Origin of the sequence: Ahrensia marina (genome assembly GCF_001293565.1) — a bacterium.
Taxonomy (GTDB): Bacteria; Pseudomonadota; Alphaproteobacteria; order Rhizobiales; family Rhizobiaceae; genus Ahrensia; species Ahrensia marina.
Genome location: NZ_JXMU01000007.1, coordinates 1 through 115,343, shown reverse-complemented (window position 1 = coordinate 115,343; position 115,343 = coordinate 1). Strand labels below are relative to the sequence as shown.

Here is a 115,343-nt window from a genome sequence, read left to right as displayed (position 1 = left end):
ACTGCAGCGCAAAAACTTGCAAAGTTTTATGATGTCCAAACAATGGACAGCTTTGGTGATTTTTCGCGCGCTGAACTTTCAGCGGCGGCGGGTGCACTTGCCTATATTGAAAAAACGCAGATAGCCGAACGGCCTTCGCTGCAACGTCCGGAACGAGAAAGCGAAAATTCCCTGCTCTTTATTGATCCGGCAACAAGGCTCAATCTTGAGATTGAGAGAACCTTGAACGGTTCACGTGACGGCTCGCTTCTCAAAGCAATAGACCGCACGGTGACCGGCGGCGGTGCCAGATTATTAGCCGAGCGGCTGCGCGCGCCACTCACCGACTGCAGTGAGATCAATCAGCGTCTTGATGCAGTCAGCTTTTTTCTTAGTGAGGACGATCTTGGCCAAAAGCTTCACGCATTACTCAAATCCATGCCGGATATGCCCCGTGCGATTTCGCGCCTGTCTCTTAACCGCGGGGGCCCGCGTGATCTGGCAGCAATTGCAAACGGATTGAAGGTTACACGATCAATTTTTGATGTTTTGGCGGGCTGCGAGATGCTGCCGCAGGAAATTCAAGCCGCATCCGATAATCTGGCCATGGCTCCGGATGATGTTCACCAATTGTTGGAGAGTGCACTTGGCGAAGAACTGCCGCTGCTTAAACGCGATGGCGGGTTTGTTCGCAATGGTTATAACGCTGAGTTGGATGAAATGCGCGGGCTCCGCGATCAGTCACGGCGTATTATTGCAGAGCTCCAATCAAAATACGCTGAAGATACCGGCGTTAAATCACTCAAGATCAAACACAATAATGTGCTTGGTTATTTTATCGAAGTTACGGCCCTCAATGCAGGTCCGCTAACACAAACCGATGACGCTAAAGGCAAATATATACACCGCCAGAGCCTTGCAAATGCCATGCGTTTTACCACAACCGAGCTTGCCGACCTTGAAAGCAAAATCGCAAGTGCCGCAGGTCGGGCGCTGGCAATTGAAATCGGTATCTTTGATGAATTGCGCGATACGGCCGTTGCTCAAGCCGATGGTTTACGCGCTTGTGCACAGGCAGCCTCTGTGCTGGATGTTACAATCGCTCTTGCCGAGCTTGCAGGCGGACAAGGCTATTGCCGGCCGATCGTAGATGATAGCCGCGCGTTCAACATCACGGCTGGCAGGCATCCCGTTGTGGAGCAAGCCTTGCGGAAACAAGCGAGCGCTCCCTTTGTAGCCAATGATTGCGATTTGTCGCCCCGTGCAGACGGTGACAATGAGCACGGCGCGATTTGGGTTCTTACCGGCCCTAACATGGGTGGTAAATCGACCTTTCTGCGCCAGAACGCACTTATCGCCATCATGGCGCAAATCGGCTCTTTTGTTCCTGCTGGCGCAGCCCATATCGGCGCTGTTGACCGGTTGTTCAGCCGCGTCGGCGCTTCTGACGATCTGGCGCGCGGGCGTTCGACCTTTATGGTCGAGATGGTGGAAACGGCTGCCATCCTCAATCAGGCAGGGCCAAACTCACTGGTTATTCTGGATGAAATCGGCCGTGGTACAGCGACATTTGATGGGCTGTCCATTGCCTGGGCAACCATTGAATATCTACACGAACAAAATAAGTGCCGGACGCTTTTTGCAACTCATTTTCATGAATTGACCGCTCTGAGTGAACGACATAACCGCCTCGCGAATGTGACAATAAAGGTCAAAGAGTGGAACGGTGATGTGATCTTCTTGCATGAAGTCATTCATGGGGCAGCAGACCGCTCCTACGGCGTACAAGTGGCAAGACTTGCAGGCTTGCCTGACGCCGTTGTTTGCCGTGCCAAGAATGTGCTGGAAGAATTGGAGACACAGGGACGCGAAAGTAAGGCAGCAACCTTGATTGATGATTTGCCTTTATTTTCGACAGAGATTGCGCGCGCTGCCGAGAACAGAAGCCAATCATCCCAGCAGCATTCATCCAAAAATGCACTCAACACCGCGCTCGAGGGCATGACACCGGATGAAATGACCCCTATGCAAGCCATGGAAGCGCTATATAAGCTCAAATCAATTGCTACTGAAAAAGGATAGCGCCTGTTGGCAAAAAAAACGGATTTAAAACTTGACGAGATTGTTAACCCAGCAGCTTTAGCAAAAGCGCTTGACGGATTTGCATCCGACAATGGGGGCTCCGGCAACAGCACAGAAGTCCGTGGCAAAGTTTTAGCTCATTTGAAAAAAGTTATGCAGCAGGGCCGCGACCGTGCTGAAGAAATGCTCTATGAAGATGGGCTCGGACGCGGCTGCGCGGCGCGTCTTTCCCATCTGCAAGATCAAATCATCTGTGCGACATATAATTTTGCACTTGCCCATGTTTTTCAGGCCGAAAAGCTGTCAAACGCCGAAAAACTTACACTGACAGCAGTTGGCGGATATGGCCGGGGCACGCTTGCTCCGGGCTCCGATGTCGACTTGCTTTTCATACTACCATACAAGCAAACGCCGCTCGGCGAACAGATTGCAGAATATATTCTTTATATGCTGTGGGACTTGGGGCTTAAAGTTGGCCATGCCACACGCACGGTTGATGAATGTATCAAACTTTCAAAAACCGATACGACAATTTGCACATCCATACTTGAAGTGCGCTATCTGACCGGCAACAGGGATCTTTTTGAAGAACTTGTTGAAGCCTATCAAAGCGAGGTGGTCCAAAAAATTGGTTCACAGTTCACGCAAGCCAAATTGCAGGAGCGTGATGACCGCCACAAAAGAATGGGGGAAACCCGCTATGTGGTGGAACCCAACGTCAAAGACGGTAAAGGCGGGCTTCGCGACCTGCAGACATTGTTCTGGATCGGCAAGTTTCAATATCAGGTTTTGCGCCGGAAAGAATTGATCAAAAAGGGTGTCTTCACGCGCTCGGAGTTTAATCTCTTTGTTAAGTGTGAAGATTTTTTATGGGCGGTGCGCTGCCATTTGCATTTTTTAACCGGCAAAGCCGAAGAGCGCCTTTCATTTGATGTCCAACGTGAGCTGGCCGCGCGCATGAGCTATCAATCGCATCCCGGCTTGCAGGATGTGGAGCGCTTCATGAAGCATTATTTCCTTATCGCAAAAGACGTTGGCGATCTCACGCGTATCTTCTGCTCCGCACTTGAAGAGCAGGATTTGAAACAAGCGCCTTCTTTGACCAAATTTTTCCAGACATTGCCATTTTCGCGCAGCGTCAGGAAAATTGCTGGGATCAACGATTTTGTTATCGACAATCAACGCATCAATGTCGCCAATGCGGATGTTTTCAAAAACGATCCGGTTAATCTGATACGCATCTTCCATCTGGCGGATCGTTACAGTCTGGAATACCACCCGCAAGCGATGCAGTTGATCCGCAAGTCGCTCAAACTGATTGACCGCAAATTGCGTCAGGATGTGAACGCCAACAAATTGTTCATGAATATTTTGACGTCCGGAAATAATCCCGAACTCAATCTGAGGCGTATGAACGAGGCCGGTGTTCTTGGACGGTTCCTACGTGAATTCGGCAAAGTTGTCGCCATGATGCAGTTCAACATGTATCATCACTACACAGTCGACGAACATCTTATCCGCACGGTCGGTGTTCTTCAACGCATTGAAAGCGGCGAAATTGCCAAGGAGCATCCGCTCACTTCCGAGCTGCTGCCGTCCATGAAGCATGAGCGCAAAATCCTGTACATCACATTGCTGCTGCATGATATCGCCAAAGGCAGGCCGCAAGACCACTCGATTGCCGGCGCAGAGGTTGCCCGCAAACTATGTCCGCGCCTTGGATTTTCAAAAGAAGATACGGCACTCATTGCATGGCTCATCCAAGAGCATCTGACAATGAGCATGGTTGCTCAATCGCGTGATCTCTCAGACCGGAAAACAATCGAAGATTTTTCGGCAACGGTGCACACAATGCGCCGCCTGAAATTGCTATTAGTGCTCACAGTTTGCGATATCCGCGCCGTTGGGCCGGGCGTATGGAACGGCTGGAAAGGCCAATTATTGCGCACCCTTTATCAAGAAGCAGAGCTTTGGATTACAGGAGGCTTTTCAGAAACCAACCGCCAAAGCCGGGCAGAAAACGAACGCGAGCGGCTTTTTGAAGCGCTTGATGAATGGGATGAGGCCGACCGCGCGAAATACACCAATCTGCACTATGACAATTACATTCTCACAGTCTCACTAAAAGATCAGATTCGCCATGCCCATTTTGTAAGAGATGCCGACATAGCAGGGCGTCCACTCGATACGATGGTGAAGACGGATGCGTTTCAAGCCATTACTGAAATTACGATCCTCGCACAGGACCATCCCCGCCTGTTGGCAGTTATTGCAGCGGCATGTTCGAGTGCGGGTGCTTCAATTGACGGCGCGCATATTTTTACAACCGGCGACGGCCGTGCGCTGGACACTATCTTGCTCGAGCGTGAGTTTGATGCCGATGAGGACGAATTGCGCCGGGCAAGACGCATTGGCAAACTTATCGAAGACGTCCTGTCCGGAAAGAGTTATCTGCCGGAAGTTCAGGCAAAGCGGCCACGTTCTGGGCGGACACCAAAAGCATTTGTCATTGAACCGGTCGTGACAATCGACAACACATTATCCAACAGGTTCTCGGTTGTTCAGGTTGAAGGACTAGACCGGCCAGCCCTCCTATCAGAGCTTTGTGAAGCCTTGTCGGACCTCAAACTCGATATTCGTTCCGCACATATTACAACCTTCGGAGAGAAGGTTATTGATAGTTTTTATGTGACAGATTTGATCGGCCATAAAATTGTCGACACTGCACGACAAACACGCATTAAGAAGCAACTCCGCCAGAAACTAATGCCACCTCAACCGGCTGCAGCCATCATTAAAAAAGAGACGAAGGATGCCTAGCGCATGAGTTTGATCCGCAAGTTTGCCAGCGTTGGCGGAGCAACCTCTGCCAGCCGTGTGCTCGGATTTGTGCGGGAGGCTTTGATTGCCTCCGTTCTGGGCGCAGGCCCAGTAGCAGATGCGTTCTATGCCGCTTTCAGATTTCCAAATCTGTTTCGCAGGCTCTTTGCCGAAGGTGCGTTTAACTCAGCCTTCGTACCATTGTTTGCAAAAGAGCTGGAAGGCAGCGGCAAAGACAGTGCTGCTAAATTTGCCGGTGAAGTGTTTTCGGTACTCTTTCTTATTTTGCTTGTGCTTACTGTGCTTGCTGTCGCCTTTATGCCGTTTCTGGTGGCAACGATTATTGCGCCTGCCTTTGCCGATACACCAGACAAGTTTGAACTGACGACACAGCTTGCACGCATCATGTTTCCTTACCTCATTGCCATGTCCCTCATGGCGATGCTGTCTGGTATTCTAAACTCGCTGCGGGATTATTTTATCGCTGCAATTGCACCAGTTTTGCTAAACATCACACTGATCGCGGTGTTGGTCGCAAGCTTGTATATCGAATTAGACGGCCCAAGTGTCGGCATCGGCCTTGCCGCAGGTGTTGTTGTTTCAGGTGTATTACAGCTTGGCATGTTGATTTTGGGCATGAAGAAAGTCGGCTTCAGCTTCAAACCGCGCAAGCCACGTTTGTCACCTTCTGTAAAACGTCTTTTGACGCTTGCCGCCCCTGCGGCCCTCACAGGGGGGCTAATTCAGATTAATCTTGTTATCGGACAGATTATCGCCTCACAGCAAGACGGCGCTATAGCTCTACTTTCCTACGCCGACCGGATTTATCAATTGCCGCTGGGCATTATCGGCATTGCCATTGGTGTTGTACTGTTGCCGGAACTATCGCGCGCGTTACGGGCCGATGATCAACCTGAGGTGTTAAAACTTCAGAATAGAAGTATTGAGTTTGCGCTCGCGTTGATTTTACCGGCTTCTGTTGCGCTTGCTATCGTACCGGAGCCGATTGTCGCTGTCCTCTTCGAGCGCGGTAAATTTACGCCTGAGACAACCGAGGCCACAGCGGCAGCGCTTGCGGCATTTGCAATCGGCCTTCCATCTTTTGTCTTGATCAAGGTATTTCAGCCCGCCTATTTTGCACGCGAAGACATGCGCACCCCGCTTCGTTTTTCGTTTGTTTCACTCATCATCAATGCAGGCCTAAGCCTGTTGCTATTTCCAATTTACGGTCATGTAGGTATCGCTTTTGCGACCAGTGTGTCGGCATGGACAACAGCGCTTCTACTTGGCGGCACTTTGTGGTTGCGTAATGACTTCAAACCCTCACCCAAAACACTAAAACGCTGTTTGATGATGGGTTTGTGTAGCTTCGCCATGGGCATTAGCATTTACTTTCTGGCAGATTATGGATGGGTGATGTTTGCAGAATCCGGGATTTTACTTCGGGTAATTTTGCTGTCTGCACTAATTGCTATCGCGATGCTCGTCTATTTCCCGATGGCAATCATGACCGATGCACTTGACCGGGAAGCTTTGAAACGAAGCCTTGCACGCAGAAGGTCTTGAACCAAATGATCGGCCCTGCCATAAGCGCACAAAAATGTATTTTGGCCAGGTAGTTTATAATGACAAATACGATTCCAGAACGGGTGTTCTCCGGTGTTCAACCAACGGGCAACCTTACACTTGGCAATTATTTGGGTGCGATTCGAAAGTTTGTCGCGCTTCAGGATACGCATGACTGCATTTACTGTGTGGTTGATCTTCACGCGCTGACAATTGCGCCAAATCCGCAAGAACTTATGAACGCAACACGTTCTGTTGCCGCAGCCTATATCGCTGCCGGTATCGATGTAAAAAAACATATCGTGTTTAATCAAAGCCGTGTTCATGAACATGCTGAACTTGCATGGGTTTTCAATTGTATTGCCCGTATGGGTTGGTTGAACCGCATGACCCAATTCAAAGAGAAAGCCGGAAAAGACAGGGAAAACGCATCCGTTGGACTGTTTGCTTATCCCTCATTAATGGCGGCTGACATTCTTGCCTATCGCGCGACACATGTGCCGGTTGGCGACGACCAAAAACAACACTTGGAACTCACACGCGATATCGCGCAAAAGTTCAACAATGATTATTCCGCGCGTATTAAAGAGCTTGGCCTTGGTGTCGAGATGCAAGTGGGCCGCGAGACGGTGAACGGATATTTCCCGCTTACCGAGCCTCTTATCGGCGGTGCGGCAACGCGCATCATGAGCCTGCGTGACGGCTCCAAAAAAATGTCAAAGTCCGACCCGTCTGATATGTCCCGAATTAATTTGACGGACACCGAGGATGATATTGCCAAGAAGATTCGCAAAGCCAAAACAGACACAGAGCCCCTGCCATCTGACGTCGAAGGTCTTGCCGGACGCGCAGAAGCAACAAACCTTGTTGGCATATTGGCGGCATTGACCGACACAACGCCTGAAAAGGTATTAAATGATCATGGCGGCAAAGCATTCTCCGAATTCAAACCGCATTTGGCCGAAGTTGCCATTGAGATTGTAAGCCCGATCACCAGCGAAATGAGACGCCTCATGTCGGATCCGTCTTACATTGATCAGGTATTGGCAAATGGCGGCGAGCGAGCCAGTGCGATGGCAGCAGAAACACTATCAGATGTACGCCAGATTGTTGGCCTTATAAAATAATCATGCAGGTCATTCATATAATTGAACGATCCGCACGATATTTGACTTGAATGCATCAAACCAAATGCTTAGTTTGGAAGCATTCTAAAGTCGATAATCGACATAGCGCCTTGGCGCTGATTGGAGCCGATCATGTTTATTCAAACAGAAGCCACGCCAAATCCGGCGACACTGAAATTCTTGCCGGGCCAAGTGGTCATGGATGCAGGCACTGCAGATTTTCGCGATGCTGATACTGCCGCTGGAAAATCACCGTTGGCTGCCAAGCTTTTCGCTGTTAACGGCGTAACCGGTGTCTTTTTCGGTTATGATTTTGTGACCGTAACAAAAGAAGATGCGCTTGACTGGGCACATTTAAAGCCTGCTATTCTTGCTGCCATCATGGAACACTTCATGGCGGGCCAACCTGTCATGGCCGCCGGCAATTCAGGAGATTTCGACGACCTACCGCAAGAAGAATTCTTTGATGAGGGCGATGAAAGCATCGTGGAAACCATTAAGGAATTGCTTGAAACGCGTGTGCGTCCTGCTGTTGCGCAGGATGGTGGAGACATTACTTTCCGTGGTTATAAAGAAGGCACTGTTTTCTTACACATGAAAGGCGCCTGCGCCGGATGTCCTTCATCTACGGCCACTTTAAAACACGGCATTCAAAATTTGCTGCACCACTTCATTCCTGAAGTGCAACAGGTTGAACCTGTTTAACCGCATCACCAACAAAAAGGCCGGTCGCATTGCTGCAGACCGGCCTTTTTATTTCTTCAGATAATTTAACGCTTAGCGAACGATGACTTTCGCGCCCGGCTTTGCCCGATCATAAAGATCAACAATATCCTGATTCATCAAGCGAATGCAGCCTGATGACATAGCTTTGCCAATTGACCACCACTCAGGCGTGCCGTGAAGACGATAGCCCGTATCACCGCCGCCTCTTGTCAAATAAAGAGCGCGCGCACCAAGCGGGTTTGTAAGGCCTGGCTTCATGCCGCCACGGTGTTTTGCAAGCTCAGGCTGACGTCTAATCATTGCTGCAGGCGGAGTCCAAACAGGCCATTCACGCTTCCAACCAACCTTGGCAGTACCCGACCATTCGAAGCCTTCGCGGCCTACGCCAATTCCATAACGAATCGCTTTTCCATTTGGCTGAACAAGGAAAAGATGACGCGCCTTAGTATCAACAATGATTGTGCCAACCTTTTCCTTACCGGTATAATCGACTTCCTGACGTCGAAATTCCCGCGCAACTTTCGACACCGGAATGGCAGGCAAACGGTAAGCACCATCAGATTTTGACGCGTAAGCATTTGCAAATAAAGTAGAATTTGAAATAGTGGAGCAACCTGAAAGCGCTAAAGCACCGATCAACGTTGCGAGTAGAAGTTTCTTGTTAGACCGCATAATGTTCCCCGTGGATTTCCTATCCTACAAATGCCTGACTCTTGGTTAACGTAGTGTTACGTCATTTAATACTTGCCTTGCAATAGCCACATTTACGTTAAGTTACCGACAAATTTTGCGGAATGACCATCTTATAAGAAAAAACAAGAACTTACATGCCAATAATTTCTCCTTATGACAAAAACCCGCTTATTGACGGCCGACAATCCAATCGCGCACTTGCCGTACGGCGCGGCGTACAAACGTTACTCACTCAAATGGGAGCAGCACATGTACCGGAACTGACTCTGGCCAGTGGCCGTCGTGCAGACTTAACCGCCATTTTCAAAGACGGCACTATATGGATTATCGAGATCAAGTCGTCGGTTGAAGATATAAGGTCGGATCATAAATGGCCTGATTATTATGATTATTGTGACCAGCTCTTCTTTGCGACGCTCGACGATGTGCCTCAGTCATTATTTCCTGATGAGGCCGGTTTCATCCTTGCTGATTCACTTGGTGCCGCAATTATTGAAGATTGCCCTCTTCAAAAACTAAACGCGGCACGGCGCAAAGCTATAACTCTGCGCTTTGCGCAGTTTGCAGCGAACCGGCTCCATCTAGCAGAGCTTGCCGGTTACAATATCACGACTTAGAAAATCAGCGTGGCGCCCGTTTTGCAAGAATACGTTGCAATGTCCGGCGATGCATATTCAACCGGCGCGCCGTTTCGGAAACATTGCGGTCACACGCCTCATAGACGCGCTGAATATGCTCCCAGCGTACACGGTCTGCGGACATAGGGTTTTCGGGCGGTGGTGCTTTCCCGTTCGACGTGTTCAAAAGCGCATTGAAGACGTCGTCCGCATCTGCCGGTTTTGATAAATAATCAATCGCACCAAGCTTCACAGCGGTTACTGCTGTTGCGATATTGCCGTAACCGGTCAGCACGACAACTTTCGCGTCAGGGCGTCTTTCATGCAGCGCGCTCACAACATCCAAACCATTGCCATCTTCCAAACGCAAGTCCACAACGGCATATGCAGGGGGCTGGTTTTTGACTTTTGCCAAACCTTCCGTGACACTTTCTGATGTGTCTACTGTAAACCCGCGTGTTTCCATTGCGCGCGCCAAGCGACGCAAAAACGGCGCATCGTCATCGACCAAAAGCAATGTTGTATCCGGTCCGATATCGGTATTGGCAGTATCTTCTTTGTTTGTCATCTTCATTCTTCTTTCACAAAATACTACGTATTCGACCTGCTTTTGGATGTGCGCGGCCACGAAACTTTTACATCTGCGCCAACGCCTGGGATAGACCCGTTGGCAAATACTATATCAGCACCTGCTCGCTCTATAAGTGTTTTGGCAATAAAAATACCAAGCCCCAGACCTTCACTGCCTTCACGATTACGTTCTGCACCACGTAGGTTTCTTATGTCCGGCTCACCTAAATTGGTCAATTGATCGCCAGCATAACCTGGACCATCATCCTGAACACGCACCGTAATGCGGTGATCATCCCAACTGACAAAGACCGTGACTTTGCTTTTTGCAAAATCAACGGCGTTTTCGACAATATTGCCAAGTCCATATATGAGACCTGTGTTTCGCAGCTCGGTTGGTTCAGCCAAATCTTTGGTTGTGACGATGGTGGAGATATCGACACCGAATTCGCGGTGCGGTGCGACGATTTCCTCAATCATCACCAAAAGCGGCATGCGAGTGATCGGGTCTTCTTTGTCTGTTCCAAGGGTCGACAACCGGCTTAGAATTTCGCGGCAACGATCCGCCTGTGTTCGTAACAGAGTAATGTCCTCTTTGAGCGGATCATCCTCAAATGTTGCGCGGTCCATTTCTTTGGAAACAAGACTGATCGTCGCCAGCGGCGTTCCAAGCTCGTGGGCAGCGGCTGCAGCCATGCCATCGAGAGCGGAGAGATGTTGTTCGCGTTGAATAACAAGCTCTGTTGCCGCCAGCGCATCAGAAAGCCGGCGCGCTTCGGCTGCAACACGGTAAACATACAACACTGCAAATAGCAGACAGGAGATTAATGCGCCCCACAGCCCGACAACAAAAACAAATGGGATAATGAGCGATTTACCAGCCTCCCAAGGCAGCGGCATATGGAACACACCCAAAATCGAAGCGGCAACGGCAACAATTAAGGTCAGAACGAATGTATAGCGCACCGGCAAGGTTGCCGCGGATATAATAGCGGGCACGATGAGCAGGATCGAAAAGGGGTTCGTTAATCCGCCGGTCAGATAAAGAAGTGCTGCCAGTTGAACGATGTCAAACAGCAAAATACCCATCGCCTGATAAGGCTCTAAGCGCTGGTTTGCAGGATATTGCCAAGTAACAAAAATATTTAGCAACGCCGACATCGCAACAAGTGCAATTGACGGCATGATAGGGAGCGGAAATTCCAGATAACCGGCAACAATCGCCAAGACCAGACTTTGCCCAAGCACCGCAAACCAACGGGTAGCGGTTAGAGTTGCCAGTCGTAATCGGCGGATTGTAAATCCATCCACCTCATCAAGATCAATATCCATCGCCATCCACATATTGTTGCGCTAAACTGCCAAAATAGACAGTCTTTTAATATCGCATTATTTGCGAGGCTTGGCGCGACGTGTTGGCGCAGCCTGTGCAGGGTCCTCAGGCCATTCGTGACGGGGATAGCGTCCACGCATATCAGCGCGCATATCCCGCCAGCTACCGGACCAGAAACCCGGCAAATCCTGCGTTAATTGAATTGGCCTATGCGCCGGCGACAGCATTTCGATTGTAAGCGGCACTTTGCCATTACATATTGCCGGATGTGTTGCCAGTCCAAACAGCTCCTGAACGCGCACAGACAAAACAGGCGCAGCACCATCCGCATTATAGGTTAGCGGTATTTTTGACCCGGTTGGTACAACATAATGCGTCGGCGCAAGTTCATCCAACTGCATGTGCAATTGATAGGGCACGAGGGTCATCAAACCAGAGGCAATATCATTATCAGCCAAATCGGTCAGTCTTGTTTTTCCTGCCAGAAACGGCGCAAGCCATTCCTCCAAAGCATCGCACAGAGCATCATCGGACATATTTGGCCAATCACCCTGATGGGCATGAAGCCAGGCAAGACGCGCTTTGAGTTCAGTGGATTTTTTGCCCCACGGCAAGATACCCAAACCGTATTGCCGTACAGCCGCAACAAGCGCGTCAGTCGTAGCTTCGCCGGGCTCGACAGTTAAAGGCACCGCACTTAATGTAATCGCACCCAATTGACGTTTACGTTGGCCTTTCAATCGTGATGTCGCTTTGTCAAAAGTGAAATAATCACGTTCGCTGATCTGGTCTGCAAAAAAATCGGTTACTTCATTTTCTTCAATCGCGGCAGCGGAAACGATACGCGCGTTTGCCGCAGAGCCGATCAAATCCGTTACGACCAGAAACTGGTGGCTTGCCAGCGCTGCCGTTTCGTCAATCATCACACCGCGGCCATTGGTCAGCACATAGCTACCCTGCCGGTTATCACGTCGCCGTGCCAAACGATCAGGAAAAGCATCACAAAGCATAAGCCCGACAGAGACTTCGCCTCCATTACTGACCGCTTCAACCTTTTTAGCCATATTGCCAGCCATTTGTTTGGCACTGCGCGCCCGCGTTGAGTTATCACGCCAAACACGCTCAAAGCGGGCTGCAAGATCGACATCATTGCCGCCAAGACCGCGTTCACCCATCAGCAAGCCAAGCATAGACCGGCATTCGCAGTCCTGACGTGATGTTCCCGCAGCAATCATCGCAGCTAAGCGCGGCTCAAGCCCCAGCGCACCGATGATTTTGCCTTTTGCCGTGATTGCGCCGGTAGGATCAATCGCGCCTAACTCAATCAGCAATTTTCGCGCTTCATCGATATGGGCTTTCGGCGGTTGATCAAGAAACCGAAGTGCTTCGGGGCCGCTCACCCCCCAGCTTACGCAATCAAGCAGGAGTGCCGATAAATCGGTCTGCATAATTTCAGGCTGTTCGAAATCAGGCAATGCGGCGGTTTGCTCCTCTTGCCAAAGACGGACAGCAATACCGGGCGCTGTTCGTCCTGCGCGTCCCGCACGCTGTGTGACACTGGCAATGGATGCACGTTTTGTTTCCAATCGCGAAATGCCCAAATTGGCTTCAAACGACGGCAGACGCGCAAGCCCGCTGTCAATAATGATACGCACGCCATCAATGGTAATGGAGGATTCTGCCAGAGATGTCGCCAAAACCACTTTTCGCTGTCCAGATGGTGGCGGTTCAACAGCTTTATCCTGATCGCAAATATCCATAGCGCCAAATAACGGCGCAACAAATACATTGTCGGGCAGTCTTCCATCCAATCGCTCGGCGGTACGTCTGATTTCCGCCTGACCGGGCAAGAAAGCCAGAATACTGCCTTCTTCTTCCATCAGCATTTTGCGAATTGCACCGGCCATAGTATCTTCAATACGCTGGTCAGCATTGCGCGGAAGATACTTAATATCGACCGGATGCATACGGCCTTTGCTTTCGATGATTGGCGCTTCGTCCAGAAAAGCTGAAACGCGAGGCCCGTCCAATGTGGCGGACATGATAAGCAAGCGTAAATCTTCGCGCAGTGCCTCCATCACATCCAGCGTAAGTGCCAACCCAAAATCAGCATCGAGACTGCGTTCATGGAACTCGTCAAAGATAACACAGCCAACCCCGCCAAGCTCAGGATCATCGACAATCATACGTTGAAAAACACCTTCGGTGACAATCTCTATTTTTGTATTTGCACTCACTTTCGTATCAAAGCGCATACGATAGCCGACTGTCTGACCAACTGGCTCATCCAAACTGGCTGCCATCCGGCGCGCAGCAGTGCGCGCAGCCAGACGTCGCGGCTCCAACATGATTATCTTTTTACCCGCAAGCCAGTCTTCCTGAAGAAGCTTTAGCGGTACAGCGGTGGTTTTTCCCGCACCCGGTGGTGCAATCAGAATTGCTTTATATTGCTCTGACAGAGCAATTTTTATCTCAGGTATAACATCCAGAACCGGAAGATCATTTAACTTCATCATACTGGCTTTTAGTCTATTGGCCCGCGATTTGCGAACCAACCTCTATGATCGTGCCATTGGCAGCTAATGCGTCTTCCCGATCATGCGTTACCAACAAAACAGGCAGTGAGCGGCGCTTGGCATTCTCAAACACAAGATCCCGCATTTGTGCACGACGATCAGCGTCGAGTTTGGAGAAAGGTTCATCCAACAATAAAAAGGCCGGACGGGATATTAAAACACGTGCAAGCGCAACACGGGCCTTTTGTCCGCCGGATAATGTCTCGGGGTCGCGGTCAAAAAATCCTTCCAAACCAACATCCGCCAGCGCTTGTTCCGCTTGACCACGCCGCTCCGTTTTAGGCTGAATGTCAGCAGGCATTGCAAAAACCAGATTACCGCCCACGGACATATGCGGAAACAACAAAGGATCCTGAAACAACAGACCGGCACGGCGCTCCTGCGGCTTAACCTGCGTAATATTCATCCCGCTGCAATACACGTCCCCTTTTGCTTCAAACGCAGGGTCAAGAAAACCGCCAATATATGCCAACAAGGTGGATTTACCCGAACCCGATGGGCCCATGATTGTCAGCACTTCTTTCGGGTTAATCAGGTGATCAACAGCCAAAAGTTCACGACCATCAAGCGTGATACGAACACCATCGATTTTAAGTCCCGTTGACGCGTAGCTCATTTGGAAACCAATGCTCTTTTTAAAAACCTGTGATGCCGCGGCGATTTCGGAAAATCAATGCGGGTAAAATTGATGCCAGTAAAAACCCGACAAATGGCAGCATCATCTGCATGAAGGCGTAAATGCCAATAATACGGCGGTTTCCGCCCGAGCCAAGAGCTACGGCTTCCGTGGTAATCGTCGGGAACCGGCCTGCGCCAATTAATAGTGTTGGCAAATATTGCCCGATTGACACAGCAAAGCCTACGGCACAGGCCGCCAGAATCGCACGCAAAAGCATCGGCGCGCGTATGTGCCAGAAAATACGCCAGTTGGAAGCGCCTAAGGCCGCGCCGATTGAATCATAGCGCTTATCGAAGGCCCGCCAAGGAGCCGAAAGAGATAAAAATACGTAAGGCAATACGAAAACAACATGGGCAAAAATCAATGCTGTCCAACTGGCGATCGCATTAACGCTAAGAAGAAAGAGTTGAAGACCGAAAAGAAACCCGATCTGAGGAACCAGTAAAGGTAAGTAAAGCAGCCACAATGCGCGATTACCGCCGCTGCGACCGGTTTGTTGTTCGCGCACCAAGCAGGCCAAAGTAATAATAATGGATATTGCGACCGATGCTCCGCCAATAATAATTGTCGTAACAAGCGGCCCTGAAAGTCCTGGCAGCGCCCGCATCCAGTTTTTAAGCGATAAGTTATTGGGCAATGTATTGGGAAACTGCCAAAGGCCGGAAACCGACCACAGGGCAAGAACGAGCAAACCGCCAAATACGATTAACGCAGATGTTGTCATCAAAACCGATGCTGTTACACGCACTCCCCAGTCCCGGGTATAGCGGTTACCTTTTGCCGCCAGTTTCCGTGAAACCACACCTGTAACACGCTCAATCAGTGTCCAAACCAACAACGCAAAACCTGTGACTAGAATTTGCACACACGCGCCAGCGCAAGCCATAAAGCGCATTTTTAAATCTGGATCATTCATCCAACCGACAAGCCTTACTGGCAAAGTATGTGGCGTTGCCGGCCCGAGAATAATCGCCATATCCACATTTGCGCTTGCATAGGCAATAACGGCAAATATCGGCAATCTAATTTGTCTGTAAACCGGCGGCCATGTTGAAAGTAAAAATCCGGCCATCCGCCCGTATCCAAGGGACTGGGTCAGATGGGAGAATTTGATAGCTGAAATCTGTGGCAGTGCTGCTAGCGTTACCAGCAGCAAAAATGGCACCTCTTTGACGACCAATCCTGCGATAAGAGCAAGGCCAAGCTGATCATTGACAATCAACAAATCAAGCGGCCGCTCCCAGCCCGTCAGCCAAGGCGAAAACAGGCGCGCAAAGAAGCCCGAGGGCGCAATCATAAATGCAAAGCCGAAAGCCGCCGCCGCATGGGGAACCGACAGCAACGGCGATACGAGATATTGCACCTTTTTAAAAAGGCGGGTGCCATACCAGGCAGCGACAAAGCCCGCGACGAGTATAACGGCCAGAGCAGTCGAGGTGAGACCTATAAAGAATGATTGCGCAATGGAGCGCCAGATACCCGTTTGCATGAACAAGGTATCAAAGGGCTGCACAGAAAAACTTGTGCCGCCTAATGCGGGCAGATAACCAAAGGCCGGCAACAATGTACCGGCCAGTCCACATAAAACAGGCACAGCCAGAACAAGCAATGCAGTGAACGGAGAGTATCGCAGCATTTAAAAGCCTGCTCTGGTTAAGCCGAAAAAGAATTAATTGGCCGCGCCGTAGCGTGCCAACCATTTTTCTTCGATTTTCGTCATCCAGCTCGGGTGCGGTTCATCCAATGCCGGTCCCAGTTCGTCGGGCCTAAGTGTTGCCACACCAAGGTCAAGCTTGTTGAACGCATCTGCCTGTTCTTCGGAAAGCTTTCCCATCGCCAAAACAGTCGGGTCGCCCCAAAAAGCGGGATCCTGTTTGCGCAATTGTGCTTCCGGAGAAATCAAGAAATTAGCCAGAACAAGAGCGCCAGCTTTCGCATTTGCATTATAGGGTATAGCGACAAAATGCGTATTGCCCAATGTGCCTTCTGAAAAAGTAAATGAGCGCACAGTGTCCGGTAACTCATCATTGGCAATTGCGCTTGAAGCTGTGGCAGGATTGAAAGCGAAAGTTATGTCCAATTCACCATCGGCCAATAACTGACTCATGGAAGGATAATCGCGCGGGAATGCTTTGGCCTCACGCCATAGGTTCGGATGCAACTCGTCAAGATAATCAAATAACGGTTTTGACACCTCTTCAAAATTGACCTCATCGGCTGATTGCTGCAGCAAGGATCTGTCCTCAACCTGTTCAATCAAAACCTGCTTTAAAAAGCTTGAACCAATAAAATCCGGCGGCTGGGGATAGGAAAAACGCCCGGGGTTCTCTGCAGCCCATTTAAGCAATTCATCCGCACTATCCGGCATTTCTTCCGGGCTGGTGCGAGCGCTATCATGAAAGAAAACCAACTTTGCCATACCCCAAGGCGATTCCATGCCATCGGTTGGGATTGTAAAGTCTGTTGTAATCGTTGGCTTGTTCTCAACGTCCACATATTGCCAATTTGGCAAATTCTGCGTCCAGTCGGGACCATAGAGCAATCCCTGGCGCTTCATGGAAGCGAAGTTTTCTCCATTAATCCAAATAAGATCAATCGAACCATTCTCATCTTTGCCTGCAGCTTTTTCAGCCACAACCGCAGAAACGGCATTTGCCGTGTCATCCAGCTTTACGTGAACAACCTCAATGTCATACTCGTCTTCAAGATTTTCTCCGACCCAAGCAATATAGTCATTAATTTGTGTCGAACCGCCCCAGGCATTCCAATAAACAGTCTGACCTTCGGCCTCTTTAACGACCATGTCCCAGATTTGACTACTTGAATCCCCTAAAGCATGGCTTGTTAAAGAAAGTGATGCCACGCCGATTGCGGCCGAAAGACCGAGTTTCTTTATCATTTTGTAAGCCCCGATTAATTGATGGCATATGTTGAACACACCGAGTGTTAGCAGGTCAATTCACCAATCGGGCATACACCTCACAAAGGTGTGATATAAATGTCAGGGAAGATTAGTCTGTTTGGGAAATTGCAATCTTTTTGACAAGTTTTTCCGGCCGTGGACGGTCAAGATCAATAATAAGCAATCCGTTCTTAAGTTCGGCGGCCAAAACCCGCATGCCATCGGCCAATACGAAGGCTTTTTGAAACTGGCGCGCTGCAATGCCGCGATGAAGAAAATCACGGTCTCCGTCATCAGTTTGTTTGCCGCGTATGACCAGTTGACTGTCCTCGGTCGTAATGTCGAGATCATCAATGGCAAAGCCCGCAACGGCCAGCGTGATGCGCAGAATATCTTTGTCCTCGTAACACAAACGTTCAATATTGTAAGGAGGATATCCGTCAGCAGATTTTGCAACCCGCTCAAGTGATTTCTCAAGAGCCTCAAAGCCGACAAGAAGCGGACTGGAAAAAGTGGTCATACGTGCCATAATCAATCAGACCAGATTTCGCTGGCCATGCCCTCATTTTAAGCGACATTAAAAACAAACCCTACTGGCATTTGTTTCAACCTTAAGTATGGTCACTCAGAATCAAATTTTCAAGAAAGATACGACGACAATGGCAAACAATGATAAGCGCGCCATCATTATTGATACTGATCCGGGCCAAGATGATGCAGTTGCAATCCTGCTGGCTCTTGCAAGCCCGGAACTGGAAGTCTTGGGTCTGACCATCGTTGCAGGCAATGTACCGCTCGATTTAACCGTCAAAAATGCCCTAAAAGTGTGTGAGCTTGCCGGCAAAACAGACACGAAAGTCTTTCCGGGCGCTACCGGACCTATGGGCAGGCCATTGGTGACAGCGGAACATGTTCATGGTGAAACAGGACTTAACGGTCCCGACCTGCCGGAACCGACAATGTTGCCGCAAGATCAAAACGGCGTTGATTTTATCATCGAGCAGATACGCGCGAACAAAGACCGCCACATCACTCTTTGCCCGCTTGGTCCTCTAACAAACATCGCAACCGCATTACAAAAAGCACCGGATATCGCTCCCAAAATACGCGAAATCGTCATGATGGGCGGCGGCTTTTTTGAAGGCGGCAATATTACGCCTGCAGCAGAATTCAATATCTATGTCGATCCGCAAGCCGCTGACATCGTATTTAAATCAGGCATACCAATCGTGATGGCACCTCTTGACTGCACCCATAAAGCCCTCACAACAAAAGAACGCATTGATGCTCTTCGTGCGAAAGGCACAAAGGTCTGCGATGCGACTGCCGATCTCATAGATTTTTTCGAACGCTTTGATGAAGAGAAATACGGCACTGATGGCGGGCCCCTCCACGATCCATGTGTGACCGCTTATCTTATCAAACCCGAACTATTCTTAGGCCGCATGTGCAATGTGGAAATTGAAACAGAATCCGAATTGACCATGGGCATGACCGTGATTGACTGGTGGGGCGTGACGGACCGTAAAAAGAACGCAATGGTTCTTAATCAAGTCGACGCACAAGGCTTTTTCAATCTGATAACCGAGCGAGTCGCAACGCTCTAAAACGGTTCACGATTCCCATTTTCCTGAAACGCGGCTGCGGATTGCGATGTAATTCGCAGCTCGCTTCAGGCAATCATCGCATCAATATCGGTACGCATTGGAATGGCTGGCTGTGCGCCCGGTTTCAGACAAGCAAGCGCACCGGCCGCACAGGCAAAGCCAAGCGCCGCCTCGATAGATTTACCCTCTTCAAGCGCAACAGCAAAAGCACCGCAAAACGTGTCTCCGGCACCGACAGTATCAACCGCTTCGATCTTTGGCGACTTTGCGGAGAATTCATTACCATCAATAACCGCTAGGGCACCATTTGCGCCGAGTGTTATGACAATTCCTTTGCCAAACGTCTTGCTATAATCATGCGCTCTTGCGCGGCGATCACTTCCGGTCAGTTTCAATGCCTCGCTCAGATCATCGAATTCTGTTTCATTGGCGATTGTAATATCAGCGAGCCTTGCAAGTTCCACTGCCCCTTCGCCATAAGGAGCAATATTGAGAATTGAGCGTGCGCCAACGCTTTGTGCCGCGTTTATTGCTGCGCGGTTTGCCGCATCCGGCACTTCCATTTGCAGGACAATATTATCGCCTGACTTTATGGCGGCGGCACCTTTCCCGTCATCATCGGCATGGGCGTTTGCTCCTGCTATGACAGCGATCTGGTTTTCTCCCGATACTTCATCAACCAAAATCATCGCAACCCCGGTGGAGACCTTTTCGTCTGGGACAGTTTTCACACCGCTCAAATCCACGCCTGCTACTTTGAGCAACGCCAAAGCCGGCTGTGCATTTGCGTCTTCACCCACTGCGCCAATCATTGCCACGTCGGCCCCTGCCCGTTTTATCGCAAGGGCTTGATTGGCCCCTTTACCACCAGGAGCGCTGGTGAACGTAGAGCCAGACACTGTTTCACCTGGCTGCGGAATCTTTTTCACACGCGCAATTAAATCAAGATTGATTGAGCCAAGAACAATTATCATGCGTATCTTTCCACTTTCATGCTGGGCCTCACACAACTTTTCCAAGCTGCCTGAATTGGTGACATGAGTGAGCTATCAGAAGAGTATGTGCTTGTCAGGCATCAAACTTCTTCAGGCACAAAGATTTTGTGGCCAAGTCGCCATTACCTTATTGACTTGCGGACGGCCAAACCGTAAAGCGGCTCACTCATAATGTGCCCAGATGGCGGAATTGGTAGACGCGCCAGCTTCAGGTGCTGGTACTCGCAAGGGTGTGGAGGTTCGAGTCCTCTTCTGGCACCAAATCACTTAGTCGATTGAAGCGTTATTATTCGACAATCATACCAGATAAATTTAGCAAGCTGTCATCAAAAATGGCGTTTCGGCAATCGGTGACGCACGGGCGATGACTTAATAATCGCGGTGTTTGTTTCTGCCTTTTCGTGAAAAGGCTCTAGGATGAAATCCAGCTCTTCCATGGCGCCAAAAACCAACCGGCAAACAAAACAATCATCCCCTGTTACCGCATCACACGTCGTGAAACGTGTTTCTTCGATAATCATTTTCTTGATAATATGCAGGTTGCCGGGCCTCGGTTTTATCCGCACGATTGCTTCTAATGCGTAGCCAAGCATTCCCAAGTCGATTTCAATGGTGAAGTTCCGTATTACCCCAGCGTTTTCCATCCGCTTTATGCGCTCGGTGATGCTCGGGCTCGACATGCCTATCTTTGCTGCCAGCTCTGAATAAGAAATGCGTCCTGACCTATCCAACTCACGAAGAATTTTCAGGTCTACACGATCTACTGATTTTCCTTCTTTAGGCATTTTTACAATTTTACCTGCATTATTTAATACAATTGACCTCTATTCCTTAAATAACATCAGGCGAAAACTTTTCAATTTGATAAATTAGATGCGGAGTTCAATTATTCAGGATTAACAATATGACAGTGTTCAGAGTTGCAGCATTTAGCGATGGTTCAATAGGCGGGAATCCAGCAGGGGTCATGATTGCCGAGCAACTTCCCAGCCCGGCAAAAATGCAAGAAATCGCAGCGGAGATTGGATACTCGGAAACAGTTTTTGCCGCTTTGGCCGATAATGGAAAATGGACAACACGGTATTATTCACCTGAAAGCGAGGTGCCATTTTGCGGGCATGCAACCATCGCTTTGGGGGCAGTGCTGGCAGATCAGTTTGGCCCTAATATCTGGACGTTATCTCTGAGCCATACAGACATTACTATTGAAGGAAGCCAGCGCGGCGAGATTTATAGTGCGTCTTTACAGTCTCCTCCAACATCACATAGCGATGCGCCAAGTGACACGCGCAATGCCACACTTGATTTGATGGGATATAATGCCGCTGATATTGATCCGCAAATTCACCCTGCTTTAATTCAGGCGGGCGCAAACCATATTGTGATTGCCTTAAACAGCCGTGAAAAACTTTCTACCATGCATTACGATCTCGATGCCGGACGAGAACTAATGAATAAAGCAAGGCTGACTACAATCATGTTTGTTTGGAGAGAGCATGAGCGGCTTTACCATGCACGAAATGCCTTTGCGTCGGGCGGCGTATTGGAAGACCCAGCCACCGGGGCTGCGGCTGCCGCTTTCGCCGGCTACTTAAGAGACAGCGGCGCGCTGAATGATGGCGAAATAAACATTGTTCAAGGTGAAGATATGGGTGCTCGTTCGCTGATTAATGCGCGTTTTTTCCAACATCAAAGGCAGTTCAATTCGAGTATCGGGAAGTGCGCGCTACATGAAGCAAGCAATCGCACCGATCCGTTTTGGCGAACAATAGTCTGCAATTACCTTCTATGGCTAACTAATTTTTGAGAGAAAGATTTTACCTGATTGTAAGGATATATGTGTCATGTGAACATAATGAAAAAGTTTTTTGCCCAGCTACGACGTTTAAAAACGTCAAAAAGCGGAAGCTTCGCTCTCAAAACAGCGCTCGCAATGCCTGTTTTCATGAGCGCGGCTGCGGGCAGTCTCGATTTCATTGCGTATAATCAGCATAAGTCCATTATTCAGAATGCTGCTGATGCAGGCGCATTGGCTGCCGTAAAAGAAGCGGCGCTTAAAGGTTGGAGCACGACAACCGCCGATGCTGTCGCAAAATCAGTCGTTATTTCAAACATTCAGCGGTCTGAAGGCGATTCAACCGAATATAAGGTCAAAACACAGATTGACGAGAAAGAACGACGGGTAACCGTGATTGTTTCTCAGGATTATTACCCGTATTTTTCTGCATCCATTTTTCCAACGCCGCAAATTCAGGTTGATGCAACAGCCTCGGCCGCAGGCAACACAAGCACATGTATAATCGCTCAATCTGAAGATGCTAACACAGCATTACAGATGTCGGGTGACGCTTATGTACGCGCAAATGAATGTGCCGCTTACTCGAACTCTTCCAGCTTAAAAGGCGTCTCGCTCAAAAAAGATGCAAAGCTCGAAAGCCTGCTAACGTGCAGTAGTGGTGGTTTTGAAGGTAATTCGCGAAACTACTATCCAATGCCCGTAACCAATTGCCCTGCCCTGCCAGACCCGCTGGAAGAGCGTGCACGTTTGATTGATGAAAGCATCAAGGGTCAAGTTTGCGACTATAATAACAAGCTGGAAATTCTGTCGCTTGTTAAGTTTCTTTCACCGGGACTTTATTGTGGTGAGTTGAAAATCAGCAAGAACTCGGTCATCACCATGAGGCCAGGCGTATATATCTTCAAAGACAATAACTTTAAGATCGAAAAAGGCTCAACACTCATCGGAGAAAATGTGAGCATCGTTCTTGTCGGCGATAAGGCCGGCCTTGAATTCAAGAATGACACGAAAATCTCTTTAAGTGCACCGGAGACGGGCCCTCTAGCAGGTATTCTGATTTATGCGCAGCCAACTAAAAGTATTGGCAAGGATAAACGTAAAATCAAAATCGAAAGCAAGGATGCAAAGAAACTTGTCGGCACCGTCTACCTGCCCGAAGACAATCTGACGATTGGCGGTGATGAAGATGGCGACGGCATATGCGATACAGAACTCGTTGGCGGCGTTCTCCAAGGTCTTGGTCTTTTATGTAAAGCTGCCGTCGGCGACCACTCTGCATGGACAGCAATTGTTGCCGACGAAGTAAAAATCACGGCTGGTGTCCGTCTCATCATCAATTCCGACTATGATTCCACACCCGTTCCTGCGCCTGATGGTATTGGGCCCAACGCGCAAGTCCGCTTGGTCGATTGATTCCATTCATGCGTTGTGAATTGATGCTGGACTTACTTAGCGCAAGCCTTAGCAGGCCGCTGTTTTTGCCTGCGGGTCGACGAATGGATAACTTGTCTGCAAATCATCTTTGCCTGCCGGCTTTGCTATAAAATAGCCTTGCGTATATTCAACGCCAAGCTGAAGCATCCGATCAACATCTTCCGTGCATTCGACGCCCTCGGCAATCAGACGGATATCAAGTTCTTTTGCTACCTCGACAACGCCGGCAATAAATTTGGCGGTGGCAGAATCTGTTGCGCTCTTTTGAATAAGGCTTGCATCCAGCTTAACTTCGCTAAACGCGCCTGCACGCAGCAAATCAAAACTTGAGGCACCTGTTGCAAAGTCATCCATCGAAATTTCAAACCCGGCAATACCCAGTCTGGCCATCACTTCCAGCAGCCAGGCTTCATCTTTTGGCAAATGGGATTCAATTAATTCAATGACAATGCCGCTGGGATCAAGTTCGTGCGCGCGCGCTGAATCACGAAACAGTTCAAAGGCGTTCGGACTTTCAAGCGTCGAAGCGTCGGCATTGAAAGCAAACCGGTTTGTAAAACCTTTTGCGCGCATTGCTGCGACATCAGAACAAAAGATATCGAACAACTGTATAGAAAATTCAGCATCAGAAATATTTTCGGGCTTACCGGCAAGAACAGCTCGCGGTCCAAAAACCTGCCCGTTGTCATCATATCCGCGCAGCAATGCTTCAACACCGATGAGTTTACCAGTGTGAATATTGATTTGGGGTTGGAACTCATAAAATGGCTTCAGGTCGCCTTTTTGAACAAGCTTGATATGGTCGACGCTGTGTTTCGCATGTTTGACCTGTGCGACAGCCCGCTGATAACATTCGCTTAGATTGGCCATGTTCAGCGGCTTGGATATTGCTCCGCAAATTTTCAGCCCCATCTTGCCAGCAATAACGCCCGCTGATGACACAATTGCGTTTTTTTCGCCTGAAATAATAATCAACGCACCGCGAAATTTCATTTCAGACAGGGTCCGCAAGACGGCCAAGCCGTCAAGTTCGGGCATGTTCAAATCGATAGCGATCAAATCAATATTTTGGGTGCGCGCAATATCAAAGGCAATCTCTGCCTCTGTTGTCGCCTTGACTATTTCTGCCCCCAAACTTGCAAGACAAGTTTCTGCAACGGTTAAAAATATCTGGTCATCGTCCAGTAATAAAGTCTTCACGCACAATACACCCTGTGATCAAACTTCAGGATTAAATGAAATACTATAAGAATCCGTAAACCGGTCAGATAAACTCCACGAAATGCGGTTTCCAGTTCTTAACCTTCTTCATTTAGATTTCCTTCAACACAGGAAATAAAGATGACTAAACTGGAACTTAAAAACAGTATCGGCTTCAGAATTTCGGCACTTGTCGCCGGCGTTGTGATGCTTGGCGTTTGCCTGATTGCCGGTTTATTCATAGCCCGCGACTTCTTTCAAACCATTGAAGCAGAGCGTGTGCGGCTTGAAGGGACAACAACTGCCTTTGCCGCTGCAAGCTCGGATGCCGTTGCAAAAAATGATCGTAGCGCACTCTACACGGTGCTGCGTGGCATAAGCGATGTTGAGCAAATTAAGTTTATCTCTGTCAAAGCGCTTGATGGCAGCACTATTGCCGAAATGGGCGCCAGCGTTGGCTTATTGGGGCGTGACGGTAAGTTCGATGGAAGTTCGCTTATTTCAATTTTCACCGCGAACACTTTGCAAACAAATGCGCCTATATGGTTTTCCGGCGAGCAGATCGCGACACTTGCCATACATGCAGATATATCAACGCTGCGTGGCAAGTTCATGCAAAGTTTCATACTTATGGTGTTTGTCGCTCTGGCATCGGGGCTTTTCATTGCGATTGCCGCTTATTGGGCAATTAACCGCGCTTTAATGCCAATCAAAATGATGTCCGGCCAGCTTTTAACGATGGGCCGAAACCCTGATCTGACAACCCGTTTTTCATTTGATAGCAAAGATGAAGTCGGCGTCTTGGCAACCGCTTTTAATGATGCATTTGAAACCATTCACGAGCGCAACAATGCCATACGCCGTCACCGCGACACACTTGAAATTACAGTTCAGCAACGCACCGAAGAACTCAAAATTGCCGCTGACGACGCGCGGCAGGCCAATGCTGCAAAATCCGACTTTCTGGCCACGATGAGCCATGAAATCAGAACCCCGATGAATGGCATGCTTGTTATGTCTGAGCTCTTGGCAGCTTCAAATTTATCGGCGCGCCAGCAACGTTTTGCAGAAGTTATTTCGCGATCCGGTAATTCATTGCTACACATCATTAACGACATTCTGGATATGTCGAAAATTGAGGCAGGCAAGCTTGAGCTTGAAGAAATTCCATTTTCGCTGGCAACACTCATAGAAGATACAGTGAGTTTGTTTGCAGCGCGCGCCCATGAAAAGTCCCTTCAAATAGGCATAGTGATAGCGCCTGAAATTGCGCAAATGTCTATCGGTGATCCAACCCGCCTTGGCCAAATCATTTCCAATCTGACCAACAACGCCTTGAAATTTACCGAAACAGGCGGCGTTCTCATTCGTGTTGCTGTGCATGACCAATCCGAACAGCAGGCAATCACCATCAGTGTTGAAGATACCGGCATTGGTATTGCGCAAGAAAAACTAGCGACGATATTCGAAGCGTTTTCGCAGGCCGATCAGTCAACTACACGTAACTATGGCGGTACTGGTCTCGGACTCTCGATTTCCAAAAGACTTGCAGAAGCAATGAATGGCGAGCTTTCGGCAACAAGCGTTGAAGGTAAAGGCACAAGCTTTAACCTGACGCTTTCACTGCCTGTTCATGAAGCGCCTGCCATCCGTACAGTTCCGAAACAAGCATTTAACGTTGCTGTGCGTAATGATAATCAGGTCGCCTATACTGCGATAAACGATATGCTGGAGCTTGCCGGCCTGAATGTTTCAAACCTTGAGACAGAAACAGACAAGCCGGACTTGATTATATGCGCCCAAAGCAGTCTTTCTGTGCTTAACAATTTGGACAAAGCACCGATCATCGCTTCGTCTGATTATGGTGCCTCACATGGTGATGTATTGCTCAATGAAAATGTTGTTGGCGCTGTAGAGCTACCGCTCGGACTTCAAGCTGTTGAACGCATTATTCAGTCATTGAACCAGAACGATTATAGCTTGCTTGACAACAAATCATCCTCATCATCAAGCATACAGATCGATGGCAACTATACGCATCTCAAAGTGTTGGCTGTGGACGACAATGCGGTTAACCGCGAAGTTCTTGGCGAAGCTCTTAGTGCATTAAATGTAAGTGCAATTTTTGCCGAGAGCGGGCAACAGGCGGTTGAAATCGCCCAGCAGCAACCATTCGACATTATCTTTATGGATTGTTCGATGCCCGGCATGGATGGATATCAGGCGACCGCAGCTATTCGCGGCAACGGCTTAAGTAAAGATGCCCATATCGTCGCGCTTACCGCCCATGTTACCGGCAAAGAAGCAGAACGATGGAAAACCGCTGGCATGGACCATTACATCGCCAAGCCGTTTACGGTCGCCCAACTGAGCAATGTCTTTGAAAAATTCAAGAGCGACGAACTAGCAGTTCCAAGCCCGGAAACACCCGTCTTTGAAGCACCGAAAGACGCGATTTTGTCCGAAGATGTCTTGTCAATGTTTGAGATGGTAAGCCAGACAACCGGCAATGACATGCGAACAAAAGTGTTCTCAATGTTCATTGATAAAGTCGGGGAAAATTTAAGCGCGCTCGTTGATTGCTACGAAGAAGCTTCAGACAGTAAAGAACTTAAACAGCTTGCCCACGCTTTAAAATCAATGTGCAGTAGCGCCGGTGCCTATGCCGCCCAGCAAATATGTGAAGAGATTGAATCGCAAGCCAGCCTTGGCGAGCGGCCGGACACGTCAATTATTTCGAAGTTAACTGATACTATAGAACTGACGATCACAGAGATGTCAGGAATGCTGGAGGCACCGAACGATCAACCTGAGATGAAAGCGCAAGAAATCTCGGCATAGGGAGCATTTCGCTGCTATGGCAGCTTTAAAGCAGTTTGGCTGTGCTTTGACGCGACATGACATCAAAGCCCAAGTCGACAACAGGTTCCTCCGGCTCGATACCCTTTAGGGTTTCCAAAATCATTGTTGCGGCTATGCGCCCCATTTCTTCACGATAGGTTTTAACGCTTGTTATCGTCGGATAGGCTACCGCCATCATCTCAAGATCATTGAAACCACAAATACCTATCGCGTTGGGAACGTCTATCCCTCTGTGCAGGCACTCAAATAACGCCCCCAACGCCAGATCGTCATTGTTACAGAGGACGGAATCCGTTTCAGGCGCATTGTCGAGCAATTCAGCCATAAGCGTCCGCCCGAGCGCTGCTGAAGACGGTGCGGATGTCGCAAGAATTCTACTGGGATCAAATGCGCCAGCGGTTCTGACGACATCTTCAAACCCGGCCATCCGGCGTTTCGTTCGCGGATCAACGCGCGCGGCCAGAAAAGCCGGCCGTCTATATCCTTTGTCAAACAAATGTTGTGTCGCAACACGCGCAGCTTCACGGTGGGAAAAGCCGACCATCATATCGATTGGCGCTTCTCCAAGCTCCATGATTTGAACAACACGGCATGGCGCATTGATGAGCAATTCACGTGTTTTCCGGGTTTGATCAACACCTGAAACAATTAAACCCGCAGGGCGCTGGCTTAGAAAAGTGCGCGTTAAAGCCTCTTCCGTTTCTGCCACGTAGCGCGAATTACCCAATTGTACCTGCCACGGGCTATTTTCGATAACGCCATAAATTCCGCGCATCACGTCGGAAAACACATTGTTTGTTACCGACGGGATAATAACACCAATGACATTTGTGCGGCCCGCAGCCAATGCCCGTGCAGCCGGATCCGGCACATATCCCAAACGCTCGATAACTTCCGCTATCCGTTCGCGTGATTTTGCTGAAACGCGCGCAGGCTCACGCAATGACCTTGATACAGTCATGGGACTGACACCGGCTTCACGCGCAACGTCAGCAATAGTTACACCTGTTGATTTCATCTTTTTATCCAGCCTGCGCAGGGTGCCAAAGTCAGAGACATCTAAAATGAAATATATTTCTTGACAAATGTTAGCGCTACCATTTATTGAAAGCAAGAAGGAAATGATCATGAATGCGCTGACAACATCGCCATCGATTATCATTATGGGCGTCTGCGGCGCCGGGAAATCCGCTATTGGAACAGCTTTGGCAAAAAGCTTGAATTATGCTTTTGTCGAAGCCGATGACTTCCACTCGCCGTCAAACCGCGAAAAAATGATGAATGGTATCGCGTTAACAGACGATGATCGCTTGCCTTGGCTGGATTCTATTGCACAAGCCGCACTTGGTTTGCGACGCAACGGCAATGTTCCGGTTATTGCCTGTTCGGCCTTGAAACGCTCATATCGAAGAATACTCAGCGCAAAGCTTTCCGGAGCTTTCTTTGTTCACTTAACAGCCGAGCGCTCGCTATTGGTCGAACGTCTGGAGACTAGACAGTCACATTTCGTCGGTGTTCCCTTGCTAGATAGTCAATTGGCCTCTCTTGAGCCATTGGAAGACAGTGAAGAAGGTGTGACACTGGACTGCAGTCAGTCTTTGGCGGTCATAACACAACAGGCCATCACTGCCTTAAAGCCGTTTATGAAATCGGCTTGAAAGGCGTAACCAGCCCGCTTTTGCGGGCTGAAACTAACCAAACCACATGCAAGGGAGGAAAACCGCATGTTAAATAAAATCTCGAAACTCGCACTCGTCGGTCTCGTCGGCGCAGCAATGTCTGTTTCTGCTTATGCGCAGGAAATGACTTTGAAATTCCAGTCATCTGACCCAGCCGGTAACCCAAACTTCATTCTTCAACAAGGATGGGCTGAAGCGGTTGCGGAAAAGTCAGGCGGTAAAATTGCCATCGAATTGCTTCCAGTTGAATCGATTGTTGCGCATAATGAAACCCAAGATGCTATCGCCGCGGGTATTCTGGACGGCCACATCACTGATACATCCTATTTCGCCGGCAAGGACCCTGCTTTTGGATTGATCGCCAATCCGGTTGGCGCATGGTCGGCACCTGAGGAAATGTTTACATTCATGAATGAAGGCGGCGGCAAAGAACTCATGAACGAGTTGATGGAGCCTTACGGACTTCATTTCATTGGCGCGACAACACCTGGCCTTGAAGCATTTGTCTCCAAGAAAGAGCTTAACGGTGTTGATGACCTGAAGGGTCTGAAAATGCGCGCACCGGAAGGTCTCGTTCAGCAGGTTTTCGCGGCAGCAGGCGCGGCTCCAGTTAACCTGCCTGGCTCTGAAGTGTTCACTTCTCTTGATAAGGGTGTGATCGACGCCGCTGACTATTCTGTATTTTCAACAAACCAGGCTCAGGGCATGCACGATGTTGCCCCGAACCCTGTATACCCTGGCTTCCACTCCATGCCTCTCGTTGAAATTTCTATGAACAAAACAAAGTGGGACGCATTGCCGGATGAAACAAAAGCAATGCTGGAAGAAAGCGTACGTGAATTCGCAAAAAGTCAGGTTGCTGCGCTTGCCGAGAAAGACATGGAAGCTGTTGAAGCTGCCAAAGCAGGCGGAGAAGTCACAGTGACAGACTGGCCTGCAGAAGAGCGCGCCAAGTTCCGCACTATTGCCACCGGCGAGTGGGCAAAAGTTGCAGAGCGTTCCGAAAATGCACGGAAGGTCTATGACGTTCTTACAACTTACCTCAAAGACAATGGTCTGATGCAATAAACATTAGCTAAAATTGGAATCGGGCATTTTGCCCGATTCTTTTTATGTGGGAGGCTGCTTTGTCAAAACCAGAAGAATCTGTTCATGTGCCCGACGATCCCGGCGCCATTAAGCAAGCTGGATGGCTGGGCCGCTGGATCAACCGCATCGGCATCGTGTTTGCTGTCGGCATCGTTTTATCCATGTTTATTTTGATGAACGAAGTCATTTTGCGTTACATCTTCAACGCGCCAACGATCTGGGCGCATGAGACCACTATTTTCCTGTGCGGCATGGCCTTTATTTACGGCGGTCTCTACTGCACCGCACGCAACAGTCATATCCGTGTTGTTCTCATATACGATGTCATACCACCCCGCATACGGCGGATATTTGATATCGTGATTTCTGTTGTTTGCGCGGCGGCAAGCGCCATGTTTGCATGGGCTGCTTACACAATGGTTTTACGCGCAGCCTTTCGCCCCGACGGCAGTATCAGACTGGAGCGCTCCGGCAGCGCATGGGACCCTGTGTTTCCCGGTGCCATCAAGATTTTCTTACTTATTATTATGACCGTGATGGCCGTTCAATTTATCATTCTTGCCTATAATTATGCACGGGGACGCAGCTAGTGGAATTCTTTGGCTCCTTTCAAGAACTCGGCATAGGCGGCGGCACATTTTTAATGTTCGCCATGCTGCTTGGCCTGCTCGTCACCGGCATTCCGCTGGCTTATGTAACCCTTCTTGTCGCACTCATATTTGCCCTTGGATGGTTTGGGCCAATGGTCGTGCCGCTCATCACAAGCCGGGTTTACTCATTTGTTTCGTCATTCGTCTTTGTCTCAGTGCCGATGTTTGTGCTTATGGCGGCGATACTTGACCGCTCAGGTATTGCACGAGACCTATTCGACGCTATGCGTCTTGTCGGCGGGCGTCTGCGCGGCGGTATCGCGATCCAGACTATTCTGGTTGCGGTCATTCTAGCTGCCATGAGCGGAATTATTGGCGGCGAAGTTGTCTTGCTGGGCCTTGTGGCACTGCCTCAAATGCTTCGCCTCGGTTATGACAAACACCTTGCTATTGGTGTCGTTTGTGCAGGCGGCGCACTCGGCACCATGCTGCCACCTTCTATTGTTCTTATTATTTATGGCCTGACAGCCAACGTTTCTATCGGTGATTTATTCACTGCTTCATTCCTGCCTGCCCTTATGCTTGCAGGTTTCTATGTGATCTACATCCTTGTGCGGGCTTATTTGAACCCGGCAGTCGCGCCTGTTCCTGAACAAGATTATCAGACACCGATGAGCGAAAAAATCCGTTTGCTCAAAGGGCTTATTTTGCCGCTACTTGTTGTGGTGTGTGTGCTTGGCTCCATTTATGGCGGTATTGCCAGTGTTACAGAAGCATCGGCTGTCGGTGTTGCCGGTGTATTGCTTTCAACTATCATCCGCGGTGAATTCACGCTCGATTTGCTGAAAGGCGCAGCACTGCAAACACTGCAAACGGTCGGCATGATCGTCTGGATTGGCATTGGCGCCAGCGCTCTTGTTGGCGTTTTCAACCTGATGGGCGGCATCAATTTCGTATCCGACTTGATAACAGGCATCTCCGAGAACCGTGTTATCATCCTGCTATTCATGATGCTGATTTTGTTCATCTTGGGCATGTTTCTTGATTGGGTCGGCATCGCACTTTTAACGATGCCTATATTTGTGCCGATCATTTCCGAGTTGGGGTATGATCCTGTATGGTTCGGCGTCGTGTTCTGTATGAATATGCAGGTCTCGTTCCTGTCACCGCCATTTGGACCCGCCGCGTTTTATTTGAAGAGTGTCGCGCCACCGGATATTTCTCTGGCGACCATTTTCAAATCGCTCCTGCCATTTATTGCGCTGCAAATTCTGGCACTGGCAATGCTGATTATCTTCCCGGGCATTACAGGACGCTAAGCCATGAAAATCTCTGCGATTAAGACTTTGCGGCTTGCCGAGTTCGCAAACATCATCTGGGTTGTCATTGAGACGGATGAGGGCATCACGGGGTTGGGCGAAACCTTTTTCGGCGCATCGGCAGTTGAAGCCTATATCCACGACTGGTGTGCGCTGCGCCTTATTGGTAAAAATCCATTGCACCTGCAAGACTGCGTGAACCAGTTGAACGACTATATCGGATGGCGCGGGGCCGGTGTTGAAACACGTGCTTATTCTGCCCTTGATATCGCTTTATGGGATTTATTCGCGAAGATACTGCAATTGCCGCTTGCCGATGCGCTTGGCGGCCGCTCGCGCGACAAGATTCGTACCTATAACACTTGTGCGGGTTATAAATATGTACGCGATAAACGCGGCCAATCTGTTGAAAACTGGAACAACGGACAAGCCGAAGGCCCTTATGAGGACTTGGAAGCGTTTTTGACCGATGCGGGCGCACTAGCTCAATCTTTGCTGGATGACGGCATTACGGCGATGAAAATATGGCCGTTTGATATTGCGGCAGAACGATCCGGTGGCTTGGAAATTACACCACAGGAACTTCGCACCGCGCTCAAACCGTTTGAGCAAATTCGCTCGGCTGTGGGTGATGACATAGATATTATGGTTGAGTTTCACTCGCTATGGTCATTGCCAATGGCCAAGCGAATTGCGCGTGAACTGGCGCCTTTCAAGACCTATTGGCACGAAGACCCTTTCCGCATGGACACGCCAAGCGATGTAAAGGATTACGCTCAGAGCTGTGACACATGGGTTTGCGCTTCGGAAACATTCAACGGCACCGCAGCCTTCCGGCAATATCTGGAAACCGGTTGTGCAGGCGTTGTGATGCTTGATCTATCATGGTGTGGCGGCGTGACCGAAGCACGCAAAATTGCAGGCATGGCCGAAGCATGGAAAGTGCCCGTTGCACCGCATGATTGCACAGGGCCAGTGGTCTATGCTGCATCGTGCCATCTCTCCATGCATGCCAAGAATGCGCTTATCCAAGAAAGCGTGCGGGCTTTTTACACCGGATGGTATCCAGAGCTTGCCGAAGGTTTACCGGAAGTCGAACGCGGCATGATCACGCTCAATGAAGCCCATGGCCACGGCATCGCGCTTAAGCAAGAATTGTGGTCACGCGAGGACGCAACTATCCGCCGGACAGCTTAAAGTGGAAACTGCCCGGCGCTGAAACATTGTCTAATCAGCGGAGAACCATATCGCGTGGCATTTCAGAGAAAATCTCGGCACCTGTTTCGCGCAGAATAACGATTTCCTCCAAGCGAATGCCGAATTTACCGCTGAGGTAAATACCCGGCTCGATAGAGAATACATTTCCTTCGACCAAGACACGATCGGAATTCGCCGCAATATAGGGCTCCTCGTGAATATCAATGCCAAGCCCGTGGCCGGTGCGGTGAAGAAACTTATCACCATAGCCAGCGGCGGTGATGACATCGCGGGCAGCCTTGTCGATGTCACTTGCGCGAGCCCCCGGTTTAGAGACTTCCATTGCTGCTTGAACGGCTTGCTCGACAACGTCAAAAACTTTCTTGAAAGTCTCGTCCGGTGTCCCAAAAAATCCGCAACGGGTCATGTCTGACGGGTAACCATTTAGGCGGCAGCCTGAATCAATCAAAACAGCAGTGTTTGTCTTTAATGAATTGGCGCCTGAGTAATGGTGGGGGAAAGCGCCGGATTCACCAAAGCATACAGAACAGAATTCGAGCGCTGCACCATGTGCTTTATAGTAGTCATTGATAACCGCAACAATCTCGCCCTCTGTAATCCCCTCTTTTAGTGCATCAAAGGCGGCTTTTATCGCAGCGTCATTTAACAGATGAGCAGCCTTAATCGCGGCAAACTCATTGTCATCTTTTGATGCGCGAAGCAAACTGACAGTGTCACCTGTAAAGCGGCGCTTAGGTGCGTCCAAGGCATCTAAAAGACGTAAAGCAAAATCAGCGCGCATTGTCTCGTCCAAGACAACCGACAAGCCAGACGTATTTGCGCCGGCGGCTTCAAGTAACTCGGCAAGCGCTTCTTCCGGTCCTTGATCATCACGCCATAAATGGAACGGTAAATCCGTAGACTTGCGCGCCGCATCAGCATTTAGCGCTGGCATTAGAAACCCTGCATAATTTTGGCTGACGACGAGCATTACCGGCCGTTCATCGCCATGTGGATGAACCCCTGACAGCCAAGCCATGTGACTTGATGGTCCGAGCACAACCAGATCCGTTTCTGTCTGCGCCATACGCTCCCTTAAATTTGAAAGTCGAAATTCGGCAGGCGGAAACTTGGTCATTTTTGATCTCTTAATTGTAGGGAATAAAATAATGAACAGGCCGCCGACACAGTGCCGGCGGCCCGAAGTCAATTTTAGTTTTTGTCCACGAGGCGGTAGTACACAAAGTCTGATGTCGCACCGTTTACATAGCCCGAAACGTCATTATCCATCGCAACCTGATAAGCTGCCTGGAACATGATCACGATCGGAGAGCTTTCCTGCACTTTTTTCTGTAGATTGCGATACATATCAAGGCGCACTTCTGCGTCTGATTCTGACAATGCCGCCATTGTCTCTTTATTCATCGCATCCGGAACAGCCCAAGCATTGCGCCATGTTGTTGTTGCCGCATAATTGTCGTCCGAGTTGTCGGAATTATAGGCAAAAGCTTTTGCATTTGAATGCGGGTCCATAAAATCAGGCCCCCAGTAAAGCAACATCGCCTCATGCGTACGCTCACGGTATTTTGTAATAACCTGAGCGCCTGTACCCGGCAGGATTTCCAGATTGATACCGGCATCAGCAAAGCTGGCCTGAAGTGATTGCGCCATATCGGTAAATGGCGGCGCATTGATCACATCGAGAGAAACCGTGATTGGTGTCTCAACACCCGCATCAGCCAGAATTTTTTTGGCTTTCTCAGGATCATAGGTAAATGGTGTTTCGTCATAAGAGCCAGGGAACCCTTTTGGCCAAAACGCCTGATGAATTTCCATCTGACCTTTAATGATCGTGTCCGTCATTCCCTTATAGTTCACAAGATAACGTGCCGCTTCCCATACAGCCGGATCAGTCAGGCTTTCTGTCTTTTGATTAAATGACAAAAAGTGCACCGCAGCTTGCGGGAATGTCTCGACCTTGATCTCTTCATTTTCCAGTCCAGCAATCTGGTCAGGTGTCAGATTACGCGCAAGATCAATGTCGCCTTTTTCAAGAAGCAATTGCTGGGTCGCAGCTTCAGCAACATGGCGGATAATGACGCTGTCAATTTCAGGCGCACCATTAAAGTAAGCTTTATTGGCTTTCATACGCACCATTTGCGCAGGCACATATCGGTCCAATGTGAACGGGCCGGAGCCTGCTGCATTTTCGTTGAGCCAGGCATTGCCCATATCGCCATCGACCGCATTTTCTTTGACAAGAACACTGTCAACAATTGAAGCCGGACGTGAGGCCAGAACGTTCAATACGAAAGCAGGAGAAAAGTCGCCTTCATATTTGACCGTCACTGTATTGCCTTCGCCTGTAACCATCTCGGCAACATTGTCGGCTGTCCAGCCAAGTTGTGCGAGAATGAAAGCCGGCGTCAGGTTAAGCTTGATCACACGAGAGAAAGAGAAGATGACATCTTCAGCGGTGACCGGATTTCCCGATGCGAATGTCGCGCCATCACGCAGTGTAAATGTAATGGTTTTCGCCTCGGCGTCTGCCTCCCACTTTTCTGCCAGACCGGCGGCCAGAACAGTGGTGTCATCAGCGTCATATTGAACCAAACGGTCATACAGGTTTGTTACCAATTCACCTGAAGTGAATTCATAAGCCTGCGCTGGGTCAATCGCGACGATATCATCAATATTTTGCGCGACGACAAGTGCTTCAGCAGGTGTTTCTGCCAACGCGGCAGGCGCAGCCATGAGCGGCAGCATAATAGCGCTGGCTAGAAGTGCGGATTTAAAGTGTTTCACGTTAGTCTCCTTGTTTCATTGTTTGTATGGTCGGGCGTTCATTCACCTCTTGTCGTTGGGATAATTCCGGCAATATGATCGCGCCGTTGCGATTGAGAACGGTCAATGTGCCGGTCCAGAGTATGCGGGCCTTTTTATCAGTGGGGTTGGCCCATGAGTGTTTTATCTGGCCGCTGTAGTTCATGCTGTCGCCTTCACGCATCCGGACCGTTTGACCATCCAGTGTCTGGTCAATCTCACCCTCCAAGACATAGATGATTTCCTCGCCCTCGTGGCTGACAGTCTCAGACACATAACCGGCCGGCACATGTAAAATATAACTTGAAAGCTCCGAGCCGGGGAAACCCGCCGAAAGGTTTTCATAGACAAGTGACGAGCCGGCCAGTGAAAACTGCGGGCGCTCTCCATGACGTGTTAATCCGTCGCTCGGCTTTGATGTCGCAATAAAATATTCCAACCCGACATCGAGTGCATCGGCTATCTGTGCAAGCGATCCCAGCGACGGTGTCGCATTGTCCCGCTCGACTTGGCTGAGGTAACCAACTGAAACACCTGACTGGTCACACAAATCCTGCAACGTCATTTTCATGAGCTTGCGCCGCTTACGGATCGCAGGCCCCAATTGCGGTTCGGTTACCCTTTTTTTCCGGCTCATTCAGACTGCCTCCCAGTCACTATCCATATTGATCACCCCATAGATACATCCGCTGATGCGGCGCTATGGCAACCAAGACGTACAGTATTTTCTGCCGTTTCACATATGACCGACTTTACAAAAAAAATTTTTATATGCAAAATATTTTTTACTTTTAGGAAAAATTGTTTTACTAGCAGCTATGAATGCCCCTCGGTTTGTCATTTCAGACAGCTGGAAATGCGACACCTAGGCTGCCAAAACGGTGAGAGCACTCAGGAAAAGGTCACCGCCCGTGAGCACAGATATATCCAAAAGCCACAGGCTGAAGAGAACAGTCCTATCGTTGGGCGGATTTATTATTGTTACTCTGCTCACCTTTATTGGCCTGATGGCAATCACCTTTTTCATCGGCCGCGTGATCCCGATCGATCCGGTGCTATCCATTGTCGGGGACCGAGCCACACAAGAGCAATATGACACTGTCCGTTTGGCTTTAGGGCTGGACCGTCCTTTGATCATACAATTCATCTCTTATATCGGCGATGTTTTCCAAGGCGAGCTTGGCCACTCGATTTCAACAAACCGGCCGGTTGCGTCTGACCTGCTAAAAGTATTTCCTGCGACTTTAGAGATGGCAACGCTGGGCATAGTTATCGGCGTTGGCGTGGGTGTCCCGCTCGGCGTATGGGCAGCAGCCTACCACGGCACATGGATTGACCAGATAATCCGCGTCTTCGCACTGCTTGGCTATTCAGTTCCCGCATTCTGGCTTGGTCTCGTTGGTCTGGTCGTGTTTTATGCAAATCTTGGATGGGTGTCAGGGCCTGGCCGTGTCGATATTTTTTACGAAGGGCTAGTGGAGCCTCGTACAGGTTTATTGCTGATAGATTCCGCATTGGCCGGTGACTGGGATGTCTTCTGGAACGCGCTGGACCATCTGATACTGCCCGCTTCAATTCTTGCCTTTTTCTCTGTTGCTTACATCGCGCGCATGACACGTAGCTTTATGCTTGATCAGCTCGGGCAGGAATATATTACGACCGCCCGCGCTAAAGGTGTAGCGGAATGGCGGGTTATTTGGACCCACGGTTTCCGCCCGATCCGTGTTCCTCTTATAACAGTTATCGGACTATCTTATGCGGCGCTTCTGGAAGGTTCAGTCATGATTGAAACCGTGTTCAGCTGGCCCGGCATCGGTAATTATCTGACAGTCGCACTGCTCAATGCCGATATGAACGCTGTACTAGGCGCAACGCTTGTTATTGGTGCTGTCTTTATTTTGATCAACAGAATTTCGGACGTATTGTACCGCGTCCTAGACCCGCGCAGTCGATAGGAGGTCATTATGTCCACAGCAAAAGAATGGCTTCTCGACCAGTCACCAAGTTCCAAGCTTCAGGCAAGCATGGGCAGCAGCTACCGCATGATGCGCCAACTTGTGCGAAATCCGTTGGCCGTTATCGGCATATTGATTTTGTTGATATTGGTGCTGGCGGCAATCTTTGCGCCGATCATCGCACCCCACAGCCCGATGGGACAGAACCTCGGCGCCCGGCTTCTACCGCCGTCAACAGAATACTGGATGGGAACAGATGAACTGGGGCGCGACATATTCAGCCGTATTATTTACGGCGCGCGTATTACACTGGTTATCGTTACTTTGGTTGCTGTTATTTCTGCGCCACTCGGTCTGCTGATTGGTGCGATATCAGGCTATTTTGGCGGTTGGACCGATAAGGTTCTTATGGGCATTACCGATGTGTTTCTTTCAATGCCAAAGCTGATTTTGGCGTTGGCGTTTGTCGCGGCGCTCGGGCCCGGCATTGAAAATGCTATTATTGCGATCGCGATTACATCATGGCCTGCCTATGCCCGTATCTCACGCGCTGAAACTTTAACATTCCGTAATTCTGAATTTATATCCGCAATGCGGCTACTAGGGGCATCACACGCCAGAATTATCACCCGACATATTCTTCCGCTCTGCACCTCTTCTGTCATTGTGCGCGTAACTCTGGACATGGCCGGCATCATTTTAACGGCCGCGGGGCTAGGTTTCCTTGGCCTTGGCGCTCAGCCTCCTTTGCCAGAATGGGGCGCCATGATCTCGCGCGGGCGTACCTTTATCCTTGATCAATGGTGGGTCGCTACCATGCCGGGTTTTGCCATCATTCTCGTATCGCTTGGGTTTTGTTTTCTAGGCGACGGTTTGCGTGATGTTCTCGATCCTAAACAGCGAGGCTCATGATGACCTTACCTTTACTGGAAATGGAAAACTTAAGAGTTAGCTTTCCAACGCCGAGTGGGCGCGTAGATGTCGTAAAAGGTCTTTCATTTACTCTAGGCCGTGAGCGTCTTGGAATCGTCGGCGAGAGCGGATCAGGCAAATCAATGACTGGACGCGCGATTATGCGTCTTGTTCGCCGCCCAGGTCAGCAAATCGCCGACAAAATGATCTTTGATGGAATTGATCTTCAGGCACAATCCGAACGTGAAATGCGGCACTTAAGAGGCGCACGTGTTTCTATGGTGATGCAAGATCCGAAGTTTTCGCTTAACCCTGTAATGACAGTGGGCGCGCAGATCATCGAGGCTCTCAAAACCCACGAGCGTCTCGGGCGAAAAGACATGAAGGCGCGCATGATCGAAATGCTTCATTCCGTGCGCATTAACGACCCGGAACGGGTGATCAATCTTTATCCGCATGAAGTATCCGGCGGTATGGGACAAAGGATCATGATTGCAATGATGCTTATTCCAAAGCCCGATTTGTTGATTGCAGATGAGCCCACTTCTGCACTGGATGTGTCTGTTCAGGCACAGGTTCTCGAACTGATTGACGAACTTGTTCGTGATAAGGGCATGTCGCTCATTCTTATCTCTCACGACCTGAACCTTGTCGCACGCTATTGCGACCGCATTCTGGTAATGCATGCCGGTGAAGTGGTCGAATCATGCGCCGCTAAAGATCTACATAAAGCGACCCACCCCTACACACGCGGTTTACTCGCCGCTGTTCCAAAGATGGAAGAGGACCGGGATCAGTTGCCGGTGCTGGACCGTAGCGCGTGGAGCGGAACATGAGTGCAATATCTTTAAAAAACCTCGACGTTTCTTACGGTCACAACAAAGTCGTAACAGGCGTCAATATCGATGTGGCAGAAGGCGAAAGCTTTGCGCTGGTCGGCGAAAGCGGCTCGGGTAAATCCACAGTATTGAAAGCCATTGCGGGTTTAGCGCCGGAATGGACCGGCGAGATATCTCTACTCGGCCAAAGCCGCAGCCATATGGTCGAACGTAGCTCTGCCAAGCAATGCCAGATGGTTTTCCAGGATCCTTATGGCTCGCTTCATCCACGCAAGTCTGTGGATACCGTGCTTATGGAACCGTTGATGGTTCACGGTATTGGCAACCGCAATGCACGCGTCATGGAAATGCTGGCAGCCGTTGGCTTGGATAAACGTTTCCGGTTTCGCTTTCCGCACCAATTATCGGGCGGACAACGCCAACGCGTCGCGATTGCACGGGCCCTGATCCTTGAGCCGAAAGTTATGCTTTTGGACGAGCCGACTTCCGCGTTGGACGTCTCCGTACAAGCCGAAATTTTGAACCTGCTCAAAAAATTACGCCGCGAACAAGACCTGACTTATCTGATGGTCACCCATAATCTTCCAGTCGTGAGCTTTATGTGCGACCGGATGGCCGTAATGAACAAAGGCCGGATTGTAGAAATTGCGTCTGCAAGCGCACTGCATGATGGTGGCTTCATCGATCCATATTCCTTATCCCTTTATGCCGCATCCGGCGGCAACCCAGACAAAAAGGACACTGAATGACCGAGCCGAAACAAGCGCTGAAAACCTTTGAAAACGCACTCGCTGAGGCCAAAACAAGCGATCAAGCCTACGACGCATTATGCGCGCTGACAAAAGCAACTGTCGGCGCAAAGTTGTTCACTGTGATGACAGCGGACATGGATGCAATGCTGGCACGGCGCGTTTATACAGATGATCCTGAAAACTATCCAACATCAGGAACCAAACCGGTTGAGATGAACAGCTGGTTTGAACAGGTGCATGGCCGTCATGAAAGCTTCGTCGCCAACACGCTTGCCGATATAGACACAGTCTTTCCCGATGCGGAATTAATCGGCAAGCTTGGCTGCGGCTCCGTTGTTAACTTGCCCATTATTCTGGGCGGGAAAATGATCGCGACAATGAACATCCTCCATGAAGAAGGCTATTACAACGAAGAGCGCGTTGCCCAGATACACGACCTTCTACGCCTGCCCGCTATGGCGGTTATGGCACTTGCGCGCTAAGCAAAACTCCGGGAACGATGTCTATTTCGTTTTCTGATACTACTTAATGATTATAAATTGCAGTTTAGTTGAATATTTTTGAGGCGCTCACAGCATTGCGCCTCAAGGATTATAAGTACACTGAACACCTATGCATGAAACTGCATGCAAAAAATATATTTTAGCTCAATGGTACAGTTGACCTAATCTTAAGATTTCGATGACAATCCTATCTTCCATCCTGGCGGCTTCATTCCGCTGCGGCAGCGTGTAGCGATCTGGTTAATTACCGGATTACTACGCGTGCGAATCTTCATGTCCCCGGAAGATCGTTAAAAGGCAAAATGTAACTCGGAATTTGCCGTAACTCCCCCGGCACGGCTATATATTTGGTGAAGCGACTTGATCGAAGAATTCACAATCGAACGTATTATGGAAGTGTCTGGCGTTGGCGGCTGGCAGTTGGACCTCAAGGAAAACAAACTTGAATGGTCAAACCAAGTAAAGCGAATATATGGTGTCTCACTCGACTACGAGCCACAGCTTGATAAAGCGATTGAATTCTACCACCCCGATGACCGCGCTATAATCAGCGAAGCGGTCAATACAGCAATTGAACAAATCTCCTCATGGGATTTAAGACTAAGAATCATTCGAGCGGATGGCCAAACAATCCGGGTACGTACCCGCGGCGAGGTCAGTTACGACCCGCAAAACAACCTTCGTATGTTTGGCACAATTCAAAGCATTGAAGAAACTGAAAAAGAGCTGGCCAGACTTCAGTCGATCTTCAACAACGTTGATCATGGTCTCAATGTCTTTGACGCTGAGGGCCGGTTAAAATTCTGGAACCAGCAATATCTAGACCTATTCAACAAGCCTGACGGAGAAATCTATAAGGGCATGACGCTTTTCGAAATTCTCAATTGTGAATTCGAGCGCGGGGACTTTGTCGAAGACCCCAAAATGGTCAGTGAAACGATTATCGCAGACATGGCTGCGAAAAAGCAAACCGAACAGATAGGCACTGTGGGCGGTTTTCGAACAATCCATACAATTAACCGGTCCCTTCCTGAAGGGGGATGGGTATGCACGCACTACGATATTTCAGAAGCAAAGCAGGCCGAAACAAAGCTAGCTTATGCGGCCCATCACGATTCGCTGACATCGCTGCTCAACAGACACGCTTTTGAGAATGAATTTAAAGAGCTTATAGAATCGCACCTCAGCGTTGTCATGGTGATCATTGACCTTGATGATTTCAAGCCGGTGAATGATCAGTACGGCCACGCTTGTGGTGACCAGCTACTCAAACTTTTTGCTCTGAGGTTGAGCGAACACTATGGAGAACTGGCAATTGTCGCGCGGCTCGGCGGCGACGAATTTGCCGTTGCTTACGTCGCAACACGCATAGACGCTAAAAAAATAAAGCATGACCTTGAAACACTGACAGCCAGCCTAACGCGTGAAGCCCTTATCAGAGGCCAGATGATCAAGCCAGGAGCCAGCATAGGTTGCGCATTCGGTCAGGGCGGGAAAGTGACACGCGAAGAGCTCTTCCATCAAGCGGATATGGCCATGTATCGTGCCAAAGCGCGGGGTGGCAGTTCATTTGAAGTGTTTGACGAGCGGATGGCCGCGGAACTCAAACTCAGAGATGAAGAAAACAATGCTATTATCGCAGCATGCCGGAACAACGAGTTAGAGTTTCACTATCAGCCTATTTGTTCCATTCTATCCGGTGAGCGTGTCGGTTTTGAAATGCTGGTGCGATGGCCGGAAAAGAGTGATCTATGGTTCCCAGCGGATCGCATTATTAATGTCGCGGAAGAAAACCGCCTTATCGATCTGGTCGGAAAGTATGCAATTAGCTGCGCGATTACTGACATCAAAAATTATGGATTATCTGAAAAAGTGTCGGTCAATGTATCGCCGCTTCAGTTGGGCAAAAACGAACTTCTCGCTCATGTTCAGGCCGCGCTCAGCCGGACGAATATATCCCCGGCACAATTGGAACTGGAACTTACGGAAAGCTCGGTGCTGCTGGAGGCCAACGGCGCTATTGAAGAGCTCATAGAACTTAAAAAGCTCGGTATCACTATTGCGGTTGATGACTTTGGTACCGGCTTTGCAACCCTAGACTATCTCAATATGTTCCCGTTTGACCGCTTGAAAATTGACCGTTCATTCGTGCTGAAACTGCTTCGAGATGAACAGTCAGGCGCAATTGTAAGCGCTGTGGCAGCACTGGCCCGAAACATCGGGATGGAAACAACAGCCGAAGGCGTTGAGACACAAGAACAGTACGATATCTTGCGGGCCGCAGGCTGCACACACGCGCAAGGCTACCTACTTGGAAAACCTGCTCCGCTGGCAACTTTCTTTAACAGCAAGACAAAACAGTATAATCTGGCAAGCTGACGGAAATTCTGCGAAAGACTTGCAGAATTTCACAGTACCAAGCAGCTTTTTTTCACCAAGTAGGCTGACAGCTGTATCACGCACGCCCATGACGTGCGTTTGAGTTACCCAGACGGGTGCCTTGCAAACGAAATCTCATCGAATTTTCAGGCTGGTGTAGACAAGGGCAGAAAAGATCAATATGGAAATGTAATTGTATTACATAACACTGAGGTTTCCATGTCAAAATATCTCCACCAACTCACGCTTCTTTCCGGAATTGTCACCATGTCACTCGCAGGTGCGACCTCTACAAGTTTGGCTGATGATGAAACAAAAGAAGCCTGGCGCTTGTTCGTATCAGATCAAACCGCATCTAAAGTAACAGTACTTGACCCTGATGCAGGGCAGATTCTCGATCAGTACTCCATGAGCGGCTACGTTACCCATCTCGTGCCGAGCAAAAGCAAGAAAACCATCTTTGCTGTGCAAATGGATCACGATGTCGTTAACGTCATTGCGAGCGGCATTACGATTTCAGGCCATGGCGACCACAGCGACATCGAAGTGGAGAATCCATCGCTACTTCCCGTTAAGCTGGAAGGCGCAAGACCTGTTCATGTGATCGCACATGGCGGTAATATGGTTCAGTTTTTTGACCGTGAAGGCGAAGCCCGTGTTTACAGCGAAGATGTCCTACTAGAGGGAAATTCCGACTATAAAACTGTAAAAACAACAGCGCCACACCACGGTGTAGTTGTTCCTATGGGTGATTACTTTCTCGCTTCGGAACCCAATATGGAGGTTGAAACCAAGGAAGGTGATCTGCCACCGCGTCTTGGCGTGAAGGCGATTAACAAAAACGGTGAAACCGTTGCCGAAATTGCCACTTGCACCGGCCTTCATGGTGAAGCCCACTCTGCCGGGCTTGTGGCATTTGGGTGCGAAGAAGGTGTCATTATTGCCAGCATCAAAGGCAACAATCCACCAGAGTTCAAAATGCTGGAATATTCTGCCGATATGCCTGAAGGAAAGGTCGGAACGCTTGCAGGAGGCAAAGCAATGCAATTCTTTCTTGGCAACTATGGTGCCGACAAGCTCGTCATAATTGATCCATCAAGTGACAATCCCTATCTAGTCGTGAGTTTACCTGTTCGATATGTTCACTTCGTTCTTGATCCTGAAAATGTGAAAACCGCTTATGTCTTTACAGAAGACGGCAAGCTTAATGCGCTTAATGTTTTAAGCGGGGAAATCAGCCATTCCGCTCAAATCACTGAACCTTACAGCAAGGACGGCCACTGGCGCGACCCAAGACCACGCATTGCAGTTATGGGTGATAAAATAGCTGTTACCGACCCGCGTGAAGGAATTGTCCGTCTTCTTGATTCCAAGAGTTTTGAAGAAGAAAAGACAATCAAAGTCGATGGCTTGCCATTCAATGTCGTCGCAATCGGCGGTTCAGGCCTCCAGCACTAATGCTTTAGCGGGGGCAGAAATATCTGCCCTCAACCCCTCACCCTATTTGACCTTGAGGTTCATCATGACTTCTCGACCCAATGACGACCGTTTACCAGTCACCGTGCTTTCCGGCTTTTTAGGCGCTGGCAAAACCACATTGCTCAATCACATCCTCAATAATCGCGAAGGGCGCCGTGTTGCTGTCATCGTAAACGATATGAGCGAGGTGAATATTGATGCGGATTTAATACGTGAAGGCGGTGCTGATCTTTCTCACACAGATGAAAAACTGGTTGAGATGTCCAATGGTTGTATCTGCTGTACCTTGCGCGATGATCTGCTGGCAGAAGTAAGACGGCTGGCCGGCGAAGGCCGGTTTGATTATTTGCTGATCGAATCCACGGGCATATCCGAGCCATTGCCGGTCGCCGCAACATTTGAGTTTCGTGACGAACACGGGGTCAGCCTTTCTGATGTTGCAAGGCTCGATACGATGGTAACTGTTGTTGATACCGTTAATCTGCTCAAAGATTATTCGAGTCACGACTTTATCAGGGAGCGTGGAGAGAGCCTCGGCGAAGAAGACAACCGTACACTCGTTGACCTTCTTGTCGATCAAATTGAATTTGCCGATATTGTAATCCTGAACAAGACTGATGCTGCCGGCCCGCAAAAGATTGATGCTGCCCGAAAAATCGTCACGGCACTGAACCCTGATGCGCGGATCATTGAAACTGATTATGGTGTGGTTCAGCAAAATGACATCTTCAATACCGGATTATTTGACTTTGATACGGCGCATGAACATCCTCTATGGGCAAAAGAACTTTATGGCTTTGCCGATCATATTCCTGAAACAGAAGAATATGGTGTCACCTCTTTCGTTTACCGTGCACGCCGCCCGTTTGATCCTCAAAAAGTACATGATGTTCTTAATAGCCCCTTGCCGGGCGTCATACGTGCCAAAGGACATTTTTGGGTTGCAACACGACCCGATTGGGTTGCAGAATTTTCGCTCGCAGGCGCGTTGAGCAGCATCAAGCCACTCGGTAGATGGTGGGCGAGTGTTTCCAGAGAACGCTGGCCGGATCACGAATCTACCTCAAAATATATAGAGAAATATTGGTGTGAAGCTTTCGGGGACAGACGTCAGGAAATTGTCTTCATCGGTTCTGGCATGTACAAAGACGCTATCACAGCAGCGCTCGACAGTGCCCTGTTAGGCAGCGAAACTAAATTTGAACCGGAACTTTGGACCGGACTTTCTGACCCATTACCAAAATGGCAACCAGCCGTTCAGGCAGCATAAAAGCCAAACACCAACAGACTTAACAAGCCGAAGCTCTGCCGGTCATCAGGTTAGTGCTTGAATGATCGGCAGAGCTTATTTTTTACTCATTATTAAGCTGCGATCAGAAACTAGAATTCAAACGGGAAATTGGTGGAGCCTAGCGGGATCGAACCGCTGACCTCTTGCATGCCATGCAAGCGCTCTCCCAGCTGAGCTAAGGCCCCAAAAGCAATACAGCAAGTATTGCAATTCTGTTCGACTGTCTGTGCTGAAAAGCTTGTCGTTCAGAATTATCGTGGAATGTCCGATACCGCTCAATTCGAGCGATATCAAGTGGTTGTATAAATTATTTTTCCAAGCGCTTAGCTATCGTCGTCGTCATCGCCGGAAACATTCACCATGCCCGAGACATCGTCATCGTCATCGTCGTCATCATCGGCAAGGAATGTGTCATCATCGTCGTCACCGGCAAGATCAACGTCATCGATATCATCATCGGTGTTATCGCCAAGGTCAGGCATGTTCTTTGTATCGTCGGAACCAGTGTCATCATCATCGGCATCCTCCAATGAAACGACATCGGCGCCTTCCAACTCCAAATCATCCTCATCCTCGTCCTCAACGGATTTCGGTTGAACAGCCTGAATTGGCGGCGCAGGTTTCGCGCGGCTCGGACCTGTCGGCAGGTCAAAGAATGATAGCGGGTAGGATTTACCAGTATATGGTGAAACGACCGGATCTTTATTCAGATCGTAAAATTTCTTGTCCGTTTCAGGACAAGTACGTTTTGTTCCAAGTTCAGCTTTAGCCAATGTAAACCTCGGTAATACTTGCTATTATCGCATGTCCCACGGCGAATGCCGGTTCCAGCGTAAATTATTTTCGTGATAATCGGGGGTGCATACCGGCAAAGACGCCTTAAGTCAAAGCCCAAATGCTTCACGATCAGTCATCATTATAGGCACTTTGCAAACTAATTGAAGGTTTAGTCGCATCTGGGCGTGATTTTCACACGGTGCCGTGATAACCGGCTCACAGTCTCAATTAAATCGACCTATTCAGTTCAGAGTCAAAAATGCACAATCACACGCCCAAACCAGCTTCGGCACACAAATCTCCGCCGCTTAAAGGCAATGCACGCGTTCCGGGTGACAAATCAATTTCTCACCGTTCTTTCATGTTTGGCGGACTGGCATCAAGCGAAACCCGCGTTACCGGACTGCTTGAGGGCGAAGACGTATTGGCAACCGGCCGCGCCATGCAGGCGATGGGTGCTCAAATTCGCAAAGAAGGTGATACTTGGATTATCAACGGCACCGGCAATGGCTGCCTGCTTGAGCCGGAAGAACCGTTTGATTTTGGCAACGCTGGAACGGGTGCCCGCCTGACGATGGGGCTTGTCGGTACATACGACATGAAAACAACATTTACCGGCGATGCGTCCTTGACCAAGCGCCCGATGGGCCGAGTTCTTGACCCGCTACGTCAAATGGGTGTTCAGGTTGAAGCAGCTGAAGGCGACCGTTGCCCGATTACACTGCGTGGTCCACGCACGGCCAACCCCATTAGTTACCGCGTCCCCATGGCGTCTGCCCAGGTTAAATCCGCGGTTTTGCTCGCCGGTCTCAACACCCCCGGCATTACGACAGTGATCGAACCAATTATGACGCGCGACCACACAGAAAAAATGCTTTCTGGCTTTGGCGCGAAAATTGAAATTGAAGAGGATGCGGACGGCACACGCCATATCCACATTCATGGACAGGGCGAATTGCGCGGGCGTACAATCGAAGTGCCCGGCGATCCGTCTTCGGCCGGCTTTCCGCTTGTTGCTGCATTGATTGTGCCAGGCTCCGATATCATTATCGAAAATGCGCTTATGAACCCGACCCGCACCGGTCTCATCACAACCTTGCAGGAAATGGGCGGTCAGATTGACATCATCAATATGCGTGACGCGGGCGGTGAAGATGTTGCCGATCTGCATGTTCGTGCATCCGACCTGAAAGGCATTGTTGTGCCGCCGGACCGTGCACCTTCCATGATCGACGAATATCCGGTGCTGGCGGTTGCGGCCGCTTTTGCTGAAGGCGAAACCTATATGGACGGGCTGGACGAATTGCGCGTGAAAGAATCCGACCGCCTTGCCGCCGTTGCACGCGGTCTGAAAGCCAACGGCGTTGAATGCCATGAGGGCGAAATGTCACTCACTGTTAAAGGCGTTCCCGGCGGCAAAGGTCTCGGCGCGGTATCGGCGCAGGCTGTTGTTGAAACCCACCTCGATCACCGGATTGCCATGGCATTTCTCGTCATGGGCATGGCCTCTGAAAAGGCTGTTCATATTGACGATGCCACCATGATTGCGACGAGCTTTCCCGAATTTATGGATTTGATGCGCGGCCTTGGTGCTGATATTCAAGTGAGCGAATAATGGATCTGCTGGTTGCTATAGATGGGCCCGCCGCATCCGGCAAAGGCACTTTGTCGCAAAAGATTGCCGCTCATTATGGTCTCAGGCACTTAGATACAGGGCTTTCCTATCGCGCGGTCGCCAAAGCTCTTTTGGACAGCGGGCAACCACTCGATAATGAGGAAATTGCGGTAAAGGTGGCTAAGGCGCTCGATCTCGGCACGATGAAGCGCGAAGAACTCGCCATCCATGCTGTTGGCGAGGCCGCTTCAAAGATCGCCGTCATGCCGCATGTGCGTCAGGCACTTGTTGAAAAACAACGCGAATTTGCCAGCTTGGCCAAAGGCGCAGTGCTGGACGGCCGTGATATTGGCACGGTTGTGTGCCCTGATGCGCCCGTGAAACTTTATGTCACGGCATCACCGGAAGTTCGGGCAACGCGGCGCTACCATGAAATTCTGGCGCGCGGGAATGACACTGATGAAGCGCAAATACTGGCCGATATCAAACTGCGCGACGAGCGTGACATGGGACGCTCCGACAGCCCTTTGAAACCGGCTGAAGACGCACACTTGCTCGATACGTCAAAAATGACTATAGAGGCGGCGTTCGAAGCTGCCAAAAGCATTATTGATGCTGCCGCTGAAAATAATTGACGACCTTCAAACCGCGATTCTGCGTCGGAAGGCCCCAATATGACGGGCCGGATTGCTGTCTGAAGTTTTTGAAACGCTAACCCCGACGCCTGTGCCCGCAAAGATTGCCGGCACTTTGGAGCCTAAATGTCAGAAATGAACCCAACAATGGAAGAGTTTGAAGCTCTTCTTAATGAATCATACCAAACTCACGATGCCGTAGAAGGCCAAGTGGTTATCGGCACAATCACTGCCATCGAAAAAGATATGGCGATTGTGGATGTCGGTCTAAAAGTTGAAGGCCGTATCGCCCTTAAAGAATTCGGCGCTAAAGCCAAAGACGGAACGCTAAAAGTCGGCGATCAGGTCGAAGTTTATGTCGAGCGTGTTGAAAACGCACTTGGCGAAGCTGTTCTGTCACGTGACAAAGCTCGCCGCGAAGAAAGCTGGATCAAACTTGAAGCCAAGTTCGAAGCCGGTGAACGCGTTGAAGGCCAAATTTTCAATCAGGTTAAAGGCGGCTTTACAGTCGATCTTGACGGCGCAGTTGCATTCTTGCCGCGCTCACAGGTTGATATCCGCCCGATCCGCGATGTGACACCATTGATGAACACACCGCAGCCATTTGAAATTTTGAAAATGGACAAACGCCGTGGCAACATTGTTGTCTCACGCCGCACAGTGCTTGAAGAGAGCCGTGCAGAGCAGCGCTCTGAGATTGTTCAGAACCTTGAAGAAGGTCAGACAGTTGAAGGTGTGGTCAAGAACATCACCGATTACGGTGCATTTGTTGACCTTGGCGGTATCGACGGTCTTCTGCACGTCACAGACATGGCATGGCGCCGTGTAAACCATCCGACAGAAATCCTGTCGATTGGCCAGACTGTGAAAGTACAGATCATCCGCATCAACCAAGATACACACCGTATCTCACTTGGTATGAAGCAGCTTGAAAGCGATCCGTGGGATGGCATTGACGCGAAATACCCGATCGAAGCAAAAATTACCGGCCGCGTAACAAACATCACCGACTACGGTGCATTTGTTGAAGTTGAGCCAGGCATTGAAGGCTTGATCCACGTTTCTGAAATGTCTTGGACGAAGAAGAACGTACATCCGGGCAAAATCCTTTCAACATCCCAGGAAGTTGAAGTTGTTGTTCTTGAAGTTGATCCGGACAAGCGCCGTATCTCTCTTGGCCTTAAGCAGACACTGGACAACCCATGGGAAAGCTTTGCGACACAATTCCCTGTTGGTCAGCATGTTGAAGGCGAAGTTAAGAACAAGACTGAATTCGGTCTCTTCATCGGCCTTGAAGGCGATGTAGACGGCATGGTTCACCTGTCTGATCTTGACTGGAACCGTTCTGGTGAAGAAGCAATCGAAGACTACAACAAAGGCGACATGGTTAAAGCCATCGTGCTTGACGTTGATGTTGAAAAAGAGCGCATCTCACTGGGCATCAAGCAATTGTCAGGCGAAGGTTCAGGCTCTGCCGCTCCTGCTTCTGATGGTTCATTGCGCAAAAACGCCGTTGTTACCTGTGAAGTTACCGGCGTAACCGATGGCGGTCTTGAAGTGAAACTTGTTGACCACGACGTCACAAGCTTCATCCGCCGCGCTGACCTTTCACGTGACCGCGACGAGCAACGCCCTGAGCGCTTCTCCGTTGGTCAACGTGTTGATGCACGCGTGACGCAATACATCAAAAAAGACAACAAGGTTTCAGTGTCTATCAAGGCGCTTGAAATTGCGGAAGAAAAAGCCGCTGTGGCTGAGTTCGGTTCATCCGATTCAGGTGCATCGCTCGGCGACATTCTTGGCGCAGCCTTGAAAGGTGGCGACGACAAATAAGTCGTCTGTCCTTTTACTTTTAAAGCCCGCCGCAGCTGTAAAGTTGCGGCGGGTTTTTCTTTGCCTATATTAAGGCTGGAAAGGAAAGGAAATGCTAAAACCACCACATGCATTTCTAGGTCAGACCGGCAGCGACACGCTTGATGCGCTTGCCTATGAAGCTGCGCAGGAAACAGCCGTAGCGCTGGGGCGTATCGGCAAAAAGCTGGAAGATGCACTGGAAGCATTAAAGCGTCATGATGCGACGCCCGGTGCCAATCGCAACCGTGATGAACTGGTTCAGGAAGCTGCCGATGCAGCATGGACGCTATTTATTCAGCGCGACCATTTGGGACTTCGCACCGATCATCATTTAACCAGCACGTATGACATTCCGATAGATGTAATGGCACGTGTTGGCGTGGTCAGAAAAACAAGCTAGCTGAGCGTGTTTGTATTAGCTGCAAGCCACTCAAGCAAAGCAGAGTGCGACGGCAAAATGACATCAGCACCGGCAGCTTTCAACGATTCGGCATGCCCTTCAAAACAGTGAGAACCACCCGTAAAACCTATTGTGTACATACCTGCCGCTTTACCGCCGCGCACACCATTCACACTGTCTTCGATGACAATAGAATTCTCTGCGTCGCCGCCCATCTGTTTTGCCGCAAAGAGGAATAGGTCAGGCGCCGGTTTGCCGTTCTGGACCATATCACCGGAATAAACACCGTCGCCAAAGTGTTGTGCAAGTTTAGTCCGCTCCAGCTTTTTAGGCAAAAATTGCATTTGGGTTGATGAGGCAACACAGGCTTTTGTCCGCAGGGCAGAGAGCATATCTTCAACGCCATCTACCGTTTTGATTTCTGCGGCAATACGCTCTCTTGTCAGCGCCTTCATCGCTTCAAATTCATCTTCGGTAAGATCAACACCGGCACGCTCTTTGATAAGGCCGACAAACTTATCTTTCCAAAGCGGCTGTGCCAGCGCCATGAACTCGGCCACAAACCATGCCTTATCCACCTCGATACCATTAGAGGTCAGGACGCGAAATTCTTCTTCAAGGTAGATTATTTCGCTATCGATGAGCACGCCATCGCAATCGAAAATCATCAGTGGTTTGTCAAACATTGTCGCTGCTTATGTATGAGAAAAAATATCGTGTTCAGGCCAGCCCATCAAATCTAGCTTTGCGCGCGTTGGCAAAAACTTGAAACAGGCTTCCGCCTCTTTCATCCGTCCATCACGCTCGAGCCGAAGCTTTAATGCGTCCATCAATTCATGCAAATACAATACATCACTTGCAGCATAATCAATCTGCGCATCCGTAAGCTTTTCAGCTGCCCAGTCAGATGATTGTTGTTGTTTTGACAGGTCAACACCGATCATTTCAGAGGTCAGGTTTTTCAAGCCGTGACGGTCAGTATATGTGCGGGTCAATTTGGATGCAATTTTCGTACAGAACACCGGATTGGCTTGCACGCCGAACGCATGCTCCATGACAGCAATATCAAAACGGCCGAAATGGAAAATTTTGGTTTTCTTGCGGTCCTTCAAAAGCGCTGTGATATTGGGCGCTTTTTTCTGGCCTTTACCGATTTGAACGATATCGGCAGAGCCGTCACCGGGCGAAAGTTGAACAACACACAACCGGTCGCGAAGCGGATTTAAACCTAGTGTTTCCGTGTCAATTGCAACGTCGCCTGTATAAAGAGCGGCGGCTTCGTCAGATAAATCATCACTATGGAGGCGAATGGTCGGTTTCGTCATGTGTTCAACCTTTAACTTACTGCACAGCTCTTAAGACGCAGCGATACAGATTACAAGAAACGCACGAGTAAATGCCGGTTAATATTGTTGGTATTGCACGTTACCGGCTTTGAGGCGGTTGAAACTGCGCGCCTTTTATCAGTTCATTTGCGTTGATGATGCTTTTTGAGGCGGTGATGATCAATGCCGGCAAAAGCATCCATTCCAATGACCAAGAACTTCCGGAGCGTTCATTTTCATGAATCGAGGCTGATTGCAGACCCGACATCTGAGCATGGCAATAGCGCGCTTGTGCAACGATTATTTCTGCCAGAACAGGGTTTTTCTTATGCGGCATTGCTGAAGACAGTCCACGCGACTCCAGTGTAATTTCACCAATTTCTGTCTGAGCCATCATCAGAGTATCCTGACCGATTTTACCCATGGAAGTAGCAACCGACGAAAACCAGCTCGCAATTGCCAATAATGGCTGCCGGTCAGTCTGCCAATGGTGGAGGGGCGCATGCAATCCCAAGCTATCTGCGATTGCTTTACAGAGTACATCATATGGCTCTCCGAATTTACGCGCCGCGCCTTCCGGACCTCCTAACTGGATGGGAAAATAGTCCGGCTTGGTGCGTTTTAAGTTTGAGATATGTGACTTCCAGTTTTCAACCTTCTCGAAAGCCGAGATTGGCAAAGCGTTCTGCATACGCGTACGGGCGTTCAAGATTTGACCCTTAGCGCTGCGCCCAACTAAATCGTTAAGCGCGTCAGAAAGACTAACAAGCCGCTTATCGACCAACTCCACCGTTTGGCGAAGCCGCATCATTACACTGCTGTCAACAAGGTCCTGACTGGTTGCACCGCGATGAAAGTCAGCATGCAAATCGTCGCCCAGCGATCTCCGCACTTGCCGGACAAGAGACGGCGGCAGTACACCGTCATTTTTAAATGTTGCAGCCAGTTCAGCTTCATCAAGTGCAATGCCCGCGATTGCAGCCTTAATCTCTTCAGCGTGATCTTTTGAAACAACACCGATCTGTGCCTGCGCTGTTACCAGCGCTAGTTCAAACTCTAACATGGCTTGAATATCAGCTTTTAAAGTGAATAGCGTTTCAATCTCTCGATCGCCATTGAATGCATTGAGCGGCGCATCCGGCCCGATTGTATAACTCAAAGCCGCACCTCAACTATCCAGATCATATATCGAAGAAAACCGTTTCCTGCCCGCCTTGCAGATGAATATCAAACTGGTACTCACCGGCTAGTTCAAGTGGCTTGGCGATTAAAGTGTGGCGCCGCTTTTCATCTATTAGGCTAAACTGTTTATCATTGTCAGGTTCTGACAAATAGATTCGCGTCGACAGGCCAATATTGATACCACGCGCCACAATCCACACAGCAATAAACGGTGAAATCTCATTTCCTTCGACATCCCGCATTTCGCTCGGAAATTCAATCTCGACCTCATAAAGCCCCGTTTCAAGATCAGTCGCGTAGCGCTGCCATAGGCCTTTGCCACCGTTTCGGCTCTGCCAAAACTCCAACATCATATCACGGCAAATCTGGCCGTCACCATCAATGACGTGACCACGAATTTTGATAGTGTCACCTGATTTTCTTGAACCATAGGACGTCAAGTCCTGATCAAACACGCCTTTAATGCCCGCCATATTCGGCAGGCAGCCGATGTGAACGTATGGCCCAGCTGTTTGTGATGCTGTCTCCCGCAAGGGCAATTGCACATTCGATTTAGCTGGTCGTGAGCGTCTAGTTTCCAGAGGATCCATATTAATTACCCTCCAACTTGTTCTCAAACATAGTAGAGCCAGGACCACGCAACACAAGGTCGAAACGGAAACTGCGCAAGTCCATTGGAACACTGTTTGCCATATCGAGCCGTGCTGTCAGCTGATCTACGGCACGCGCATCATTAATCGACTGAGCAATCGGGCAGATATGGATATGCGGATCTCCCTCAAAATACATTTGCGTGATCAAGCGCTGGGCAAAGCCCGAGCCGAATATTGAAAAATGGATATGAGCGGGTCGCCAATCATTGCCACCATTGGGCCATGGATAAGGACCGGGACGAATTGTACGAAACTGATAGTGCCCGTCTTCGTCTGTTACACAGCGACCGCAGCCTCCGAAATTTGGGTCCAAGGGCGCGAGATATGAATCATTTTTGTGCCGATACCTTCCGCCGGCATTAGCTTGCCACACTTCGATCAAAGCATGCTGGACCGGACGCGAAGCCTCATCCACAACACGGCCATGAACGATGATGCGTTCGCCGATAGCGCTTTGGCCAGGCGACGCATAATTGACGATCAAGTCACTATCTAATTCGCCCAAAGCCATATCACCAAAAGCAGGTCCTGTGACGTCGGCCAGCGTTTGTGGGACAGCAACAAGCCTATGTTTGGGATGCCGCAGAACCGTGGAACGGTAATCCGGATAATTCATTTCCGGCTGCCCGTCATATTGACGCGGTGAAAATCCTCTGATCGCGCGGCTCATAGGCTATCGCCTTCCATTTCACTCAATACCTTTTTGGCAATTTTGAAAGCCTGATTGGCATGGGGGACACCGGCATAAATACCGACATGCATGAGCGCTTCGCGAATATCTTCCATTGTCGCGCCGGTGCGTATCGTTGCGCGCACATGCATCTCAAACTCTTCGTAATGACCAAGCGCGGCCAACAGAGCGAGTGTAACCATAGAGCGCTCACGCTTTGTCCAGTGATCACCTGACCAAACCTGTCCCCAAGCGGCATCTGTAATCATGCTTTGAAACGGAGCATCAAAATCAGTCTTGGCAGATTCAGCACGGTCAACATGAGCATCGCCCAAAACGGCGCGCCGCGTCTCCATTCCCTTATTGCTGCTATCCGGCATTGATAGACCTCATATTTCGAGCGGCAACCCAACATAGTTTTCTGCAACAGATCGTGACGCCGTTTCCGAACCCACTATATGATCAAACTCCGCACGTTGCATACGTTTTTCAAATGCGCTCATATTGGGGAAGTGATGCAGCATCATCGACATGAACCACGAAAACCGTTCTACTTTCCATACACGTTTCAAGCAAATCTCGGAATAGCGGTCCAGATAAGCATCGTTGTTTCTCTTATAGTGTTCGACAAATGCACGCGAAAGAACGCGCACATCCGCAATTGCAAGGTTTAGCCCTTTTGCCCCTGTCGGCGGCACGATATGGGCCGCATCTCCTGCTAGATATAAATTGCCATAGCGCATGGGTTCGGCAACGAAACTGCGAAGCGGGGCAATGGATTTTTCAAAGCTATCACCTGTTTGCAAATCGGCTGCAATTTGCGGTCCCATACGAAGTGAAAATTCATCCCAAAAGCGCTGGTCTGACCAATCTTCGACCTTATCGTTCAGCGAACACTGAATGTAGTAACGGCTGCGGGTTTTCGAGCGCATTGAACTAAGCGCAAAACCCCGTTCATGGTTTGCATAAATCAGTTCTTCGGAGACAGGCGGCTTATCGACCAAGAGCCCGAGCCATCCAAAAGGATAAACCCGTTCGAAGGTCTTAAGCACATCATCCGGAATCGCGCTTTTGGAAACACCATGAAAGCCGTCGCATCCGGCAATGTGGTCACATTCGATTTCATAATTTTCGCCATTGGCACAATAGCGAACCTTAGGCGATGGAGACTTTACATCAAGCGGCACTACATCACTTGCAGAGAAAACAATTTCACCAGCTTGCTCAAGGCGGCGGGCAATGAGGTCAACCGTCAATTCGGTTTGACCATAGATCATCACATCCTTGCCTGTATGCCCTTTGATGTCTATACGGTGCCTATCGCCGTTAAAAGCCAGTTCAAATCCTGCATGAGGAATGCCTTCCTTATGCATGCGCGCACCAATACCGGCTTCGTCCAAAGCTTCGACCGAACCCCATTCCAGAACACCGGCACGAACACGTGCCTCAATATGCTCACGTGACTGACGATCAATCACGATGCTTGAAATACCCTCGTTATGAAGAAGCTGCGAAAGTAATAAGCCCGCAGGCCCGCTGCCAATGATACAAACTTGCGTTTTCTTTTTTTTCATAGCGGTCTTTCGTGTTGCCCCCTAGAGTTAGACAGTACTTCTGTGTCTTCTCAAGTGACAAAACCTACAAAAAATAGTACTATTCGATCATTATTTTCAACTTATTGGAATGTCGCAATCAAATGCAACCTATACCTACATATGCGCTATATGGAGAAAATTTAGAAAATAGCTACGATGACATTCTGCATTTCGAGCAGTTGCGTACCCGTAGTGCGAAGCATAATTGGTCAATCAAGGCACACAAGCATGATACGCTTTGGCAGCTATTTTACTTTGAGACACCGGGTACTATCATTCGCCTGAACGGCACTGAAATATTTACTTCACAGCCGATTTTCGTCGCTATTCCACCGCTCTGCGTTCACGCGTTCCAATTTCCTCAGAATGCGATTGGCGGCGCGATCAGCATACGCTTTCCTGTTTTGCATGGCATGCTTGAGGATCTGCCGGAAAGTAACTTTCTCACAAACCGGTGGTGCATATTAAAAAAAGAAAACCCGTCGTTCAGAGCTGCGAAAAAAGCTTACCAGAATCTGGTTGCGAACTTTTCGAACATGGATCAGCTACGCAATCAGGCTTTGAAGGCCGATATTATGGTTATACTGATTGCATTTATCCGGCAAACATTAGAGGCGAGAAGTCACGCAAGAGAGGTTACCTTCTCGCAGCGGGATGATCAGTTAAGGCAATTCTGCAAGCTGGTAGAAGACAATTTTCGTTCAAACTGGCCAACTGAACGATATGCTTCAGCGATCGATATATCGACTGTATCACTTAACCGAAAATGTCGTAATGTGCTGGGCTACTCTCCGCAAAGGTTTCTTGCCAAAAGACGCATACTGGAAGCCAAAAGATTATTGAAATTTAGCCGGCTATCTGTATCAGAAATCGCTGATGATCTCGGATATAGCGATACCTCTTACTTTTGCCGCTCATTCAAAAAAATGACTTCACTTACACCGGCAAAATACAGACGTGAATCGGCCGCCTAGATTTGTCTTTGTCAGTCTTGGGGCAACACGGCGGTCGCTTCAATTTCAACAAGTGCCGCATCTTCTACCAATGCAGAGACAACAACCATTGTCATTGAAGGAAAGTGCTTTCCAAGGACACGGCGATAAGCTTCACCCACTTCACGCTGACGTGCAACATATTCACTCTTGTCAACGACATACCAAGTCAAGCGAACAAGATCGGTAACTTTACCGCCGGCAGTTTCAAGCACATCCACGATATTGCGCAGCGCCTGCTCCATCTGACCAATAAAGTCGTCTGATTCGAACACTTGCTGAGCGTTCCAGCCAATCTGGCCGCCAATGTATAGCGTTTTACCGGATGCAACGATGCCGTTGGAATAACCCCGTGCCTTTTCCCAACCTTCTGGCTGTATGACTAGATGTGTCATGCATCATTTCCTTTTATATTTTTTTCCAGTGCGATGCGCATGGTATCAGGCCAAGCCGTGGGCCGCCCATTTTCATTCACATATACAATCGTTGATTTTGCAGAAAAGCGGTGTTCATCACCGCAATAAGCATCCACCGCTAGTTCGAAACTTGACCGTCCCACTCTTATTGAACTGAGTTGCAAATTTAAGTGATCACCGTGCCTGCTCGGTTTTAAAAACTTACATTGAATTTCCGCCGTCGGCACAGCTGCGTGAAGATGCATATCTTCAAATGGCGCTTTAACAACTTCAGCAAAAAATGCTTCAATGACGTCATTGATCATTTCAAAATAACGCGGATAAAATACGATCCCGGCCGGATCGCAGTGTTTGAAAAGCACCTTTTGCGGGAAATTGAATGTCATATCAAATGCCTAAATATTGCTCGGATATCTCTGGCGTAAGCGCTGTAAAATTACCGGTCCACACGGTTTTACCACGCTCTAAAATCACAGCACGGTCGGCAACATTAGCCAGCTCGGCAATTGTCTTATCAACGACTAGAATTGAAAGGCCCGTTTCCTTTTTCAGCTTTGATATGGCCGCCCATATTTCCTGACGCACCACCGGTGCTAGTCCTTCTGTCGCCTCATCCAGAATAAGCAGTTGCGGGTTGGTCATAAGCGCACGACTGATGGCAAGCATCTGCTGCTCACCGCCTGACAAAGAGTTTGCATATTGATTGCGACGTTCACCAAGTCTTGGAAACAGCTCGACAATACGCTCAAAAGTCCATTCGCCGCTGCGCGATGCAGCAATAAGATTTTCATAAACAGTCAGGTTTGAAAAGCAGCGCCTGCCTTCAGGGCACAGCCCTATACCCATACGCGCCACACGGTGAGCGGGTAATTTGCCGATATCTTTGTCGCTGAATTCAACCGTACCGCTGCTATTTTTGAGCAAACGGCAGATAACTTTTATTGTCGTTGATTTACCCATGCCGTTACGGCCCATGAGGGCAACAACTTCGCCATCCCCCACGTCCAGATTGACGCCAAACAGTGCTTGTGAGGCACCATAGGAAGCCTGTATTTCACTTACTTTAAGAAGTGCCATTACGCTGCCTCCTCGCCCAGATAAGCGCGGCGCACCTCATCATGATTACGAATATAATCAACGCTGCCCGTTGCGATCACTTTGCCGTAAACAAGAACGCTAATCCGGTCAGCAAGAGCAAACACGGCATCCATGTCATGCTCCACCAGAAGAATAGGCGCTTGGCCGCGTAGCTCATCCAGAAAGCTGGTTAGCATCTTTGACCCTTCAGCCCCCATACCAGCCATCGGCTCATCCATCAGGAATATTTTTGGTTCAAGCGTCAGCGCGACGGCCACCTCTAACTGCCTACGCTGGCCATGCGACAGCTCGGAAGTGACCTTATTCATATGCTGGCTCAAGCCAACGCGTTCGATCGCACTTTCCGCACGCTCACGCAACTCTGCGTCCTTCATAACCGGTTTGAAAAAGCGAAATGCTCCACCGCGTTTTCCGAGCGCGCCAAGCATAACATTTTCTAGGACAGTATAGGCCATAGCCAGCTCAGATATCTGGAACGTGCGTCCCAGCCCTAAATTTGCCCGCTCTGCGATAGACATGCGCGTTACGTCCATTCCAAGCAGATCGATCTTGCCGGTGTCAGGTTTCAGCTTGCCTGCGATTTGGGCGATTAGCGTTGACTTACCCGCACCGTTGGGCCCGATCAGAGCATGGATTTCTCCGGCACGGACATCCAGTGTCACATCATCGCTGGCTTTCAATGCACCAAACGATTTTGAAATGTTGAGAATATTGAGCACTGCATCAGACATGAGCACGCTCCTTTTTCGCAAGAGCGCCAATCAATCCGCCGCGCGCAAAAAGGACAACGCATAGCAAGATAATCCCAAGGTACACATGCCAAAAGTCTGATAGGCCGCCAAGCCAGTGCTCCAGAAGGATAAACAATGCCGCGCCAACAACAGGGCCGTACAGTCTTGCAACACCGCCCAAAATGATAAAAATCATGATCTCACCGCTTGTTTGCCAGCTAAACATTGTCGGGCTGACGAAGCGGTTAAGATCTGCAAATAGCGCTCCGGCGAGGCCCGTAATTGCGCCTGATATGGTGAAGGCAGCAAGTTGCAGCTTAAACGGGTTTAGTCCCACAGTATGAACACGCTGCGCGTTTTGCCGTGCGCCATTGAGAGCCAAACCAAAAGGCGAATGCGTCAAACGGCTAACGCCGTAAATAACAAGCATTAAAATCGCGAAGCAAATGCCAAAGAACTGGATAGGATCAAGCGTGTTCAAGCCAGGAAAACTATTGCGGACATAAATCGACAGACCGTCCTCGCCGCCATATGCAGGCCAGCTGATAGAAAAGTAGTAAAGCATCTGGCCAAACGCGAGCGTGACCATGATGAAATACACGCCGGATGTTCGCAGGCTCAACAGCCCGATAACAAAAGCGCAAAGACTGCTGGCCACGATTGCGACCAGCCAGATAACCGGCATCGAGTTTGTGCCCACTATCAAAAAAGGTGCTTCCATAAGCGGTGTGAAGGTCTGCGCATGGCTTGCAAGCACACCCATCGCGTAACCACCAAGTCCGAAAAATGCCGCATGTCCAAGACTGATTAAACCGCCTTGTCCCAGCGCCAAATTCAGGCCGACACCGGCTAGCGCTAAAATAACGGCCTTTGTTGTCAGTGTTATCAAAAAGGGTTCATCCATTACCCAAGCGACAAGTGCTGTGCCAAGAATGAGCAGGGCAACAATATAGTTGAAGAAACGCTCGCTGATCACTTACGCTCTCCCGAAAAGTCCGGTCGGTTTGAAAATCAAAACCGCAGCCATCAAAATATAAATAGACATAGACGCTAACGACGAGCCCACGGATGTTGCCGAGGATTGCTCCATAAAATTGGCAAAAAACAGCGGTAACATCACACGGCCAAGCGTATCGGTCAGACCAACAAGAATGGCCCCCACAAGCGCGCCTTTGATTGAGCCGATACCGCCGATAACGATAACAACGAAAGCAAGGATGAGCACAGGTTCGCCCATGCCAACTTGGACGGACTGAATTGCACCAACAAGTGCGCCCGACAAGCCCGCAAGCGCCGCCCCCAGAGCAAAGATAAGTGTGTAAAGTTTGGAGATATCGACACCCAATGCGCCGATCATTTCGCGATCGTTTTCACCGGCACGGATACGCATTCCAATACGGGTTTTGGAGATAAGCAGAAACAATCCTACCGCGACAATAATGCCCACCGAAATGATCATCAGACGATAGGAGGAATAAGCAATTCCTCCGGGCAAAGTCACTGTTCCTGACAGCGCTTCGGGCACGTCAAGGAAAAGCGGAAATGATCCGAAAAGCCAGCGTGTTGTTTCAGAAAAAATCAGGATCAGCGCAAATGTTGCCAGCACCTGATCAAGGTGATCGCGGTCATAAAGCCTGCGGATAACAACCAGTTCAATGATCGCACCAACAATTGCAGCGGCCGCCAGACTTGCGGCAAGCGCAAGCAGAAAAGAACCTGTTGATGCTGCCACGGCGGCCGCGGCGAACGCGCCAACCATATATAGCGAACCATGGGCAAGGTTGATCAATCCCATAACGCCGAAAATCAGCGTCAGGCCGGCAGCCATCAAAAACAGCATAACGCCGAATTGCAGGCCGTTTAAGATTTGCTCGATAATGAGAACGGTGGACATATTTTACGCCTGATGGATCAACCGGACGCGGTGCGCCCGATTGATCATTTTACCAATTACATGTCACACTCAGATGCAAATGCATCAGCATGATCCTCAAGTGCCGTTCCAATGATCTTATTGGTGTAAACGTCACCTTCTTTGATCACTTCGCGCACATAGATATCCTGAATTGGATGATGGTTATTGCCAAAGCTGAAATCGCCACGTGTTGATTTGAAATCAGCTTCTTTCAGCGCTGCGCGGAACGCATCAGCATCTTTCACATCAGCCTTTTCCATTGCACTTAAAAGAAGGTTTGCTGTGTCAAAACCTTGGGAAGCATAAAGAGACGGCAAGCGATCATATTCAGCCTGGAAGTTTTTCACGAACGCAGCATTGGTCTCGTTATCCAGATCCTTGCTCCACTGCGATGTATTTTTGACGCCAAGCGCCGCATCACCCACAGCTTGCAGAATGCCCTGATCAAACGAGAACGCCGGGCCCACCAGAGGGATATCCACCCCGGATCCTGCATATTGTTTCATGAATGAAATGCCCATGCCGCCTGGCAGGAAGAAGTAAACGCTGTCTGCGCCCGAAGCGCGAATTTGCGCGATTTCGGCGGCGTAGTCAGTTTGACCGAGTTTTGTAAACACCTCTCCGGCAAGCTCACCTTTATAAAAGCGCTTATAACCGTTGAGCGCATCCTGTCCTGCAGGATAGTTTGGCGCCATGATGAAAGAGTTTTTCAAACCTGCTTCACTTGCATATGCGCCTGCGGCTTCATGCAAATTGTCGTTCTGCCAAGCCACATTGAAGTAGTTCGGGCTACACCCTTTACCAGCAAGGGCAGACGGGCCTGCGTTCGGAGAAAGATAAAACTTACCCTGTGCAACGGCAGATGGCACCACAGCCATTGCCAGATTTGACCAGATAATACCGGTCATCACATCGACCTTTTCAGACTGGATCATTTTGTCGGCAAGCTGAACGGCAATATCCGGCTTTCGCTGATCATCTTCGATGACGACTTCCACATTTTCATTGCCGGATTCTTTAATCGCAAGCATGAAACCATCGCGCACATCAATACCAAGTCCGGCACCGCCGCCAGACAATGTTGTGATCATACCAACCTTTACTTTGCCATGACCTTCAGCAATCGCATTTGATGCCAAAGCGGCAGCAGAAACAGCGGCCAATAATAATGTTTTAATTTTCATTTCTCTCTCCCGGTTAATTAAGTCGCTTAAAAAGCTTTAAAAGTTAACGTCGTATAGGTGCGCTCGATACCTTTGATATCGAGCACATGGTCATTGATGAACTTGCCTATATCCTTGTCCTCCGCCAGATACATTTTCATCAAAAGATCGTAATCGCCGCTGGTTGAATAAAGCTCAGAGTGTATTTCACGCTTGGCAATTTCATCGGCAACTTCATAGCCCGTTCCGGGCTTACACCTGATTTGAACAAATACGCACTGCATGTTTTAAGTCTCCTTGAAGCGATAATTAGTGCTCTGCTTTTTTCAGCAGGAACCGCTGTATTTTTCCAGTCTGAGTCTTTGGCAGTTCGTTGCAAAACACAATAGATCGCGGGTACTTATATGGTGCAATTGTCTGTTTTACATGATCTTGCAGGTGCTTGATCTGCGCATCGTCAGGATTTTGCCCCGTATTCAGAACAATATGTGCCTGAACGATTGCACCTCTTGTTTCATCCGCAACACCGATAACAGCACATTCATTTACCGCAGGATGGCTAAGCAATGCTGCTTCCACCTCGGGACCGGCAATATTATATCCGCTTGAGATGATCATATCGTCATTGCGCGCGGCAAAGTGCAAATAGCCGTCGTCGTCCATCATGAAACTGTCGCCGGTAATATTCCAGCCGTTCTGGACATAGCTGCGCTGCCGGTCATCAGCCATATAGCGGCATCCCGTTGGTCCGCGCACGGCCAAGCGCCCAATAGTACCGGTTGGCACATCATTGCCCTCATCATCCACTATTTTTACCTGATAGCCGGTGACCGGCTTGCCGGTACACGCCGGACGATGATCATCAAAACGGTTGGATATAAAAATGTGCAACATCTCGGTCGCGCCGATACCGTCCAGCATTGGCTTTCCTGTTTTGGCAATCCAGTCTTCGTAGACCGGCGCTGGCAATGTCTCGCCGGCAGAGACTGCTGCACGCAAACTGGAAAGATCTGCTCCTTCGTCCATTGCAGCAAGCATTGCGCGATAAGCTGTTGGGGCAGTAAAACAGATCGTTGCTTTATATTTCTCAATGATCTCGATCATATTAGGCGGTGTGGCCGCTTCAAGAAGCGTTGCTGTCGCGCCAAACCGCAGCGGGAATATCGCAAGACCGCCAAGACCAAATGTAAAAGCAAGAGGCGGCGACCCAACGAACACATCATCAGCGGCAACGCCCAAAACCTCTTTGGCATAACCGTCGGCAATCATCAGCAAATCACGATGGAAATGCATGGTCGCTTTTGGTTTACCTGTCGTGCCGGAGGTAAAGCCGAGCAAAGCAACGTCATCACGGCCCGTTTTAACGGCATCAAATTTAACAGGTTTTTCAAGCGCGAGGCGATCAAGTTCGGCCTCATGATTTGATGTACCGTCAAAGCCAATGACGTGCTTTACGAATTCATTATTCTCTGAAAAGCTGGAGACCTCGTCCATCAAACGCGTATCACACAATATATGGCTAACCTCAGCCATCTGCACAATCGGTTCGAGTTCACCGGCGCGCAGCATAGGCATCGTGTTGATAACAACGGCACCGGCTTTTGTGGCAGCCAGCCAACACGCGACCATTGCTGGATTATTAGCAGATCGGATCATAACGCGGTTACCCGCTTTTAACCCGAAATCCTCCACCAGCACATGGGCGATCCGGTTCGTCCAGTCGGTCAGTTCTTTATAGGTCCGACGGCGTCCATTGCCGATCAAAGCAGTGTTATCACCAAAGCCTTGCTCAACCATCTTATCTGTCAGTTCGACACCGGCGTTGATATAATCAGGATATTCAAACCCGGTGAGCAGGAATTCCGGCCACTGGCTTTGTGGCGGAAGATTATCGCGTGCAAAACTATCGACATGGCTGGAAGGTCCGAGCATTAGTTTCCTCCCTGAAACTGTGAAAGTGCTTGGCGGGCAATGATGACTTTTTGAACGTCAGATGCCCCTTCATAAATTCTAAGCGCGCGAATTTCCCGATAAAGCTGTTCCACTTTCTGGCCGGACTTAACCCCGTCACCGCCATGAATTTGCACGGCCTGATCAATGATTTTTTGCGCTTGTTCCGTCGAAAACAGTTTTGCCATAGCCGCCTCGCGCGTGATGCGTGGTTGGCCGCTGTCCTTTGCCCAAGCGGCGCGGTAGATCAGCAGTGCACTGGCATCAATGTTAAGTGCCATGTCTGCGATATGGCCTTGCACCAATTGCATATCAAACAGCTTTTGCCCCTGAATTTCACGCGATTGAGCGCGGGCCAATGCTTCATCCAAAGCGCGGCGCGCAAAGCCAAGCGCAGCAGCTGCAACTGTTGGCCTGAAGACATCCAGAACAGACATGGCAATCTTGAAACCGTCGCCTGATTTGCCTAGCAATGATGAATTTGGAATACGGCAATTTTCAAAACGCAATGTCGCAAGAGGGTGAGGCGCGATGGTGTCCAAGCGCTCTGCAATGTTCAACCCTTTCGTGTCAGCAGGTACGACAAACGCAGATAGTCCTTTGGCACCCGGTGCTTCGCCGGTGCGCGCAAACACAGCATAAACATCTGCGATACCGCCATTGGATATCCAGGTTTTCTCACCGTTTAAAACGTAATGATCCACATCCATTGTTGCCGTCATTGTTGAATTGGCAACATCTGACCCTGACTGTGGCTCGGTGAGTGCGAACGCTGAAATTGCCTTGCCGGAACGTGTTAGAGGCAACCATTTTTGTTTTTGTTCCTGATTGCCAAAAAGCGAAATTGCACCGGTTCCCAAGCCCTGCATCGCAAATGAGAAATCCGCCAGTCCATCATAACGGGCCAAGGTTTCGCGGATCAAACACAATGCCCGCACATCAAGCGCGGAAGCCTCGTTTACAGGATCAACACCGGTGTAATTTGTCCATCCGGCCTTGCCCAGCACACGAACCAGATTGCGGCATGCAGCATCGGTATCAGCATGATCGATCGTGTTCAGATTTTCCGCAGCCCAAGCTTCCAGATCAACCGACAGCGCAGTGTGCTTTTCATCAAAAAACGGCCAATCAAGAAAACTGCGGTCTGCCATCAATTGCCCTCAAATATCGGTTTTTGCTTATTTGCGAATGCGTCAAATGCCCGTTTGAAATCTTCGGTCTGCATACATAGTGCCTGTGCTTGCGCTTCTGCTTCAATGGCTTGCTCAATCGACATGGACCATTCCTGCTGGAGCATAGTCTTGGTCATCATATGTGCGAAGTTCGGTCCTTCGATGATACGCTCGGCTAGTGCCAGCGCTTCGGCTTCAAGCTTGTCGGTGCTTGTCAATTTATTGTAAAAGCCCCAACGTTCGCCTTCATCAGCGCTCATTGAACGTCCTGTGTAGAAAAGTTCTGCGGCGCGGCCCTGACCGATAATACGCGGCAGAATTGCACAGGCACCCATGTCACAGCCTGCAAGACCAACACGTGCAAACAGGAATGCTGTCTTTGCCTCCGGCGTTGCGATACGCAAATCGGACGCCATCGCAATGATTGCGCCTGCCCCGACACAAACACCGTCAACAGCAGAAATGACAGGTTTACCGCAATTCAGAATCGCTTTGACGAGATCGCCGGTCATTCGCGTAAAGCGCAGCAATTCTTTTGCGCTCATCATTGTCAGCGGCCCTATGATCTCATGAACATCGCCGCCGGATGAAAAGTTTCTACCATTGGCACTAATGATAACAGCATCAACATTTTCGACATAATGAAGATCGCGGAACCAATCGCGCAATTCCGCATAGCTTTCGAATGTCAGCGGATTTTTGCGCTCCGGACGATTAAGCGAAATATGTGCAATCCGGTTTTCAACCCGGCAATTGAAGTGCGATACATCTGTTCTGCATTCGGTCATGATGCTTCACCCGCTTTATCGTTCATATTGGCCAATATTTGATCGAATGAACTGATCATATGATCTGCTTCGTCCAGCGACACATCGGACAAAAGGCTATCGATCCATCGCTCATGCGCCGCAGCTTGAAGGGCAAATTCTTCCTCCCCGCGTTTGGTCAGGCGTACTCTCAACGCGCGGCGATCTCCGGGCACCGGCGTTCTGATGATCAAGCCATCCTTGACAAGCCGGTCAACAATGCCTGTCACATTGCCGTTGGATACTTTCAGCAATCCGGAAAGCTCGCTCATGCGCAAGCCTTTCGGGAATTGGTAGAGCGCGGCCAAAACGTCAAATCTCGGCAAGGTTGAATCAAACTCAACGCGTAATTTTTCTCGCACATTGTTTTCAACACTGCGACTTATTTTCAACAGGCGCAGCCATAATCTCAAGCGTGTCTTGGTAGACATTGTTGCCGCTACTTCGGGGGCAGATATGGTCATATTTCACCCCCATTAACTGAAATAGCTTGTCCGTTCACGGAAGCAGCGCCAGCGCTTGCCAGCCACAATAAAGTATCAGCAACTTCGCGCGGCTGAATAAAACGCTTCATGGGATTGCCCGCTTTCAGACTATCTTCTGCCGATTGTCTGGACATACCGGTCTTTTCAATGATGTTTTCAACCGATGCTTCCAGCATTGGCGTTTCAACAAATCCCGGACAGACCGCATTGACCGTAATATTCTTCTTAGCCAGTTCCAACGATACTGCTCGCGTCAGTCCTAAAACGCCATGCTTGGCTGCGCAGTAACCAGACACATAGGGATAACCTTTTAAGCTTGCGGTTGAGGCAACGGCGAGCATACGGCCCCAGTTTTCTTGCATCATATCTGCAAGGCAAGCCTGCCAAATGTTGAAAACACCTGTGACATTAACATCAAGCATATTTGAAATATCTGCCTGCGACATGGCCGCGAAAGGTTTACTGACCGCAGCGCCGGCATTGGCAATGGCGATTGTGATCGGCCCGTTTTGCGCGCACAGCTCTTCAAGCGCACTGTCTACAGCGGCACGGTCTGTCACATCGGCAACCGCATAAGCCGCGCCGATTTTCGTACCCATTTTTTCAAGCGGCTCCTTGCGGCGACCTATGATGCTGACTTTGAAGCCTGCTTGTGAGAAGCACTCGGCAATAGCGGCTCCAACTCCGCTGCCTCCACCGGTAACAACAACATGTCTTGAAGGATCGCTCACGGTCGCTCCTCCGCCATCTGTGCTTCTTTATCGGCTAGACGCCAGGCTTGATCACGACCGGCCTCATATGGCTTTGGCCAAACTTCATGGCGGTCACCAAGCTTGGTAGCTTCGTGCAATGTCCAATAAGGATCGTTTAAATGTGGCCGTGCAAGACAAACCAAATCCGCCCTGCCTGCCATCAATATCGAATTAACGTGATCAGCTTCATAGATATTACCAACTGCCATTGTCGCAATACCGGCATCATTACGGATGCGGTCGGAGAAGGGCGTTTGAAACATTCTGCCGTAAACGGGTTTGGCCTCAATTGAGGTTTGCCCAGCAGACACATCAATAATATCAGCACCGCCGTTATGAAACATCTTCGCGATTTCCACGGCTTCTTCAGGTGTAACGCCATCATCGCCTGCCCAGTCATTGGCAGATATGCGCACAGACATTGGCTTGTTTTCCGGCCATGCAGCACGCATCGCATGAAAAACTTCCAAGGGGTAACGCATACGGTTCTCAAGGGAACCGCCATATTCATCCTTGCGGATATTGGAGAGCGGCGAAATAAAAGAAGATATCAAATAGCCATGCGCCGCATGAAGCTCAATCATATCAAAACCGGCGCGGTCTGCCATCTTGGCAGACGCAACAAACTGGTCGCGGATATCATCCATTTGTTCACGCGACAATTCTTGCGGCGTCGCATTTTTATCGGACCAGGCAATCGGCGACGCAGAGACCAACGGCCAGTTACCCTTCGCAAGTGGCAGGTCCATGCCTTCCCAACCAAGATTTGTTGATCCCTTGCGGCCTGAATGGCCAATCTGGCAACACACTTTGGCATCCGTTTCAGTATGGATGAAATGTGTTAAGCGCTGCCATGCCGCCTCATGTTCAGGCGTATAAAGGCCCGGACATCCCGGCGTGATACGGCCTTCAGCAGATACACAAGTCATTTCAGTATAAACCAGACCTGCACCGCCTTTCGCACGCTCACCATAATGAACCAGATGCCAATCCGTCGGCATTCCATCAACGGCCTTATACTGCGCCATAGGCGAAACAACGATGCGGTTTTTAAGAGACATTTCGCGCAGTTTAAACGGTGTAAACATCGGCGCGCGCACCGGCGCACCTACATCTGCACCGGACTGCTGCTGAAACCATCTTTCTGCGGATTTCAGCCATTTGGGATCACGTGTACGCAGATTTTCGTGACTGATCCTTTGCGAACGTGTCAGCAAAGAATAGTTCAGCTGAACCGGATCAAGATGAAGATAGCGTTCCACATCTTCAAACCAGTGAACCGAGTTCCGGGCGGCAGACTGCAGGCGCAAGACCTCCAAGCGGCGCTCTTGTTCATAAGCTTCAAAAGCTTTGTCTAACGGCACATCGGAAGTAACATGCTTTGCCAGACTGATCGCACTTTCCAGCGCAAGTTTGGTGCCTGAACCGATAGAAAAATGAGCCGTTGCAGCCGCGTCACCCAAAAGAACGACATTCTTATGGCTCCACTTTTCGCATAGTACACGCGGGAATCGTATCCAGGCTGACCCGCGAATATGATTGGCATTGGTCATGAGCGAATGACCATCAAGATGATCCTTGAAGATGTCTTCACATATCGCGATGCTTTCTTGTTGGCTCAGCTCACCGAATCCATAGGCATCATAAGTTGCCTGACTGCACTCGACGATAAATGTCGCTGTTTTATCGTCGAATTGATAGGCGTGCGCCCAGACCCAACCTTTATCCGTTTCCTCGAAGATGAACGTAAATGCGTCATCAAATTTTTGATGCGTACCCAGCCAGACAAACTGGCATTGCAGCGTATCGACATCCGGCTCAAAGACCTCGGCAAATTCTTTGCGCGTTTTGGAGTTCAAACCATCGCAGGCAACAACAACATCGAATTCTTCGGCATAATGGGAAGCACTCTCAACTTCGGTTTCAAAGCGCAGATCAATGCCAAGCTCTAGCGCGCGCTCGTGCAGGATCATGAGCAAGCGTTTGCGCCCTATTCCGCAAAAGCCATGGCCGGAAGATACTGTCTTGCGCCCCTGATGAACCAACGCAACATCATCCCAATAGGCAAAGTGCTCTTTTATTGTAGCGGCACTTTTGGGATCATTTGCGTGTAAATTGCCCAGCGTTTCGTCAGAAAGAACGACGCCCCAGCCAAAAGTGTCGTCGGCTTTGTTGCGCTCAAAAACAACAATTTCAGCATCCGGCATGCGCAGCTTTGCTGAGATCGCAAAGTAAAGACCCGCAGGCCCTCCTCCCAAACAAGCAATACGCATAATGCCTCCCGACACGTTGACATTTTAGGGAGCTGTCTCCCAATTAAGGAAAGCGTAGACACAGATTTTTTATATTTCAAGCAAAAATATTTTAAGCTTGAAATATATGCCATCCACATTCATGATAAGCATTCGAACAGTGCGAGGATTTACAAATGTTGCATACCAGCTCGGAAGACCATCAAGTTGCCACACCTGAGAGCGCCCGCTCCAAACCTGCCTCACTGACATGGCAAGACCCGTTTTTGCTTGAGAACCAGCTGACCGACGAAGAACGTATGATCCGTGACACGGCAGCCAATTACTGTCAGAGCAAGCTTCTTCCGCGTGTTATCGAAGCAAACCGCGACGAAATTTTCCACCGCGAAATCATGAACGAAATGGGCGAATTGGGTCTGCTGGGCGCAACAATACCGGAAGAATTCGGCGGTGTCGGCGCAAACTATGTCTCTTACGGTTTGGTTGCGCGCGAAGTCGAGCGCGTTGACAGCGGCTACCGGTCGGCTATGTCTGTCCAGTCCTCGCTGGTCATGCATCCGATCTTTGCCTATGGCACGGATGAACAGCGCAACAAGTTTCTGCCGAAACTCGCATCAGGCGAAATGGTTGGCTGTTTTGGCTTGACGGAGCCCGATCACGGTTCTGATCCGGGCGGCATGTTAACCCGCGCCAAGCAAACGGATGGCGGCTATCTTCTCTCCGGTGCCAAAAACTGGATTACCAATTCGCCGATTGCTGATGTTTTTGTTGTTTGGGCCAAGTCCGACGCACATGATGGTAAGATCAAAGGCTTCATCCTCGAAAAAGGCATGAAGGGTCTGCTTGCGCCAAAAATTGAAGGCAAATTTTCACTGCGCGCTTCCATCACCGGCATGATCCAGATGGATGATGTGTTTGTACCTGAAGAAAACCTGCTGCCGCATGTGTCCGGTCTCGCCGGCCCGTTTGGCTGCCTGAACCGTGCGCGTTACGGCATTTCATGGGGCGCCATGGGCGCTGCGGAAGCCTGCTGGTATGCCGCGCGTGAATATACGATGGACAGGAAACAGTTCGGCAAGCCCCTTGCATCAAACCAGCTTATCCAGAAAAAGCTGGCAGACATGCAGACGGAAATTTCGCTAGGTTTGCAAGGCAGTCTACGTCTTGGCCGGATGTTTGATGATCACACGGCATCGTCTGAATTGATCAGCCTCATGAAACGCAACAATTGCGGCAAAGCGCTCGATATTGCCCGCGTTGCACGCGACATGCATGGCGGCAACGGAGTAAGCGACGAATATCCCGTTATCCGTCACGTCATGAACCTTGAAGCTGTTAATACATATGAAGGCACACATGACATACACGCTTTAATACTGGGTAGAGGACAAACCGGCATTCAAGCGTTCCAATAGGCTCGGTGATGAACAGCCCTGTTCAAATAAAATATGACGGCGCAGTCGCCGTCGTTCAAATTGACAACCCGCCAGTCAATGCTTTGTCGCAGAGTGTTCGCGCGGGCATCGTAGCGGCAGTCGAACAAACGGATACCAATACGGATATCCGTGCCATTATTCTTATTTGCAACGGCAGCACTTTCATGGCCGGTGCGGACGTAAAGGAATTCGGCAAGCCGCCCGTACCTCCGCTTCTGCCCGATGTCATCACAGCGCTTGAAGCGGCACAAAAGCCGTGGATCGCCGCTATTCATGGCACGGCGCTCGGCGGCGGTCTGGAAGTCGCTCTGGGGTGTCATTACCGCATAGCCGCAAATAGTACCAAGTTCGGTCTGCCGGAGGTAAATTTGGGGCTTATTCCGGGCGCTGGCGGCACAGTGCGCTTACCGCGCCTTGTGCCCATGGCCGAAGCCTTTTCAATGACCACATCAGGCAAACCAATCAGTGCCGCCGAGGCACATTCTATCGGGTTGGTTGATATGATTTCAGACGGTGACCTGCTTCGTGACGCGCTATCATTTGCTGAAACAATTATCGACCAACCCAAGCCGGATGCCCTATCAGCACGGCAGGTTAAAAACCCTTTTTCGGATGATGAGATCCAAGCGCAATTAAAAACGGTCAGTTCAAAAGCGCGTGGCCAGCTTTCTCCTAAAATTGCCGCTGAAACGCTTATTGCCAATCAGTCACTTGATGCAGAGGCCGGTCTTGCTCTTGAGCGTGACAACTTTTTAAGATTGAAGGATGATCCGCAATCAGAGGCATTACGCTATATTTTCTTCGCCGAAAGGTCGGTTTCCAAAATAGGTTCCATTAAAAATACAGTTGCCAATCCCGTTGAAAAAGTTGGCATCATTGGCGGCGGCACGATGGGTGCAGGCATTGCAGCCTCATGCTTACTCGCTGGCCTTAATGTCACGATGATTGAACGTGATGCGGCCTCGCTTGCGGCAGGCGTCAAACGCGTTGAGACTATTTTGCAGTCGAGCATGAAACGCGGATTAATCAGCCAAGCGCAATATGATACATTCAATTCTAATCTGTCAGGCAACACACAGTTTGAAGAACTTTCAGATGCAGACTTCGTTATTGAAGCCGTCTTTGAAGATATGGCTGTTAAAAAAGATGTCTTTGCCAAGCTTGACGCTGCCGTGAAACCTGATGCCATATTGGCAAGCAACACCTCTTATCTTGACATGAACGAACTTGCCGCCGCGACAGCACATCCAGAGCGCGTCATCGGGCTGCACTTCTTTTCACCGGCCCATATTATGAAACTGGTTGAAGTTATCCGCACAGACCAAGTTAGCGATATAGCGCTCGCAACAAGCATGGCTTTTGCCAAGAAGCTTCGCAAATTGGCTGTGCCTGCGGGTGTATGCGATGGCTTTATCGGAAACCGTATTATGTCGGCCTATCGCCGTGCCGCGGAATATATGCTGGAAGACGGAGCGCTGCCCCATGAAATTGACGCAGCGATGAAATCTTATGGCTTTGCAATGGGCCTATTCGAAATGCAGGACTTGGCAGGACTCGACATTGGCTATGCAATGCGCCGCCGCAAAGATGCGACACGCGATCCACACGAGCGCTATGTCGATATTGCTGACAAAATTTATAATATGGGTCGTTCGGGCCGTAAAACAGGAGCCGGTTTCTATCGCTATGAAGACGGCAAGACACCGCGACACGACCCTGAAATTGATGCTCTGATTATCGGCGAATCCGAACGCAAAGAAATTGATCGCAAACCCATGAGCCATGATGAGATCATGGCGGGCATCATCGGCGCCATGGCTCAAGAGGGACGCGATATATTGAATGAGAACATAGCCGCGTCACCGCAATCCATCGATGTTGTTATGGTCAATGGATACGGATTTCCAAGATGGCGCGGCGGCCCGATGTATCAAGCCGAGCAAAATGCATAATTCGTCATGTTTACGGTATAGCTAAACCAAAGGATCGTTGAATGTCTGCCTATATTCTGGACGCTGTGCGCACGCCTATCGGCCGTTATGGCGGTATGCTTTCATCGATTCGTGCTGATGATTTAGCCGCCCTGCCGATCAGCGCGCTTCTGGAACGTAATCCCAATGTGGACTGGTCAAAGCTTGATGATGTTATTCTGGGGGACGCTAATCAAGCCGGTGAAGACAACCGCAACGTCGCGCGAATGGCCGCCCTTCTTGGCGGCTTGCCGGTAGAAACAGCCGGATCGACAATAAACAGACTTTGCGGCTCCGGCATCGACGCTGTTGCAATGGCCGCACGGGCGATTAAGTCGGGCGATTATAGATTGGCGATTGCCGGCGGCGTTGAAAGCATGAGCCGCGCTCCTTTTGTGACACCCAAAGCGACCTCAGCCTTTTCCCGTATCAATGAAATCTTCGACACTACCATCGGGTGGCGCTTTGTGAATCCGAAAATGCAGGCCCAATTCGGTATCGATTCCATGCCGGAAACAGCAGACAATGTTGCCGAAGAATACGGGATCAGCAGGCAGGACCAAGATGCTTTCGCAGCACGCAGTCAGCAGCAATATCAGGCAGCCAAACAAGCTGGCCATTTCGCCGACGAAATCATTCCGGTTTCCATTCCACAACGCAAAGGCGACCCGATTATTTTTGATACCGACGAACATCCGCGTGCCGATACGGAGCCCGCTAAACTGGCAAAGCTTAAAGGTATCAATGGCGCGGATAAATCTGTCACAGCCGGCAATGCGTCCGGTGTCAATGACGGCGCGGCAGCATTGCTGATCGGCAATGAAGCCTTTGCCAATGACCATGAACCACTCGCCCGTATTGTTGCGACCGCTGTTGTCGGTGTAGCGCCGCGTATCATGGGGATCGGTCCGGTTCCGGCGACCCGCAAGGTCTTCGAACTTACCGGCTTAACAATTGAGCAGATGGATGTGATTGAAATCAACGAGGCTTTTGCCAGCCAAGGACTTGCATGTTTGCGTGAACTTGGATTGCCGGATGATGCGGCTCATGTAAATCCTAATGGCGGTGCCATTGCACTGGGCCATCCGCTTGGTATGTCCGGTGCGCGGCTGGTGATGGCGGCCGCTTATCAATTACGACGGATAAAAGGACGCTATGCGCTCTGCACAATGTGCATCGGTGTCGGGCAGGGCATTGCGATGATCTTAGAGCGCCCCTAGTGCAAAGCGCGATGCAAATCTAAACGGTTTTCTGATTTATAAGATTGTTCTAACCCGCCAAAGTTCGGGGAACAGCTCCACTTCAAGCATACGCTTCAAGTAGCTAACACCGCCCGTACCGCCTGTTCCACGCTTGAAGCCAATGACACGCTCCACCGTTGTCACGTGGTTGAAGCGCCAGCGTCTGAAATAGTCTTCAAGATCGACCAGTTTTTCGGCAAGTTCATAGAATTGCCAGTGTTTTTTCGGTGACTGATAAACAGTTTTCCACGCATCCTGCACCGTCTCATCAAAACCGTGTGTTTGTGATTTATCGCGTGTTAAACAGTCCTTGGAAATCTCAAAACCATTGCGTGCCAAAGCCGCTATTGCCTCATCATACAGGCTTGGCACAGCAAGTTCTGCCTTGAGCTTAGCAATGGTTTCGCTTTTATGTTTATGAGGGCTTAGCATCGCCGCATTACGGTTGCCAAGCGCGTATTCAATCAGACGGTATTGCCAGGATTGAAACCCCGATGATTGGCCAAGATCGTCACGAAATGCTGTATATTCGCTTGGCGTCATTGTGCGCAGCACATCCCACGCATTGTTGAGCTGTTCAAAAATCTTTGCTACCCGCGACAGCATTTTAAAGGCCATTGAAAATTCATCATCAATGATGGCTTTGCGCGCCGTTTGCAACTCATGCAAGATGAGATGCATCCAAAGCTCTGAAGTCTGATGCTGGATGATGAACAGCAATTCGTCATGGGTTTGTGTGAGCGGCTTTTGCGCTGCAAGCAGTGTATCAATGCCTAGGTAATCCGAATAGGACATACGCCCATCGAAATTCATTTGCGTGCCTTCCGCCGAAGGATCATACGGCTTTTGATCACTCATGTGACATCACCCTTTTTTTGAAAACGGGGCTGTTTCCATGTTTCGTTCTTCATGATGTCGGTCAAAATCTCGACCGCTCTCTTAACATCGCTTTCATCAAGATAAAGCGGGGTGAAACCAAAACGCATTGTGTCCGGCGCACGGAAATCACCGATTACACCTGCGTCTATCAAAGCCTGCATGGCAGGGTAGCCATGCTCAAATGCAAACGAGACTTGCGAACCACGCTCATCCGCATTGCGCGGACTTATAAGTTTGAGCTGAGGACAATTGGCTTCAACCTCGCGGATAAACAGTTCAGATAACGCAATCGACTTTGCCCGCACATCATGGATCGAAACATCGTCCCATACCGCCAGCGCGGTTTCCAATGCAGCAAGCTGCAAAATTGGCGGTGTGCCAACACGCATACGCTCAATGCCGCGCGCAGGCCGGTATTCCAAATCAAAAGCAAAGGGTTCTGCATGGCCAAGCCAGCCGGCCAAAGATGGTTCAGCGTCTTCTGCAATGTCGGGGCGCGTGTAGATAAAGCCAGGAGCGCCGGGGCCGCCATTTAGATATTTATATGTACAACCGACGGCAAATTCAGCGTTACATGCGGTCATATCAACCGGCACAGCACCGGCAGAATGCGCCAAATCCCAAATTGATATTGCGCCGACATCATGTGCTGCTTTTGTGAGTGCTTGCATGTCATGCATGCGTCCGGTTCGATAATCGACCTGTGTCAGCATCACAACGGCAACATCTTCCGTGATGTTTTCATATACATCTTCGGGCGCCACAACGCGCAGTTCGTGCCCTTGCTTTAATGTTCGCAATAGCCCGTCAGCGATGTAAAGATCACTTGGAAAGTTGCCATTGTCGGAAAGCACAATTTTACGCTCGAGCCGCATTGCCAAAGCAGCTGCCAATGCCTGATACACCTTGATTGAAAGCGTGTCGCCGACAACTGTGGTACCTGGAGCGCAGCCCAAAAGCTTGCCGATCTTGTCACCGACAATGCTCGGCTTTTTCATCCAGCCGGCATCATTCCAGCCCTTGATGAGCATTGCTCCCCACTCATCTTCGACAGTCTTATTTAACTGAGAAACAGCAGCTTTCGGCAGCGGACCCAAAGAATTGCCATCAAGATAAATGACACCATCAGGCAAATAAAACTGGTCTTTTTTCAAGATAAGCTCCCATCTATTATTATCTCGCGTGATCGCTATATCTGCTAAAAATTCGCAGTTCCAACGATACAAAACACCATTTTGTCATATCAGTTTTAATGTTGCTGCCAAGTAATTATCGACGCTAAAGGCGCAGTAAAATGACAGCAATGCACCGCACTGCCATCGTGGAAGCTGCGTCACTATTTATGGCCCGAGGCCGGGCGCAATACGCTAAAGATAACCGTTAGAAAAAAATCTTAACTGCGAAGAGGGCGCTTAAGTTTCAAGCGTGTATCGCTTAATGATAAAATCATTATCTTCAGGCAACCAGTTTGCCTGTTCGCATTCTTGCAACAACAGTTTTAGCTGTGTTTCGAGGAGCTTCTTGTGTTCTTTACTTGCCGCTTTATGCAGACGCAGGATGGCATCACCTAAATTCTGAGCCATCAGAAAATTGTCGCGGCAAGCACGCCGGATAGGGCTGAAGGCGGTATTGAAAATATCCGCAGCCTCGTAGCCATTGATCACAACCCTAAGGTTACCATTATCATCTACAAATTCATTATTGCGTAATTCTGACTTCACCATTTCGTTAAAGGCGGCCGTCATTTGGTCCACGCATGCAATGGCTGTGAAAGTGTCATTGACGCCGGGAGAAAGAGCGCGCAATGCAATCTCAATCAACATATTTATCGCATACTCAACATCGTCATTGGCGGCCCCGCGCGACTCTGCAATTGTCAGCATATTGAGAAAAGTCTCGCAAAACTTTTCTTCCTCAAAATCGACGCCGGAACGATCAAAATTACAGGAAGCAACTTTTTGCCCCTTCAAAAGAAAGTTTCCCGGCTTCTCCAGAATACGAAATTTCAAATCGTGTTCAACAGCCATCGAAAGCAAGGCATCTTCATCCATATTGGTCAGATAACCGGACTTGTGCACGTAAATATCGTAGTTTAGTTGCGGCAGTTCTTCGTCTTTCGATGACTCTTGATTCGGTTCCAGTGCGATCAACCTGTTTAATCGCCTTTCCAGTCCGTCTGAAATCTCTGCTATTTCCTCGTCGATTGTTACGCTACGCGACACCTCATGAACAAAGTAAATAAGTTGAAGAACAGTCAAAGCGCTCAACACAAAAGCAACAGCGATTGACAGTCCCGGCACAAAATCAGGACGGGTTTGATGCAAAACCGATAGTGAGAACAAAAACGTACCGCCAAGCATACCGGCTGTTACCTGGCTTACGCTGTCACGGGTAAAGCGCTGCAAAAGACGTGGCGCGATGTTTCCGGCCGCAAGTGTGAAAACCACAAGCATCAATGAATAAACAAGGCTTAGGGTGGTAATTGCGCCAGCAGCTATTGTTCCCAGAACCGACAAAGCCGTATCGTAATCTACGACAAGCACATTTATCTTTTTAAGATAAATGTCAGCGCGCAGCCATTCATCAACGAGAACAAATAAAACAGCAAACATCCACAGAACCAGGACGATACCACCCGGAACGGTGACGAGCCCGCGAATGGACGCAAGGCGCTGTTTGATGACTGGACTAATTAAACGCATAAAACTTCAATTATGCCGCCGGCGGGATAAGTCAATCGTGATATTTAAATAGAGCGCTCCGGCTAATACCGGAGCGCTCTAAAATTCATAGGCACGCATTACCTTCATTTACTAGCCACTATACGCATGAGTGCGACTATAGTGCCCAATAATTTTCTTCCGGCAAGCCTTCAGGAGCGGCTACTGCCTAGCCCGTCATGCTGACCCATTTACTGTCACGGCTGGATGATTTGACACAGGCATCGACAAAGCGAACACCCAATAGTCCGTCATCAACTGTCGGATACATCACCCCTTCAGGGCGTGCTGTGCCGTTCCGTTTCGCGATAATAGCCTCTGCAGCATCACTATAAATGTTTGCAAAGCCCTCCAGATATCCTTCCGGGTGTCCGGGCGGCACACGGCTCACACGTCCGGCGGCTTCACCTGCGCCTGCGCCGTTACGGGTGATCAAGCGTTTGGGTTCACCAAATGGTGTGTACCAAAGATAATTCGGATCTTCTTGCGCCCATTCCAGACCGCCCTTTTCGCCGTAGATACGAAGCCGAAGATTGTTTTCATTGCCAGGCGCAACCTGACTGCACCAGAGCATTCCGCGTGCGCCGCCTTTGTAACGTAGCATCACATGTGCATTATCATCAACCGGACGACCGTGGACAAAAGCCTGCAGATCCGCTGAAAGACTTTCCAGTTCAAGGCCAGAGACAAAGGCAGCAAGATTGAAGGCATGCGTTCCGATATCACCCGTGGAACCGCCTGCGCCGGAACGGCTTGGATCAGTTCGCCATTCGGCCTGTTTTATATCCTGATGTTCTGCCAGCCAGTCCTGTGCATATTCGACCTGAACAACGCGGATTTTACCAAGCAGTCCATCCTGAACCATTTCGCGTGCCTGACGCGTCATCGGATAGCCGGTATAATTATGCGTCAAAATAAACAATGCATCTGACGCCTTGGCCGCCTTCACCATTTTCACCGCATCAGCGACATTGGACGTAAGCGGTTTATCGCAAATGACATGAATTCCGCGCTTTAAAAACTCACGCGCCGCAGCGTAATGCACATGGTTTGGTGTCACGATGGCGACGGCTTCAATACCATCTTTCAAACGTGCTTCACGAATAGCCATCTGCTTGAAGTCATCATAAGTGCGGTCAGGTGCAAGACCTAATGCTGCTCCCGATGCCTGCGCTTTTTCCGGTGTTGACGACAGAGCGCCGGCGACCAGACGATATTTATCATCAATACGCGAGGCGATACGATGTACCCCGCCAATAAAGGCATCATTGCCGCCGCCCACCATGCCTAAGCGGATAGAGCCTGTGTGCTTTTCATCTTTACCTTGAATTGCCATGATCAGTTCCCCAGTCCCAGCATTGCTCGGTTCGCTGCGTCATCTGTTCCACCGTCGGCAAAATCATCAAACGCGCGTTCGGTAACACGGATAATATGGTCGCTCACAAATTGAGCACCTTCACGTGCGCCGTCTTCGGGATGTTTCAGACAGCATTCCCATTCAACCACAGCCCAACCGTCGAAATCATTCGCGGCCATTTTTGAGAAAATTGCACCAAAATCAACTTGTCCATCGCCAAGGCTTCTAAAGCGTCCGGCACGGTCTACCCAGCTTTGGAAACCGCCATAAACACCCTGCTTGCCAGTCGGATTAAACTCGGCATCCTTCACATGGAACATTTTGATGCGGTCTTTGTAGATATCGATATGATCGATATAATCCAAGCACTGTAAAACAAAATGCGACGGATCATAGAGCATGTTGCAACGCGCATGATTGTCCACGCGTTCCAAGAACATCTCAAAGGTCACACCATCATGTAAATCTTCGCCCGGGTGAATTTCATAGCAAACATCCACACCGCACGATTCCGCATGATCAAGGATCGGACGCCAACGTTTTGCCAGTTCATCAAATGCTGTTTCGACCAAGCCTGCAGGACGTTGCGGCCAAGGATAAATATAAGGCCAGGCAAGAGCGCCGGAGAAAGTCGCGTGCTGCGCAATACCCATATTCTTTGAGGCGGATATTGCCTTCATAACCTGATCAACAGCCCATTCCTGACGCGCTTTTGGATTACCTTGAACTTGCGGCGCGGCGAAACCATCAAACGCAGTATCATAGGCAGGGTGAACAGCGACCAGCTGTCCTTGCAGGTGCGTTGACAGCTCTGTCACCTCAACACCATTTTCCTTAGCCTTGCCTTTAAACTCGTCGCAATAGTCGCTCGATTGGGCAGCTTTATCCAAATCGAACAGGCGTGCATCCCAACTTGGAACCTGAACACCTTTGTAGCCGCAATCGGCCGCCCATTTGGTTATGGCATCCCAAGAATTAAACGGTGCTTCATCACCGGCAAATTGAGCGAGAAAAAGTGCGGGGCCTTTGATCGTCTTCATAAATATTCTCCCAGAGTAAAATACGGGGGCATGAAAAATGCCCCCGTAGTAGTAATCACTTAGAACGGTGAGTCAGGGAAATAGAACTGCTCAGCGTTATCTTTATCGATGAGGGTCGCACCAAGGATATAACGACCGGCAACAGGGCCATTAGATTTGAAAGCCGCGACCGTAACATCCATGGCAGTTGCGAGCATCGCCGGTGGATAAAGAACATCAATCGGCTGCAATTCGTTGCCGTCCATAATGCCTTTGATCGTTTCTTTCATGCCTGCGCCACCGACAACAAACATGCCATCGCCATCACGTCCGGCTTGTTTAAGCGCTGCAACAACGCCAATCGCGATGTCGTCATCCTGCGCCCATACAGCATCAATATCCGGGAAACGGCTCAGGAAGTCCTGCATGACTTCAAAGCCATCATCACGGTTCCAGTTTGCATGCTTGTGATCAAGCACATTGATGCCGGAACCTTCAATTTCAGCCATAAACGCATCGAAACGCTCATTATCGATTGTTGTCGGAATACCTCGAAGAATGACGATATTGTCGCCTTCTTTCAAACGGCTTTTCATATACTCAGCAGAAACACGTCCTAGCTCAGGGTTGTTACCGGCGACGTAAATGTCCTCGATACCCTCTTTGCTCAAACCACGGTCAACAACAGTGATAAGCGCACCGGATTCCTTAACATTGATAACCGGATCCGTTAGTGGATCGGATTCAAACGGCAACACAACAAGTGCGTCGATCTGGTTAACAGAAACCATATCTTCCAATGCACTGGCCTGCGCTGCAGGGTCTGGTGAGTTGACAAGAATAAGATCAACATCCGGATAAAGTTCTTCGAGGCGTTTTTCAGCCTGTTCGGCATGCCAGTTCATGCCTGCAGCCCAAGCATGAGTTGGTGTTGGATAAGATACACCTATTTTGATTTTTTCTTCTGCACTGGCTGCACCAGAGAACACCACTGCGGTGCCCAAGGCCAAAGCCATAATTGATTTTTTGAACATATTTTCCTCCTCATAAGTCCAAATCCGATGTGAACAACACATCTTTATTGCTGAACGGGACCCAACCCCTTCAGAGCAATTCTTTAAATTCCTAAACCTTCTTCTTGCTCCAGTCCGCACGCTGAAGCCAAACGGCGATAATGATGATCAAACCCTGCATCGTACCGTTGAGATAGTTTGAGATCACATCGGTAAAGTTGAGAATATTTCCGATAGTGGTCAAAATCAGCGCGCCCAGAATTGTGCCGCCGATACGGCCATAACCACCTTTAAGGACGGTGCCGCCGATAATAACAGCTGCAATTGCTTCCAGCTCCCACAACACCCCTGTTGAGGCAGAAGCAGAGCCAAGGCGTGGAACATAAATGATTGTAGCAAGCGCGACGCAAAAACCTTGAATTACATAGGTTGCTGTTTTAATACGGTCGACATTGACAGCAGAATACTTTGCCACGCTTTCATTGGAACCGATTGCTGTACAATAGCGACCAAATGCCGTGCGGTTCAAAATGACCCAGCCGGCGATCGATACGCCTATAAAGACCCATACAGGGATCGGAAGACCAAGAAAACTATCGTAATACACAGGGCGGTAAGTGCCACGCAGATCAAAGTTCAGCGACAGAGTTCCGCCATCTGCGAAGTAAGTCACAAGCGAGCGGTAAATACCCATCGTACCCAAGGTCACGATAAATGCTTCAATCTTGCCTTTTGTTGTGAGCGCGCCGTTTATCCATCCGGCCCCGATACCTAATATCAAGCTACAGCCGCAGCCGATCAGGACTGTGACGGCGCCTGCGCCGAAGGTGTCGACCAAATTATTCATGATGATAATCATCACGCCGGAAATAACGGCAGCCATCGAACCAACCGAAAGATCAATCCCCCCTGCTGTAATGACGAATGTCGCTCCCACCGCAATTATGCCGATAAATGCCGAGCGCGTGAGCAGGTTGGTAATATTGCCTTCACTAAGAAACGCCGAGTTGAGCGAATATCCGATGATACAAAGTATCAACAATGCGAGCGCCGGTCCCATCGCTTTTAAATCAATTGAAAATGCCCTTTTTCTTTCGGCACTTATTACTTCAGTATCGGACATTAACTTGCCTCCTTAAGGCCGGCTGCATAGCGCATAATTTCGTTTTCATTGATTTCTGTACCGGTCAATGCACCCATCATCCGGCCTTCCCGCATCACAAATACGCGGTGACATATGCCAATAATTTCCGGCATTTCCGATGAGATGACAACGACCGACACGCCTTCCGCTGCAAGGGCCGCAATGAAGTGGTAGATCTGCTGCTTCGTACCAACATCGATGCCGCGGGTCGGTTCATCCACAATAATGACGCGCGGATCCGTTTCCATCATCTTAGCAAGCAATAGCTTTTGCTGGTTGCCGCCGGACAAATCGCCGACACGAATGTCGGCATCACGTGTGCGAATATCGAAACGTCGAATTCCCCGCGCCAGTGCTTTTTCTTCCGCCTTTTGATCAATCATCATGTTCTTGATGAATTTGGGCAGTGAAAACAGGCTCATATTCGGCGCCATTTTTTGCAACAGCAAAAGCCCCTTTCCCTTTCTATCCTTCGTCAGATAAGAAAGCCCTGCATTGCGTGCCTGAGACACCGATTTAAAATTGACGACTTCATTATCGAATTTAATCGTGCCGGAATCCACAGGCACCACACCGCAAATCGCCTCAAACAATTCTGTGCGGCCGGACCCGACAAGGCCAGAGAACCCGAGTATCTCACCTTTTCGCAAGTCAAAACTGACATTCTTAACCTTGCCAGTACTTAGATTCTCTACACCCAAGATAACAGGCGCATCAACATCAACTTCGTTCATTGGCGGATACAAATCGGACAGTTCGCGGCCGACCATCATTTGCGCCATGTCATCCAACGAAAGCTCCGAGGTAGGCTTGGTGCCTATCCATTGTCCGTCACGCATAATAGTCACACGGTCGGAAATTTCTTTTACTTCGGCGAGTTTGTGCGAGACAAAGACGATGCCAACACCGCGCTTTTTCAATTGCTCAACCTGACGGAAAAACAATTTTGTTTCAGAAGGCGTCAGAACAGCCGTTGGCTCATCCATTATAAGAATGCGCGCGTTCCGGTTCATTGCTTTGGTGATCTCGACCATTTGCTTTTGTGCAATCGACAAATCCGAAATCCGCGCGGTCGGCGCGATGTCCAAACCAACCTGCTTTAAAAGCACCTCAACCTGACGGCGCATTGTCAGCCGATCCAAAAAGCCGCGTGACGTCAGCTCACGGCCAAGAAAAATATTCTCCTCGACAGTCATCTGTTCTGCAAGGTTAAGCTCCTGGTGGATCAGGACAATACCCAGATCCTCTGCCTCGCCGTTTGGAGGAAGATCAATCTGCTCACCATCTAATAAAATGTCACCCGATGTCGGCGGCTGGAATCCCGCCAGAATTTTCATAAGCGTCGACTTGCCTGCGCCATTTTCGCCAATGAGTGCATGGACTTCGCCCTCACATACATCAAAACTTACGCTGAAAAGTACAGGCACCGCACCGAAGGACTTACTGATCCTTCTTGCCGCCAGAACACACTTAGGCGCACTTGCGCTCTCTTCCATAACCCCTCCTCCCAAAGGCATCGGTATTTACCAACCAGCCATATGTAAACCTTTTCATTGCGGATGTAAACCTTTACATACAATTGTAAAATATAGTCATCAGTGGATAAAGAGCATTTTTTTACACCCGTATAAGACAATGGATTAATCTAAGCCGATCAGGCATAAGAATTCAGCGTCTGAAAAATGAAGGAACAGCGTTGGAAAGAATTTCCGCAAAACAGGCAACGATTGAAGATGTAGCCAAGCTGGCAGGCGTCTCGATTGCAACAGTTAGCCGTGCGTTGCACATGCCGGAAAAAGTATCCGAAAGCACCCGGAAAAAGGTTGCCGCGGCGATCGCACGTACGGGATACCGCGCCAACGCGATGGCGCAAAACCTACGTATGCAGCGTTCTAAAATGGTTATGGTGCTCGCACGGTCCATCTCTGATTCCAATTTTCCAGGTATTTTAACCGGACTGGAACGCGTGGCCAATGAACGCGGATACGGTCTGCTCATCGGTTCAACCGAAGGCAATGTTGAACTGGAAGAGAATTATACAAGATTTATGGCCTCCGGTATGGCTGACGGCCTGATATTGTTAACCGGCAGCATGCCCACAGGGTCATGGAGACAAGGTCCGGCGAACATGCTGCCGCCGATGGTCTCTGTCTCGCACCCGATTGATCATGCTGATGTAAGTTATGTTGGCGTGGATAATTTTAGCGCATCGAAGCTTGCTGTTGAATATTTGATTTCACTTGGACACAGACGTATAGCCTACATTTCAGGACCACAGGGAGATGCAATTTCCGAACTGCGCCATCAGGGTTATTGCGCCGCACTTGCCAATGCATTTGATGAAAGTTCGGTCTGGAAAGTTAGTGGAAGCGGCACCAGCGAAGGCGGGCGGGCCGCTATTGAGCGCCTGTTCATCAAAGACAGCTTGCCGACCGCATTTTTCTGCTACAATGACAATACGGCGATCGGTGCGATTAGCGCGATTCAGTCGCGCGGGCTTAGCGTACCAAAAGATTTTTCAGTCATCGGCTTTGATGACATTCCTTTTGCAAGCAATGTGACACCATCACTCACCACGATCCGGCAGCCACGCAGTCAAATTGGCGAGATGGCCATGAACCACTTGCTGGATAATTTGCCCGATAGAAGCATTCCCATCGAAAGCGCACTTCTGCATGGCGATCTTATCGTGCGCAGTTCCTGCGCAGCGCCCTCAACACAATTCTAAAAGCCGAATTGCCGGCTTTTTTCCAGGCTAGAACTAGTAAAGAACCGCAGGTAGCCAGTTGGCGATTGCCGGGACGAACCAGATAATCGTCATGCCCAGCAGTTGAAGGCCGATAAACGGCGCAACGCCCGCATAAATCATTCCGGTTGTAATTTCTTTTGGTGCAGCCCCGCGCAGGTAAAACAACGAAAAGCCAAATGGCGGCGTCAAGAATGACGTTTGCAAATTGATCGCAATCAAGATTGCGAGCCAATATGGATCATGTCCCATCAAGATAAGAGGCGGAACGATTAAAGGAAGCAGGATAACGGTGATTTCCACAAAATCAAGAAAGAAGCCGAGAACAAAGATCAGCACCATACAGAACAGCAACGCCCCTTGTGGCCCGCCGGGCATCAGGCTCAGAAATTCCTCCACCCGTTCTTCGCCGCCAAGTCCGATAAAGACCAGCGAGAAAATACTCGCTGTTAAAATAGTTGCAAAGATCATCGACGTCACCGTCATGGTCTGGGTCATTGCAGGCAGCAAAATTCCTGACCGCCAGGCACGGCCAAGCGCAGCGATTATTGCCGCCACCGCGATGATCGCGAGCAATGTATAGGTGCCGCCCAGTACGAAATCTGTCAGCACGAGATCACTTCGTTGAAAACGGACCGGTGCGACACCGGCCGCAATTCCCAATAGAAACAGTGCAGCAGCGCCGATCAATATTAACTTCACCGAGCCGCCGCTTCGATGCCCAGCCATGAGCAAAGCACCAATTGCGCCGACCGAGGCCGCTTCTGTTGGCGTTGCGACACCGCCAAGAATTGCGCCTAACACAGCGATAATGAGCAAAATCGGCGGCACAACAGCGGTAAAGATTGCTTTGCGTGATGGCTTCTCCATCAAATCTGTTGCCGCAGGAGCATCTGTGGGAATGAGCCAAGCGCGCAGCAAAATATAAATGATGTAAACCGAAACCAGCATCAGCCCCGGTAGCAAGGCGCCGGCGAAAATCTGGCCAACCGAAATCGTCTCAATATTAAATTTTCCCTGCTCGTACTGCGCCTGCTGAAAGGAGTTGGACATCACATCCGACAAGATAATGAGAAGGGTTGAAGGCGGGATAATCTGCCCGAGCGTACCGGATGTGCATACAATACCGGAGGCCAGCCGGGGGTTATATCCACTGCGCAACATGGTCGGCAATGCAATAAGGCCCATGGCGATAACCGTTGCGCCGACGATGCCCGTCGAAGCGGCAAGCATCGCCCCGACAATAACGACAGACAGGCCAAGCCCTCCGCGCAAACCGCCAAACAGACGGCCCATCGTTTCCAGCAGTTCTTCAGCAATTCTGCTTTTTTCAAGCACCACTCCCATGAAGACAAAAAGCGGAATCGCAATCAGCACACTATTCGTCAAAACGCCGAAAACACGCTGGCCTAGCGCGCCTAGCAGACTGATATCCATTGCGCCGGTCAACCAGCCAAGAAATGCGAATATGATGGCAATTCCTGAAATACTGAACGAGACAGGAAACCCCATCAGGATGCAGCCGATTAGGGCCGCAAACATGAGAATATCGAGAGGCAAAGTCACAAAGTTTCTCCTCTGCGACGCAGTATATTAGCCAGAAGGCACGATATGGATTGAATGATAAGCAAACCGCAGAAAGCCGGAATAAGCGATTTGAGCAGGAAGGAAGCCGGAATGCCGCCAACAGAAATGGGGCCCTCCAGTATTTTCCAAGAATTGGCGACCGACGGCCAAGACCAGTAAGCCAGCACGACCATTGACGGAATCAGCAAGACGAGATGCCCAAATATATCAATCGTCGCTTTTCGTTTTATGCTGGCATTTGCGTAAAAAATATCGACCCTAACATGGTCGTCAACCAGAAGCGTGTACCCTGCTCCCAACATGAAAAGTGTCGAATGGAGGTATAAAACACTTTCATTAATGGCGATACTGCTGAACCCAAAGACATACCGGAAGAGGACAATCGCGAATTGAATGAGAACCATCAGGATCGCAGCCCAACGAACGACAAGTCCCACATTGCGATTTATGGCATCCAGCCTTCCAATTAAGTTCTGCATTGTTTCTCCCAAGGCAAAACCGGCAGCAAAAGCTGCCGGCTATTATGTTGATCAGTACTTGAGTACGGATGCGCGCGCGTTCATTTGCCCGTTGTCGGCATAGACCATGTAGCGGCCCACTGAATCCCGATAAGCAACAAAGCTTTCAGCGATGCGCTTAACCAGTTCATCATCATCTTCGCGCAGATCAGAGATGACCTCCTCGGCGGCAGTGCCCATCGCCTCAATAATATCATTGGGAAGCTTTTTGACCTGAACACCCTCGTCATCAACCAGCTTCTTGAGAGCCAGCGCATGTTTGGTTGTGTATTCGGTCCACACCGGATTGTAGAGACTTTCACAGGCAAGGCTGACCGCCGCCTTTAAATCATCCGGAAGCTCACTGTAGACATTTGCATTTACAGCGCACTCTTCTGCGGACGAAGGTTCGCCAACACCTGGCCAGTAATAGTTTTTTGCAACCTGATGGAAACCAAGCGCACTATCAGACCAAGGGCCGATAAACTCACCGGCATCAAGTGCGCCTGACTGAAGCGCCTGAAACATATCGCGTCCGCCCATCGCTTGAACAGCCATGCCAAGCTTTGCGCACATCTCTGAAGCAAGGCCCGTTGTGCGGAACTTCAAACCTTTCAAATCTTCAACCGAGTTAATCTCGTTTTTAAACCAACCCTGCCACTGAGGACCGGAATTGCCACAAAGGAACGGCTTCAAATTAAAGCGGCCATACATTTCATCATACAGTTCCTGACCGCCGCCATGTGTGAGCCAGCCAACCTGCTCGTCAGCACGCAAACCAAAAGGCTGGGAACCAAACATCAAAATGCCTTTTGATTTTGAGCCCCAATAGGCTGGCACCGCATGATAAAGTTCGGCCGTTCCTTCACTCACGGCATCAAAGACGCCATTACCCGGCACCAGTTCGCCAGCAGCAAACAGTTTTACTTCAATGCGTCCGCCGGAAAGCGCTGTAATGCGGTCGGCAAGCATTTGCGCGGCAACGCCTGGACCGGGCAGGTTTTTCGGCCATGCCGTTACCATTTTCCACTGGCGAATATCCTGTGCAATAGCAGGGGTTGCAAGACTCATCGTTGAAGCTGCCGCTGCGCCTGCGAGCCCCGTTTTAATAAACTGTCTTCTTTCCATGATTTTACTCCTCCATTATCATTTAATTTTAGTCATATGCAGCGTCGACAATGATCTCGACTTTTAATTCGGGCCGCGCGAGCTTTGCTTCGCCGCATGCGCGTGCAGGTGCATGGCCCTCGGGCATCCAAGCATTCCACACTTCGTTCAAGCCGTTAAAATCACTCATGTCCGCAAGCCAGATCGTAGCACGAAGCATTTTTTCGCGAGACGAACCTGCTTGTTTCAAAAGTGCATCTACACGTGACAAACACTCTTTTGTCTGATCTTGAATCGTCGCGCCTTCTCCAACCTGTCCGGTCAGATAGGCAACGCCGTTATGCTTCACGATTTTTGAAGCTCTTACGCCGGTCTCTATTCGTTCGATCATGTTCTGCCCCTTGTTAATGATGTCATCAGCTAACCCTTAAACTTGATTGAAGTCCATCATCGCTCCAGCCTAAAGAATAGCTGGAAGGTTCAGTTCATGCTCACGCGCGCATTCAATCGCTTCCTCATATCCAGCATCGGCGTGACGCCAGACACCGGACGCCGGATCATTCCAAAGAACGCGCTCCAAGCGTTTTGCAGCCGCATCTGTTCCATCAGCACAAATCACCACGCCTGAATGCTGCGAAAAGCCCATGCCGACACCGCCGCCATGGTGAATGGAAACCCATGTTGCGCCCGATGCGGTGTTGACCAAAGCGTTTAAGAGCGGCCAGTCAGATACTGCGTCAGAGCCGTCCTTCATCGCTTCTGTTTCACGGTTTGGCGATGCGACCGAGCCGGAATCAAGGTGATCGCGGCCAATCACAACCGGCGCTTTAAGTTCGCCGGAAGCGACCATTTCATTGAATGCCAATCCGGCTTTATGCCTGTCACCCAGTCCGATCCAGCAAATACGCGCCGGCAAGCCCTGAAACTCGATCCGGTCACGTGCCATATCAAGCCAGTTATGCAGATGCGTGTTTTCCGGAAACAGCTCCTTCATTTTAGCATCAGTTTTATAGATATCTTCAGGATCGCCCGACAAGGCGCACCAACGAAACGGGCCAATACCCCGGCAGAACAATGGACGGATATAGGCTGGAACAAAGCCTGGAAATGCAAATGCGTTCTCCAAACCTTCATCTAATGCGACCTGCCTGATATTGTTTCCATAGTCGAGTGTCGGCACGCCGTCGTTCCAAAAATCGACCATCGCCTCAACATGTATCTTCATGCTCGCGCGGGCTGCTTTTTCGACAGCTTTCGGGTCACTTTCGCGTTTCTCGCGCCATTCAGCCATTGTCCAACCTTGCGGCAAATAGCCGTTGATCGGATCATGCGCGCTGGTTTGGTCTGTTACAATATCCGGACGGATGCCACGCTTATAAAGTTCAGGGAAAACATCGGCGGCGTTGCCCAATAAGGCCACAGATTTTGCTTCTCCCGCCTTTGTCCAGCGCTCGATCATCTCCAACGCTTCATCAAGACTTTCTGTTTTTTCGTCGATGTAACGGGTGCGAAGACGGAAATCGATGCTGTCAGGGTTGCATTCGACTGCCAAGCAGCAAGCGCCCGCCATAACAGCCGCTAGAGGCTGTGCACCGCCCATGCCGCCAAGACCGCCGGTCAAAATCCATTTGCCTTTAAGGTCGCCGTTATAATGCTGGCGTCCCGCCTCGGCAAAGGTCTCATATGTTCCCTGCACAATGCCTTGACTTCCGATGTAAATCCAAGAGCCGGCGGTCATCTGACCATACATAGCCAGACCTTTTTTATCGAGTTCGTTGAAATGATCCCAATTGGCCCAATGGGGTACCAAATTGGAATTGGCAATCAAGACGCGCGGCGCATCTGCATGTGTTTTCACAACAGCTACAGGCTTGCCAGACTGAACAAGCAATGTCTCGTCATCATTCAGCTTTTTGAGGCTATCGACAATAAGGTCGAAATCTTTCCATGTACGCGCGGCGCGGCCAATACCACCATAGACAACAAGCTCATGCGGGTTTTCGGCCACGTCAGGATGCAAATTGTTCATCAACATGCGCATCGGCGCTTCCGTGAGCCAGCTTTTGCAACTGATCTCACTGCCGGTCGACGGGAAAATGTCGCGTTGATTGTGTCTTGGATTTATCGGTGCGGTCATGCCTGTCCTCCCCGTGAAGGTGAAAATTTTTCAAGATTCTGTAAAATGTCGTCCAAATGGATGCGCAGCTGTTCAGCCTTATCGGCATCATAGTCGAAAGGTAATTTTTCGGCTTTTAAGTAATTAACTTGGGCCAGCTCCATCTGAATGGCGTGAAACCCCTCAGCCGGCTTTCCATAATGACGTGTTGTCCAACCACCTTTGAACCGGCCGTTCAGAACACTCGAATAGCCATCAGCATTGGCGCAAATATCGACGACTGTTTTCTCGATAGCCGGATCACACGTTACCCCGCCATTAGTACCAATATTCAAGTCGGGCAGCGTGCCCTCAAATAAAAACGGAATATTTGAGCGGATAGAATGACAATCATATAAAATCACGAAGCCATGCATGTCATGAACGCGCTGCAACTCGGCTTGAAGCGCCTCATGATACGGGGAGTGCCACGCTAATCTGCGCTCTTCGATTTCAGCAGCGGCAGGCTCCTTTTTCCATAAGGGCTCGCCATCGAAATCTGTCATAGGAACGAGGCCTGTCGTGTTTTGACCGGGATAAAGACTGACGCCGGAAGGATCGCGATTGGCATCCACAACATAGCGGTGAAACATTGCCCGTACTGCAGTCAAATCCGGTGTTAAGCCGTCATAAAGACGATGAATATGCCAGTCGGTATCTGCGAGTGTTTGGCCCCGCTCCGTAAGTTGGCCAAATATAGACTCTGGAACAAATGTCCCGGTGTGGGGCAGTCCCAAAACAATAGGACTGTTGCCGCGCTTGACTTCTACCGGTTTCATACGCGCACCTCATCAATAGAGGCCGTTAGTCCGGAAGCTTGAGACAATACCCCTGTTTTCACCAAATCTGCGGCTGCCTGCATATCGCCGGCCATAAAGCGGTCATCAGTAACTGCAGGAATATCAGCACGAATTCGCGCAATAACTTTTTGCAATTCGGGGCTGGTTTTCAGCGGTGCGCGAAACTCAATTCCCTGCGCTGCACAGAGCATCTCCACACCGATGATGACATTCAAATTGGCGTTCATGCGCAGCAAGCGCCGTGCGCCATGTGCTGCCATTGATACATGGTCTTCCTGATTGGCAGATGTCGGCGTTGAATCTGTCGAACAGGGATTAGCCAGATGCTTGTTTTCACTCATCAGTGCGGCGGTCGTCACTTCCGCGATCATGAAGCCTGAATTCAAACCCGGTTCCGGCGTTAAAAACGGCGGCAAGTCGTGCGACAGCGTCGGGTCTACCATAAGCGCGACACGGCGCTGTGCGATGGCTCCGATTTCAGAAATTGCCATTGCGATTTGGTCGGCAGCAAATGCTACCGGCTCCGCATGGAAATTACCGCCGGAAACAATCAGACCACTTTCAACCAAAACTAAAGGATTGTCCGACACCGCATTGGCTTCAATCTCTAAGGTGCGAGCAGCAAAATAGAGCAAGTCCAACGCCGCACCGGAGACCTGAGGCTGACACCGGATACAGTAAGGATCCTGCACACGTGTATCACCTTCACGGTGGCTCTCTCTTATTTGCGAACCCGTCATCAACTCACGCATTGCTGCAGCGACGCGAATTTGTCCGCGGTGGCCCCTTAGCGCATGAATTTCTTCCAAAAGCGGCGCTGTGGAACCCATGATCGCATCTGTAGAAAGTGATGCGGATACCAGACATTGCTGCAAATTATTACGCGCCTCGAACAACCCGACCAAGGCACACGCTGTTGAGAACTGCGTTCCGTTAATCAGGCCTAAGCCTTCTTTCGGCCCCAAAATATGCGGCGCTAAACCTGCTTTATTTAAAGCTTGTGCCGCTGACATTCGATCGCTTTGAAAATAAGCTTCACCTTCGCCCATCATGGCCGCTGCCATATGCGCCAAGGGTGCAAGATCACCGGACGCACCGACAGATCCCTGAACAGGCACAACGGGTGTGACACCTGTTTCAAGCATTTTCTCGATCATGGAAATGGTTTCCAGCGACACACCGGACGCGCCCCGCCCTAAAGAGAGGAGTTTTAAAACCATCATTAATCGGGTGGTAGAAATCTCCAATGGTTCGCCCACACCGCAGCAGTGTGACAGTACCAGATTACGCTGAAGCTGCGCCGTATCCTCGGGCTTTATTTTCATGCTGGCCAATTTGCCAAAGCCGGTATTCACGCCATAAACCGCTTCATCGTCCGCGGCGCATTTGGCTACCAATTCCGCAGCTTTTTCAATTGCCGGCCGCGCTGAAGCATCAAGCGTCACCGATAAACGGTTCGTCCAAATATTCTGCAATTGAGAAATTGTAACTGTTCCGGGCGTTACAACGAAACTCATAGTTTTCCTCCAAACATACGTTTGTAAAGCGGGTTAAATCCGATACGATATGATAGTTCGGCCGGCTGCCTGATATCCCAGATAGCAAGATCTGCTTTTGCTCCCGTCTTGATGATGCCTGCATCGTCAAGGTTCAGAGCCATGGCCGCATTGCGTGTAATACCCGCAAGGCTTTCTTCCGGTGTCATCCTGAACAATGTGCATGCCATATTCATCGTTAATAGCAGCGACGCTAATGGCGATGATCCGGGATTGCAGTCTGTGGCCAGGGCCATCGGCACATTATGCGTGCGAAATACAGCAATGGGCGGTGCCTGTGTTTCACGCAGGGTGTAATATGCACCCGGCAGGATCACCGCGACTGAGCCGCTTTGAGCCATCGCAGCCGCATCATCGTCATTGGCATATTCCAGATGGTCGGCCGACAACGCGCCGAACTCTGCCGCAAGCTGCGCACCGCCAAGATTGGACAATTGCTCGGCATGAAGCTTTACGCGAATGCCCAGTGATTTAGCTTTTTCAAACACGCGGCGTATTTGATCAGGTGAGAAGGCAATATTTTCACAAAAGCCGTCAACTGCATCGACCAGCCCTTCGGCATGCGCGGTTTCAAGTGCAGGGATACAAACCTCGTCGATATATGTGTCGGCGTTTCCCTTATACTCTGCCGGCACAGCGTGAGCGCCTAGAAAGCTGGTTTTCACGGTAATTTCACGATGACTTTCAATACTGCGTGCCACACGCAGCATTTTAAGCTCTGTCTCCAAATCCAAGCCATAGCCTGATTTGATTTCGACCGTTGTCACACCTTCGCTTATTAATGCGTCAATGCGCTTTAAAGCACCATCAAGCAATTCAGTTTCGCTTGCACTGCGTGTTGCTTTTACCGTCGAAACAATGCCGCCGCCCGCTCTTGCCACTTCTTCATAGGACGCACCGTTCAAGCGCATTTCGAATTCATTGGCACGATTGCCACCGTGCACAATATGCGTATGGCAATCGATTAGACCGGGCGTTACCAGCCGGCCTTCCAGATCAATTCTTTCGTGGCTTTCCGCTTCATCCGGCACATTATCGATTGAACCGATCCAGGCAATCGCCTGCCCCTTAACAAGAATTGCGCCATTTTCAATCAGTCCATACGGCGTGTCCTGATGCATGGTGGCAAGGGTAGCATTGGTCAGAAGCATAAAATTTACCGTTGTTAAGTGCACTCTAATATTTTATATGTCTGCACATAATAAACTGTCAAGGAGGAATTTATGACTGTCATTTGGGCTAAAACAGCTTTGCTGACGGATGGGTGGGCAGATGATGTTCGCGTTGAATTCGACACGAATGGCAAAATTACCTTCGTTAGAACCGATCAACCCGAAGAAGGCAAAAAAGTAGGTATTCTTCTTGCTGCCCCGCCGAATGTGCATAGCCATGCATTTCAGCGTGCAATGGCGGGTTTGACCGAACGGCGCGGCCCTGATCCTTCAGATTCGTTCTGGACATGGCGCCAATTGATGTTCCGCTTTCTTGACCGGCTAACGCCTGAACACGTCGAAGGAATTGCCGCCTTTGTGCAGATGGAAATGCTGGAGGCTGGTTACGCAACAAATGTAGAGTTCCACTATCTTCATCATCAGGCTGGCGGCGTACCTTATGCAAACCTCGCTGAGATGTCGGAGCGCATTGCGGCAGCGGCATCGCTTTCAGGTATCGGCCTGACATTGCTTCCGGTACATTACCAATATGGCGGCTGTGACCGGCGCGCGCTGGGCGCAGGCCAAATTCGTTTTGGCAACAATTTTGACCGTTTTGCAAAGCTGCATGAGCAGGCAAACAAGCTAATTCGCTCAATGCCAGCAGACAGCACACTTGGCCTTGCCCCCCATAGCCTGCGTGCTGTCGCGCCGGAAGATATTAAAAACGCCCTAAGGCTTGCGAACGGCAATCCCATCCATATGCACCTTGCAGAACAGATTCCTGAAGTGGAAGAAGTCGAGGCACATTATGGCGCGCGCCCTGTCGAGTGGTTTTTGGAAAATTGCGAACCCGATCCAAACTGGTGTCTCATTCACTGCACGCAAATGGAGCCGCATGAGACAACAGGACTTGCCAAATCCGGTGCGATAGCAGGCCTTTGCCCCATAACCGAATCCAGTCTCGGAGATGGTATTTTTGACGGGGCCAGATGGTTTAACGAGAACGGATCGATTGCTATCGGCTCTGATTCAAATATCCGCATATCGCTGAGCGAGGAACTTAGAACATTGGATTACTCACAGCGCTTGCGCGACAACACCCGCGCAGCGCTTGCAACACCCGCGCTTTCCACTGGACGCAGGCTGTTTGAAGCCGTCAATAATGGGGGCGCAGTTGCCGCAGGAAGAAAATGTGGCCATATCGCCGAGGGCTATCTCGCAGACATGATCGCGCTTGATAATGATAGTGTTCATCTGGCGGGAAAAAGCGGCGACACGATTCTTGATTCCTATATTTTTGCCAGTGATGATCATCTTGTAAAAGAAGTCTGGTCTGCGGGCCGCCATGTGGTAACAGATGGCGTTCACATAAAGCATGAAGAAATCACCAATCGCTATAAGGAAATCATGCGCCAGCTCGGAGACGCAATTTGACGGGAACTGCAATCAAAAACTGGCAATCTGTTCAGCAGGAAGTGCTTAACCGGATCAATTCCAGAGTATGGAAACCCGGTGAGCTCATTCCGAATGAGGCGGAACTTGCCAGTGAATTTGGTTGCGCGCGGGCGACCGTCAACCGTGCATTGCAAAACCTTGCCGATTCAGGATTGCTTGAACGGCGGCGCAAGGCAGGAACACGCGTAGCAACCCATCCGGTACGTAAAGCGACATTGGATATACCGGTGATACGCAATGAAATTACCGGCAAAGGCTATAGCTACCGCTACGCACTGATAAAAAGTGAAACTATTGTTCCGCCCAGCGATATGGTCGCCCGAATGCGGCTGAAGCCAAACGAAAAATGCCTGCACATTATTGGCCTTCATATGGCCCATGGCGAGCCTTATGTATTTGAAAATCGCTGGATCAATATCAATGTTGTTCCGGATGTTTTCGGCGTTGATTTTTCCGAACAAAGTCCGAATGAATGGCTCGTCGAGAACATTCCTTTTACATCAGGCGATATTGCATTTTCCGCTCTTACAGCAGGAACTTTCGAAGCCGGGATGCTTTCATGCAAACTCGGTGAAGGCTTGTTTGTTATCGACAGAAGCACATGGAAACATGAAGGCGCGATAACATCTGTGCGACTCGTATTCGCGCCCGGCTATCGAATACATACGGAAATTTGAAACAAGCCGGACCAATCTCTTGCGATATCCGCTTCAGCGCCAATCCAAAACCACCTTACCGGATTTACCGGACTTCATGGCGGCAAAACCCTGTTCAAAATCATCCACATGGAAACGGTGTGTTATTACACCCGACACATCCAGTCCGTTTTGAAGCATGGCGATCATCTTGTACCAAGTTTCAAAAATCTCACGGCCATAAACGCCCTTGATCGTGATCGCTTTAAAAACAATACGGCTCCAGTCCACAGGACTTTTACCGGGCGGGATACCCAACATCGCGATACGTCCGCCCATAACAAGCGCCTCGACCATTTGATCAAGCGCCCTCTGATTGCCGGACATTTCAAGGCCGACATCAAATCCTTGCGCCAGTTTCAATTTGGCTTTGATGTCGTTTAAATCTTCTTTTGCGACATTAATGGGATGCACATCGGCAACCTTCGCAGCCAGCGCCAAGCGCTCGGAATTTACGTCGGTAATCACCACATTGCGCGCGCCGACATGACGGGCAACAGCAGCGGCCATGATGCCGATTGGCCCTGCGCCTGTGATCAAAACATCCTCACCTACTAAGTCAAAACTGAGTGCGGTGTGAACAGCATTGCCGAGCGGGTCGAGAATAGCACCGATATCATCGCTTATCTCATCAGGTAAAGGCACCACATTAAAAGCAGGCAAGCGAAGATATTGTGCAAACGCGCCTTGCTCATTGACGCCAATGCCTTTTGTTTCCGGATCAAGATGAAATTTACCCGCGCGGCTTTGCCGTGAGTGCTTGCCGATCAAATGCCCTTCACCGCTGCATCTTTGTCCTATCTGAAGATCATCGACATCACGGCCAATTTCGACAATCTCACCGGCAAATTCGTGTCCGGTGATCAATGGTACTGGCACTGTTTTCTGTGCCCAGTCATCCCAGTTCCAGATGTGAATGTCGGTTCCGCAAATGCCGGTTTTATTGATTTTGATCAGAACGTCATCAGGACCGATTTCCGGCACAGGTGCTGTTTGCAGCCAAAGTCCTTCACGGGGTTCTGCTTTAACAAGCGCTTTCATTTCATTGGTCATCATGACAGCGCCCCAATAGCTTTGCCGGCAATTTCAAACGCATGAAGCGCCCGATCCAAATCATTGCGCGTAAGCGCTGCGTTCATCTGCGTGCGTATACGTGCCTGCTCGCGCGGAACAACAGGAAAGAAGAAACCGCTGACATAGACGCCCTCATCAAAAAGGCGCCTTGCCATATCTTGCGTCCGCTGTGCATCGCCAAGCATCACCGGAATAATCGGATGTTCGCCCGGCAAAAGATCAAACCCAAGGCGTGTAAGCCCGGAACGCCAATAGGCGGCATTTTCAAAAAGCTGTGCACGAAGGTCATCGCCATTTTGTACCAATCGCAAGGCTTCTATACCTGCCGCTACGATCGCTGGCGGCAAAGAGTTGGAGAACAAATAGGGGCGTGAGCGCTGCCGCAATAGATCAATAACCGGCTGAGGGCCTGCAATATATCCGCCAACCGCTCCGCCGAGCGCCTTGCCAAGCGTACCAGTTACAATATCAATATCGACACCGAAATGCGCTGGCGTTCCAGCACCTTTCGGTCCCATGAAACCTGTTGCATGACAATCGTCAACCATCACCAGTGCATCATATTTTTCAGCAAGCTTTTTGATCTCTGGCAGATTTGCCAAATATCCATCCATTGAGAAAACACCGTCGGTCGCGATCATTATAAAGCGGGCACCATCTGCTTTTGCAGCTTTCAGATTTTTCTCCAGATCATCCATATTAGAATTGGCATAGCGATAGCGCTTGGCTTTGCACAAACGAATGCCATCGATAATAGAAGCATGATTAAGCGCATCCGAAATGATCGCATCTTCCGGCCCTAAAAGCGGTTCAAACAGCCCGCCATTGGCGTCAAAACAGGCAGCAAACAATATGCTGTCATCTTGGTTCAGAAACTTCGCCAGTTGCGTTTCAAGTTCCCGGTGCAAATCCTGTGTGCCGCAAATGAACCGGACAGAAGCCATTCCGAAACCTTTCGGGTCCATAGCAGCTTTTGCAGCAGCGATCAGATCAGGATGGTCGGCGAGTCCCAGATAATTATTGGCGCAAAGATTGATGACCTTCCTGTCACCGACATTTATTTCGGCACCTTGAGGCGAGGTGATCAACCGCTCATGTTTCATCATGCCATCCGCATCAATTTGCGTAAGGGTCTCATTGATGTGCGTTAGAAATGCTTGCGTCATAACTACCTCCGTTTTCGGACCAGTAACGTAATGGATGTTCGTTCGAAACTGAATTTTTAATATAGCGCAAAAATATGCGTTACTTTAGTTCAACCTATGCATTTGAGCATATCTAACATGTAATCGGATTTTCTTGTTGGCGCTGGTTTTACGGCTCCCAGCGAATACCTATATGGCGCTCTACCGTAACAACCATGTTCGGGGCAGCTACATAAAATCTATGCGGCCGCGAACAATAAACAGGGCGGAGCCCTGAAAAATAAAGGATAAATTGATGTTGAAGAAGCTTGGAGCAGCGGCTGCAATCGCCGCTTTTATGGCAACGTCTGCAATTGCCGAGGAAGCCAAAACATTACGCGTTGGTATGTCTGGCGGGTATTTCCCGTTTACCTTTGTTCAAAAGGGTGAACTGCAAGGATTTGAAGTGGACGTAATGAACGCTGTGGGCAAAGAAGCCGGCCTAGAGATCGAATTTGAAACAATGTCGTTTTCCGGCCTGATCGGCGCTCTTGATGTTGGCCGCATTGATACAATTGCAAACCAGATTACGATTACACCGGAACGCGAAGAAAAGTTTGAATTCAGTCAAGCCTATGTGATTGATGGCGCGCAAGTTGTTGTCAAACGTGGCAATGACACAATCAACGGTGTTGACGATTTACGGGGTAAATCGGTCGCTGTTAATCTTGGCTCCAACTTTGAAGAACTGCTTAAAGAGCTTCCCTACGCAGACGAGATCGATATTCGCACCTACGAATCCAACATTGCGCAGGACGTTGCGCTTGGCCGTGTGGATGCTTTTGTGATGGATCGTGTGTCTTCCGCGCAGCTCATCAAGGAAAGTCCGTTGCCACTGGAACTCTCAGGCAAGCCATTTTCCGAACTGCGTAATGCTTTGCCATTTACCAGAACAGAACAAGGCAAAGAGTTTCACGATAAAGTTGATGCAGCACTGACAACTTTGCGTGATAATGGCACATTGACCGAAATTTCGATGAAATGGTTCGGCACGGACATTACACGCCTCGAAGAGTGATTGAATAATGCAGGGACTGGACCTTTACTACATGCTCGAACTGGTACCGGTGATTTTGGGCTATGTGCCCATTACCATCGGTATAGCTGCCGCCAGCATGGTGCTAGCTCTCGCGCTGGCTGTGCTACTGGCTGTCGAGCGCGTGGTTAAAGTTCCGGTCCTTGATTGGTTCGTGGTATTTTTCATCAGCTTCTTTCGCGGCACGCCTCTGCTGGTGCAATTGTTTTTGTTTTATTACGGCTTGCCGCAGGTCTTGTCATTTCTGACACAAATTAATGGTGTGACGGCTGCAATTTTGGGCCTTACCTTGCATTTTTCAGCCTATATGGCTGAGAGTATTCGTGCCGCCATTACCGGCGTCGACCGCAGCCAATGGGAAGCCGCGCACTCGGTGGGAATGACCCAAGCCCAAATGATGCGCCGGATTATCCTGCCGCAAGCAGCACGTGTCGCTTCACCTACCTTGGTCAATTATTTCATCGATATGATCAAAGGTACCTCTTTGGCATTTACATTGGGCGTAACAGAAATGATGGGTGCGGCGCAAAAAGAGGCTGCAAGCAGCTTTTTATATTTCGAAGCCTTCCTCGTCGTTGCCGTGATCTACTGGATCATGGTTGAGATTTTGAGCCAGGGCCAGAAACGGCTGGAGACCTCACTTAACAAGGCTTACGCACGATGATTAGCATTCGCGGACTGACAAAACGGTTTGATGCAACAACGGTGCTGAACGCTATTGATCTGGATATCGCAGATGGCGAACGCGTTGTGATCATCGGTCCGTCCGGCACCGGCAAGTCCACCTTACTGCGCTGTCTGAACTTTCTCGACCGGCCGCAAAGCGGTCAAATCCGCATAGGTGATCTTCATGTAAATGCTGAGAAAGCGACGAAAGCAGATATACTTTCCCTACAACGCAGTACGGCCTTCGTGTTTCAAAACTATGCGCTGTTTGCCAATAAAACCGCAAAAGAAAATATCATGGAAGCACTGGTGACAGTGCAGAAAATACCAGAAGCAGAAGCGGAGCAACGTGCGCTGTCAGTGCTGGCAGAAACCGGGCTTTCAGATAAAGCAGATAGCTATCCGACCTCTCTTTCAGGCGGGCAGCAACAGCGTGTCGGTATCGGCCGTGCTATGGCATTGCAATCAGATTTAATGCTGTTCGATGAGCCGACCTCCGCACTTGACCCTGAATGGGTTAGCGAAGTGCTTGACTTGATGCGCCGCGTTGCCGAACGCAAACAAACCATGCTTATCGTGACACATGAAATGCAGTTTGCAAAAGAAATTGCTGATCGTGTGGTGTTTATGGATGAAGGGCGTATTGTGGAGAGTGCACCGCCGGACGAATTATTTGGCGCGCCCAAAGATGAGCGTCTCAAAAGTTTCCTGCGACGTATAAACAAGTAGAATCTTCAGCCTGAAAGAACGACATATGCAAATCACGAAACTCGACCATGTTAACATTCGCACCACCCAGCTTGATGTGATGGTGAAATGGTATTGCGATGTGCTGGGCATGACAAGCGGTCCGAGGCCCAACTTCCCCTTCCCCGGCGCATGGATCTATGCGGGCGAAAACGCTGTTGTGCATTTAATCGGTGTCGAAAATGATGCTGGTGCAGGTTCAGAAAGCTTGCTCAAACTTGAACATTTTGCCTTGAGCGCAACGGGGCTTATCGCCTTTGAGGAAAAACTCAAATCACACGGCGTCGAGTATCGGCGGGGCGAGTTGGCAGAATTCAACATTGTGCAGATCAATATATACGATCCCGATGGCAATCACATACATGTTGATTTTCGCACAGACGAAGACGTTTAATCAAGCAATCGTATCCGACCTCCCAGCTTGTCTGCCTGAAAAAATACAGCCGCCCAGAAATGTGCCTTCCAGCGCATTATAGCCGTGGTAACCGCCACCGCCAAAACCGGCGACTTCGCCTGCCGCAAACAGGCCGGGGATTGGCTCGCCATTCTCGTTTAGCATCTGACTGTTCAGATCCGTCTTCAACCCGCCCAATGTTTTGCGTGTAATGATGTTCAGCTTTACGCCGATAAGTGGCCCATTTTGCGGATCAAGGATTTTATGGGGTTTTGCCGTGCGCTGAAATCTGTCGCCACGATATTTGCGCGCCGCATGGATCGCCATGATCTGTGCATCCTTGCTAAAACCATTATCGATCTGTCCGTCACGCGCTTTGATTTCCGCCTCAATCTTACCCAGTGCAAGAAGTTCATTGCCTTCCAGCTCATTCATTTTGGCGACCAGTTCGGCCAGGGTTTCAGCGACAACAAAATTCTCGCCATGCTCTTTAAAAGCCTCCACCGGCGGCGTCGCTTTCTTGTTCAAAATGCGTTGCTTGAGCACCTCTTTCCAGCTTTTTTGTTCAAAGTCAGGATTTTGCTCAGAACCGGAAAGGGCGAATTCTTTTTTGATAATCTTTTGCGTGGTGATGAACCATGAATAATCATAGCCCGTATCCAGAATTGCTTTGAGTGTGCCAAGACTATCAAATCCAGGCAAAGCCGGCGGTGCAAAACGATTGCCTTCCGCATCAAACCACATTGATGATGGTCCGGGCAAAATACGTATGCCGTGATTGGGCCAAATCGGGTTCCAGTTTTTCACGCCCTCGGTATAGTGCCACATGCGGTCATTGTTGATCAGGTGACCGCCGGCTTCTTGGCTTATACCAATCATGCGCCCGTCAACATGAGCAGGTACGCCGCACAACATATTGGTTGGTGCTGGGCCAAGTCTATCTGTTGGCCACGACTGACGCACGAGCTCGGCGTTGCCGCCTATACCGCCCGATGTCACAATAATTGATGCCGCACGCAGCTCGAAATCCGCGATGACATCCCGGTTTGTCGCCTCACCGCGCGAACTTTCATCAGGAGCCAGAATTTCACCGGCAACGCCTTTTACCACACCGTTCTCCATAATGATATTTGAGCAACGATGACGAAATTTCATCGTTATGCGACCTGCCTTTTCGTGTTCACGCACACGCCGTTCAAATGGCTCCTGTGTGCCCGGTCCAACACCCCAAGTTAAATGAAAGCGCGGCACCGAATTGCCGTGGCCTGTGGCAAATCCACCACCGCGCTCGGCCCACCCGACAATCGGAAACCAACGCATACCCATCGCATGCAACCAAGGACGCATTTCACCGGCAGCAAAATCGACATAGGCCTCTGCCCATTTTTTCGGCCAATAATCTTCTGGGCGGTCAAACTGGGCAGAGCCAAGCCAATCCTGCATGGCCAGTTCACGGCTGTCTTTGATGCCCATGCGTCGCTGTTCAGGCGTGTCAATGAGCATCAAACCACCCAGCGACCAAAAAGCCTGACCGCCGATAAAGTTTTCCGGCTCCTGATCAATGATGGTCACAGATTTACCGCGGTCGGCCAACTCTGCGGCGGCGACAAGGCCAGCCAGCCCTGCTCCGACAATTATGGCATCTGAATGTTCCATTGAGCAGCCTCCCAAACGCGTTAGTCCATGCGCCGATAAACAAAAATAACAGGCAGAATAATCAGATACATCGCGATGCCATAAACGGCCGAAGGTAATGCATAAGGGCTAAAACCTGAACCACCACCAACAATGATCGCCGCAATGGCAATACCCAAAGTGCCATTTTGAACGCCTGTCTCGATGGAAACGGTTTTGGCTTCGTGGCGGCTTCGCCCAAGTAGCCGGGGCACGAAATATCCAAGAGCTGTTAATACCATCAGTAATGTAACCAGCGCAGGGCCCAGCAATTGCGCATTTTCAACAAACAGCGTCCAATTGGCCGCAATCGCAGCAGCGATAATAATCACAAATAAGGCAATCGCGATTTTTGACAACACAGGTTCGCTGCGCATCATAGCGGCGGGAAATTTTGATTTAAGCATCATGCCGATCACGATTGGAACGACTGTCAAGGCGAACACTGTCATGGCCGCAAACACGATATTGATCTGCGGTGCGCTTTCGCCCATGAACCGGTTAAGCGCAATACCGAGGATGACCGGTACAGTAATCATGCTCGCAAGGCTGATCACCGCCGTAAGCGAAACTGACAATGCCACATCACCTTTGGCCATACGCGTAATGATATTGCTTGTAACGCCGCCGGGACAGGCCGCAAGTATCATAAAGCCGACGGCAATTTCGCCGCTTATCCCGAAGCCGATGACGAGAAAATATGTCGCAATCGGCAGCAAAACAATCTGGTTAAATGCACCAACCAGAAACGCAATTGGCTGCTTACCAACGCGGACAAAATCATCAACGGTCAAGCCGACACCGAGCGAGAACATGATAAATGCCAAACCTAAAGGCAGCACCACCGAAACAAGAATATCCATATAAGCCTCCCAGCATTCCGCCTCATAAATGCGGCGGAAGACCATTATGGATATGACTTCTGTTTTTCACAAACTAGAAATTTGTAGCTGTGGAAACATCATCGCCGTCCCCATCAAATATGCCAACTCGGTTATCGCGAACGTTGCAGGGCGTGCTTGAAACGGGCGCTTGCGCTTCATAGCTAAGAGCAAAAGAGAGCCTCTATGCAACGTTTTTCACTTCTTGATCTTGCGCCTATTTCAGAAGGCCATACCGCCGCCGATGCGCTGGCCAATACCATTGATTTGGCGCGCGCCGCCGAGCGGTTCGGCTATCATCGTTACTGGCTGGCTGAACATCACAATATGCCGGGCATTGCCAGCGCTGCTACAGCAGTTGTTATCGGCCATGTGGCCGCAGCAACCAAAACCATGCGCATTGGTGCCGGCGGCATCATGCTGCCCAATCATGCGCCGCTGATGGTGGCTGAACAATTTGGCACCCTTGCAACGCTTTATCCTGACCGGATTGATCTCGGGCTCGGACGCGCACCGGGGACTGATATGGCGACCGCCCGCGCGCTTCGGCGGCACATGGCACCTGAAGACACATTTCCTCAAGATGTGCAGGAATTGATCAGCTATTTTGACAACCCGCCTGAAGACGCACGCGTTCGCGCCATTCCCGGAGCGGGTACGAAAGTTCCCGTTTGGATACTTGGCTCGAGCTTGTTCGGTGCTCAATTGGCGGCCTATTTGGGACTGCCTTACGCTTTTGCATCCCATTTTGCACCTGCCATGCTGGAACAGGCATTGGCCATCTATCGCAACAATTTTCAGCCTTCGGAATATTTGCAAAAACCATATGCCATGATAGCCGCAGGTGTGTGTGGCGCGGAAACTGACGAAGAAGCAATGTTCCTGCGCTCGTCGCAATTGATCGCTTTTGCCCGGCTTCGCTCCGGCAAAGCCGGCAAGCTTCCGCGCCCGCTCGATGATATCGATACCGAAATTTCTGACGCCGTTCTAATGCAGGTTGAGCAAGCTTTATCTTTATCTGCGACCGGCTCGCCTGAAACTGTAAAGCGGGAACTGCAAGCAATCATCGAGAAACACCAACCCGATGAGCTAATGTTGACAGGCATGATACATGATCATCAAGCCCGCATCCGTTCGTTTGAAATTGCCGCAGATGCAATGAAAGACATAAACGCCATATCAAACCAACCAGCGCCATAAAGGCATCACAAATGAGCGCTTTAAGTTCGCTCCGGCGAGGCTGACAAGTTTACACCTTGCTCAAGCAACCGCGCATTTGCCTTTGGTACAACGCGCAGCAGCTTGCAATTACACGCCGGGTGCGTGTTATACACCAGCGAACCGCATAAAGGGCATTGTTACAATTCGATATCTATCGACACAAAGCGTTCACATAATTTGCCCGTAAATCAAAATATTACCGGAGGTCATTGTGCCAAAGAAGAAAAAAATTGTTGTCAAGATCGGGTCAAGTCTGCTGGCCAACAGCGACAAACTTACCCTGCGATATGCCTTTATGAATGGCATGATGAGCGATCTTGCGCAGTTACAAAAAGAGGGCCATGACATCATCTTAACATCGTCCGGTTCTGTCGCCTTGGGACTGAACATGATCGGCAAACGCCCCGAAGATGCAGGCATCACCGACAAGCAGGCGGCCGCTGCATGCGGGCAGCCATTATTGATGAACGCCTATCGGCAGGTCGCCTCAGAGCACGACATGGACGTTGCCCAAATGTTGGTAACGGCAGGTGACATGGAGGAACGCAGACGGTTTTTGAACATTAAGAACACCATGGTGCGTCTGCTTGAAAGCAGTATAATGCCTATCGTCAACGAAAATGATTCCATCGCCACGCATGATCTTCGCGTTGGCGACAATGACCGCCTGTCTGCAAAAATTGCCCAGATGATTGAAGCCGATTTATTAATTATTCTGACCAGTGTTGAAGGGCTTTACGATCGCGATCCTTCTGATCCGGATGCACAATTCATTGCAGAAGTGGAAGATGTCAGCCAGCATCTGGAATCAACCACAGGCATCAGTGCTTTGGGTAGCGGCGGTATGCTGACCAAAATGCAAGCGGCCAGTATGGCTCAACATGCGGGCGTAGAAACAATTATTGCAGACGGCATCATCGAGCGCCCGATTTCATCTGTTTTGAAAAACGAACGCCGCTATACCCGCTGCCTTGTCACCGGCGAAACCGCAACGCCTCTTAAAGTCTGGCTTAGCAACCGGCTGCAAGTATCCGGCACACTGGTCGTTTCAAAAGAAGTGGCCGCATTGCTTGCTGCCGGCGAGTGCGGCATTAGCAGAAACGACGTCATTTCAATTCAGGGCGAATTTACCAAAGGCGATGTGCTCCACGTCTATGATGAAGAAGGCACAGAAGTCGCCCGCGGCCTGACGAACTTTTCCTCCGAGGAAACAATGTTGATGGCCCGTCACATCGATATGCCTGTTGAAGATGTTATCGGCTATAAAACCAAGAGCGATATTATCGCCGCGGATAATATCTTAATTCTTGAAGAAAACCATCTGCCGCTTGATGCGCCGGAACATGACCCGAGAATAGTGGTTCCGGTATAAATTACGATGCGCCAATTAGAAGAAGCGTCATCTTGACGGCAGCAGGTAAGGGCCAGACATAAATGCCGGTCCTTACCCGCATTCTCTAAGCCATCGCAGCAAAAGCATGGCACCGAGAATGGATGGAAACAAAGACGCGGCGGCAACTCCGGCGATTATCAAAGGCAATGCCCAAAGTGCCTCGAAATTGTCGAGCTTGACCTCACCCTTCCGGCCGCGAAGATAGAGTATCTTATGATACGAGCCGACTTCGAAATTCCAATTGGGAGAAGATTGCCCTGCGCTGGCCTCTGTCAAAGAGGCATCTGCGAATTCATAAAGGAAAACCGGACTATAGATCATTTGACTGGCAGACCAAGGCGTGGAATCTTGCCGTTCATATACTCGGGTGACCTCGCCGACCGTGCGTTCTGCATTCTTGTAAAATAAAAGGACACCTGCGGTCAGATAGAGGCAGGCGCACAAGAATGCTATCGGTAGCAGGAACAATAGGAACCACATACGCCATGAAGCTTCACGTTTTCCATTACGCGTTCGCAACAACCAACAGTTCCAAGTTGGTATGAAGATAAACATGATAAGATACCTTCCGGCTGTGAAGAAATGCCACGCAGCAACTTGCCGAACAATTTAAATTAATTGGCAGAATCTTCTTGGTTTAGCGCTGCATTTTTGGCGGCAATTTTTGCGACACGACGAAAAAGGTAACCTGTTCCGAACAGGACAATTGCGATAAGTGCGGGCGTAATTATGCTCCACGAAACCCAATTTCTGTCGATGTAATTTTCTTCCGGGTTGCCTAAGAGATAGCGGACAGGGAATTGTTCATCTGTGGAAAGTTCTCGATAGAAAGCTTCCGAAACTCTGCGTTCGCGCTGAAATTGCTGACCATCAACAGCAAATTTGTAGGTCACGTAGTAATCGGTTCGCATCCTCGCATCCAAAACAGTGCCGCTACCACCGCCATAGGTGCGAACGGTGCGATAGGTATCCGTGCGCATGTCGACAATCGTTGCCTGACCATCGGCTCCGAAGATTACCATGCGAACCGCATCGACGCTGAGAAAAGCAAGCGCCAGGCACGAAAAAAGCGCCATAACGAAAAGGAAAGTGCTGAAATAACGCAGTATTTTGGCACCACCATCTGGGTGCATATTTTCAGCGGCATGTTGGATCGTTGTTTCAGGCATTATCAACTCCGGCCGTATGGGCTCTGGCGCGGAGCAAGTCTTGTCGAAGCTCTTTCCTGAAAACCTGTCCATCCAGATGCACAAATATTTTCATGTTTTGGTGCCTCACAGAGTTTTTCCGATCCCAGCCTGATAAGAAACTACAGCAACTGAAATCATTGCACATCGCACAAATGTCGCATGCGAGACCATCAATTTGGCCGTGAAATCACGGACATTTGTTATGGCAATCACGGTCAATATGCTTTTCCGTGTACCATCAGAACCTTGATCAGCTCAGCCTGCCGCGTCACGCCGGCTTTTTCAAATATGCTTGAAAGCTGCGTGCGTGCGGTATTGATCGAGATACCGCAGCGTTCGGCCGCTGCGGCACGTCCATCTCCTTTAAGCATTTCGAGCGCAAGCTTTGCCTCAGCGGGGGTGAAGCTGAATATCTTTTGTAATGCGTCAGCGTGCTGACGCCGGCGGAGGCCAGGATCGTCAATAAGCAGGATTGCGACAGGACGCGGTTCACCGGGCGCAACTCCCGCGATGCGGAAAGGGTTTATATCGATGACAATATTAGTGTCTGTGTGGTTTGGATTGAGTTCAATCCGTCGTCGAACTGGCGAACTAAACCGCATTTCGGAACAAGCGTTCACGGCTGCGGTCAGTGCGCAATCGGCATTTCGATTGTTAAGCTGGATGCGTCCCTTCACGACATTTACACCTGAGCGCGCCACAAAGAGCTGCTCAGCTGCATCGTCAGCAAAAAGAACGCGCCGCATGGCATCAACGATAATGGTGCCTGTTTGATGCGTCCCAAAGCCAGCATTCAGGGCTGCCTTCTCGAAGGCTATTCGCTGGAGCTTGCGCGCAATGTCAGCCGAACGGATCAAGTGCGGGATAAGAAGCATGAAGCGGCGTCTTGTATCGTTTTCGATCTCGTCGCGGCGGGAGGATGCTTGCAGAACAAAGCTGGCAAACCCACCGTTATCGGTGAACAGATTGGTGGCGATCCGCTCTGCACCCAAGCCAGTTTTGCACCAATAATCGTTGTAAAAACAGCTGGAAAAGAATTTTTTACGACCAGTATCGTCAAGACTGGTCACTTGTCCGACTGCTGTTTTTGCCGTTGCCTCAGCAGTAGGATCATGCTCCCACCAATAGTTTGCATAGTCTGAGACGATCTGCGGGTCCGCGCGCGGCGTCACGACCGACGAATAATTGATATGTGGATCAGTGGCGACGAGCGCGGCATTTTTCACGCCGGTATAATCGGCAATGGTGCATAGCAGTTCCGGCCAAATTTCAGCATCGAAAGCAGCATCGTAAATTTTTCCGACGATTTCAGTCGCGCTCGCCATCGCTTCCCCCCTTATTTGCCTAACAGCAGCGGGGCGCTGCGATTCTGTCATTATCGCCAACCTGAAGAGTATAGCTCTTCATAAGCGATTGCGGCCCTTGCCCTGACAGATCCCCGCGAGTTGGGAGTAACTTATTGTGACCGCTACCGCTTACCCCATGCAGGGTATCTCATGCCAAATAAGCGCAGCAGTTCGTTTTAGTATCGACTATACTGTCTCATCAATTCTCACACTATTGCCTAACCAGACGCGCTATCAGGCTCACGGCCTCATCGGGAGCCTGATGGAGAACAAGTTGACCGGCATTATCAATGGATAATATTTCAAGCCCGGCGCGCATTGATGCGATTTCAGACACCAAATCGAATGGCGTTACTGGATCCAGCATGCCGTGAACGAATGTTATGGTGCGCGGTGCGAGCTTGTTCAGCCACATAGACCAATCGGAAGCCGCTAAAGTGGCGTCGTATTCATAACTGCCGGTCCCTTGCTGAAAGGCTCGGCGGAAATCATTTAGAAAAAGCGTCCTAACGCTTGTAGAAGATAAGGCGTTCTTATCGACCGGCGCCGAAGCGTAGAGGTTATTAAACAAAACTTCAGACCGATTGTCGATCAACAGACCAAATGTTCCCCGTACAAGGAGGGAAAGCGCTTTTGGAAAATAACGCGCCGTATAGGCATAAAGGCGAGGCCATGCCGGCAGACGATGGATGTGATCGCGGTTTAGGAACGGAGGAAATCCGGCAATTGCAACGGCGCTGTGAACGCGATTTGGCAGCAATGCTGCCGTCGCGGCCGCATACACCGCCGCAGACATGTGCCCGACCGCAATCGTTTTTTCAACACCGAGTGCATCAAGCACGAATTCAAGATCCGACACGAATGCCTGCTCAAGCGAATGGGGTTTGTTTGCGTATGGCGTGGACATCGCAAATCCGGGGCGCCATGGACATATCAACTTGATTCTGTGCCGCTTCAGGGCCTCAATAACGGGAGGCGACATCACGGTTCCGGAAAACATGTTATGCAGAAAAATCACAGGGTGACCGGTTGGGTGGCCGTGAATATCCACCTGTATCTGCCGATTGCCTGGTAGCGTAAGAGAAAGGCTGCCCGCTGGTGTCGGATTGTCCGGCTGGCTGGGTGTCGCCGCTGTAATTTCCGGCGTGGTTAATGTAATCGCTGCAAACAGCCTAATAAGATCGAGCTGCGAGCCAACCCCGGTTTTTGCCAGAAGGGATTTGGCTTGCGTGCGGACTGTTTGAATCGAGCGCTGACGGCTGTGCGCGAGGTCGGACAAGCTCTGGCCTCTTACAAGCGTTTTTAGGACTGCCTGCTCGGAGTCCGACAGGCCAAACGCATCTGCCATTGCAGCGCCTGCTGCCTGTGACCATTCGAAGTCAATACGCATAAGCCGGGCGACAGCATTGCTGTCATGCCTCCGAATAGAAGAAAGTGCCCATAAACTGCGCTGGCCGTCTGATGCGTAGAAAGGAAATATACTGAAGCCGGTTTCTGAATCGGTACGCGCGATCTGTTTCAGACTTTCTCCTAACGCATATTCAGTATCCGCATCAGCGGGTGTTGAAAACACGCTTTCACCGATAGTGAAAAGAGGCTCATGTTCACCCTGAAATTGTATTGAAACGACAGTCCCGCTGCTGTCCAGCAGTACGACATCACCGGCGTCACGTATTGCTGGCGATCTGACATCGTCATTGCGCCAGAGCCGCATAAATGCATTTGCCGCCTTTTCGAAATGATACTCGGCATCAGTGACATCAAGTATCTGTTTTTTCTCAGCACCCGTGGAACGCTCTCGCGGCCGAGTCTCTATCGACATATCGTAGATCGCCGAAAGTTCATTGATGAAGTGTTCGACTTTGGCCGAGTTGGAAACCGTCTCCAGAGCGAGCGCGACGATCTGTTGTTTCTTTTCTGTCCACACGTGAATTACTCCGGCGCATGAAAACAGTCTGTGCGCCATGCTCATCAGCCGCATGCCAACTTACGCTTTAGGGCTGACGTATTACTTGTAGACAAGGCTTGTCCACCGCACAAGCAGAGCAGGCGTGGGTATTGTTTTATGCGCATGATATGGTAGCACAATCTTCAGCCCCTCTATTCAGGAACTGGCAGTATCAAGTCCGGTGCGCGCTCGATGAGCTGTGTGGTCATGCTTTCAAAGCCGTTATTTTTCATATGATAGAATGTCTTGGTAATATAGCCGCTTTCGCGGTCCACCCAATATTTGGCATGAACTTCCGTTACCGCTCCCCGCTGTGATAAATAATCGGCCTCAACGGTGTCGTGAACAACGCCGTCCAGCGTATCCTCGCCGCAGACTGCATTATTTGCAGTTTTGGCGTCCTCGCGTAGCCCGTCTTTCGCATTTGCCTGATTGTTCCCAGAGTCGAGCATGCGGAGTTCGGTCCAACTCTCTCCCTTGTCCTGCGAAGAGTACATGACATTGTCATGGGTCAACACCCAGGGTTGGCTCTTTGGAACGAGCATTTCAGTCATCCAATGGCCAGGTTCACTTTGATAAAAATAGTTGGTTGAAGTTTGGCCGCCCACAATCTCTTGGGTGACATGAATTTTGACTGGTTCATCACCATTGCCATGGATCAACAATCGGGTGAATCTGTCGCGGCAGTCATCCGCATACCCAAGTTGCGGAGTGAAGCACAAAAGCAAAAGCCCTGTCGGAAAGATAGCACGGGTCATTGAGGGTCTCTTTTCATATCGGTGGCAACGAAGTGTTTTTAGCAGCCATTTAACGTGCGAAAAGACGGACGGTGGCGCGTCGCAATTTCAGGCTGGTCTCTTCATACAGAAACTTGACAGAGCGCAAGTCACGACGCCCACCCTTTAGATCAATTGCGCGTGTGCAGTGCCCCGGATTTATCCGGCGGGCGATTTTAACGTCTTGGTGCCCGCCATTGGCGAAGCGCACATCGACATCGTAGAAGCGCACGGGATTTCGACTGACACACAGTCTGATTTGGCCAAACCGGCGCGGGCCGGGTTTATAGATAATGTCACGGTCCAGCCGGTCGGTGACATTTTTCTTGCCGATCAGTTCCCATGCACCTGAGGGCGATGGAGCGGCCACGCCAATGAGTATTAACGTACTAAAAACGACAGCGAATTTCCGCATTTCATTCTCCTTGCCACTCTCAGGGCTCACCTGCTTCAGAAAATTACCCGCGCGATCGCAATTGTGCATGCGACGTTTGTGTGATGTTGGAGCGTTTTGATGATTAGACTAAGTCCCAGCCATTTGAACTGCAACGTTCCCATCATGAGCGCTTGCAAATGAGTGCTTCGCCTTTAGCGACGATATCCAGTGACAGCGATCTGAAAGAAAATCAGCTTAGTATCGCACAAACGTCGCATGATCAGCCGTCCGCTAGGCTGTATTCTCATGCCGAAAGCAGAAGGAACTGCGATGTTAAATAAACGGTCAATTTTCTCAATCGTCTCACTTTTTACTGCAGCAAATTTGCTCGCCATAGCACCGGTACAGGCCCAAAATCTGGGGCTAACGGCCGATCAACTCGTTGAGCAAATCACAGCTGCTTCCAATACAGCAGGAAATACGTTGCGTTTTGAGCAACACAGATGCGCGGGAAACCCTAAACCTGGTGATAATACACAGAAAGTCATCAGTTGCCTTTATCGCCTCGGAGAGCGGCGTACGCTGATCACCAACGCCGAGCCCGAAGGGTCGCTTTTGAATATTTCCACCCGGCCTTGGGATGGCGGCGAGGGCAGCTCAGGAGCTTTGATAATTTCCTGGATTGCTGCAACGATCAATGGCAACGAACCAGTAGACTGGGACGAGGCTGCCGATAGTCTGCTCAAAACCGCTGCTGCCGATGGCGTGGGCGGTGCCACTATGGGACGCGTCGATTTTACTGTGCTCGATTCAAATGGAAAACTGACCATTGGGGCCACGCCCAATAGCGCCGCTGCATCACAATAAGGGTGGAAAACAATGGACCTTTTTACAAGTTTTAACGGGCGCATTTCGCGCAAGGGCTTCTGGCTTGGTTTTCTGGCGATGGTTGCAGTGGCGGTCGTTGCCGGGTTGGTAATGTTGCAGATATCGCCCGTCGCTTCGGCGGGAATGAACGCGGCCGCGTCTGACGGCATCATGGTGATGCTTGTGCAAATCGCCATGGCCTTGGTTATCACCTATTTCTGGTCCGCCATTATTGTGAAGCGGCTTCACGATCGAGGCAAGTCAGCCATGCCATGGGCAATTGTGTTTGTGGCACCGGGTATTCTCTTGCAGATCATGAGTATTTTCGAGATCGGTTATTCGGCTGAAGAACTGGCTGGTACTCAGATCATGATTCCTGGCATTGGGGCGACGGTGGTGACGTTGGTGACTGTGGCCGTGGGTCTATGGATGATCGTCGAACTGGGGTTCCTCAAAGGCTCGCCGGGCGACAACGCCCACGGTCCCAGCCCGCTCAGCGAAACACCGGCCACGCAGGCAGTGTAAGCCTCCGGCACACCGTCTTTTTATGCCGGATCAAGCAAGGTGACGCCATTGGCGTCATCTACCCCATTGAGCGTTTTAGCCAGAGTGGTGAAATCGTGCGTAGGTAAACGCGGCGCTGAACTAAGCCTTTGTTGTCACTGTTGGCGTTCGTACGAAATAACTGAAGAAAATTGCCGCTATATCGCACAAATGTCGCATGCGTCGACGTGCCTGCTTTCCTAAACCTTGAAGCAATGATCAGGCCGCTTTGATTCTAGGCGGTGGTAAAGCTGTATCCGGAGTGCGCACATTGCAGAAAAGAGCCAACGAAAATGTAAACCGCCGGGTGAGGTCTGCTCGTCGGCCCGTTCACTCTGTCTTTTTGGTGCTGATGGCGACAACTGCACTGGTTGGTGTCTTGCCGCCGGTGTCGTTTGCGCAAGAAGTGATCGACGACACCACCGGCACCACTGGTAACGCCTCTGAAACTGTAAATGGCGGTGGTGGCGGTACGCAGGCAAGTCCGTGGAATATTGGCGACGACCTCTATGTCGGCGAATTTAGCACCGGCGCATTGACCATCGAAAATGGCGGTACGGTCAGCAATACGGCTGCTTATATCAGTGTCTTTTCGGGCGGCGCCGGAACGGTGACGGTGACCGGCTCTGGCTCCAATTGGACCAATACCAATGAGCTATATATCGGCAATGCCGACACTGGCACG

General features: G+C 49.9%; 105 protein-coding genes, 2 tRNA genes and 1 pseudogene (1 of these 108 running past the window's edge). 44 read left to right on the top strand and 64 right to left on the bottom strand.

The genetic code is table 11. The annotated features are described in order from the left end of the window. The 5 genes from mutS to SU32_RS05855 form a co-directional block, all read left to right on the top strand. On the top strand, positions 1–2,061 hold the 3' portion of the coding sequence (gene mutS / locus SU32_RS05875; RefSeq protein WP_053998419.1) for a DNA mismatch repair protein MutS. It extends 693 nt beyond the left edge of the window; 2,061 of the gene's 2,754 nt are visible here — the last part of the coding sequence; its start codon lies off the left edge, out of view; the stop codon is at positions 2,059–2,061. Between the two features lie 6 nt (positions 2,062–2,067). Next, entirely contained in the window at positions 2,068–4,881 is a 2,814-nt protein-coding gene (locus SU32_RS05870) for a [protein-PII] uridylyltransferase (protein ID WP_053998418.1), read from the top strand. A gap of 3 nt (positions 4,882–4,884) precedes the next feature. Next, the gene (murJ, locus tag SU32_RS05865) at positions 4,885–6,447 is read left to right on the top strand and encodes a murein biosynthesis integral membrane protein MurJ (protein ID WP_053998417.1); all 1,563 of its coding nucleotides are present in this window, start codon (positions 4,885–4,887) and stop codon (positions 6,445–6,447) included. A gap of 59 nt (positions 6,448–6,506) precedes the next feature. After that, on the top strand, positions 6,507–7,574 hold the full coding sequence (gene trpS / locus SU32_RS05860) for a tryptophan--tRNA ligase (protein ID WP_053998416.1): 1,068 nt from the start codon (positions 6,507–6,509) through the stop codon (positions 7,572–7,574). 132 nt (positions 7,575–7,706) lie between these two features. Then, a complete protein-coding gene (locus tag SU32_RS05855; RefSeq protein WP_053998415.1) occupies positions 7,707–8,279 on the top strand; it encodes a NifU family protein in 573 nt (190 codons plus the stop codon). Between the two features lie 72 nt (positions 8,280–8,351). On the opposite strand, the gene SU32_RS05850 is transcribed toward SU32_RS05855, so the two are convergent. Continuing rightward, on the bottom strand, positions 8,352–8,972 hold the full coding sequence (locus SU32_RS05850; protein WP_053998414.1) for a L,D-transpeptidase: 621 nt from the start codon (positions 8,970–8,972) through the stop codon (positions 8,352–8,354). Positions 8,973–9,127: 155 nt separating this feature from the next. Between SU32_RS05850 and SU32_RS05845 the strand changes: the two genes are divergently transcribed. Beyond that, entirely contained in the window at positions 9,128–9,610 is a 483-nt protein-coding gene (locus SU32_RS05845; RefSeq protein WP_053998413.1) for an MmcB family DNA repair protein, read from the top strand. A gap of 4 nt (positions 9,611–9,614) precedes the next feature. Here the strand turns inward: SU32_RS05845 and SU32_RS05840 are convergent, their stop codons facing one another. The 7 genes from SU32_RS05840 to SU32_RS05810 all read right to left on the bottom strand — a co-directional run bounded on the left by SU32_RS05840 (position 9,615) and on the right by SU32_RS05810 (position 18,199). Beyond that, entirely contained in the window at positions 9,615–10,178 is a 564-nt protein-coding gene (locus SU32_RS05840) for an ActR/PrrA/RegA family redox response regulator transcription factor (RefSeq protein ID WP_281175870.1), read from the bottom strand. Positions 10,179–10,201: 23 nt separating this feature from the next. After that, positions 10,202–11,518 (bottom strand): ActS/PrrB/RegB family redox-sensitive histidine kinase, encoded by a 1,317-nt coding sequence (locus SU32_RS05835; protein ID WP_053998411.1) that lies wholly within the window; start codon positions 11,516–11,518, stop codon positions 10,202–10,204. A gap of 51 nt (positions 11,519–11,569) precedes the next feature. Continuing rightward, positions 11,570–14,029: an ATP-dependent helicase HrpB gene (gene hrpB, locus SU32_RS05830; protein ID WP_053998410.1), complete on the bottom strand. Its 2,460-nt coding sequence runs from the start codon at positions 14,027–14,029 to the stop codon at positions 11,570–11,572. A 13-nt stretch (positions 14,030–14,042) separates the two neighbouring features. Next, positions 14,043–14,705 carry an ATP-binding cassette domain-containing protein gene (locus SU32_RS05825; RefSeq protein ID WP_053998409.1) on the bottom strand — a complete coding sequence of 221 codons (663 nt, stop codon included), beginning with the start codon at positions 14,703–14,705 and terminating at the stop codon, positions 14,043–14,045. 19 nt (positions 14,706–14,724) lie between these two features. Continuing rightward, the gene (locus SU32_RS05820) at positions 14,725–16,404 is read right to left on the bottom strand and encodes an ABC transporter permease (RefSeq protein WP_053998408.1); all 1,680 of its coding nucleotides are present in this window, start codon (positions 16,402–16,404) and stop codon (positions 14,725–14,727) included. A gap of 33 nt (positions 16,405–16,437) precedes the next feature. Beyond that, on the bottom strand, positions 16,438–17,667 hold the full coding sequence (locus SU32_RS05815; RefSeq protein WP_053998407.1) for an ABC transporter substrate-binding protein: 1,230 nt from the start codon (positions 17,665–17,667) through the stop codon (positions 16,438–16,440). Between the two features lie 112 nt (positions 17,668–17,779). Next, positions 17,780–18,199 carry an Hsp20 family protein gene (locus SU32_RS05810; protein WP_053998406.1) on the bottom strand — a complete coding sequence of 140 codons (420 nt, stop codon included), beginning with the start codon at positions 18,197–18,199 and terminating at the stop codon, positions 17,780–17,782. A 130-nt stretch (positions 18,200–18,329) separates the two neighbouring features. Between SU32_RS05810 and SU32_RS05805 the strand changes: the two genes are divergently transcribed. Next, on the top strand, positions 18,330–19,277 hold the full coding sequence (locus SU32_RS05805; protein WP_053998519.1) for a nucleoside hydrolase: 948 nt from the start codon (positions 18,330–18,332) through the stop codon (positions 19,275–19,277). A gap of 65 nt (positions 19,278–19,342) precedes the next feature. Here the strand turns inward: SU32_RS05805 and SU32_RS05800 are convergent, their stop codons facing one another. Next, a complete protein-coding gene (locus tag SU32_RS05800) occupies positions 19,343–20,251 on the bottom strand; it encodes a ribokinase (RefSeq protein ID WP_053998405.1) in 909 nt (302 codons plus the stop codon). Positions 20,252–20,447: 196 nt separating this feature from the next. On the opposite strand from SU32_RS05800, the gene SU32_RS05795 reads away from it, so the two are divergent. Then, positions 20,448–20,533: transfer RNA gene (locus tag SU32_RS05795), tRNA-Leu, on the top strand. Between the two features lie 65 nt (positions 20,534–20,598). Here the strand turns inward: SU32_RS05795 and SU32_RS05790 are convergent. Next, positions 20,599–21,057 (bottom strand): Lrp/AsnC family transcriptional regulator, encoded by a 459-nt coding sequence (locus SU32_RS05790; protein WP_053998404.1) that lies wholly within the window; start codon positions 21,055–21,057, stop codon positions 20,599–20,601. 119 nt (positions 21,058–21,176) lie between these two features. Here SU32_RS05790 and SU32_RS05785 point away from each other — a divergent pair. Together SU32_RS05785 and SU32_RS05780 are read left to right on the top strand one after the other, a co-directional pair. Continuing rightward, positions 21,177–22,044: pseudogene (locus SU32_RS05785) on the top strand (PhzF family phenazine biosynthesis protein). An 83-nt stretch (positions 22,045–22,127) separates the two neighbouring features. Beyond that, a complete protein-coding gene (locus tag SU32_RS05780) occupies positions 22,128–23,483 on the top strand; it encodes a TadE/TadG family type IV pilus assembly protein (protein ID WP_053998403.1) in 1,356 nt (451 codons plus the stop codon). Positions 23,484–23,531: 48 nt separating this feature from the next. Here the strand turns inward: SU32_RS05780 and SU32_RS05775 are convergent, their stop codons facing one another. After that, positions 23,532–24,704: an EAL domain-containing response regulator gene (locus SU32_RS05775; protein ID WP_053998402.1), complete on the bottom strand. Its 1,173-nt coding sequence runs from the start codon at positions 24,702–24,704 to the stop codon at positions 23,532–23,534. 141 nt (positions 24,705–24,845) lie between these two features. Here SU32_RS05775 and SU32_RS05770 point away from each other — a divergent pair, with 141 nt between their 5' ends. Further along, positions 24,846–27,545 carry a hybrid sensor histidine kinase/response regulator gene (locus tag SU32_RS05770; protein ID WP_053998401.1) on the top strand — a complete coding sequence of 900 codons (2,700 nt, stop codon included), beginning with the start codon at positions 24,846–24,848 and terminating at the stop codon, positions 27,543–27,545. Between the two features lie 25 nt (positions 27,546–27,570). Here SU32_RS05770 and gntR read toward each other — a convergent pair whose 3' ends face one another. Further along, positions 27,571–28,584 (bottom strand): HTH-type transcriptional regulator GntR, encoded by a 1,014-nt coding sequence (gene gntR / locus SU32_RS05765; RefSeq protein ID WP_053998518.1) that lies wholly within the window; start codon positions 28,582–28,584, stop codon positions 27,571–27,573. 109 nt (positions 28,585–28,693) lie between these two features. Between gntR and SU32_RS05760 the strand changes: the two genes are divergently transcribed. The 5 genes from SU32_RS05760 (at position 28,694) to SU32_RS05740 (ending at position 33,440) form a co-directional block, all read left to right on the top strand. Beyond that, positions 28,694–29,224, top strand: a complete 531-nt coding sequence (locus tag SU32_RS05760) for a gluconokinase (protein WP_053998400.1) — start codon at positions 28,694–28,696, stop codon at positions 29,222–29,224. Between the two features lie 66 nt (positions 29,225–29,290). After that, positions 29,291–30,313: a TRAP transporter substrate-binding protein gene (locus SU32_RS05755; RefSeq protein ID WP_053998399.1), complete on the top strand. Its 1,023-nt coding sequence runs from the start codon at positions 29,291–29,293 to the stop codon at positions 30,311–30,313. Between the two features lie 59 nt (positions 30,314–30,372). After that, the gene (locus SU32_RS05750; protein WP_053998517.1) at positions 30,373–30,924 is read left to right on the top strand and encodes a TRAP transporter small permease subunit; all 552 of its coding nucleotides are present in this window, start codon (positions 30,373–30,375) and stop codon (positions 30,922–30,924) included. 53 nt (positions 30,925–30,977) lie between these two features. Next, a complete protein-coding gene (locus SU32_RS05745) occupies positions 30,978–32,243 on the top strand; it encodes a TRAP transporter large permease (protein WP_211097697.1) in 1,266 nt (421 codons plus the stop codon). A gap of 3 nt (positions 32,244–32,246) precedes the next feature. After that, complete coding sequence (locus SU32_RS05740; RefSeq protein WP_053998397.1) at positions 32,247–33,440, top strand: mandelate racemase/muconate lactonizing enzyme family protein; 1,194 nt, start codon at positions 32,247–32,249, stop codon at positions 33,438–33,440. A 34-nt stretch (positions 33,441–33,474) separates the two neighbouring features. Here SU32_RS05740 and SU32_RS05735 read toward each other — a convergent pair whose 3' ends face one another. From SU32_RS05735 to SU32_RS05725, 3 genes are all read right to left on the bottom strand, one after another. Beyond that, positions 33,475–34,578, bottom strand: coding sequence for a M24 family metallopeptidase (locus SU32_RS05735; RefSeq protein WP_053998516.1), 1,104 nt, complete (start codon positions 34,576–34,578; stop codon positions 33,475–33,477). A 74-nt stretch (positions 34,579–34,652) separates the two neighbouring features. Further along, positions 34,653–36,245: an ABC transporter substrate-binding protein gene (locus SU32_RS05730; RefSeq protein ID WP_053998396.1), complete on the bottom strand. Its 1,593-nt coding sequence runs from the start codon at positions 36,243–36,245 to the stop codon at positions 34,653–34,655. 1 nt (position 36,246) lies between these two features. Further along, the gene (locus SU32_RS05725; protein ID WP_053998395.1) at positions 36,247–36,900 is read right to left on the bottom strand and encodes a helix-turn-helix domain-containing protein; all 654 of its coding nucleotides are present in this window, start codon (positions 36,898–36,900) and stop codon (positions 36,247–36,249) included. A gap of 304 nt (positions 36,901–37,204) precedes the next feature. On the opposite strand from SU32_RS05725, the gene SU32_RS05720 reads away from it, so the two are divergent. The 8 genes from SU32_RS05720 to zigA all read left to right on the top strand — a co-directional run bounded on the left by SU32_RS05720 (position 37,205) and on the right by zigA (position 46,352). Next, on the top strand, positions 37,205–38,218 hold the full coding sequence (locus SU32_RS05720; RefSeq protein WP_281175872.1) for an ABC transporter permease: 1,014 nt from the start codon (positions 37,205–37,207) through the stop codon (positions 38,216–38,218). A 9-nt stretch (positions 38,219–38,227) separates the two neighbouring features. Next, positions 38,228–39,130 carry a nickel transporter permease gene (gene nikC, locus SU32_RS05715; protein WP_053998393.1) on the top strand — a complete coding sequence of 301 codons (903 nt, stop codon included), beginning with the start codon at positions 38,228–38,230 and terminating at the stop codon, positions 39,128–39,130. Continuing rightward, positions 39,130–39,966: an ABC transporter ATP-binding protein gene (locus tag SU32_RS05710; RefSeq protein WP_053998515.1), complete on the top strand. Its 837-nt coding sequence runs from the start codon at positions 39,130–39,132 to the stop codon at positions 39,964–39,966. Before nikC ends, SU32_RS05710 begins: the two co-directional genes overlap by 1 nt. After that, on the top strand, positions 39,963–40,718 hold the full coding sequence (locus tag SU32_RS05705) for an ABC transporter ATP-binding protein (RefSeq protein WP_053998392.1): 756 nt from the start codon (positions 39,963–39,965) through the stop codon (positions 40,716–40,718). Before SU32_RS05710 ends, SU32_RS05705 begins: the two co-directional genes overlap by 4 nt. Next, a complete protein-coding gene (locus tag SU32_RS05700) occupies positions 40,715–41,203 on the top strand; it encodes a GAF domain-containing protein (RefSeq protein WP_053998391.1) in 489 nt (162 codons plus the stop codon). The genes SU32_RS05705 and SU32_RS05700 overlap by 4 nt, the downstream gene beginning before the upstream one ends. 381 nt (positions 41,204–41,584) lie before the next feature. After that, positions 41,585–43,603, top strand: a complete 2,019-nt coding sequence (locus tag SU32_RS05695) for a putative bifunctional diguanylate cyclase/phosphodiesterase (protein WP_053998390.1) — start codon at positions 41,585–41,587, stop codon at positions 43,601–43,603. A 219-nt stretch (positions 43,604–43,822) separates the two neighbouring features. Further along, complete coding sequence (locus tag SU32_RS05690) at positions 43,823–45,061, top strand: metallochaperone AztD (protein ID WP_053998389.1); 1,239 nt, start codon at positions 43,823–43,825, stop codon at positions 45,059–45,061. A 64-nt stretch (positions 45,062–45,125) separates the two neighbouring features. Next, complete coding sequence (gene zigA, locus SU32_RS05685) at positions 45,126–46,352, top strand: zinc metallochaperone GTPase ZigA (RefSeq protein WP_053998388.1); 1,227 nt, start codon at positions 45,126–45,128, stop codon at positions 46,350–46,352. A gap of 130 nt (positions 46,353–46,482) precedes the next feature. On the opposite strand, the gene SU32_RS05680 is transcribed toward zigA, so the two are convergent. Next, positions 46,483–46,558, bottom strand: a tRNA-Ala gene (locus SU32_RS05680). Positions 46,559–46,696: 138 nt separating this feature from the next. Next, positions 46,697–47,146, bottom strand: a complete 450-nt coding sequence (locus SU32_RS05675; RefSeq protein WP_053998387.1) for a TIGR02300 family protein — start codon at positions 47,144–47,146, stop codon at positions 46,697–46,699. A 263-nt stretch (positions 47,147–47,409) separates the two neighbouring features. On the opposite strand from SU32_RS05675, the gene aroA reads away from it, so the two are divergent. The 4 genes from aroA to SU32_RS05655 all read left to right on the top strand — a co-directional run bounded on the left by aroA (position 47,410) and on the right by SU32_RS05655 (position 51,654). After that, positions 47,410–48,765, top strand: a complete 1,356-nt coding sequence (aroA, locus tag SU32_RS05670) for a 3-phosphoshikimate 1-carboxyvinyltransferase (protein WP_053998386.1) — start codon at positions 47,410–47,412, stop codon at positions 48,763–48,765. Then, entirely contained in the window at positions 48,765–49,400 is a 636-nt protein-coding gene (cmk, locus tag SU32_RS05665) for a (d)CMP kinase (RefSeq protein WP_053998385.1), read from the top strand. Before aroA ends, cmk begins: the two co-directional genes overlap by 1 nt. A gap of 126 nt (positions 49,401–49,526) precedes the next feature. Then, on the top strand, positions 49,527–51,233 hold the full coding sequence (gene rpsA / locus SU32_RS05660) for a 30S ribosomal protein S1 (protein WP_053998384.1): 1,707 nt from the start codon (positions 49,527–49,529) through the stop codon (positions 51,231–51,233). Positions 51,234–51,324: 91 nt separating this feature from the next. Continuing rightward, positions 51,325–51,654 carry a DUF6665 family protein gene (locus SU32_RS05655; RefSeq protein WP_053998383.1) on the top strand — a complete coding sequence of 110 codons (330 nt, stop codon included), beginning with the start codon at positions 51,325–51,327 and terminating at the stop codon, positions 51,652–51,654. Here the strand turns inward: SU32_RS05655 and SU32_RS05650 are convergent. The 7 genes from SU32_RS05650 to pobA form a co-directional block, all read right to left on the bottom strand. Then, positions 51,651–52,340 carry an HAD family hydrolase gene (locus SU32_RS05650; RefSeq protein WP_053998382.1) on the bottom strand — a complete coding sequence of 230 codons (690 nt, stop codon included), beginning with the start codon at positions 52,338–52,340 and terminating at the stop codon, positions 51,651–51,653. The two genes, SU32_RS05655 and SU32_RS05650, sit on opposite strands and share 4 nt — an antisense overlap. 9 nt (positions 52,341–52,349) lie before the next feature. Further along, a complete protein-coding gene (locus tag SU32_RS05645) occupies positions 52,350–52,979 on the bottom strand; it encodes a ribonuclease D (RefSeq protein WP_053998381.1) in 630 nt (209 codons plus the stop codon). A gap of 100 nt (positions 52,980–53,079) precedes the next feature. After that, complete coding sequence (locus SU32_RS05640; protein WP_053998380.1) at positions 53,080–54,138, bottom strand: lyase family protein; 1,059 nt, start codon at positions 54,136–54,138, stop codon at positions 53,080–53,082. Positions 54,139–54,160: 22 nt separating this feature from the next. After that, positions 54,161–54,751, bottom strand: a complete 591-nt coding sequence (locus tag SU32_RS05635; RefSeq protein ID WP_082376476.1) for a peptidase associated/transthyretin-like domain-containing protein — start codon at positions 54,749–54,751, stop codon at positions 54,161–54,163. 1 nt (position 54,752) lies between these two features. Continuing rightward, complete coding sequence (gene pcaH / locus SU32_RS05630) at positions 54,753–55,484, bottom strand: protocatechuate 3,4-dioxygenase subunit beta (RefSeq protein ID WP_053998378.1); 732 nt, start codon at positions 55,482–55,484, stop codon at positions 54,753–54,755. Beyond that, positions 55,481–55,864 (bottom strand): 4-carboxymuconolactone decarboxylase, encoded by a 384-nt coding sequence (pcaC, locus tag SU32_RS05625; protein ID WP_053998377.1) that lies wholly within the window; start codon positions 55,862–55,864, stop codon positions 55,481–55,483. Before pcaC ends, pcaH begins: the two co-directional genes overlap by 4 nt. A gap of 9 nt (positions 55,865–55,873) precedes the next feature. Beyond that, the gene (pobA, locus tag SU32_RS05620) at positions 55,874–57,058 is read right to left on the bottom strand and encodes a 4-hydroxybenzoate 3-monooxygenase (RefSeq protein WP_053998376.1); all 1,185 of its coding nucleotides are present in this window, start codon (positions 57,056–57,058) and stop codon (positions 55,874–55,876) included. 122 nt (positions 57,059–57,180) lie between these two features. Between pobA and SU32_RS05615 the strand changes: the two genes are divergently transcribed. After that, the gene (locus tag SU32_RS05615; protein WP_053998375.1) at positions 57,181–58,053 is read left to right on the top strand and encodes a helix-turn-helix domain-containing protein; all 873 of its coding nucleotides are present in this window, start codon (positions 57,181–57,183) and stop codon (positions 58,051–58,053) included. Between the two features lie 11 nt (positions 58,054–58,064). Here SU32_RS05615 and SU32_RS05610 read toward each other — a convergent pair whose 3' ends face one another. The 14 genes from SU32_RS05610 to SU32_RS05545 are packed head-to-tail and all read right to left on the bottom strand — an operon-like array spanning position 58,065 to position 70,832. Beyond that, positions 58,065–58,466, bottom strand: coding sequence for a RidA family protein (locus SU32_RS05610; protein WP_053998374.1), 402 nt, complete (start codon positions 58,464–58,466; stop codon positions 58,065–58,067). Then, positions 58,463–58,873, bottom strand: a complete 411-nt coding sequence (locus SU32_RS05605; protein ID WP_053998373.1) for an acyl-CoA thioesterase — start codon at positions 58,871–58,873, stop codon at positions 58,463–58,465. Before SU32_RS05605 ends, SU32_RS05610 begins: the two co-directional genes overlap by 4 nt. A gap of 1 nt (position 58,874) precedes the next feature. Continuing rightward, positions 58,875–59,564, bottom strand: coding sequence for an ABC transporter ATP-binding protein (locus tag SU32_RS05600; RefSeq protein WP_053998372.1), 690 nt, complete (start codon positions 59,562–59,564; stop codon positions 58,875–58,877). Next, positions 59,564–60,316 carry an ABC transporter ATP-binding protein gene (locus SU32_RS05595; protein WP_053998371.1) on the bottom strand — a complete coding sequence of 251 codons (753 nt, stop codon included), beginning with the start codon at positions 60,314–60,316 and terminating at the stop codon, positions 59,564–59,566. The genes SU32_RS05600 and SU32_RS05595 overlap by 1 nt, the downstream gene beginning before the upstream one ends. Beyond that, positions 60,309–61,292, bottom strand: a complete 984-nt coding sequence (locus SU32_RS05590) for a branched-chain amino acid ABC transporter permease (RefSeq protein WP_053998370.1) — start codon at positions 61,290–61,292, stop codon at positions 60,309–60,311. Before SU32_RS05590 ends, SU32_RS05595 begins: the two co-directional genes overlap by 8 nt. Next, entirely contained in the window at positions 61,293–62,210 is a 918-nt protein-coding gene (locus tag SU32_RS05585) for a branched-chain amino acid ABC transporter permease (protein WP_053998369.1), read from the bottom strand. Positions 62,211–62,266: 56 nt separating this feature from the next. Beyond that, positions 62,267–63,415, bottom strand: coding sequence for an ABC transporter substrate-binding protein (locus SU32_RS05580; protein WP_053998368.1), 1,149 nt, complete (start codon positions 63,413–63,415; stop codon positions 62,267–62,269). Between the two features lie 26 nt (positions 63,416–63,441). Then, complete coding sequence (locus SU32_RS05575) at positions 63,442–63,678, bottom strand: Lrp/AsnC ligand binding domain-containing protein (protein WP_053998367.1); 237 nt, start codon at positions 63,676–63,678, stop codon at positions 63,442–63,444. Positions 63,679–63,703: 25 nt separating this feature from the next. Further along, the gene (locus tag SU32_RS05570) at positions 63,704–65,326 is read right to left on the bottom strand and encodes a benzoate-CoA ligase family protein (RefSeq protein ID WP_053998366.1); all 1,623 of its coding nucleotides are present in this window, start codon (positions 65,324–65,326) and stop codon (positions 63,704–63,706) included. Beyond that, positions 65,326–66,495, bottom strand: a complete 1,170-nt coding sequence (locus SU32_RS05565) for an acyl-CoA dehydrogenase family protein (RefSeq protein ID WP_053998365.1) — start codon at positions 66,493–66,495, stop codon at positions 65,326–65,328. The genes SU32_RS05570 and SU32_RS05565 overlap by 1 nt, the downstream gene beginning before the upstream one ends. Next, positions 66,495–67,304: an enoyl-CoA hydratase family protein gene (locus SU32_RS05560; RefSeq protein WP_053998364.1), complete on the bottom strand. Its 810-nt coding sequence runs from the start codon at positions 67,302–67,304 to the stop codon at positions 66,495–66,497. Before SU32_RS05560 ends, SU32_RS05565 begins: the two co-directional genes overlap by 1 nt. Beyond that, complete coding sequence (locus tag SU32_RS05555; RefSeq protein WP_053998363.1) at positions 67,301–67,786, bottom strand: MarR family winged helix-turn-helix transcriptional regulator; 486 nt, start codon at positions 67,784–67,786, stop codon at positions 67,301–67,303. The genes SU32_RS05560 and SU32_RS05555 overlap by 4 nt, the downstream gene beginning before the upstream one ends. Then, on the bottom strand, positions 67,783–68,538 hold the full coding sequence (locus tag SU32_RS05550; protein WP_053998362.1) for an SDR family NAD(P)-dependent oxidoreductase: 756 nt from the start codon (positions 68,536–68,538) through the stop codon (positions 67,783–67,785). Before SU32_RS05550 ends, SU32_RS05555 begins: the two co-directional genes overlap by 4 nt. Continuing rightward, positions 68,535–70,832: a bifunctional salicylyl-CoA 5-hydroxylase/oxidoreductase gene (locus SU32_RS05545; protein ID WP_053998361.1), complete on the bottom strand. Its 2,298-nt coding sequence runs from the start codon at positions 70,830–70,832 to the stop codon at positions 68,535–68,537. Before SU32_RS05545 ends, SU32_RS05550 begins: the two co-directional genes overlap by 4 nt. Before the next feature lie 155 nt (positions 70,833–70,987). Between SU32_RS05545 and SU32_RS05540 the strand changes: the two genes are divergently transcribed. The 3 genes from SU32_RS05540 to pcaF are packed head-to-tail and all read left to right on the top strand — an operon-like array spanning position 70,988 to position 75,437. Next, complete coding sequence (locus SU32_RS05540) at positions 70,988–72,226, top strand: acyl-CoA dehydrogenase (protein WP_053998360.1); 1,239 nt, start codon at positions 70,988–70,990, stop codon at positions 72,224–72,226. A gap of 8 nt (positions 72,227–72,234) precedes the next feature. Next, complete coding sequence (locus tag SU32_RS05535) at positions 72,235–74,199, top strand: 3-hydroxyacyl-CoA dehydrogenase NAD-binding domain-containing protein (protein ID WP_053998359.1); 1,965 nt, start codon at positions 72,235–72,237, stop codon at positions 74,197–74,199. 41 nt (positions 74,200–74,240) lie between these two features. Next, the gene (gene pcaF, locus SU32_RS05530) at positions 74,241–75,437 is read left to right on the top strand and encodes a 3-oxoadipyl-CoA thiolase (RefSeq protein WP_053998358.1); all 1,197 of its coding nucleotides are present in this window, start codon (positions 74,241–74,243) and stop codon (positions 75,435–75,437) included. Positions 75,438–75,473: 36 nt separating this feature from the next. On the opposite strand, the gene kynA is transcribed toward pcaF, so the two are convergent. The 8 genes from kynA to SU32_RS05490 form a co-directional block, all read right to left on the bottom strand. Continuing rightward, a complete protein-coding gene (gene kynA / locus SU32_RS05525; protein ID WP_053998357.1) occupies positions 75,474–76,316 on the bottom strand; it encodes a tryptophan 2,3-dioxygenase in 843 nt (280 codons plus the stop codon). Further along, positions 76,313–77,491: a kynureninase gene (kynU, locus tag SU32_RS05520; protein WP_053998356.1), complete on the bottom strand. Its 1,179-nt coding sequence runs from the start codon at positions 77,489–77,491 to the stop codon at positions 76,313–76,315. Before kynU ends, kynA begins: the two co-directional genes overlap by 4 nt. 258 nt (positions 77,492–77,749) lie before the next feature. After that, a complete protein-coding gene (locus tag SU32_RS05515; protein ID WP_053998355.1) occupies positions 77,750–79,039 on the bottom strand; it encodes a DUF2254 domain-containing protein in 1,290 nt (429 codons plus the stop codon). Between the two features lie 187 nt (positions 79,040–79,226). Further along, positions 79,227–80,393 carry a Gfo/Idh/MocA family protein gene (locus SU32_RS05510; protein ID WP_053998354.1) on the bottom strand — a complete coding sequence of 389 codons (1,167 nt, stop codon included), beginning with the start codon at positions 80,391–80,393 and terminating at the stop codon, positions 79,227–79,229. A 2-nt stretch (positions 80,394–80,395) separates the two neighbouring features. After that, positions 80,396–81,454: a sugar phosphate isomerase/epimerase family protein gene (locus SU32_RS05505; RefSeq protein WP_053998353.1), complete on the bottom strand. Its 1,059-nt coding sequence runs from the start codon at positions 81,452–81,454 to the stop codon at positions 80,396–80,398. Positions 81,455–81,513: 59 nt separating this feature from the next. Further along, positions 81,514–82,467 carry a substrate-binding domain-containing protein gene (locus tag SU32_RS05500; RefSeq protein WP_053998352.1) on the bottom strand — a complete coding sequence of 318 codons (954 nt, stop codon included), beginning with the start codon at positions 82,465–82,467 and terminating at the stop codon, positions 81,514–81,516. 91 nt (positions 82,468–82,558) lie between these two features. Further along, positions 82,559–83,569, bottom strand: coding sequence for an ABC transporter permease (locus SU32_RS05495; RefSeq protein WP_053998351.1), 1,011 nt, complete (start codon positions 83,567–83,569; stop codon positions 82,559–82,561). Next, entirely contained in the window at positions 83,569–85,086 is a 1,518-nt protein-coding gene (locus tag SU32_RS05490; RefSeq protein WP_053998350.1) for a sugar ABC transporter ATP-binding protein, read from the bottom strand. Before SU32_RS05490 ends, SU32_RS05495 begins: the two co-directional genes overlap by 1 nt. A gap of 200 nt (positions 85,087–85,286) precedes the next feature. Between SU32_RS05490 and SU32_RS05485 the strand changes: the two genes are divergently transcribed. After that, a complete protein-coding gene (locus SU32_RS05485; protein ID WP_053998349.1) occupies positions 85,287–86,318 on the top strand; it encodes a LacI family DNA-binding transcriptional regulator in 1,032 nt (343 codons plus the stop codon). A 33-nt stretch (positions 86,319–86,351) separates the two neighbouring features. On the opposite strand, the gene SU32_RS05480 is transcribed toward SU32_RS05485, so the two are convergent. From SU32_RS05480 to hutI, 8 genes are all read right to left on the bottom strand, one after another. Then, positions 86,352–87,902 carry a TRAP transporter large permease gene (locus SU32_RS05480; RefSeq protein ID WP_201454887.1) on the bottom strand — a complete coding sequence of 517 codons (1,551 nt, stop codon included), beginning with the start codon at positions 87,900–87,902 and terminating at the stop codon, positions 86,352–86,354. After that, on the bottom strand, positions 87,899–88,402 hold the full coding sequence (locus SU32_RS05475; protein ID WP_053998347.1) for a TRAP transporter small permease subunit: 504 nt from the start codon (positions 88,400–88,402) through the stop codon (positions 87,899–87,901). The genes SU32_RS05480 and SU32_RS05475 overlap by 4 nt, the downstream gene beginning before the upstream one ends. A gap of 51 nt (positions 88,403–88,453) precedes the next feature. Continuing rightward, positions 88,454–89,548: a TRAP transporter substrate-binding protein gene (locus SU32_RS05470; RefSeq protein WP_053998346.1), complete on the bottom strand. Its 1,095-nt coding sequence runs from the start codon at positions 89,546–89,548 to the stop codon at positions 88,454–88,456. A gap of 28 nt (positions 89,549–89,576) precedes the next feature. After that, positions 89,577–89,918, bottom strand: coding sequence for a RidA family protein (locus SU32_RS05465; protein WP_053998345.1), 342 nt, complete (start codon positions 89,916–89,918; stop codon positions 89,577–89,579). 69 nt (positions 89,919–89,987) lie between these two features. After that, positions 89,988–91,664: a urocanate hydratase gene (gene hutU, locus SU32_RS05460; protein WP_053998344.1), complete on the bottom strand. Its 1,677-nt coding sequence runs from the start codon at positions 91,662–91,664 to the stop codon at positions 89,988–89,990. Further along, a complete protein-coding gene (hutG, locus tag SU32_RS05455; protein ID WP_053998343.1) occupies positions 91,661–92,461 on the bottom strand; it encodes an N-formylglutamate deformylase in 801 nt (266 codons plus the stop codon). Before hutG ends, hutU begins: the two co-directional genes overlap by 4 nt. Continuing rightward, positions 92,458–93,999, bottom strand: a complete 1,542-nt coding sequence (hutH, locus tag SU32_RS05450; protein ID WP_053998342.1) for a histidine ammonia-lyase — start codon at positions 93,997–93,999, stop codon at positions 92,458–92,460. Before hutH ends, hutG begins: the two co-directional genes overlap by 4 nt. Continuing rightward, a complete protein-coding gene (gene hutI / locus SU32_RS05445) occupies positions 93,996–95,189 on the bottom strand; it encodes an imidazolonepropionase (RefSeq protein WP_053998341.1) in 1,194 nt (397 codons plus the stop codon). The genes hutH and hutI overlap by 4 nt, the downstream gene beginning before the upstream one ends. A gap of 72 nt (positions 95,190–95,261) precedes the next feature. On the opposite strand from hutI, the gene SU32_RS05440 reads away from it, so the two are divergent. After that, positions 95,262–96,626: a formimidoylglutamate deiminase gene (locus SU32_RS05440; RefSeq protein ID WP_053998340.1), complete on the top strand. Its 1,365-nt coding sequence runs from the start codon at positions 95,262–95,264 to the stop codon at positions 96,624–96,626. After that, the gene (locus SU32_RS05435; RefSeq protein ID WP_053998339.1) at positions 96,623–97,324 is read left to right on the top strand and encodes a histidine utilization transcriptional repressor HutC; all 702 of its coding nucleotides are present in this window, start codon (positions 96,623–96,625) and stop codon (positions 97,322–97,324) included. Before SU32_RS05440 ends, SU32_RS05435 begins: the two co-directional genes overlap by 4 nt. Before the next feature lie 33 nt (positions 97,325–97,357). Here the strand turns inward: SU32_RS05435 and tdh are convergent, their stop codons facing one another. Further along, complete coding sequence (gene tdh, locus SU32_RS05430; protein ID WP_053998514.1) at positions 97,358–98,395, bottom strand: L-threonine 3-dehydrogenase; 1,038 nt, start codon at positions 98,393–98,395, stop codon at positions 97,358–97,360. After that, positions 98,395–99,582, bottom strand: a complete 1,188-nt coding sequence (locus tag SU32_RS05425) for a glycine C-acetyltransferase (RefSeq protein WP_053998338.1) — start codon at positions 99,580–99,582, stop codon at positions 98,395–98,397. Before SU32_RS05425 ends, tdh begins: the two co-directional genes overlap by 1 nt. Positions 99,583–99,856: 274 nt before the next feature. On the opposite strand from SU32_RS05425, the gene SU32_RS05420 reads away from it, so the two are divergent. From SU32_RS05420 to SU32_RS05405, 4 genes are read left to right on the top strand one after another with little or no spacing between them, the layout of a single operon-like run. Continuing rightward, on the top strand, positions 99,857–100,618 hold the full coding sequence (locus tag SU32_RS05420) for an amino acid ABC transporter substrate-binding protein (RefSeq protein ID WP_053998337.1): 762 nt from the start codon (positions 99,857–99,859) through the stop codon (positions 100,616–100,618). 7 nt (positions 100,619–100,625) lie between these two features. Beyond that, entirely contained in the window at positions 100,626–101,300 is a 675-nt protein-coding gene (locus tag SU32_RS05415; RefSeq protein WP_053998336.1) for an amino acid ABC transporter permease, read from the top strand. Then, positions 101,297–102,031 (top strand): amino acid ABC transporter ATP-binding protein, encoded by a 735-nt coding sequence (locus SU32_RS05410; protein ID WP_053998335.1) that lies wholly within the window; start codon positions 101,297–101,299, stop codon positions 102,029–102,031. Before SU32_RS05415 ends, SU32_RS05410 begins: the two co-directional genes overlap by 4 nt. Before the next feature lie 25 nt (positions 102,032–102,056). Continuing rightward, a complete protein-coding gene (locus tag SU32_RS05405) occupies positions 102,057–102,443 on the top strand; it encodes a VOC family protein (protein ID WP_053998334.1) in 387 nt (128 codons plus the stop codon). Here the strand turns inward: SU32_RS05405 and SU32_RS05400 are convergent, their stop codons facing one another. Together SU32_RS05400 and SU32_RS05395 are read right to left on the bottom strand one after the other, a co-directional pair. Beyond that, positions 102,444–104,099, bottom strand: a complete 1,656-nt coding sequence (locus tag SU32_RS05400) for an FAD-binding dehydrogenase (protein WP_053998333.1) — start codon at positions 104,097–104,099, stop codon at positions 102,444–102,446. A gap of 20 nt (positions 104,100–104,119) precedes the next feature. Beyond that, entirely contained in the window at positions 104,120–104,980 is an 861-nt protein-coding gene (locus SU32_RS05395; protein ID WP_053998513.1) for a bile acid:sodium symporter family protein, read from the bottom strand. 204 nt (positions 104,981–105,184) lie between these two features. On the opposite strand from SU32_RS05395, the gene SU32_RS05390 reads away from it, so the two are divergent. Further along, positions 105,185–106,198 (top strand): LLM class flavin-dependent oxidoreductase, encoded by a 1,014-nt coding sequence (locus tag SU32_RS05390; protein WP_053998332.1) that lies wholly within the window; start codon positions 105,185–105,187, stop codon positions 106,196–106,198. 232 nt (positions 106,199–106,430) lie between these two features. Continuing rightward, positions 106,431–107,591, top strand: a complete 1,161-nt coding sequence (gene proB / locus SU32_RS05385) for a glutamate 5-kinase (RefSeq protein ID WP_053998331.1) — start codon at positions 106,431–106,433, stop codon at positions 107,589–107,591. Between the two features lie 72 nt (positions 107,592–107,663). On the opposite strand, the gene SU32_RS05380 is transcribed toward proB, so the two are convergent. The 6 genes from SU32_RS05380 to SU32_RS05355 all read right to left on the bottom strand — a co-directional run bounded on the left by SU32_RS05380 (position 107,664) and on the right by SU32_RS05355 (position 113,287). Further along, complete coding sequence (locus SU32_RS05380) at positions 107,664–108,134, bottom strand: DUF3592 domain-containing protein (protein ID WP_144421043.1); 471 nt, start codon at positions 108,132–108,134, stop codon at positions 107,664–107,666. Between the two features lie 92 nt (positions 108,135–108,226). Then, positions 108,227–108,781: a DUF3592 domain-containing protein gene (locus SU32_RS05375; protein ID WP_053998329.1), complete on the bottom strand. Its 555-nt coding sequence runs from the start codon at positions 108,779–108,781 to the stop codon at positions 108,227–108,229. Between the two features lie 236 nt (positions 108,782–109,017). Then, positions 109,018–110,127 carry a helix-turn-helix transcriptional regulator gene (locus tag SU32_RS05370; RefSeq protein WP_053998328.1) on the bottom strand — a complete coding sequence of 370 codons (1,110 nt, stop codon included), beginning with the start codon at positions 110,125–110,127 and terminating at the stop codon, positions 109,018–109,020. Between the two features lie 232 nt (positions 110,128–110,359). Next, a complete protein-coding gene (locus tag SU32_RS05365; RefSeq protein ID WP_053998327.1) occupies positions 110,360–112,075 on the bottom strand; it encodes a bifunctional helix-turn-helix transcriptional regulator/alpha/beta hydrolase in 1,716 nt (571 codons plus the stop codon). 173 nt (positions 112,076–112,248) lie between these two features. After that, positions 112,249–112,854, bottom strand: coding sequence for a hypothetical protein (locus SU32_RS05360; RefSeq protein WP_053998326.1), 606 nt, complete (start codon positions 112,852–112,854; stop codon positions 112,249–112,251). A 49-nt stretch (positions 112,855–112,903) separates the two neighbouring features. Further along, positions 112,904–113,287, bottom strand: coding sequence for a hypothetical protein (locus SU32_RS05355; protein WP_053998325.1), 384 nt, complete (start codon positions 113,285–113,287; stop codon positions 112,904–112,906). Positions 113,288–113,578: 291 nt separating this feature from the next. On the opposite strand from SU32_RS05355, the gene SU32_RS05350 reads away from it, so the two are divergent. The 3 genes from SU32_RS05350 to SU32_RS05340 all read left to right on the top strand — a co-directional run. Further along, a complete protein-coding gene (locus tag SU32_RS05350) occupies positions 113,579–114,115 on the top strand; it encodes a hypothetical protein (RefSeq protein WP_144421042.1) in 537 nt (178 codons plus the stop codon). Positions 114,116–114,127: 12 nt separating this feature from the next. Then, positions 114,128–114,640: a DUF805 domain-containing protein gene (locus SU32_RS05345; RefSeq protein ID WP_053998323.1), complete on the top strand. Its 513-nt coding sequence runs from the start codon at positions 114,128–114,130 to the stop codon at positions 114,638–114,640. 370 nt (positions 114,641–115,010) lie between these two features. Next, positions 115,011–115,343, top strand: a 333-nt coding sequence (locus SU32_RS05340; protein ID WP_144421049.1) for a hypothetical protein, incomplete at its 3' end; no start/stop codon positions are given.

What these genes read in the sequence shown, in the direction of transcription:
- SU32_RS05825 (WP_053998409.1), bottom strand. Translation starts at nt 14,705, where the DNA reads ATGAGCTACGCGTCAACGGGACTTAAAATCGATGGTGTTCGTATCACG.
- SU32_RS05415 (WP_053998336.1), top strand. Translation starts at nt 100,626, where the DNA reads ATGCAGGGACTGGACCTTTACTACATGCTCGAACTGGTACCGGTGATT.
- SU32_RS05510 (WP_053998354.1), bottom strand. Translation starts at nt 80,393, where the DNA reads ATGGCAATTCAAGGTAAAGATGAAAAGCACACAGGCTCTATCCGCTTA.
- gntR (WP_053998518.1), bottom strand. Translation starts at nt 28,584, where the DNA reads ATGAAATCAACAGGTGTAACTATTGCTGACGTTGCGCGTGAAGCCGGT.
- SU32_RS05645 (WP_053998381.1), bottom strand. Translation starts at nt 52,979, where the DNA reads ATGACGAAACCGACCATTCGCCTCCATAGTGATGATTTATCTGACGAA.
- SU32_RS05615 (WP_053998375.1), top strand. Translation starts at nt 57,181, where the DNA reads ATGCAACCTATACCTACATATGCGCTATATGGAGAAAATTTAGAAAAT.
- SU32_RS05725 (WP_053998395.1), bottom strand. Translation starts at nt 36,900, where the DNA reads ATGAGCCGGAAAAAAAGGGTAACCGAACCGCAATTGGGGCCTGCGATC.
- SU32_RS05770 (WP_053998401.1), top strand. Translation starts at nt 24,846, where the DNA reads ATGACTAAACTGGAACTTAAAAACAGTATCGGCTTCAGAATTTCGGCA.
- hutG (WP_053998343.1), bottom strand. Translation starts at nt 92,461, where the DNA reads ATGAAACCGGTAGAAGTCAAGCGCGGCAACAGTCCTATTGTTTTGGGA.
- SU32_RS05395 (WP_053998513.1), bottom strand. Translation starts at nt 104,980, where the DNA reads ATGGATATTCTTGTTTCGGTGGTGCTGCCTTTAGGTTTGGCATTTATC.
- SU32_RS05740 (WP_053998397.1), top strand. Translation starts at nt 32,247, where the DNA reads ATGAAAATCTCTGCGATTAAGACTTTGCGGCTTGCCGAGTTCGCAAAC.
- cmk (WP_053998385.1), top strand. Translation starts at nt 48,765, where the DNA reads ATGGATCTGCTGGTTGCTATAGATGGGCCCGCCGCATCCGGCAAAGGC.
- SU32_RS05755 (WP_053998399.1), top strand. Translation starts at nt 29,291, where the DNA reads ATGTTAAATAAAATCTCGAAACTCGCACTCGTCGGTCTCGTCGGCGCA.
- SU32_RS05420 (WP_053998337.1), top strand. Translation starts at nt 99,857, where the DNA reads ATGTTGAAGAAGCTTGGAGCAGCGGCTGCAATCGCCGCTTTTATGGCA.
- SU32_RS05835 (WP_053998411.1), bottom strand. Translation starts at nt 11,518, where the DNA reads ATGGCGATGGATATTGATCTTGATGAGGTGGATGGATTTACAATCCGC.
- SU32_RS05600 (WP_053998372.1), bottom strand. Translation starts at nt 59,564, where the DNA reads ATGGCACTTCTTAAAGTAAGTGAAATACAGGCTTCCTATGGTGCCTCA.
- SU32_RS05635 (WP_082376476.1), bottom strand. Translation starts at nt 54,751, where the DNA reads ATGGATCCTCTGGAAACTAGACGCTCACGACCAGCTAAATCGAATGTG.
- hutU (WP_053998344.1), bottom strand. Translation starts at nt 91,664, where the DNA reads ATGACCGCACCGATAAATCCAAGACACAATCAACGCGACATTTTCCCG.
- SU32_RS05535 (WP_053998359.1), top strand. Translation starts at nt 72,235, where the DNA reads ATGAACAGCCCTGTTCAAATAAAATATGACGGCGCAGTCGCCGTCGTT.
- SU32_RS05655 (WP_053998383.1), top strand. Translation starts at nt 51,325, where the DNA reads ATGCTAAAACCACCACATGCATTTCTAGGTCAGACCGGCAGCGACACG.
- SU32_RS05555 (WP_053998363.1), bottom strand. Translation starts at nt 67,786, where the DNA reads ATGACCATATCTGCCCCCGAAGTAGCGGCAACAATGTCTACCAAGACA.
- rpsA (WP_053998384.1), top strand. Translation starts at nt 49,527, where the DNA reads ATGTCAGAAATGAACCCAACAATGGAAGAGTTTGAAGCTCTTCTTAAT.
- SU32_RS05735 (WP_053998516.1), bottom strand. Translation starts at nt 34,578, where the DNA reads ATGACCAAGTTTCCGCCTGCCGAATTTCGACTTTCAAATTTAAGGGAG.
- SU32_RS05440 (WP_053998340.1), top strand. Translation starts at nt 95,262, where the DNA reads ATGACTGTCATTTGGGCTAAAACAGCTTTGCTGACGGATGGGTGGGCA.
- SU32_RS05805 (WP_053998519.1), top strand. Translation starts at nt 18,330, where the DNA reads ATGGCAAACAATGATAAGCGCGCCATCATTATTGATACTGATCCGGGC.
- SU32_RS05850 (WP_053998414.1), bottom strand. Translation starts at nt 8,972, where the DNA reads ATGCGGTCTAACAAGAAACTTCTACTCGCAACGTTGATCGGTGCTTTA.
- SU32_RS05570 (WP_053998366.1), bottom strand. Translation starts at nt 65,326, where the DNA reads ATGCTCGGACCTTCCAGCCATGTCGATAGTTTTGCACGCGATAATCTT.
- SU32_RS05745 (WP_211097697.1), top strand. Translation starts at nt 30,978, where the DNA reads ATGTTCGCCATGCTGCTTGGCCTGCTCGTCACCGGCATTCCGCTGGCT.
- SU32_RS05845 (WP_053998413.1), top strand. Translation starts at nt 9,128, where the DNA reads ATGCCAATAATTTCTCCTTATGACAAAAACCCGCTTATTGACGGCCGA.
- murJ (WP_053998417.1), top strand. Translation starts at nt 4,885, where the DNA reads ATGAGTTTGATCCGCAAGTTTGCCAGCGTTGGCGGAGCAACCTCTGCC.
- kynA (WP_053998357.1), bottom strand. Translation starts at nt 76,316, where the DNA reads ATGAGTGATCAAAAGCCGTATGATCCTTCGGCGGAAGGCACGCAAATG.
- SU32_RS05350 (WP_144421042.1), top strand. Translation starts at nt 113,579, where the DNA reads ATGTTAAATAAACGGTCAATTTTCTCAATCGTCTCACTTTTTACTGCA.
- zigA (WP_053998388.1), top strand. Translation starts at nt 45,126, where the DNA reads ATGACTTCTCGACCCAATGACGACCGTTTACCAGTCACCGTGCTTTCC.
- SU32_RS05705 (WP_053998392.1), top strand. Translation starts at nt 39,963, where the DNA reads ATGAGTGCAATATCTTTAAAAAACCTCGACGTTTCTTACGGTCACAAC.
- SU32_RS05355 (WP_053998325.1), bottom strand. Translation starts at nt 113,287, where the DNA reads ATGCGGAAATTCGCTGTCGTTTTTAGTACGTTAATACTCATTGGCGTG.
- SU32_RS05505 (WP_053998353.1), bottom strand. Translation starts at nt 81,454, where the DNA reads ATGAAGACGATCAAAGGCCCCGCACTTTTTCTCGCTCAATTTGCCGGT.
- SU32_RS05560 (WP_053998364.1), bottom strand. Translation starts at nt 67,304, where the DNA reads ATGACCGAATGCAGAACAGATGTATCGCACTTCAATTGCCGGGTTGAA.
- SU32_RS05540 (WP_053998360.1), top strand. Translation starts at nt 70,988, where the DNA reads ATGTTGCATACCAGCTCGGAAGACCATCAAGTTGCCACACCTGAGAGC.
- SU32_RS05840 (WP_281175870.1), bottom strand. Translation starts at nt 10,178, where the DNA reads ATGACAAACAAAGAAGATACTGCCAATACCGATATCGGACCGGATACA.
- SU32_RS05580 (WP_053998368.1), bottom strand. Translation starts at nt 63,415, where the DNA reads ATGAAAATTAAAACATTATTATTGGCCGCTGTTTCTGCTGCCGCTTTG.
- SU32_RS05410 (WP_053998335.1), top strand. Translation starts at nt 101,297, where the DNA reads ATGATTAGCATTCGCGGACTGACAAAACGGTTTGATGCAACAACGGTG.
- SU32_RS05650 (WP_053998382.1), bottom strand. Translation starts at nt 52,340, where the DNA reads ATGTTTGACAAACCACTGATGATTTTCGATTGCGATGGCGTGCTCATC.
- SU32_RS05700 (WP_053998391.1), top strand. Translation starts at nt 40,715, where the DNA reads ATGACCGAGCCGAAACAAGCGCTGAAAACCTTTGAAAACGCACTCGCT.
- tdh (WP_053998514.1), bottom strand. Translation starts at nt 98,395, where the DNA reads ATGACCAATGAAATGAAAGCGCTTGTTAAAGCAGAACCCCGTGAAGGA.
- SU32_RS05790 (WP_053998404.1), bottom strand. Translation starts at nt 21,057, where the DNA reads ATGCCTAAAGAAGGAAAATCAGTAGATCGTGTAGACCTGAAAATTCTT.
- SU32_RS05490 (WP_053998350.1), bottom strand. Translation starts at nt 85,086, where the DNA reads ATGGAAGAGAGCGCAAGTGCGCCTAAGTGTGTTCTGGCGGCAAGAAGG.
- trpS (WP_053998416.1), top strand. Translation starts at nt 6,507, where the DNA reads ATGACAAATACGATTCCAGAACGGGTGTTCTCCGGTGTTCAACCAACG.
- SU32_RS05405 (WP_053998334.1), top strand. Translation starts at nt 102,057, where the DNA reads ATGCAAATCACGAAACTCGACCATGTTAACATTCGCACCACCCAGCTT.
- hrpB (WP_053998410.1), bottom strand. Translation starts at nt 14,029, where the DNA reads ATGATGAAGTTAAATGATCTTCCGGTTCTGGATGTTATACCTGAGATA.
- pcaH (WP_053998378.1), bottom strand. Translation starts at nt 55,484, where the DNA reads ATGAGCCGCGCGATCAGAGGATTTTCACCGCGTCAATATGACGGGCAG.
- SU32_RS05855 (WP_053998415.1), top strand. Translation starts at nt 7,707, where the DNA reads ATGTTTATTCAAACAGAAGCCACGCCAAATCCGGCGACACTGAAATTC.
- pcaC (WP_053998377.1), bottom strand. Translation starts at nt 55,864, where the DNA reads ATGCCGGATAGCAGCAATAAGGGAATGGAGACGCGGCGCGCCGTTTTG.
- SU32_RS05515 (WP_053998355.1), bottom strand. Translation starts at nt 79,039, where the DNA reads ATGCGTTTAATTAGTCCAGTCATCAAACAGCGCCTTGCGTCCATTCGC.
- SU32_RS05390 (WP_053998332.1), top strand. Translation starts at nt 105,185, where the DNA reads ATGCAACGTTTTTCACTTCTTGATCTTGCGCCTATTTCAGAAGGCCAT.
- hutH (WP_053998342.1), bottom strand. Translation starts at nt 93,999, where the DNA reads ATGAGTTTCGTTGTAACGCCCGGAACAGTTACAATTTCTCAATTGCAG.
- SU32_RS05820 (WP_053998408.1), bottom strand. Translation starts at nt 16,404, where the DNA reads ATGCTGCGATACTCTCCGTTCACTGCATTGCTTGTTCTGGCTGTGCCT.
- SU32_RS05565 (WP_053998365.1), bottom strand. Translation starts at nt 66,495, where the DNA reads ATGGCAGACCGCAGTTTTCTTGATTGGCCGTTTTTTGATGAAAAGCAC.
- SU32_RS05810 (WP_053998406.1), bottom strand. Translation starts at nt 18,199, where the DNA reads ATGGCACGTATGACCACTTTTTCCAGTCCGCTTCTTGTCGGCTTTGAG.
- pcaF (WP_053998358.1), top strand. Translation starts at nt 74,241, where the DNA reads ATGTCTGCCTATATTCTGGACGCTGTGCGCACGCCTATCGGCCGTTAT.
- SU32_RS05475 (WP_053998347.1), bottom strand. Translation starts at nt 88,402, where the DNA reads ATGCAGAACTTAATTGGAAGGCTGGATGCCATAAATCGCAATGTGGGA.
- SU32_RS05425 (WP_053998338.1), bottom strand. Translation starts at nt 99,582, where the DNA reads ATGACGCAAGCATTTCTAACGCACATCAATGAGACCCTTACGCAAATT.
- SU32_RS05585 (WP_053998369.1), bottom strand. Translation starts at nt 62,210, where the DNA reads ATGTCCACCGTTCTCATTATCGAGCAAATCTTAAACGGCCTGCAATTC.
- SU32_RS05710 (WP_053998515.1), top strand. Translation starts at nt 39,130, where the DNA reads ATGACCTTACCTTTACTGGAAATGGAAAACTTAAGAGTTAGCTTTCCA.
- SU32_RS05500 (WP_053998352.1), bottom strand. Translation starts at nt 82,467, where the DNA reads ATGTTCAAAAAATCAATTATGGCTTTGGCCTTGGGCACCGCAGTGGTG.
- SU32_RS05595 (WP_053998371.1), bottom strand. Translation starts at nt 60,316, where the DNA reads ATGTCTGATGCAGTGCTCAATATTCTCAACATTTCAAAATCGTTTGGT.
- SU32_RS05815 (WP_053998407.1), bottom strand. Translation starts at nt 17,667, where the DNA reads ATGATAAAGAAACTCGGTCTTTCGGCCGCAATCGGCGTGGCATCACTT.
- SU32_RS05610 (WP_053998374.1), bottom strand. Translation starts at nt 58,466, where the DNA reads ATGACACATCTAGTCATACAGCCAGAAGGTTGGGAAAAGGCACGGGGT.
- SU32_RS05760 (WP_053998400.1), top strand. Translation starts at nt 28,694, where the DNA reads ATGAATGCGCTGACAACATCGCCATCGATTATCATTATGGGCGTCTGC.
- SU32_RS05465 (WP_053998345.1), bottom strand. Translation starts at nt 89,918, where the DNA reads ATGATCGAACGAATAGAGACCGGCGTAAGAGCTTCAAAAATCGTGAAG.
- aroA (WP_053998386.1), top strand. Translation starts at nt 47,410, where the DNA reads ATGCACAATCACACGCCCAAACCAGCTTCGGCACACAAATCTCCGCCG.
- SU32_RS05360 (WP_053998326.1), bottom strand. Translation starts at nt 112,854, where the DNA reads ATGACCCGTGCTATCTTTCCGACAGGGCTTTTGCTTTTGTGCTTCACT.
- SU32_RS05400 (WP_053998333.1), bottom strand. Translation starts at nt 104,099, where the DNA reads ATGGAACATTCAGATGCCATAATTGTCGGAGCAGGGCTGGCTGGCCTT.
- SU32_RS05545 (WP_053998361.1), bottom strand. Translation starts at nt 70,832, where the DNA reads ATGCGTATTGCTTGTTTGGGAGGAGGGCCTGCGGGTCTTTACTTTGCG.
- SU32_RS05495 (WP_053998351.1), bottom strand. Translation starts at nt 83,569, where the DNA reads ATGTCCGATACTGAAGTAATAAGTGCCGAAAGAAAAAGGGCATTTTCA.
- nikC (WP_053998393.1), top strand. Translation starts at nt 38,228, where the DNA reads ATGTCCACAGCAAAAGAATGGCTTCTCGACCAGTCACCAAGTTCCAAG.
- SU32_RS05780 (WP_053998403.1), top strand. Translation starts at nt 22,128, where the DNA reads ATGAAAAAGTTTTTTGCCCAGCTACGACGTTTAAAAACGTCAAAAAGC.
- SU32_RS05605 (WP_053998373.1), bottom strand. Translation starts at nt 58,873, where the DNA reads ATGACATTCAATTTCCCGCAAAAGGTGCTTTTCAAACACTGCGATCCG.
- pobA (WP_053998376.1), bottom strand. Translation starts at nt 57,058, where the DNA reads ATGAAAAAAAAGAAAACGCAAGTTTGTATCATTGGCAGCGGGCCTGCG.
- SU32_RS05690 (WP_053998389.1), top strand. Translation starts at nt 43,823, where the DNA reads ATGTCAAAATATCTCCACCAACTCACGCTTCTTTCCGGAATTGTCACC.
- SU32_RS05800 (WP_053998405.1), bottom strand. Translation starts at nt 20,251, where the DNA reads ATGATAATTGTTCTTGGCTCAATCAATCTTGATTTAATTGCGCGTGTG.
- SU32_RS05370 (WP_053998328.1), bottom strand. Translation starts at nt 110,127, where the DNA reads ATGGCGAGCGCGACTGAAATCGTCGGAAAAATTTACGATGCTGCTTTC.
- SU32_RS05345 (WP_053998323.1), top strand. Translation starts at nt 114,128, where the DNA reads ATGGACCTTTTTACAAGTTTTAACGGGCGCATTTCGCGCAAGGGCTTC.
- SU32_RS05470 (WP_053998346.1), bottom strand. Translation starts at nt 89,548, where the DNA reads ATGGAAAGAAGACAGTTTATTAAAACGGGGCTCGCAGGCGCAGCGGCA.
- hutI (WP_053998341.1), bottom strand. Translation starts at nt 95,189, where the DNA reads ATGCTTCTGACCAATGCTACCCTTGCCACCATGCATCAGGACACGCCG.
- SU32_RS05375 (WP_053998329.1), bottom strand. Translation starts at nt 108,781, where the DNA reads ATGCCTGAAACAACGATCCAACATGCCGCTGAAAATATGCACCCAGAT.
- SU32_RS05575 (WP_053998367.1), bottom strand. Translation starts at nt 63,678, where the DNA reads ATGCAGTGCGTATTTGTTCAAATCAGGTGTAAGCCCGGAACGGGCTAT.